The 115,343-nt window shown below is 39.1% G+C and carries 104 protein-coding genes and 2 tRNA genes (1 of these 106 only partly in view); 52 read left to right on the top strand and 54 right to left on the bottom strand.

Translation table 11 applies throughout. The features are described 5' to 3' along the window. On the bottom strand, positions 1 to 570 hold the beginning of the coding sequence (locus HMJ38_RS00990; RefSeq protein ID WP_194972504.1) for a M1 family metallopeptidase. Its footprint begins 1,389 nt before the window's first position; 570 of the gene's 1,959 nt are visible here — the first part of the coding sequence; its start codon is at positions 568 to 570; its stop codon lies beyond the left edge, outside the window. A gap of 172 nt (positions 571 to 742) precedes the next feature. On the opposite strand from HMJ38_RS00990, the gene HMJ38_RS00985 reads away from it, so the two are divergent. Next, a complete protein-coding gene (locus HMJ38_RS00985; RefSeq protein WP_194972503.1) occupies positions 743 to 2,590 on the top strand; it encodes a TonB-dependent receptor plug domain-containing protein in 1,848 nt (615 codons plus the stop codon). Positions 2,591 to 2,718: 128 nt separating this feature from the next. Here HMJ38_RS00985 and HMJ38_RS25725 read toward each other — a convergent pair whose 3' ends face one another. From HMJ38_RS25725 to HMJ38_RS00945, 9 genes are all read right to left on the bottom strand, one after another. Beyond that, the gene (locus HMJ38_RS25725) at positions 2,719 to 2,814 is read right to left on the bottom strand and encodes a hypothetical protein (RefSeq protein WP_394355043.1); all 96 of its coding nucleotides are present in this window, start codon (positions 2,812 to 2,814) and stop codon (positions 2,719 to 2,721) included. A 413-nt stretch (positions 2,815 to 3,227) separates the two neighbouring features. Continuing rightward, positions 3,228 to 3,476 carry a GIY-YIG nuclease family protein gene (locus tag HMJ38_RS00980; RefSeq protein ID WP_194972502.1) on the bottom strand — a complete coding sequence of 83 codons (249 nt, stop codon included), beginning with the start codon at positions 3,474 to 3,476 and terminating at the stop codon, positions 3,228 to 3,230. A gap of 97 nt (positions 3,477 to 3,573) precedes the next feature. Then, on the bottom strand, positions 3,574 to 3,822 hold the full coding sequence (locus HMJ38_RS00975) for a GIY-YIG nuclease family protein (RefSeq protein WP_194972502.1): 249 nt from the start codon (positions 3,820 to 3,822) through the stop codon (positions 3,574 to 3,576). A gap of 32 nt (positions 3,823 to 3,854) precedes the next feature. Further along, positions 3,855 to 3,929 (bottom strand) — tRNA-Val (locus HMJ38_RS00970). Between the two features lie 104 nt (positions 3,930 to 4,033). Next, positions 4,034 to 4,108, bottom strand: a tRNA-Val gene (locus HMJ38_RS00965). Positions 4,109 to 4,393: 285 nt separating this feature from the next. Further along, positions 4,394 to 5,938: an L-piperidine-6-carboxylate dehydrogenase gene (amaB, locus tag HMJ38_RS00960; protein ID WP_194972501.1), complete on the bottom strand. Its 1,545-nt coding sequence runs from the start codon at positions 5,936 to 5,938 to the stop codon at positions 4,394 to 4,396. Between the two features lie 64 nt (positions 5,939 to 6,002). Further along, on the bottom strand, positions 6,003 to 6,989 hold the full coding sequence (locus HMJ38_RS00955; RefSeq protein ID WP_228779814.1) for a DUF4421 domain-containing protein: 987 nt from the start codon (positions 6,987 to 6,989) through the stop codon (positions 6,003 to 6,005). Positions 6,990 to 7,678: 689 nt separating this feature from the next. Beyond that, complete coding sequence (locus HMJ38_RS00950; protein ID WP_194972499.1) at positions 7,679 to 8,389, bottom strand: glycosyltransferase family 2 protein; 711 nt, start codon at positions 8,387 to 8,389, stop codon at positions 7,679 to 7,681. Positions 8,390 to 8,506: 117 nt separating this feature from the next. After that, a complete protein-coding gene (locus tag HMJ38_RS00945; protein ID WP_194972498.1) occupies positions 8,507 to 9,709 on the bottom strand; it encodes a pyridoxal phosphate-dependent aminotransferase in 1,203 nt (400 codons plus the stop codon). A 131-nt stretch (positions 9,710 to 9,840) separates the two neighbouring features. Here HMJ38_RS00945 and HMJ38_RS00940 point away from each other — a divergent pair, with 131 nt between their 5' ends. From HMJ38_RS00940 to HMJ38_RS00925, 4 genes are all read left to right on the top strand, one after another. Beyond that, positions 9,841 to 10,704 carry a toxin-antitoxin system YwqK family antitoxin gene (locus HMJ38_RS00940; protein ID WP_194972497.1) on the top strand — a complete coding sequence of 288 codons (864 nt, stop codon included), beginning with the start codon at positions 9,841 to 9,843 and terminating at the stop codon, positions 10,702 to 10,704. A 95-nt stretch (positions 10,705 to 10,799) separates the two neighbouring features. Then, positions 10,800 to 11,231 carry a MarR family winged helix-turn-helix transcriptional regulator gene (locus tag HMJ38_RS00935; protein WP_194972496.1) on the top strand — a complete coding sequence of 144 codons (432 nt, stop codon included), beginning with the start codon at positions 10,800 to 10,802 and terminating at the stop codon, positions 11,229 to 11,231. Between the two features lie 93 nt (positions 11,232 to 11,324). Further along, positions 11,325 to 12,329 carry an NAD(P)/FAD-dependent oxidoreductase gene (locus HMJ38_RS00930; protein ID WP_194972495.1) on the top strand — a complete coding sequence of 335 codons (1,005 nt, stop codon included), beginning with the start codon at positions 11,325 to 11,327 and terminating at the stop codon, positions 12,327 to 12,329. 15 nt (positions 12,330 to 12,344) lie between these two features. Further along, the gene (locus tag HMJ38_RS00925; protein ID WP_194972494.1) at positions 12,345 to 12,665 is read left to right on the top strand and encodes a 2Fe-2S iron-sulfur cluster-binding protein; all 321 of its coding nucleotides are present in this window, start codon (positions 12,345 to 12,347) and stop codon (positions 12,663 to 12,665) included. Between the two features lie 194 nt (positions 12,666 to 12,859). On the opposite strand, the gene HMJ38_RS00920 is transcribed toward HMJ38_RS00925, so the two are convergent. From HMJ38_RS00920 to HMJ38_RS00910, 3 genes are all read right to left on the bottom strand, one after another. Then, entirely contained in the window at positions 12,860 to 14,752 is a 1,893-nt protein-coding gene (locus tag HMJ38_RS00920) for a DUF389 domain-containing protein (protein ID WP_194972493.1), read from the bottom strand. Between the two features lie 204 nt (positions 14,753 to 14,956). Continuing rightward, positions 14,957 to 17,080, bottom strand: a complete 2,124-nt coding sequence (gene scpA, locus HMJ38_RS00915) for a methylmalonyl-CoA mutase (RefSeq protein WP_194972492.1) — start codon at positions 17,078 to 17,080, stop codon at positions 14,957 to 14,959. After that, complete coding sequence (locus tag HMJ38_RS00910) at positions 17,077 to 18,492, bottom strand: methylmalonyl-CoA mutase family protein (protein WP_194972491.1); 1,416 nt, start codon at positions 18,490 to 18,492, stop codon at positions 17,077 to 17,079. The genes scpA and HMJ38_RS00910 overlap by 4 nt, the downstream gene beginning before the upstream one ends. Positions 18,493 to 18,644: 152 nt before the next feature. Between HMJ38_RS00910 and HMJ38_RS00905 the strand changes: the two genes are divergently transcribed. The 3 genes from HMJ38_RS00905 to dnaA all read left to right on the top strand — a co-directional run bounded on the left by HMJ38_RS00905 (position 18,645) and on the right by dnaA (position 21,851). Then, positions 18,645 to 19,391: a 5'-nucleotidase C-terminal domain-containing protein gene (locus tag HMJ38_RS00905; RefSeq protein WP_194972490.1), complete on the top strand. Its 747-nt coding sequence runs from the start codon at positions 18,645 to 18,647 to the stop codon at positions 19,389 to 19,391. 1 nt (position 19,392) lies between these two features. Then, entirely contained in the window at positions 19,393 to 20,310 is a 918-nt protein-coding gene (locus HMJ38_RS00900; RefSeq protein WP_194972489.1) for a bifunctional metallophosphatase/5'-nucleotidase, read from the top strand. A 116-nt stretch (positions 20,311 to 20,426) separates the two neighbouring features. Beyond that, on the top strand, positions 20,427 to 21,851 hold the full coding sequence (dnaA, locus tag HMJ38_RS00895; RefSeq protein WP_194972488.1) for a chromosomal replication initiator protein DnaA: 1,425 nt from the start codon (positions 20,427 to 20,429) through the stop codon (positions 21,849 to 21,851). Positions 21,852 to 22,012: 161 nt separating this feature from the next. On the opposite strand, the gene HMJ38_RS00890 is transcribed toward dnaA, so the two are convergent. The 3 genes from HMJ38_RS00890 to HMJ38_RS00880 form a co-directional block, all read right to left on the bottom strand. Then, positions 22,013 to 22,723 carry a DUF3298 and DUF4163 domain-containing protein gene (locus HMJ38_RS00890; RefSeq protein WP_228779834.1) on the bottom strand — a complete coding sequence of 237 codons (711 nt, stop codon included), beginning with the start codon at positions 22,721 to 22,723 and terminating at the stop codon, positions 22,013 to 22,015. 212 nt (positions 22,724 to 22,935) lie between these two features. Then, complete coding sequence (gene meaB, locus HMJ38_RS00885) at positions 22,936 to 23,934, bottom strand: methylmalonyl Co-A mutase-associated GTPase MeaB (RefSeq protein WP_194972486.1); 999 nt, start codon at positions 23,932 to 23,934, stop codon at positions 22,936 to 22,938. Between the two features lie 51 nt (positions 23,935 to 23,985). Further along, positions 23,986 to 24,390 carry a hypothetical protein gene (locus HMJ38_RS00880; RefSeq protein WP_194972485.1) on the bottom strand — a complete coding sequence of 135 codons (405 nt, stop codon included), beginning with the start codon at positions 24,388 to 24,390 and terminating at the stop codon, positions 23,986 to 23,988. Between the two features lie 52 nt (positions 24,391 to 24,442). Between HMJ38_RS00880 and HMJ38_RS00875 the strand changes: the two genes are divergently transcribed. Genes HMJ38_RS00875 through HMJ38_RS00865 form a run of 3 tightly spaced genes read left to right on the top strand, consistent with a single transcriptional unit; the run spans position 24,443 to position 26,101 of the window. Beyond that, the gene (locus tag HMJ38_RS00875) at positions 24,443 to 24,988 is read left to right on the top strand and encodes a CopD family protein (RefSeq protein ID WP_194972484.1); all 546 of its coding nucleotides are present in this window, start codon (positions 24,443 to 24,445) and stop codon (positions 24,986 to 24,988) included. 1 nt (position 24,989) lies between these two features. Continuing rightward, the gene (locus HMJ38_RS00870) at positions 24,990 to 25,649 is read left to right on the top strand and encodes an SCO family protein (RefSeq protein WP_194972483.1); all 660 of its coding nucleotides are present in this window, start codon (positions 24,990 to 24,992) and stop codon (positions 25,647 to 25,649) included. 5 nt (positions 25,650 to 25,654) lie between these two features. After that, entirely contained in the window at positions 25,655 to 26,101 is a 447-nt protein-coding gene (locus HMJ38_RS00865; RefSeq protein WP_194972482.1) for a c-type cytochrome, read from the top strand. On the opposite strand, the gene HMJ38_RS00860 is transcribed toward HMJ38_RS00865, so the two are convergent. Both HMJ38_RS00860 and HMJ38_RS00855 read right to left on the bottom strand, forming a co-directional pair. Next, the gene (locus HMJ38_RS00860) at positions 26,102 to 26,530 is read right to left on the bottom strand and encodes a hypothetical protein (protein ID WP_228779813.1); all 429 of its coding nucleotides are present in this window, start codon (positions 26,528 to 26,530) and stop codon (positions 26,102 to 26,104) included. A gap of 48 nt (positions 26,531 to 26,578) precedes the next feature. Then, positions 26,579 to 26,986 carry a MerC domain-containing protein gene (locus HMJ38_RS00855; RefSeq protein ID WP_194972481.1) on the bottom strand — a complete coding sequence of 136 codons (408 nt, stop codon included), beginning with the start codon at positions 26,984 to 26,986 and terminating at the stop codon, positions 26,579 to 26,581. Positions 26,987 to 27,040: 54 nt separating this feature from the next. Between HMJ38_RS00855 and HMJ38_RS00850 the strand changes: the two genes are divergently transcribed. After that, positions 27,041 to 27,862: an aminotransferase class IV gene (locus tag HMJ38_RS00850; RefSeq protein ID WP_194972480.1), complete on the top strand. Its 822-nt coding sequence runs from the start codon at positions 27,041 to 27,043 to the stop codon at positions 27,860 to 27,862. Positions 27,863 to 27,874: 12 nt separating this feature from the next. On the opposite strand, the gene HMJ38_RS00845 is transcribed toward HMJ38_RS00850, so the two are convergent. The 5 genes from HMJ38_RS00845 to HMJ38_RS00825 form a co-directional block, all read right to left on the bottom strand. After that, positions 27,875 to 28,279 (bottom strand): hypothetical protein, encoded by a 405-nt coding sequence (locus HMJ38_RS00845; protein WP_228779812.1) that lies wholly within the window; start codon positions 28,277 to 28,279, stop codon positions 27,875 to 27,877. An 87-nt stretch (positions 28,280 to 28,366) separates the two neighbouring features. After that, complete coding sequence (locus HMJ38_RS00840) at positions 28,367 to 29,590, bottom strand: ABC transporter permease (protein ID WP_194972479.1); 1,224 nt, start codon at positions 29,588 to 29,590, stop codon at positions 28,367 to 28,369. Next, positions 29,587 to 30,219, bottom strand: a complete 633-nt coding sequence (locus tag HMJ38_RS00835; protein WP_194972699.1) for an ABC transporter ATP-binding protein — start codon at positions 30,217 to 30,219, stop codon at positions 29,587 to 29,589. The genes HMJ38_RS00840 and HMJ38_RS00835 overlap by 4 nt, the downstream gene beginning before the upstream one ends. A 2-nt stretch (positions 30,220 to 30,221) precedes the next feature. Beyond that, positions 30,222 to 31,400: a hybrid sensor histidine kinase/response regulator gene (locus HMJ38_RS00830; RefSeq protein WP_194972478.1), complete on the bottom strand. Its 1,179-nt coding sequence runs from the start codon at positions 31,398 to 31,400 to the stop codon at positions 30,222 to 30,224. Positions 31,401 to 31,451: 51 nt separating this feature from the next. Continuing rightward, positions 31,452 to 34,886: an ATP-binding protein gene (locus HMJ38_RS00825; protein ID WP_194972477.1), complete on the bottom strand. Its 3,435-nt coding sequence runs from the start codon at positions 34,884 to 34,886 to the stop codon at positions 31,452 to 31,454. Between the two features lie 129 nt (positions 34,887 to 35,015). On the opposite strand from HMJ38_RS00825, the gene sucD reads away from it, so the two are divergent. From sucD to HMJ38_RS25715, 21 genes are all read left to right on the top strand, one after another. Beyond that, positions 35,016 to 35,897 (top strand): succinate--CoA ligase subunit alpha, encoded by an 882-nt coding sequence (gene sucD, locus HMJ38_RS00820; RefSeq protein ID WP_194972476.1) that lies wholly within the window; start codon positions 35,016 to 35,018, stop codon positions 35,895 to 35,897. A gap of 337 nt (positions 35,898 to 36,234) precedes the next feature. Next, on the top strand, positions 36,235 to 37,167 hold the full coding sequence (locus HMJ38_RS00815) for an endonuclease/exonuclease/phosphatase family protein (RefSeq protein WP_228779811.1): 933 nt from the start codon (positions 36,235 to 36,237) through the stop codon (positions 37,165 to 37,167). A 114-nt stretch (positions 37,168 to 37,281) separates the two neighbouring features. Beyond that, complete coding sequence (locus HMJ38_RS00810; RefSeq protein WP_194972474.1) at positions 37,282 to 38,016, top strand: alpha/beta hydrolase; 735 nt, start codon at positions 37,282 to 37,284, stop codon at positions 38,014 to 38,016. Positions 38,017 to 38,206: 190 nt separating this feature from the next. Next, positions 38,207 to 38,857 (top strand): hypothetical protein, encoded by a 651-nt coding sequence (locus HMJ38_RS00805; protein WP_194972473.1) that lies wholly within the window; start codon positions 38,207 to 38,209, stop codon positions 38,855 to 38,857. A 400-nt stretch (positions 38,858 to 39,257) separates the two neighbouring features. Next, entirely contained in the window at positions 39,258 to 39,899 is a 642-nt protein-coding gene (locus HMJ38_RS00800) for a M23 family metallopeptidase (protein WP_194972472.1), read from the top strand. Positions 39,900 to 40,009: 110 nt separating this feature from the next. Beyond that, positions 40,010 to 40,090 (top strand): hypothetical protein, encoded by an 81-nt coding sequence (locus HMJ38_RS25720; protein ID WP_394355047.1) that lies wholly within the window; start codon positions 40,010 to 40,012, stop codon positions 40,088 to 40,090. Between the two features lie 202 nt (positions 40,091 to 40,292). Continuing rightward, positions 40,293 to 41,015, top strand: coding sequence for a DUF3291 domain-containing protein (locus HMJ38_RS00795; RefSeq protein WP_194972471.1), 723 nt, complete (start codon positions 40,293 to 40,295; stop codon positions 41,013 to 41,015). A 160-nt stretch (positions 41,016 to 41,175) separates the two neighbouring features. Then, on the top strand, positions 41,176 to 41,832 hold the full coding sequence (locus HMJ38_RS00790) for a hypothetical protein (RefSeq protein ID WP_194972470.1): 657 nt from the start codon (positions 41,176 to 41,178) through the stop codon (positions 41,830 to 41,832). Between the two features lie 241 nt (positions 41,833 to 42,073). After that, positions 42,074 to 42,397 (top strand): hypothetical protein, encoded by a 324-nt coding sequence (locus HMJ38_RS00785; protein ID WP_194972469.1) that lies wholly within the window; start codon positions 42,074 to 42,076, stop codon positions 42,395 to 42,397. A gap of 88 nt (positions 42,398 to 42,485) precedes the next feature. Then, the gene (locus HMJ38_RS00780; protein WP_194972468.1) at positions 42,486 to 43,964 is read left to right on the top strand and encodes a serine hydrolase domain-containing protein; all 1,479 of its coding nucleotides are present in this window, start codon (positions 42,486 to 42,488) and stop codon (positions 43,962 to 43,964) included. Between the two features lie 214 nt (positions 43,965 to 44,178). Further along, a complete protein-coding gene (locus HMJ38_RS00775) occupies positions 44,179 to 44,748 on the top strand; it encodes a manganese efflux pump MntP (protein ID WP_194972467.1) in 570 nt (189 codons plus the stop codon). A 70-nt stretch (positions 44,749 to 44,818) separates the two neighbouring features. Further along, the gene (locus tag HMJ38_RS00770) at positions 44,819 to 45,340 is read left to right on the top strand and encodes a DUF421 domain-containing protein (RefSeq protein WP_194972466.1); all 522 of its coding nucleotides are present in this window, start codon (positions 44,819 to 44,821) and stop codon (positions 45,338 to 45,340) included. A gap of 251 nt (positions 45,341 to 45,591) precedes the next feature. Next, the gene (locus tag HMJ38_RS00765) at positions 45,592 to 46,644 is read left to right on the top strand and encodes a cobalamin B12-binding domain-containing protein (protein ID WP_194972465.1); all 1,053 of its coding nucleotides are present in this window, start codon (positions 45,592 to 45,594) and stop codon (positions 46,642 to 46,644) included. 1 nt (position 46,645) lies between these two features. Next, complete coding sequence (locus HMJ38_RS00760) at positions 46,646 to 47,851, top strand: sensor histidine kinase (protein ID WP_194972464.1); 1,206 nt, start codon at positions 46,646 to 46,648, stop codon at positions 47,849 to 47,851. Positions 47,852 to 47,962: 111 nt separating this feature from the next. Beyond that, entirely contained in the window at positions 47,963 to 49,033 is a 1,071-nt protein-coding gene (locus tag HMJ38_RS00755; RefSeq protein ID WP_194972463.1) for a mechanosensitive ion channel family protein, read from the top strand. Positions 49,034 to 49,291: 258 nt separating this feature from the next. After that, positions 49,292 to 50,887 (top strand): phytoene desaturase family protein, encoded by a 1,596-nt coding sequence (locus HMJ38_RS00750; protein WP_194972462.1) that lies wholly within the window; start codon positions 49,292 to 49,294, stop codon positions 50,885 to 50,887. 20 nt (positions 50,888 to 50,907) lie between these two features. Continuing rightward, a complete protein-coding gene (locus tag HMJ38_RS00745) occupies positions 50,908 to 51,375 on the top strand; it encodes a DinB family protein (RefSeq protein ID WP_194972461.1) in 468 nt (155 codons plus the stop codon). A gap of 225 nt (positions 51,376 to 51,600) precedes the next feature. Further along, a complete protein-coding gene (locus HMJ38_RS00735) occupies positions 51,601 to 52,179 on the top strand; it encodes a YdeI/OmpD-associated family protein (RefSeq protein ID WP_194972460.1) in 579 nt (192 codons plus the stop codon). Between the two features lie 50 nt (positions 52,180 to 52,229). Then, the gene (locus tag HMJ38_RS00730; RefSeq protein WP_194972459.1) at positions 52,230 to 53,873 is read left to right on the top strand and encodes a MutS-related protein; all 1,644 of its coding nucleotides are present in this window, start codon (positions 52,230 to 52,232) and stop codon (positions 53,871 to 53,873) included. Positions 53,874 to 53,897: 24 nt separating this feature from the next. Beyond that, entirely contained in the window at positions 53,898 to 54,122 is a 225-nt protein-coding gene (locus tag HMJ38_RS00725) for a type II toxin-antitoxin system HicB family antitoxin (protein WP_194972458.1), read from the top strand. Further along, positions 54,122 to 54,331, top strand: coding sequence for a type II toxin-antitoxin system HicA family toxin (locus HMJ38_RS25715; protein WP_194972457.1), 210 nt, complete (start codon positions 54,122 to 54,124; stop codon positions 54,329 to 54,331). Before HMJ38_RS00725 ends, HMJ38_RS25715 begins: the two co-directional genes overlap by 1 nt. A 121-nt stretch (positions 54,332 to 54,452) precedes the next feature. Here the strand turns inward: HMJ38_RS25715 and HMJ38_RS00715 are convergent, their stop codons facing one another. Then, entirely contained in the window at positions 54,453 to 54,740 is a 288-nt protein-coding gene (locus HMJ38_RS00715; RefSeq protein WP_194972456.1) for a hypothetical protein, read from the bottom strand. 590 nt (positions 54,741 to 55,330) lie between these two features. On the opposite strand from HMJ38_RS00715, the gene HMJ38_RS00710 reads away from it, so the two are divergent. After that, positions 55,331 to 56,971 carry an ABC-F family ATP-binding cassette domain-containing protein gene (locus tag HMJ38_RS00710; protein WP_194972455.1) on the top strand — a complete coding sequence of 547 codons (1,641 nt, stop codon included), beginning with the start codon at positions 55,331 to 55,333 and terminating at the stop codon, positions 56,969 to 56,971. A gap of 242 nt (positions 56,972 to 57,213) precedes the next feature. On the opposite strand, the gene HMJ38_RS00705 is transcribed toward HMJ38_RS00710, so the two are convergent. The 11 genes from HMJ38_RS00705 to rpsT form a co-directional block, all read right to left on the bottom strand. Further along, positions 57,214 to 58,407 (bottom strand): hypothetical protein, encoded by a 1,194-nt coding sequence (locus HMJ38_RS00705; protein WP_194972454.1) that lies wholly within the window; start codon positions 58,405 to 58,407, stop codon positions 57,214 to 57,216. 142 nt (positions 58,408 to 58,549) lie between these two features. After that, entirely contained in the window at positions 58,550 to 59,830 is a 1,281-nt protein-coding gene (locus HMJ38_RS00700; protein ID WP_194972453.1) for a M20/M25/M40 family metallo-hydrolase, read from the bottom strand. A gap of 173 nt (positions 59,831 to 60,003) precedes the next feature. After that, positions 60,004 to 60,225 (bottom strand): hypothetical protein, encoded by a 222-nt coding sequence (locus HMJ38_RS00695; protein WP_194972452.1) that lies wholly within the window; start codon positions 60,223 to 60,225, stop codon positions 60,004 to 60,006. A 54-nt stretch (positions 60,226 to 60,279) separates the two neighbouring features. After that, positions 60,280 to 61,068: a zinc-dependent peptidase gene (locus tag HMJ38_RS00690; RefSeq protein ID WP_194972451.1), complete on the bottom strand. Its 789-nt coding sequence runs from the start codon at positions 61,066 to 61,068 to the stop codon at positions 60,280 to 60,282. A gap of 633 nt (positions 61,069 to 61,701) precedes the next feature. After that, the gene (gene rny / locus HMJ38_RS00685) at positions 61,702 to 63,267 is read right to left on the bottom strand and encodes a ribonuclease Y (RefSeq protein WP_194972450.1); all 1,566 of its coding nucleotides are present in this window, start codon (positions 63,265 to 63,267) and stop codon (positions 61,702 to 61,704) included. 67 nt (positions 63,268 to 63,334) lie between these two features. Further along, positions 63,335 to 63,619, bottom strand: a complete 285-nt coding sequence (locus tag HMJ38_RS00680) for a cell division protein ZapA (RefSeq protein ID WP_194972449.1) — start codon at positions 63,617 to 63,619, stop codon at positions 63,335 to 63,337. Position 63,620: 1 nt separating this feature from the next. Next, a complete protein-coding gene (locus HMJ38_RS00675) occupies positions 63,621 to 63,905 on the bottom strand; it encodes a hypothetical protein (RefSeq protein WP_194972448.1) in 285 nt (94 codons plus the stop codon). Positions 63,906 to 63,907: 2 nt separating this feature from the next. After that, positions 63,908 to 66,319 (bottom strand): phenylalanine--tRNA ligase subunit beta, encoded by a 2,412-nt coding sequence (gene pheT, locus HMJ38_RS00670; protein ID WP_194972447.1) that lies wholly within the window; start codon positions 66,317 to 66,319, stop codon positions 63,908 to 63,910. A gap of 535 nt (positions 66,320 to 66,854) precedes the next feature. Further along, the gene (locus HMJ38_RS00665) at positions 66,855 to 67,475 is read right to left on the bottom strand and encodes a DUF1684 domain-containing protein (RefSeq protein WP_194972698.1); all 621 of its coding nucleotides are present in this window, start codon (positions 67,473 to 67,475) and stop codon (positions 66,855 to 66,857) included. Between the two features lie 3 nt (positions 67,476 to 67,478). Further along, on the bottom strand, positions 67,479 to 68,177 hold the full coding sequence (radC, locus tag HMJ38_RS00660) for a RadC family protein (protein WP_084120147.1): 699 nt from the start codon (positions 68,175 to 68,177) through the stop codon (positions 67,479 to 67,481). 423 nt (positions 68,178 to 68,600) lie between these two features. Next, a complete protein-coding gene (rpsT, locus tag HMJ38_RS00655) occupies positions 68,601 to 68,855 on the bottom strand; it encodes a 30S ribosomal protein S20 (protein WP_194972446.1) in 255 nt (84 codons plus the stop codon). A gap of 206 nt (positions 68,856 to 69,061) precedes the next feature. Between rpsT and HMJ38_RS00650 the strand changes: the two genes are divergently transcribed. Further along, positions 69,062 to 70,075 (top strand): zinc dependent phospholipase C family protein, encoded by a 1,014-nt coding sequence (locus HMJ38_RS00650; RefSeq protein ID WP_194972445.1) that lies wholly within the window; start codon positions 69,062 to 69,064, stop codon positions 70,073 to 70,075. Between the two features lie 311 nt (positions 70,076 to 70,386). On the opposite strand, the gene HMJ38_RS00645 is transcribed toward HMJ38_RS00650, so the two are convergent. After that, positions 70,387 to 71,709 carry a pyridoxal phosphate-dependent aminotransferase gene (locus HMJ38_RS00645; RefSeq protein WP_194972444.1) on the bottom strand — a complete coding sequence of 441 codons (1,323 nt, stop codon included), beginning with the start codon at positions 71,707 to 71,709 and terminating at the stop codon, positions 70,387 to 70,389. Between the two features lie 378 nt (positions 71,710 to 72,087). On the opposite strand from HMJ38_RS00645, the gene HMJ38_RS00640 reads away from it, so the two are divergent. Further along, positions 72,088 to 73,443: an ATP-binding protein gene (locus tag HMJ38_RS00640; protein WP_194972443.1), complete on the top strand. Its 1,356-nt coding sequence runs from the start codon at positions 72,088 to 72,090 to the stop codon at positions 73,441 to 73,443. A gap of 250 nt (positions 73,444 to 73,693) precedes the next feature. Here the strand turns inward: HMJ38_RS00640 and ettA are convergent, their stop codons facing one another. Next, positions 73,694 to 75,373 (bottom strand): energy-dependent translational throttle protein EttA, encoded by a 1,680-nt coding sequence (gene ettA / locus HMJ38_RS00635; protein ID WP_194972442.1) that lies wholly within the window; start codon positions 75,371 to 75,373, stop codon positions 73,694 to 73,696. A gap of 137 nt (positions 75,374 to 75,510) precedes the next feature. On the opposite strand from ettA, the gene HMJ38_RS00630 reads away from it, so the two are divergent. Both HMJ38_RS00630 and HMJ38_RS00625 read left to right on the top strand, forming a co-directional pair. Next, positions 75,511 to 76,761: a DUF349 domain-containing protein gene (locus HMJ38_RS00630; RefSeq protein WP_194972441.1), complete on the top strand. Its 1,251-nt coding sequence runs from the start codon at positions 75,511 to 75,513 to the stop codon at positions 76,759 to 76,761. Between the two features lie 77 nt (positions 76,762 to 76,838). Further along, on the top strand, positions 76,839 to 77,060 hold the full coding sequence (locus HMJ38_RS00625) for a DUF2795 domain-containing protein (RefSeq protein WP_008625540.1): 222 nt from the start codon (positions 76,839 to 76,841) through the stop codon (positions 77,058 to 77,060). A gap of 25 nt (positions 77,061 to 77,085) precedes the next feature. Here the strand turns inward: HMJ38_RS00625 and HMJ38_RS00620 are convergent, their stop codons facing one another. The 5 genes from HMJ38_RS00620 to queA all read right to left on the bottom strand — a co-directional run bounded on the left by HMJ38_RS00620 (position 77,086) and on the right by queA (position 81,641). Then, the gene (locus HMJ38_RS00620; protein ID WP_194972440.1) at positions 77,086 to 77,820 is read right to left on the bottom strand and encodes a LytR/AlgR family response regulator transcription factor; all 735 of its coding nucleotides are present in this window, start codon (positions 77,818 to 77,820) and stop codon (positions 77,086 to 77,088) included. Then, positions 77,798 to 78,856, bottom strand: a complete 1,059-nt coding sequence (locus tag HMJ38_RS00615; RefSeq protein WP_194972439.1) for a sensor histidine kinase — start codon at positions 78,854 to 78,856, stop codon at positions 77,798 to 77,800. Before HMJ38_RS00615 ends, HMJ38_RS00620 begins: the two co-directional genes overlap by 23 nt. A 13-nt stretch (positions 78,857 to 78,869) precedes the next feature. Next, on the bottom strand, positions 78,870 to 79,676 hold the full coding sequence (locus tag HMJ38_RS00610; RefSeq protein ID WP_194972438.1) for a LiaF transmembrane domain-containing protein: 807 nt from the start codon (positions 79,674 to 79,676) through the stop codon (positions 78,870 to 78,872). A 127-nt stretch (positions 79,677 to 79,803) separates the two neighbouring features. Further along, entirely contained in the window at positions 79,804 to 80,484 is a 681-nt protein-coding gene (locus tag HMJ38_RS00605; RefSeq protein WP_194972437.1) for a 2-C-methyl-D-erythritol 4-phosphate cytidylyltransferase, read from the bottom strand. 107 nt (positions 80,485 to 80,591) lie between these two features. Beyond that, positions 80,592 to 81,641: a tRNA preQ1(34) S-adenosylmethionine ribosyltransferase-isomerase QueA gene (queA, locus tag HMJ38_RS00600; protein ID WP_194972436.1), complete on the bottom strand. Its 1,050-nt coding sequence runs from the start codon at positions 81,639 to 81,641 to the stop codon at positions 80,592 to 80,594. 122 nt (positions 81,642 to 81,763) lie between these two features. On the opposite strand from queA, the gene HMJ38_RS00595 reads away from it, so the two are divergent. Next, entirely contained in the window at positions 81,764 to 83,008 is a 1,245-nt protein-coding gene (locus HMJ38_RS00595) for an ABC transporter permease (protein ID WP_194972435.1), read from the top strand. Positions 83,009 to 83,117: 109 nt separating this feature from the next. Here HMJ38_RS00595 and recA read toward each other — a convergent pair whose 3' ends face one another. After that, positions 83,118 to 84,149, bottom strand: a complete 1,032-nt coding sequence (gene recA / locus HMJ38_RS00590) for a recombinase RecA (RefSeq protein ID WP_194972434.1) — start codon at positions 84,147 to 84,149, stop codon at positions 83,118 to 83,120. A 177-nt stretch (positions 84,150 to 84,326) separates the two neighbouring features. Here recA and HMJ38_RS00585 point away from each other — a divergent pair, with 177 nt between their 5' ends. The 3 genes from HMJ38_RS00585 (at position 84,327) to HMJ38_RS00575 (ending at position 87,033) form a co-directional block, all read left to right on the top strand. Further along, complete coding sequence (locus tag HMJ38_RS00585; RefSeq protein WP_194972433.1) at positions 84,327 to 85,115, top strand: DUF3108 domain-containing protein; 789 nt, start codon at positions 84,327 to 84,329, stop codon at positions 85,113 to 85,115. A 150-nt stretch (positions 85,116 to 85,265) separates the two neighbouring features. Then, on the top strand, positions 85,266 to 85,955 hold the full coding sequence (locus tag HMJ38_RS00580; protein ID WP_194972432.1) for a response regulator transcription factor: 690 nt from the start codon (positions 85,266 to 85,268) through the stop codon (positions 85,953 to 85,955). Positions 85,956 to 85,959: 4 nt separating this feature from the next. Beyond that, a complete protein-coding gene (locus tag HMJ38_RS00575; protein ID WP_194972431.1) occupies positions 85,960 to 87,033 on the top strand; it encodes a sensor histidine kinase in 1,074 nt (357 codons plus the stop codon). Here HMJ38_RS00575 and HMJ38_RS00570 read toward each other — a convergent pair. After that, entirely contained in the window at positions 87,010 to 87,393 is a 384-nt protein-coding gene (locus HMJ38_RS00570; protein ID WP_194972430.1) for a DUF3037 domain-containing protein, read from the bottom strand. The genes HMJ38_RS00575 and HMJ38_RS00570 overlap by 24 nt on opposite strands. Further along, positions 87,371 to 88,174, bottom strand: a complete 804-nt coding sequence (locus HMJ38_RS00565) for a HipA family kinase (protein ID WP_194972429.1) — start codon at positions 88,172 to 88,174, stop codon at positions 87,371 to 87,373. Before HMJ38_RS00565 ends, HMJ38_RS00570 begins: the two co-directional genes overlap by 23 nt. A 67-nt stretch (positions 88,175 to 88,241) precedes the next feature. On the opposite strand from HMJ38_RS00565, the gene HMJ38_RS00560 reads away from it, so the two are divergent. From HMJ38_RS00560 to tsf, 6 genes are all read left to right on the top strand, one after another. Further along, positions 88,242 to 88,595, top strand: a complete 354-nt coding sequence (locus tag HMJ38_RS00560) for a septal ring lytic transglycosylase RlpA family protein (RefSeq protein ID WP_194972428.1) — start codon at positions 88,242 to 88,244, stop codon at positions 88,593 to 88,595. A gap of 115 nt (positions 88,596 to 88,710) precedes the next feature. Then, complete coding sequence (locus HMJ38_RS00555; protein ID WP_194972427.1) at positions 88,711 to 89,421, top strand: RluA family pseudouridine synthase; 711 nt, start codon at positions 88,711 to 88,713, stop codon at positions 89,419 to 89,421. 155 nt (positions 89,422 to 89,576) lie between these two features. Beyond that, on the top strand, positions 89,577 to 90,020 hold the full coding sequence (gene rplM / locus HMJ38_RS00550; RefSeq protein WP_194972426.1) for a 50S ribosomal protein L13: 444 nt from the start codon (positions 89,577 to 89,579) through the stop codon (positions 90,018 to 90,020). Between the two features lie 12 nt (positions 90,021 to 90,032). Beyond that, a complete protein-coding gene (rpsI, locus tag HMJ38_RS00545) occupies positions 90,033 to 90,419 on the top strand; it encodes a 30S ribosomal protein S9 (protein ID WP_194972425.1) in 387 nt (128 codons plus the stop codon). 45 nt (positions 90,420 to 90,464) lie between these two features. Further along, on the top strand, positions 90,465 to 91,226 hold the full coding sequence (gene rpsB / locus HMJ38_RS00540; protein WP_194972424.1) for a 30S ribosomal protein S2: 762 nt from the start codon (positions 90,465 to 90,467) through the stop codon (positions 91,224 to 91,226). Between the two features lie 391 nt (positions 91,227 to 91,617). Beyond that, a complete protein-coding gene (gene tsf / locus HMJ38_RS00535; RefSeq protein WP_194972423.1) occupies positions 91,618 to 92,448 on the top strand; it encodes a translation elongation factor Ts in 831 nt (276 codons plus the stop codon). Positions 92,449 to 92,517: 69 nt separating this feature from the next. On the opposite strand, the gene HMJ38_RS00530 is transcribed toward tsf, so the two are convergent. Further along, positions 92,518 to 93,972, bottom strand: coding sequence for an arylsulfatase (locus HMJ38_RS00530; RefSeq protein ID WP_194972422.1), 1,455 nt, complete (start codon positions 93,970 to 93,972; stop codon positions 92,518 to 92,520). 306 nt (positions 93,973 to 94,278) lie between these two features. Here HMJ38_RS00530 and HMJ38_RS00525 point away from each other — a divergent pair, with 306 nt between their 5' ends. Continuing rightward, positions 94,279 to 94,509 carry a hypothetical protein gene (locus HMJ38_RS00525; protein ID WP_194972421.1) on the top strand — a complete coding sequence of 77 codons (231 nt, stop codon included), beginning with the start codon at positions 94,279 to 94,281 and terminating at the stop codon, positions 94,507 to 94,509. Positions 94,510 to 94,517: 8 nt separating this feature from the next. Here the strand turns inward: HMJ38_RS00525 and HMJ38_RS00520 are convergent, their stop codons facing one another. Continuing rightward, a complete protein-coding gene (locus tag HMJ38_RS00520; RefSeq protein WP_194972420.1) occupies positions 94,518 to 94,967 on the bottom strand; it encodes a hypothetical protein in 450 nt (149 codons plus the stop codon). A 244-nt stretch (positions 94,968 to 95,211) separates the two neighbouring features. On the opposite strand from HMJ38_RS00520, the gene HMJ38_RS00515 reads away from it, so the two are divergent. Both HMJ38_RS00515 and HMJ38_RS00510 read left to right on the top strand, forming a co-directional pair. Next, on the top strand, positions 95,212 to 96,657 hold the full coding sequence (locus tag HMJ38_RS00515; protein WP_194972419.1) for a M48 family metalloprotease: 1,446 nt from the start codon (positions 95,212 to 95,214) through the stop codon (positions 96,655 to 96,657). 549 nt (positions 96,658 to 97,206) lie between these two features. Further along, on the top strand, positions 97,207 to 103,134 hold the full coding sequence (locus HMJ38_RS00510; RefSeq protein ID WP_194972418.1) for a S8 family serine peptidase: 5,928 nt from the start codon (positions 97,207 to 97,209) through the stop codon (positions 103,132 to 103,134). A 202-nt stretch (positions 103,135 to 103,336) separates the two neighbouring features. On the opposite strand, the gene HMJ38_RS00505 is transcribed toward HMJ38_RS00510, so the two are convergent. From HMJ38_RS00505 to HMJ38_RS00490, 4 genes are all read right to left on the bottom strand, one after another. Beyond that, the gene (locus tag HMJ38_RS00505; protein WP_194972417.1) at positions 103,337 to 104,641 is read right to left on the bottom strand and encodes an acetylxylan esterase; all 1,305 of its coding nucleotides are present in this window, start codon (positions 104,639 to 104,641) and stop codon (positions 103,337 to 103,339) included. A gap of 65 nt (positions 104,642 to 104,706) precedes the next feature. Beyond that, entirely contained in the window at positions 104,707 to 105,321 is a 615-nt protein-coding gene (locus HMJ38_RS00500; protein ID WP_194972416.1) for a DUF4230 domain-containing protein, read from the bottom strand. 134 nt (positions 105,322 to 105,455) lie between these two features. After that, entirely contained in the window at positions 105,456 to 106,103 is a 648-nt protein-coding gene (locus tag HMJ38_RS00495; protein ID WP_194972415.1) for a hypothetical protein, read from the bottom strand. 37 nt (positions 106,104 to 106,140) lie between these two features. Beyond that, positions 106,141 to 107,052, bottom strand: coding sequence for an alpha/beta hydrolase (locus tag HMJ38_RS00490; protein WP_194972414.1), 912 nt, complete (start codon positions 107,050 to 107,052; stop codon positions 106,141 to 106,143). Positions 107,053 to 107,288: 236 nt separating this feature from the next. On the opposite strand from HMJ38_RS00490, the gene HMJ38_RS00485 reads away from it, so the two are divergent. Beyond that, positions 107,289 to 107,483, top strand: a complete 195-nt coding sequence (locus HMJ38_RS00485; protein WP_194972413.1) for a type II toxin-antitoxin system VapB family antitoxin — start codon at positions 107,289 to 107,291, stop codon at positions 107,481 to 107,483. A 47-nt stretch (positions 107,484 to 107,530) separates the two neighbouring features. Here HMJ38_RS00485 and HMJ38_RS00480 read toward each other — a convergent pair whose 3' ends face one another. The 3 genes from HMJ38_RS00480 to HMJ38_RS00470 form a co-directional block, all read right to left on the bottom strand. Further along, a complete protein-coding gene (locus HMJ38_RS00480) occupies positions 107,531 to 108,637 on the bottom strand; it encodes an acyltransferase family protein (protein ID WP_194972412.1) in 1,107 nt (368 codons plus the stop codon). Positions 108,638 to 108,655: 18 nt separating this feature from the next. Next, on the bottom strand, positions 108,656 to 110,071 hold the full coding sequence (locus HMJ38_RS00475) for a DUF1593 domain-containing protein (protein WP_194972411.1): 1,416 nt from the start codon (positions 110,069 to 110,071) through the stop codon (positions 108,656 to 108,658). Between the two features lie 139 nt (positions 110,072 to 110,210). Continuing rightward, positions 110,211 to 115,259, bottom strand: a complete 5,049-nt coding sequence (locus HMJ38_RS00470) for a glycosyl hydrolase (protein ID WP_228779810.1) — start codon at positions 115,257 to 115,259, stop codon at positions 110,211 to 110,213. Positions 115,260 to 115,343 lie beyond the last annotated feature (84 nt).

The following is a 115,343-nucleotide window of genomic DNA, read 5'->3' as shown; positions in this document are numbered from 1 at the left end:
TCCCATTCGGTCCATGCCTTTCTCAGGAATCTTATATTCAAAATCCATGGAAATGACTGCCTGACCTCCATTCGCAGGAAGTGGCTCTGCAAATGAAACCTGCATCCTGGTATCATTGATCGAATATTCATTGGAAACGGGTTTGTTCCTACCTGTAATCTGGGCTTTTACATTTTCAATTTCGTATCCACCATCCAGGTCTCCACTGTACCTGTTGCCCTGAATAGGTGTGGTCAGCGAACCTCTGGAATCTTCCGTAAACCTGTTCTGCTCCAAATACAGCCACACAAAATCCAGGTTCTCGGGGCTATTGTTTTTATAGGTGATGCTGACTTTTCCTTTTATAGTATTTGTTGAATCATTCAGTGTAACATCTATGACATAATCTGCCATATTTTGCCAATAGGAAGGTCCGGGTTTTCCCGAAGCTGTCCTGTATGCTGAACCTTGCCTATATCCAAATTCCGTAAAAGCAGCATCTCTATTGTCTTTCACCTGTTGGGCGTAGGATTCAAAACCAAAGAAAATAACAAGTATGAAAGCGGGAATTTTATAAAATCTATTTCTCATGTAGGATTCACTTTTTGATAAACTAAGGCGCTAAAATACAGAATGCTTCCTAAAGAAAAAATTCATTATTGTCCTCAAAATGGTTTCCAAGAAAACATTCTAGCAGTTATTGGGATTTGTTTTTAGAAATTATACAACTGTAATTTGCGGAATTAAAAAACCACAACTCTTTATGAAAGCCTGTTTTACAATTATTTCTATTCTACTTTCTTTAAATGGCGTCTGTGCCCTTCAAGACAGTACGGATGTGGAATTAAGAGAAATCACGATTATGGAAAACCGGATAGGAATTCCCTTCAACAAGATTTCGAGAAATATCAGTGTCATCCAAAGGCTGGAAATAGAAACAGTCCCTGCCAGGAGCATTCAGGAGTTATTGGCTTTTACACCGGGAGTTGATGTGCGGCAAAGGGGTGTCAGCGGCGTTCAGGCCAACATCGGCATCAGAGGTGGAAGCTTTGAGCAAACGCTCATGTTGATCAATGGCATCAAACTCACTGATCCGCAGACCGGACATCACATGATGAACATCCCTGTTCCTTTACAGGGAATTCAAAGGATTGAAGTGCTCAAAGGCCCGGGATCAAGGATATTTGGACAAAATGCATTTGCAGGAGCCATCAATATCATTACCACGCTTCCCGATACAAAAAGTCTTCAAATCCAGGGATTTGGTGGTGACTTTGGCATGAGAGGAGGACATATCATTTCTTCGCTGCCCATTGGCAATTACAAACAGACCTTATCGGTTTCCCATGACGCTTCTGACGGTCATTGGTACAACTCCGACTTCAAAGTCACCAATGTCTTTTATGAATCAGGTTATGAAATCAATGAGAAAAATGAGCTGAATGCCATGTTCGGTTTTACAGACCGGGAATTCGGCGCCAATGGATTTTATACGGACCGCTTTCCCGACCAATGGGAGGCCATACAGACCTACCTTTCTGCCCTTAGCCATACTTACCGAAACAACAACCTGTATTTTCAGACAAGGGGCTATTGGCGGAGAAATGTGGATGAATTTAGATTGAGAAGAAATGAACCGGACTTTTTTACAAATTTCCACACATCCGATGTATTGGCGCTGGAATTTAACAGTACTTACACCTCCAAATTCGGTGTAACAGGTTTTGGGCTTGAAGGAAGGGAAGAAATCATCGAAAGCACAAACCTTGGAAACCATAGCAGAAGTTTTTTGGGAAGTTACGCAGAGCATAGAATTGAGTTCCTGGACAAATTTGATCTAAGGGCAGGTATCTATTCCAATTATTACAGTGAATATGGATGGAGGCATTTTCCGGGTGCGGAGATTGGATACCAAGTGAATGAATATTTAAGACTATACAGCAATATTGGCAACAGCTTTAGAATCCCATCTTATACAGAGTTGTATTATCAGGATGCCAGTAATTCCAGTAACCCCAATCTACTGCCTGAAGAAGCCAGAAACTTTGAGATAGGCTGGAAACTGAACAAATCGAGGCTGAGGGCCGAAATAGTTTATTTCTACCGATTTACCGAAAATCTCATCGATTATACCCGTGCCCCTAGTACAGTACAACCCAATCCCAACCAGTGGACACCGGGAAATATCAGTCAGGTAACCTTCAATGGATTGGAAACTTCCTTTCAATACTTGGTAAACTTGGGTTCTGAAAATGTAAAGCTCAAGGACATATCATTCAGCTACAATTATATCAATGCTGATTTGGTCCAACCTGAAGGTGTGGAATCCAGATTTGCCTTAAATTCCCTCAAAAACCAGTTTATAGGAGGAATCAATGCTGAATTCTTCAAAAAAGCTGAATTGACAATCAAAGGCAGGTATCTCGAAAGAATTGCCTTGGATCCCTACTTCCTGTTGGACGCAAGACTTGACTACAATCGCTTAAAAAAATTCGGTCTTTTTGTGGAAGTTTCCAACTTAACCAATGCAGATTATATTGAAGCAGGATTTGTACAGATGCCGGGCAGGTGGTTTAAGGCGGGGTTTATGGTGAATTTGCAAGATCTTTAAAAATCAAGTAAATTGATTTATTGCCAGATTGTTTGTGAAAAGCAATATGATCTTGTGCTCGTTTGGTAAAATCTAAACGATATGTCATTTGAGTCCTAGAAAAGTCTTTATATCCTTTTTATTAACGCTTATGAATTCACCTTTTTGTACTGTTCCCTGCTTTCCTCAATTTCAGCAACAAACTTTGGATCACAGGAATTTTCCTTTGCCACTTCAATCTTCATTTTAAGCGCTTTGGCAAAAGCATTAAGTGCATTTTCCTGCTAAATGGTCTCGGGATGGATGAGGATGTTTTCCGTTTTCATTAGTCTAAATCTTTTGAACAGTACCTTCTGCTCACTGCTATTTGCTTGTAAATTGGTTGCCTAATTAGAAATAATTTATACGTTTAACAACTCAAGAATACAGTAAAAAGACACAAAATATAAGCTGAAAGGTTATTTGGATAAGGTATGACTTCAAAGATTTTTGTCTGATATTTTACTTTCTAAAAATCTAACTCTAGATTTCGAGTGTAATATGTAAAAGTAGCACGAAATCAACAAAAAAAAGCCTCTTAAAGAGGCTTGCTGTGGGAGTTGAGGGATTCGAACCCCCGACCCTTCCGATTTTAATCGGAATGCTCTGAAACAACAACCTAAGGGTTGATAAGTTCAAGTATTTTCGCTTTACTCTTCCAGGATTTGACTTTCCGCTCCCGGCCATAGGCTTCCTCTTTTGAACTGAATTCCTCGAAGTATACCAATTCCCAATCTTTTGTCTTACCTGTAAAACCTTTGTGGTTGCTGTTATGTCGACGGACTCTTTCTTTCAATTCATCGCAGCTATGTCCTAGATAAAATTTATCCTTTGATTTTGAGTGTAATATGTAAAAGTAACATGACATAAATAAAAAAAGTCTCTTGATGAGACTTACTGTGGGAGTTGAGGGATTCGAACCCCCGACCCTTCCGATTTTAATCGGAATGCTCTGAAACAACAACCTAAGGGTTGATAAGTTCAAGTATTTTCGCTTTACTCTTCCAGGATTTGACTTTCCGCTCCCGGCCATAGGCTTCCTCTTTTGAACTGAATTCCTCGAAGTATACCAATTCCCAATCTTTTGTCTTACCTGTAAAACCTTTGTGGTTGCTGTTATGTCGACGGACTCTTTCTTTCAATTCATCGCAGCTATGTCCTAGATAAAATTTATCCTTTGATTTTGAGTGTAATATGTAAAAGTAACATGACATAAATAAAAAAAGTCTCTTGATGAGACTTACTGTGGGAGTTGAGGGATTCGAACCCCCGACCCTCTGCTTGTAAGGCAGATGCTCTGAACCAACTGAGCTAAACTCCCAAAATGTTACTAATCTAAACTTCTACAATTCAAACCCCCGACCCTTCCAATTAAAATCGGAATGCTCTGAAACAACACAATAGCTATTGAGAATAAGAATTATGTGGGAGTTGAGGGATTCGAACCCCCGACCCTCTGCTTGTAAGGCAGATGCTCTGAACCAACTGAGCTAAACTCCCATTATTTCAATTAATTCTTATTTCTGCAATTCGAACCCCGACCTTTCCGATGGTAATCGGTATGCCCTGAACCATCCCGATAGCTATCGGGATAAACTCCAATAAACTCCATTTGCTTTTCAAATGGATTGCAAAGGTAGATTTAAATTTTTTTGGTACAAATTTTATAATTAAAAAAAAGCTCCTGAAAATTTAAGCGCTTGAAAATGAATACTATTTATTAATTATGGATATATTATTTTAAAGAAAAGTATGGGCCTTTTTTTCTAAGGCCCATACTTTTCTTTAAATATCAAACTTTATCCCCTGCGCCAAAGGCAAAGTAGTACTATAGTTAATCGTATTGGTCTGACGGCGCATATAGGCTTTCCAGGAATCGGAACCGGACTCACGTCCCCCTCCCGTTTCTTTTTCTCCTCCAAAAGCTCCACCTATCTCCGCACCCGAAGTTCCGATATTGACATTGGCAATACCACAATCCGAACCCGAAGCAGACAAGAATGATTCTGCTTCTCTCATATTCAAAGTCATGATGGCTGAAGACAAACCTTGTGGAACACCATTGTGCATGGCAATCGCGTCGTCCAAGGTTTCATATTTCATGATATACAGGATTGGTGCAAAGGTTTCTTCCTGTACCATCTTGAAATGGTTCTCTGCTTCAATGATACAAGGCTTCACGTAACATCCGGATTCATAACCTTCACCTGATAGCACACCTCCAGCGACAACTTCCTTCCCTCCTTCTGCCTTGACTTTTTCTATAGCCTTTTCATACATTTCCACCGCCATTTTATCTATCAAAGGCCCAACATGGTTTTTTTCATTCAAGGGATTCCCTATAACCAATTTAGTATAAGCAGCAGCTAGTCTTTCTTTTATAGATTCATAAATTGACTCGTGAATGATCAGCCTTCTGGTTGAGGTACATCTTTGACCTGCTGTGCCGACGGCTCCAAACAAAGCTCCTCTGATAGCAATTTCAATATCTGCGTTTTCGGTGATGATGATAGCATTGTTTCCACCTAACTCCAACAGTGACCTTCCTAGTCTTGCTGCTACGGCTTGCCCTACGATTTTACCCATTCGGGTAGAACCTGTGGCAGAAATCAGAGGAACTCTTTTGTCCTCGGTCATAAATTCCCCGACTTTATAATCCCCAACAATCAAAGAAGATATCCCTTCAGGCAATCCATTTTCTTTAAAAACTTTTGCTGCAATATGCTGACAAGCTATCCCAGACAAAGGGGCTTTCTCAGACGGTTTCCAAATACAAACATCCCCGCATACCCAAGCAATCATACTATTCCACGACCAAACAGCTACAGGGAAATTAAAAGCTGAAATGATTCCTACTATCCCAATGGGATGCCATTGCTCATACATCCTATGTCCCGGGCGTTCCGAATGCATGGTCAATCCATATAATTGTCTGGATAATCCAACCGCAAAATCACAGATATCAATCATTTCCTGTACTTCACCAAGTCCTTCTTGATAAGATTTACCCATTTCGTAGGAGACTAATTTTCCCAGTTCGGCTTTTACTTCACGAAGGGCATTTCCTATTTGCCTGACGATTTCCCCTCGTTGTGGAGCAGGCATTTTACTCCAGATTTTATAAGCTTCTTGGGCTTTGGATACGACAGCTTCATAACTCTCCCTGTTTGTAATTTGGACCTTTCCTATCAATTCTCCATCAGCAGGTGAAAAAGAACTGATATAGTCCATACCTGTTTCCATCCAATCATTTCCTGTTGAAGTTCCAAGGTTCTCAGGTTGTACGCCCAATTTTTTTAAAGCGGCTTTTATACCATATATATCTGACATGTTATTTTGGTTTTAATGCGGTTAGATTCTGAACAAAACTAAATAAAATTCATCAGGCCTTTAATTAATTTTCTTTTTTCTGTTTCAAACCTTCGGGAATATATCTTTCAGGATCTACATAATCCAAGTACTTTTGAAGTTTAGAGCCGACCTTAAACCTGTAAACAAAATTAATCCTGTAATTTCCGGTCATGATTTTCCCAGCATAATCATCGACCCGCGGTTTCCCCACATTATTGTGAACATAATTGGCATTAATTGACCAAACAGGTCCATTATAGCCAACAAACCCTCTCAAAAAATAGTTGGGAACAAAATTCCAGTTTTTTATTCTATCTTCTTCATAATCCAGATATGATCTTCCCATAGCCATACTTGCAGAAGCCACTCCGGTAACAAAAAAATGTTTCCAAAAAACCAAGGTATGCATATAACCAAAATTAGGTCCAAACTGAAAAAAACCGAGCTTTTGAAAATTACCTGTAGGACTGTCCTGATTAGTTGGTGGAAGCAACATTCCATTATTATCAGCCCATGCACCATAAGCTTCAAATCCTCCTAGAAAACTTCCAGCTGATTTTTTTTGCCAAGCACTCTGTAAAAATGCTGCTTTCAATGATACCTTATCGCCATTAAACAAATACTGAACATTAGCCCCGAGTTTCCTTAATTTAAGATCGGGAAAAACAAGGATTTCTTCAGGTGGCAAAAGATTACCGTCAATCCTTTGCAAGTAAAATCCGGTATAAAACTGACCGAACAAATCAATCACCCAATTTTTTGGATATATATGAGCCTGTAGGTCCAGATATTTTGTTTCACCAGTCCCCTCTCTTGGATTCATAAACCCAAAGCCATAGGCAAGATTTAATGTTATATCATTATAGGTAGCCCCAATACCTAGGTTAAGTGTTGAATTGGGTTCATATCTCAATCTGCTATTTTGACCTCTATCTGTGATGATTAAAGATGTATATTTCCTTGAAGTATAAACCCTAGTGGTAAGCATTTCTTTGTAAGACACATAATAAGTCGAATCATCCTGAGCCATCGCTGTAGTATTAATACAGAAACAAAATACTGACAACAAAAGAAGGAAAATAAACCTGAAACTAAATTTCAGTCGAACGAGAAATTTAACCATTTGTAAAATTAAGATTTTCAGAATGAACGTCATAAAAAAATCCGCACACTCTGCGGATTGTGTAAATTTGAATGGAGATCAGTAAAAATGATTATCTTGATAATCTCCATTCATTTAATTTCAAAAGTCTTTAGCAGAAAAAGTTGCTTAATCACCCGTGACAAATATAATAAACTTTAAATTAAAATTACAATACCCTGTTCACGGTATTTTTTGATTAAATAACAAAAAATTTATAAATAATTTAATTAGATATATAAAACATGTTGAAAACAGTGAAGAAATCTATCTATCATCGGAAAAAAAAATCAATGAAAAAAAATGAAATGATTTTATTGGAGTTTCCGATACATTTATTCACTTAAAATATAATACATTGAAAAACAATTAATTATTAATTTAGTACAAAGTCTATCTCTTACATCAGGTTTCCAACAGAATAACCCAAAAAGAGTATTTAAATTATCAAATAATATCATTTAAAATATATTCAGATGAAATAATTTTTTCTTAAAATATTCATATTTTTACGACCCCTATGTATAATATTACAAAATAAATGATAGCCATTTGGGTATAAGGATAAATTTCAAAATTTAGATTTTATCCATTCCTTTCCAGAATTTTAAAAAATAATATTTAATCGGGTTGGTATATTTCAGTTGTTTCCAAGGCCTGCTTCCATGTGGGCGGTGAAGCACTCTTGTGTTCATCAATACATAATTTTCAAACCCCAACTCCAATGACTTTTTTGAAATAAAAGTATCATACCAATCCTTGGTATCATCCAATTCCATAAAATCAAATGATTTTAAAAAACTTGTTGAAAATAAGGTGCAGCAAAAACTCAAACTCCTCTCTGTCTTAATAACGGGTTTTTTGACTGATTTAAACTTCAGGTAGGGAAAATTAACAGCATCCTTTTCGTCTACTGTAATCGCTCCAATAAGCCCTGATTTTGGATTTTCGGTCAGAAAAGCCGCCATCTCAAGGATGGTATTTTTTTTGATCATTACATCAGATTCTATCACTAAAAGAGGGATGCTCAGGCTTAAAGCTTCTTTTTGTGCTATCTGAAGTACAAGCTTATAATTGGGGGATGGAGTATCAGTTATGTCTTCCAAATTGACCAATTCGAAGCCTAATATCGATGCCTCAGTTTGTAGTTTGGACTTAGTCTCCTCGGTACTGAAATCATTGAAAATGGTATGTTTCAATGTATAATTGGAATCAGCAATTGCTTTAGCGCATTCTAGTGTGCTATCCACTGCATTTTTGACCGGCGTGATTACAAAAACTTTGGACATATATTTTAAATCAAATTAAAATCAAAGTTAGTTTTTTCCAATGCATAAAAAAACCCCCGACAAATGTCCGGGGTTTGAATTTATACAAGGATTATACTTTATGATTCGTATGGGAAATTATTTCAATTGTGACAATGCATTTTTCATTCTCTTCAATGCCTCAATCAAATCCTCTTCTGAGGCAGCATAGGACAACCTCACACAATCAGGCGCTCCAAAAGCTTCTCCCGTAACCAAAGATACATTCGCTTTTTCTAAAAGGTACAGACAGATATCATCTGCACTTTTTACCGTGTAACCCTCTACTGATTTTCCATAGAAAGCAGTCACATCTGGAAAGAAATAAAATGCTCCTTCAGGCACATGGGTTTTAACTCCCGGGATATCTCTTAAAAGTCCCAAGACCAAATCTCTCCTTTTCAGATAAGCCTCTTCCATTTTTTTGGAAGGGTTTTGATCACCCAAAATGGCTGCTAAAGCTGCTCTTTGGGCAATTCCTGTTCCTCCAGAAGTAAATTGCCCTTGCATTTTCTCACATGCTTTGGCAATAAAAACAGGTGCACAAATATACCCTACCCTCCAACCTGTCATGGCATAACCTTTCGAAAATCCATTTACAGTAATGGTCCTTTCAAACATGCCTGGAAAAGAGGCAATGCTTGCATGCTTACCAGTGAAATTGATCAATTCATATATTTCATCCGCGATTACAAACAGGTTTTCTCTCCTCTTCACTACAGCTGCTATGGCTTCCAATTCCTCTTTACTGAATACAGATCCTGTTGGATTACAGGGAGAAGAATAAATAATGGCTTTTGTTTTATCAGTCAAAGCCTCTTCTAACTGGGCTGCGGTAGCTTTAAAATTATTTTCAAGATTCCCCTGAATCAATACCGGTACACCACCTGCTAATTTGATGATTTCGGCATAACTGACCCAGTAAGGTGAAAATATTACAACCTCATCACCTTCATTGATCATACACATGAACACATTGGCAATAGAATGCTTTGCACCTGTGGAAACTACAATATTTTCAGCTTTTGCCTCAGAAATTTGATTGTCGTCTTTGAGTTTTTTGGCGATTGCTTCCCTAAGATCCTGATAACCTGCCACAGGTGGATACGCAAAATATTTTCCCTCATCAATGGACGCCTTCGCGGCTTCCTGAATATGTTTGGGAGTTTTAAAATCAGGCTCACCGAGGCTCAGACTGATGATATCTATGCCTTGGGCTTTTAGTTCACGGGCTTTTTTGGCCATTGCCAAGGTAGCCGATTCCTCCATTTGGTTGATCCTGTCAGATAGAATAGAATTCATTATGATGGTTGTTTTTTTAATTCCGCCAAAAATACGGATTACTGTGATTAATTCTACAATTAGCTGATGAATTGATTTGGAATCTATATTTTTGGAATAAAATATAGAACAGCTTGGCACGTTAAATCAATATGCATTTAAAAAATATTCTTTTTTTAGTTTTGATGACAGCTTCTCTCAATGCTTTTTCTCAAAAGGAAAATAAAGCTGAATTGTCAGATCCGGATTCAACCGGGGTGATGCCTGACAATTTATTACCTACCACCGCCCCTATCCTTCTTTTTGACGATTACTCAAAATCCGACAAGAAGAAAGAAGAAAAGAAAAAAACCAAAAAAAATATCTATTACGGAGAAAAAACCAAAAAAGGATATACCAAACAGACCGTAAGGGATCAGACTCAATACCAAATCTTCAATTTCACTACACAGAACAGAGAATTTGATCCTTACATCAGAGATATTCATTGGTTTGATACCAGAGACAAAGTGATCAGGTCAAAAGAATTTGATCCATCAAGAGGCTATTTACTGCATGGCCCTTACTCAAGGGAAGTGGGTGATGTTGTAGTCGAAAAAGGCAATTTCTTTTTTGGAACCAAACACGGAACATGGCTCACATTTGATACTAAAACAGTATTGTTGGACAAGTTGCATTACTCCGAAGGATGGCCGAAGGATTCAAAAGTAACCTACTATAACCGTGAACAAAGGAAAATTGAAAAGCTTACACCTGTTGAATATGACCTGATGGAAGGTAATTTTTTTCATTTCCATGAAAATGGTCAAATAGCAGTGACAGGAGAATATCATTTTGGAGAAAAGATAGGTCTTTGGACAGAATACTGGAATACCAAAAACAACAAAATCATCCGAAAAAGAGAGGTCCAGTATCAGGAAAACCCATTTACCAATAATTTCAGACCTTTTATCAGGGCAGAATGGGATCAGGAAGGTAATCTTATTTACAGAAAAGAAGGAATTGCAGCAAATTAGAATTCAAAAGCAATATATCACAAAGCCTATAATTTTTGTAGGTATATATTTTTTATCGTAAATTACTCCTTATATTTGTTGTGCTAATTATTGGTATGACACAAGAACAATTCAGCAAATATTCATTCCTCTTGGATCGGACGGCGAGACGAGTCAAACAATATGCCCAACAAAAATTCAAATTGGGAGAATTTGACATTACTGTCGACCAATGGCTTGTCATGAAAAATCTTTCAGAAAATGAACTTTTAAGTCAAGCTGAATTGGCCCAATTGGTATTCAAGGATCAGCCAACATTGACGAGGATAGTAGATCTCTTAGCAAAAAAAGGCTATGTTGAACGGATGCCACATCCTCTGGATAGAAGAAGCTTTCAATTGATACTTACAGATCAGGGTCAGCGTAAAGTCAATGAATTGAAACCACAAATAGCTTCAATCCGGGAAAAGGCATGGGAAAACCTCGGTAAATCCGATTTTGAGGAATTTAAAAGAATTTTGAATACTATTTATCAAAACCTAGAATAGTTTTGGGCTAGAACAGAAAAAATACTTGTTATACTAACTATATTTGTACGAACATTTAAACCGGGTATTGGTTAAACAATAAATATTTATATCATGATCACTACGGACATTTGTATCATTGGAGCAGGACCTGTTGGCTTGTTTGCTGTTTTTGAAGCTGGATTGTTGAAGATGCGTTGCCATCTGATCGATTATCTGCCTCAGGTAGGCGGACAATTATCGGAAATATATCCTCAAAAACCCATCTATGACATTCCTGGCTATCCTGAAATCAAAGCTCAGGATCTTGTAGATAATCTAATGGATCAGATCAAACCTTTCAAACCAACTTTTACTTTGGGAGAAAGGGTTGACCACTTGGCCAAACAGGAGGACGGATCCTTTATGGTTACTACAAACGATAAAACAAAGGTACATGCCCAAGTAATTGTGATTGCAGGTGGATTGGGAGTTTTTGAACCCAGAAAACCCGCCCTCGAAAATCTTGACCATTTTGAAGGTAATGGCGTTACCTATATGGTTAAAAATCCTGAAACTTTCAGAAACAAAAAAGTCATGTTGGCTGGCGGAGGTGATTCTGCACTGGATTGGGCAATCTACCTCTCCAATGTAGCCGAAAGGGTAACCTTGGTCCACAGAAATGAAACATTTAGAGGTGCACCTGATTCTGCTGCAAAGGTTTATGATTTGGCCAATAATGGAAAAATTGACCTCATTCTATCAGCCAATCTTAAAGAACTCGGTGGAAATGGTAAATTAAAAAGTGTCAAATTGGAAGGTAAAAGTAAAGAGGAAATCACCATTGACACAGATTATCTTATTCCTTTATTTGGTCTAAGTCCCAAATTGGGTCCAATTGCTGATTGGGGTTTGAACATTGACCGGAATGCTATCGAAGTGGATACACGTGACTATTCTACCGGTGTAGACCGCATATTTGCAATTGGAGATATCAATACATACCCTGGAAAATTAAAATTGATACTTTGTGGATTTCATGAAGCTGCCATAATGATGCATGCTGCCTTCAAATATGTTTACCCTGATCAGAAATTAAGTTTTAAATATACAACAGTTAACGGTGTTAATTCATTTTAATACTATTTTTGAGACATGGTAAAATTCACTGTAGAGGATCACGAAGGCATCCGTCAGGAAATTGAAGCTCCTGATGATATGGGCCTTAGCTTGATGGAAATTTTAAAGGCATCCGAATATCCCGTGTTGGCAACATGCGGCGGTATGGCATTATGTGCAACTTGTCACGTAGAGATTTTAGAAGGACAAGATGAATTGGGAGAAGCTACTGATGCAGAATTGGATCAACTGGAAAATCTTCCGGAATACTTTCCTACCAGTAGATTGGCTTGTCAAGTAAGGATTAGTCCATTATTGGAAGGGTCCATTGTAAAACTCAGAGGAGAGGATAATTAATTTTAAAATATATTTTTCCGCGGGAGAAAAAAGAGGCTATGCCACTTCTATCTTTCGCGGTCTTTTTATTCTTTTTGAAATAATACCATCCTCAGTTTATTCAATATTCTTCAAAGACTGACTCCTGCCATATATAGTATAATCAGGAAGTAATCGACTATTTGAATCTTCCTATCCGAAAAAACCTATTCGAATCAGAGAACGATACCAACAGAAAGTTCCACCTGCACCTCTTGACCAACAATAGCTTGAATTTCTTTTTTTACTGCGTTAAGTTCTTCAAAATCAAGAGGCTTTTCCGAAACTATGGTAATAGATATTCGCATTGGCTGCATTTGGATTACATTCACATCCCGCAACTTTCCTTGAGGTATTTCAATTCCGCTTAATCTCTGTATGATTTTACTTTCCTTTACCATTTTGGAAAAACCAAACCCCAAAGGTGCACTGATCAAGGCCACAAAAAACAAAGAAATTAATAAGCCCTTTTTTGCCAACCTGAATGGACTGAATCCCAGAAACAAAAACGTCAATGCAGCTGCAAGAACCATACCCGCCAAATTTGTGGCCAATAAAAGCAGGGCACCAAAAAACACCGACCAATCTCCCCATCCCAAACCTATTCCTGAAACAGAAAGTGGCGGTACTAAAGCTACTGCAATGGCTACACCGGCCAAGGTTTTCGCAACTTCTTTCTTTGAATGCGCATAAGCACCTGCCACTCCCGAGGCGGCTGCCACTCCCAAATCCAAGAGGTTAGGCCTTATTCTGGCGACAATTTCACTATTAGGAGTATTCAGGGGCGTTAGCCATGTAATCAGAACAGCAAAAATATAGCCTACCAAAAGTCCATAACCAATAGTCAGCAAACTTTCTTTGATCAGTCTCTCGTTTTGACGCAAGACGCCCATCGCAAGTGAAATGATAGGTGACATCAAAGGAGCCAATATCATCGCTCCTATAATTACTGGGGAGGAATTTCCAAACAATCCAAAAGTGGCAATGATGGTAGATAATGCCATCAAGACCAAGTAACTTTGACTTACTTGAGAGTTTTCCCTCAAAATGCTGAAAAGCCACTTGAATTCTTCAGTAGTTGCATGATTTGTGAAAGGCAAAAAACGATCTAATAACTCATTTTTCAACTCACCCTTAGGCAAATTCTGTACTTTAAACACCCTGTTTTTTTCCACCTCCTTTTGAGTATCCAGTAGTGTACCCGGGATAATTGCCAAAGCTTTTGGCCTCACTTCCATTTCTATGTCCCTTGCACTCAATAATAGTTCATCGACAGCATAATTGATGGGATTGTCACTTTTTACTACTATCCTGTCAGTCTTAATATGGGCAACATAATCTGGAAGAGAGTTTTTATGTTTTGATTTAAAAACACTGTAAAACCCAAATTTTATGATTTCCCAAATACTTTTTGGAGCTAAGACCAAACAATGCATCATACCATCATTAGGATTAGAATCCTCAATAATTCTTCTTGATAGCATGGAGCTCTTTCCATGCTGAATCACCACCATGCCCAATGCCGCCGTATCAATACCTTGATCCATCTCAGTACCGCTTTTGCTATTCCAGGAAATGCCATAAGGTTGTAACCTTACTTTCCTGAAAGATTTAAAAAAACTTCTGAGTCTGGCAATTATTTTTCTAAAAACACCTTCCTGCAATCCAGAACCATACATCAGACTAAATGTATTGCCAATGATCAGTTTATTGAGCACAGATTTTCCATTTGCTAAGAGGAGATCAACTTCCAAAAGCTCCTCTGAATCTAAAATATTTTTTGCCTCCACTTCAAGTTTGGATGAAACGCCAAATCCCTGCCTAGCCTCTTTCATTTCAGGATGGGGCAAAAACCCGATTTTCCAATGATTTTCAACAATCTCCTCTATAAATTCAGACAGCTGTTCGTCAGAAAGATAACACACCAAAAAATCCTCCTCAGAAAATTTAAATTTTTTATGATCTTTATATTCTACCGACTCCCGCAGTTTTGCCCCCAAAAGAGGGATAATCTTATTATCAACTTCTTTCTTTTTATTTTGATCAAAAATTAAAATTATGGATTTCATCTCAGCGAAATTTTTGAATATACCAATATAACTGATATTTTAAGGATTGCTGGCAGCATTTCATTGAAATCGTTGATGACAAAACCTTTTAAAGTTGGATTCAAAAAAGCCTGGCACAAATCTGAATCCGATAAAATTTATATGATGAATCGTATACGAATTCACCTTTTAAAATCAAATAAGATGGGGTAGGCCAAAACGGGTTTAATCCTCCATTAGTTTTTCAAGTATTTCTTTGGCAGCTTTAGGCAAGACAGTTCCAGGACCGAATACAGCAGCCACCCCTTTTTCAAAGAGATAATCATAATCCTTGGGAGGAATAACCCCCCCTGCAATCACCATAATATCTGCTCTGCCAAGCCTTTTTAATTCATTGATTAAGGCCGGCACCAAGGTTTTATGACCTGCCGCCAAAGAGGATGCACCAACTATATGTACATCGTTTTCAGCTGCCTGCATGGCAACCTCTTCAGGTGTTTGAAATAAAGGTCCTATATCCACATCAAAACCTAAGTCAGCAAATCCTGTGGCTATCACTTTGGCCCCTCTATCATGGCCGTCCTGCCCCATTTTTGCTACCATAATTCTTGGTCTTCTACCCTCTAATGTAGCAAATTTATCGGCCAAGGCTTTCGCCGCCACAAAACTGCTATCATCTTTGGCCTCTCCTGAATAAACACCAGAAATTGAACGCACTGTCGCTTTATGTCTTCCGAATTCTTTTTCCATAGCATCAGAAATTTCACCTAAGGTAGCCCTTTTTCTAGCTGCTTCCACTGCCAATGCCAACAAGTTACCGCTACCGCTTTTGGCTGCATGGGTAATGGCTTCCAAAGCCTTTTCTACATCTTCTTGATTTCTTTCTAATTTGAGTTTTTTCAATCTTTCAATTTGAGATAAACGGACAGAATTATTGTCTACCTCCAAAATTTCAAATTCGCTGATTTCATCAGTCCGATATCTATTGACACCGACAATGACATCTTTTCCGCTATCTATCCTTGCCTGCTTGCGTGCTGCAGCCTCCTCTATTCTCATTTTAGGAATACCTGCTTCAATAGCTTTGGCCATTCCACCAAGTTCCTCCACTTCCCCGATCAAAGCCCAGGCTTTTTTGACCAATTGATCAGTAAGAAATTCCACATAATGGGATCCTCCCCAAGGGTCAACTACCCTATTGATACCTGTTTCTTCCTGAAGGTACAATTGTGTATTTCTGGCTATTCTTGCCGAAAAGTCTGTTGGCAAAGCCATCGCCTCATCAAATGAATTTGTATGTAGCGATTGTGTATGACCCAAGGCAGCAGCCATTGCTTCCACTGCGGTTCTTGCCACATTATTAAAGGCATCTTGTTCGGTCAAAGACCAGCCTGAAGTTTGGCAATGTGTTCTTAATGCCAATGACTTGGGATCTTTTGGATTAAATTGTTTGACGATTTTTGACCATAGCAGACGGCCTGCTCGCATTTTGGCAATTTCCATAAAATGATTCATCCCAATAGCCCAAAAGAAAGAAAGCCTTGGTGCAAAATCATCAACATCCAATCCTGCCGAAATCCCTGTTCTCAAATACTCAAGACCATCAGCTAAAGTGTAAGCAAGTTCCAACTCCGCTGTAGCACCTGCCTCTTGCATGTGATAACCAGAAATTGAAATGGAATTGAACTTGGGCATGCTTTTGGAGCTATATTCAAAAATATCCGCTATGATTCTCATCGATGGCAACGGGGGATATATGTAGGTGTTCCTGACCATGAACTCTTTCAAAATATCATTCTGTATAGTCCCACTCAACTTTTCTGGTTTGACACCTTGCTCCTCAGCAGCAACAATATAGAATGCCATAATGGGAATAACGGCACCATTCATAGTCATTGAAACAGACATTTGATCCAAAGGTATTTCATCAAATAAAATCTTCATATCCAAGACTGAATCAATGGCCACTCCAGCTTTTCCCACATCCCCGACCACCCTTGGATGGTCTGAATCATATCCTCGATGTGTAGCCAAGTCAAATGCCACAGACAAGCCTTTCTGTCCTCCGGCCAGGTTACGCCTGTAAAAAGCATTGGACTCCTCAGCTGTGGAAAATCCTGCATATTGTCTAATGGTCCATGGCCGCAATACATACATGGTACTATACGGGCCTCTTAAATAAGGCGGTAATCCCGCAGAAAAACCCTTATGCTCAATTTCAGAAATTGTTTTTTTATCGAAAACTGATGGAATGGATATTTTTTCTGCACTATCCCAGATGATGGGTTTAGGCGAGGTAACAATGTTTTCTTGTATCCTAGTATTAAGTTGGCTTAAGTCCGGTCTCATGATTTCTGTGTTTGGTTTTGCTCTATCAATTCAGACTCTCTTGTGGATAACAACTGCCATTCCTTTGCTTCAATTTTTTTAATTCCGTCCTCCAAATAATCATTCGGAACGGTAAATTTATTAACTCCGATTTTCACGGTTTCTCCATGAAGTAAATCATGCATTTTTTGATCCCTCATTGCTTTTACTGTGTTTTGGATTGATCCCTTTTGGTAAAGATGCCACCATCCACCAAAGTTCTCGATTTCCATAAGTTTGGAGTGAACTGCGGTAAACATATCACCGATCAAATTTTCCAGATAAAAACTTCCCGCCATAGGGTCTAGCACTTTATCCAGATAGACTTCTTCTTTCAGGATATTTGAAATATTCCGGGCCATTCTTTTAGAAAATGAATCGCTTGGGCCAAAAACAATATCATGAGGTAAAACTTGAAGCGCATTACATCCTCCCAATATTGCCGCCATTGCTTCAGTGGTACTTCTGAGCATATTTGTATGCACATCAAGTTTTGACTTGGTCCAATAGGAAGTGGATGAAAAAATAAAAATATTCTCCATCGGGATAGAGATTTGGTATAGTTTGGCCAATTGGTGGTACAACTTTCTGAAAGTCTTTATTTTGGTCATTTCGATAAAGTAATCAGACCCTACAGCGGTCTTGAGCAAAGTTTTTTCAAATATAAATCCAGCAGAAATACCACTTTGAGTCAAGCCATCTACCAACTCTATAAAGGCCGAAAGACTGTAAGAAAGTTCTTGAACAGGTGAGGCTCCTGTGTTGTGATAGATTGCTGAATCGATAGCAAAAACCTTAAATTGATCCATTTCTTCAGTTTCTCTAAGCAAAGCGGCGGCGACATCAATCACATTATCTTTACTTTCTTTGTTGATAAGGATATTTGCAAAACCATCCCATAACAGCCCTCCCTGTATTTCATGAGGATCAAAATCCGATCTTTTAACCCAATTGAAAAAATGTTGTATAGACGTCAGAGGATCTTTCCCGGGAACAATAAAAATCCGAATATATTGAGGTAATACCTCATCAAGCAATTCGTCCAGATTTTCATCTCCACTCAAAGAAAGTAAGAGTGCATCAGCACCATTTTGTAGCGCCAACAAAATTTCTTTGTTTACTGCTTTTCCATCACCTTCCTCGACTTCAAAAACATTTACCCAATGCCTAGGAGAAAATCCGGGAATGGAAGGATTGGGAACTATCGTTTCAGCTAAATATGGTTCACCTTCCTTATTATCTTCTGCAGTATAAAAAGGGGCTATTTTGAGCCCATCAGCAGTCTTTGTAACCAAGGTATCTTCAAAATCTTTCCCTTTTAAGTCCTTGATAACTTGTTGCATCCATTCTTTCTTGGAAATATTGGGAAACTCCTCAAACAAATTGTCTTTCATATTTGGGTTTAAAGTAGGATAATGCAAGTGATTTGAAATCCTTTGTGTTAAAACGGCACTATGCCTTATGGAAATTACTTATCTTAATCCTTTCAAAAATAAGGTTTCCAACCATCAAAAACCACTGTTTTGAAGCAATTTGAAAGATCAACATGAACAAGACGATTTTATATTTATCACTATGCATAGCCCTTTGCTCTCTTACCAACTGCGCTCCAAGTCTTTATCAAATTTCCAATAGTGAAAATCTATCTGTTACAGAACAGGTAGAAATAGATCCTACCTTGGACAATTATATCCAACCCTATAAGTTTTCCCTTGAATCAGAAATGAATGAAGTCATTGGCCAAACTGAATACCCGATATTAAAAACAGGTGTAGGAGAAACGCCCTTGGGCAACTTAATAGCCGACTTACAAAAGGAATTTGCCGAAGAAGTTCTGGGATATCCAATCGATATTTCCATTATGAATAACGGCGGTATAAGAAATACCTTACCAAAGGGAAATATCACGGTGTCCAATATTTTTGAACTCTCCCCATTTGAAAATTACCTGTATATTCTTGAATTAGAAGGAGAAGATGTCAGGCACTTGGCAGCAGCTGCAATACAAAAAAAAAACCTCGGTATCAGTGGTATGGAATTAGAAAGTTTGGATGGAAAATTAATCACGCTTAAGGTCAATGGGGCTGATATTGATGCGTCCAAAACATACCTCCTTGCCCTGAATGATTATTTGGCCGAAGGCGGAGACGGGATGGAATTTGCCAAGAACCTGCCGAGAAAGGAACAAAGTGGCTACTTGATCAGAGAAATCCTGATCCAACAGATCAGAAAAAAAACTGAAAGAGGAGAAAAAATCAAAGCAGAAATCGAAGGGCGACAAAAAATAAAATGAAATGGAAAGAAGAGACTTTTTAAGAAAAAGTATTTTAACGGGTTCCGCACTTACACTGGGAAGCGGATTATTATCTACGGAATTGATCGCAGGTGGAGATGGCAAACGGATCACGATTTTACACACCAACGACATTCATTCCAGGATTGAACCTTTCCCCAAAGACAGTAGCAGAAACGCCAATCAAGGTGGCCTGACAAGACTTGGTTCATTGGTCAAAAAAATCAGGGAAAAAGAATCTAATATCCTTCTCCTTGATGCCGGAGATGTATTTCAGGGAACCCCATACTTCAATTTTTTTGGAGGAGAACTGGAATACAATTTAATGAACAAAATAGGATTTGATGCCACCACCTTGGGCAACCATGAGTTTGATAATGGCTTAAAGGGAATTTTTGACCAATTACCCAATGCAGAATTCAGCCATTTAATTGCAAATTATGATTTTTCCAAAACCATATTAAACGGTGCATTAAAGCCTTATAAAATTTTCAAAAAAGGCGGTTTAAAAATTGGCGTTTTTGGATTAGGTATTGAATTGAAAGGTTTGGTAGCAGAAAAGAGTTTTGAACAGACCAAGTATTTGGATCCTGTGCCGGTCGCAAAGGAAATGGTAAGGGAACTTCGAAATAAAAATTGCGACTTGGTTATTTGCCTTTCCCACCTTGGATTCACTTACAGATCCGACAAAATCGATGACCTCAAACTTGCCCATCAGGTTGATGAAATTGATCTTATCATTGGAGGCCACACACATTCATTTCTAGACCAACCAGTTTCAGTCAAAAGTTCTCAAGGATATGACACCATTGTCAACCAAGTTGGTACCGCTGCATTGAGGTTGGGAATGTTAGATTATGAGTTTTCAAAAAAAAATAAAATAAAAAATGTCCTTGCCAAAAACATGGCGGTCAAATAGAAAAGTCAAGTCATTTTTGATTTTTTATTTAAATATATTTTCCCCAAATTTGAGCCCCTCGAAAATCCGGGGTGATAAGTCCTAATTTTCTTTCCTAAAGTTATTAAAAGTAATAAATGAGTTCGGAGGCCAATGCAGTTTGGAATGAGTGTTTGCGTGTAATTGAACAGCACGTCAATGAGCAGAGTTTTTCGACTTGGTTTAAGCCCATTAACCCCGTAAGACTGGAGGGAAGCAGTCTGACAATTCAAGTTCCGAGTCAATTTTTTTATGAATGGTTAGAGGATAATTATGTTCAGGTCCTCAAGTTGGCCATTAAGTCAATTTTGGGAGCAAACGGGAAACTTGAATACGCAGTTGTGGTTGACCGGGGAAATTCACAGAATCAACCTTATGTTGTCAGCTTCCCTCAAGGGAATAACACGAATTCTCCAAAAAAGGTACAGAAGGAAAATAATGATAACAAAAGCCCCTTTCATCTTCAATCTCTTGACAATGATATGCTTTTGCAATCCAACCTCAATGCGATTTATACTTTTAATACATATATCGAAGGAGACTGCAACAGGCTGGCCCGTTCGGCAGGATTTGCCGTAGCTACCAAGCCCGGAATCACCTCCTTCAACCCACTGATGGTTTATGGGGGAGTAGGTCTTGGGAAAACCCATCTGGTACAGGCAATCGGTAATGAAATCAAAAATGGCCCTGAGGATAAGTTTGTGTTGTATGTGTCTTCTGAAAAATTCGTGAACCAGTTTATGGACTCCATCAAAGATGGTAACGTTAAGAGTTTCACCAATTTCTACATGCAGGTTGACGTCTTGATCATTGATGACATTCAGTTTTTAGCAGGAAAAGACCGGACGCAAGAGATGTTTTTTCATATTTTCAACCACCTTCATCAAAACAAGAAACAGATCATCATGACCTCAGATTGTCCGCCCAAAGACCTGAAAGGATTGGAGGAAAGGTTGTTGTCAAGATTTAAGTGGGGGCTTACTGCTGATTTGCAGATGCCTGATTTTGAAACAAGGGTTGCGATCATTAAGCGGAAAATGCAATCAGAAGGCATCTATATTCCTGATGACGTCATTGAATACCTAGCCTACACTGTGGACACCAATGTCAGAGAGTTGGAAGGGGTTATGATTTCACTACTTGCCCATGCCTCGCTTAACAGGGTGGAAATAGATTTGGCTTTGGCCAAGGCTATCATGAAAAATATTGTCAAGGATATTGAGACTGAGGTTGGGATTGATTTTATCCAAAAAACAGTTTCCGAGTACTTTAATATAAAAATTGATGATTTAAAAGCCAAAACACGGAAAAAGGAAATAGTGACAGCAAGGCAGGTAGCCATGTATTTTGCAAAGGAATTCACTAACCATTCTTTGAAGTCAATTGGGTACCATTTCGGTGGAAGAGACCACAGTACAGTCATTCATGCTGTACAGACGGTCAATGATTTTATGGAAACAGATACTGCTTTTAGGAATTCAGTCAATGACCTGAAGAAAAAATTTAAAATGCGGTCGTATTGATGGTGATTTAATTGATACGTTCGCTTACTTGTTGTCTACTTTTTTAATGGTAAACTGTCCGATGTAGGATGTCCAGTGACCGATTTTTGATGTCAACTTTTTATACTTTCAAGAATTATTTTGAATTTACAGTTCACTAGAATAATTCCCTATCATCACAATCATTTATTAAGATTTACAACACCCTGCAAATTTTGTTTTGCTATTTTTATTTCTGTTGTGCCCATAACATAGGGGCCTATTTCGTAAGTATTGTAAAATAAAACCAAGGAATCGATTTCATACCCAATGGCAGTGGGCAGAAAAAAATTTTGGTTGCTGTCCAGGAAAAATAGATCGGTTTCAATCAAAGGAAAATCTTTTTCTACCTGATGAATCTCTCTGAATTTGGTTTCAGCCATTTCAAGAAGCATTAGCTTATCTATTATCAATGAGTCATTTTCGATTTCGATATTACGTTGTTTATCAAAATTAAGGTATTGTCTGAAGCTGTTGGGATGGGCACCTCCTGTGAAGGAATAGGTTTCAAAAACGATAGAAATAATTTTTTCATTCTCAAAGCTAACTTTGGCATCAAGGTTAATTACCCATTCCTGAGTTGACTCAAAATCCTCCATGAATCCCATATATGCATCAAGAAAAGTTTGTGAGGCCTCTTGGATGTTTACTCCTCGCGTTTCCTCAAAGGGTTCCAGAAAACTTAACATCTTCCGTTCCATTGAGTTGTTTAGGATAGCTGCAGTTTGGGGCTCACTCAAAAAAACCGGATAATTTAGATTCACCTCCGAGCAATATATTCCATAACATGCTTTTTGATTAAATTCCTCTGTCTTTTTTTCTAGCTTATCTGACTTGGCATTACATGAAAGCATTAAAATCATGACAAAAAAACCAATCACGTTACCACAATTCCCCATATTTAGTTGCTATTAATATTTATTCTCTTTTTGACCTTTATGGATGATGAAATATATTGGATTTGGATTAGGTACGAATTCATCGTCAAAATTCCAACTTCCCTTCATTTGGCAGGCAGGCGTCACGAAAGGCGAATAAATTAGGTAACCTGCACCGTGCAGGAAGATCACTTAATCCCATCTACATAAAATTGGACAAGTGACCTTGCTGTGGCAATGGGAGAAATTGATCCTGTTTTTATTTCAGGAATTGATTCAGCTATCTTTTTTTTAATCTCTGGATTATTATAAAAACCACTTTTCAACAAATAGCCAATATGTTCATAGAGCCAATTTTCATTTTGGTCAGACCTGTTTCTGGCGAAATATCCATTGGCTGCCATTTTCTCCATGTAGTCCTGAATTGTTTTCCAAACTTCATCCAATCCGGTCAATTCAGTGGAAGAGCAAATCTCCACTTTTGGATACCATCCGTTCTCTCTTGCGGCAAAAAGGTGCAATGCATTGGAATATTCGCTTTTTGACCTTTTTGCAGATTCCAAATTATCCCCATCTGCTTTGTTGATTACCATGGCATCACACATTTCAATGATTCCCTTTTTGATGCCCTGAAGTTCATCTCCCGCACCGGATAGCATGAGTAATAGAAAAAAATCTACCATACTTTTTACAGCAATTTCGGATTGCCCTACTCCTACTGTTTCTATCAAAATCACATCAAACCCGGCCGCTTCACAGAGCAGCATCGCTTCTCTTGTTCTGGCACTTACTCCTCCAAGCGTCTCACCTGCTGCACTCGGTCTGATATAGGCCCTCTTATCAGATGCAAGTCCTTCCATTCGCGTTTTATCACCCAAGATACTGCCACGAGATCTCTGACTGCTTGGATCAATGGCCAAAACAGCCACCTTATGACCCTTATCCAATAGTTTTTTTCCAAAACTTTCGATAAAGGTACTTTTCCCCACACCGGGAACACCGGTGACCCCTACCCTGACTGATCTGCCAGCATGGGGAAGAATTTGCTCCATGACCAATTCAGCAAGCCTCTGATCCTCTTCTAAAGTACTTTCAACCAGCGTAATGGTACGGCTGAGAATCACCCTGTCGCTTGCAAGCACCCCTTCCACGTAGGTGTCAATTGGTAGTCTTGTGTTTTTTTTCAATGGATATCTTTAGATAAATCAAAGTGAAACTATATTTCAAAGTTAAAGAAATTATCGAAAGGGATATTTTTTAAAACGTACCTCTCCCATTGCTGTTTTTTCATATTGGGCCACACAATTATCCTGGAAACTACTATCAAAGTATGGCTCTGTAGATCTTAACTTGTCTGGGGTGGCTGATTTGTCCATAAAGAAAAAAACTTTGGTGTTTCCATATTTGGTATGGGGCATGAAATCCCCATATTCTTTCATCTCATTCCAAAGCGTATCCTTTGAATAAACTGCATATAACCTGATTACCGGACCTGTATTGTTCTCATTTCTATATTTGGCCATTTCTATATACTCACCTTCCAGGTCTGAAACACCAGGCTGAGTAAATGTATCAGAAATGATCCAAAAAATGATCAGGCTGATGATGATGATAATTGCATAAAACAGGTACTTCATGGACATCTTATAAGTGTTGTTTAGAATTAATGCCTTAATTTAGGAGAAAAATTTCAAGATGGCTTTCGAATATTTAAAAGCACTTCATATCATTTTTGTAGTAACCTGGTTTGCAGGATTGTTTTACATCGTCAGGCTGTTTATTTATCAGACTGAGGCGCTAGGAAAATCGGCAGAAGAAAAAAGAATTTTAGTACCCCAATTGAACCTGATGGCCAAAAGGCTTTGGTTTGGTATCACATGGCCCTCTGCCATTCTTACATTGATATTTGGTTTTGGGGTGTTGTATTATCGATGGGGATATATGCAATTGGGATTTATGCATGCCAAGTTGGGGTTTGTTTTCCTATTGTATATTTATCACTTTATATGTCAAAGACAATTTACTCAATTGCAAAAAGGAATTGCGAAATGGAGCTCAAATCAATTGAGAATTTGGAACGAAGGCGCCACAGTTTTGTTATTTGCTATAGTATTCCTCATCGTGCTCAAAAGTCTTGTCGATACCTTTTGGGGTATCATTGGCCTTTTAGGACTAAGTGCCGTGTTGATGTTGGGCATTCAGCTGTACAAAAAATCGAGAAATAAATACAAGAAAGATTGACATGAAAAAATCAGCCATAATAATTCTAATTACTTTAATTACCTGCTTAGGCTTTTGGTCTTGTTCATCAAATGAATCAGAATCTGCTGACCGAAAAACATTACCGATTTTAGGAAACTGGCATATCGAGGAATTTGAAATGGAAGGTCAAACCATCAAAGATACGGTGTTTCATGAAATCGGTGATTTTACTTTCATCAATCAGGAAAACAAAGAAATCAGTAAGCAAAACGTAACAGGAAAAGTATATGTGGCGGATTTTTTCTTTACTACTTGCCCCACTATCTGTCCCATTATGAAAACCCAAATGCTGAGGGTTTATGAAGAATTTAAAGATGAACCGGATTTTTTGATTTTAAGCCATACCCTTGACCCGGAGCACGATACAGCTCAATTGTTAAAAGATTATGCTGCTAAAATTGGCGTAGAAAATGATCAAACCTGGCACTTTCTGACAGGGGATCAAGAGAAAATTTTTGAAATTGGGCAGACCAGTTATCTCACAACGGCCATGGAAGATAAAAACGAACCGGGTGGACTGTTACATTCAGGTGCATTTGTATTGGTAGATCAAAAAGGTCATATCAGGGGAGTGTATGATGGGACAAAAGAAGATCAGGTCAACAGATTGATGAAGGATATACCAAAATTATTGGAATAAAAGTTATGCGAATAAACAGGATTGGCCAATCATTACTGTTTTTACTACTTTTGTATTCCTGTCAGGGTAACTCTAGCAATAACAAAGAAAACACACTTGCAAGTATTAAGGATACAAAGGTGCTGCAATATGCGATCGAAGGTAAAATTCTTTACGAAAATTATTGCGCAAATTGCCATCAAAAAGATGGGGTAGGATTGGGGAAATTGATTCCGCCCTTATTTGAATCTGATTATATGCTGGAAGATATCGGGCGGACAGCGAGGATTATCAAATATGGAAAAAATGGTGAAATCATAGTCAATGGGCAGATTTACAATCAAGCAATGCCTGCAAATTCCAAACTAACCAATCTGGAAATAGCTCAGATCATGACTTATATTTACAATATCTGGGGAAGCAAACAAGGGGTGATTGATGCAAATATGGTAGAAAGATATCTCCAAAATTAATTACTCTCTCTCAAGCGCTTCATTGGCCAAGAAGATAGCTTGTTTAATATCCAAGTTCACTTTTTCCACCTTCAGTTTTTGATCCAAAAGGTAAATCTTGACCTCATCAGAGGACATTCCCTCATAATCCGATTTAAATTGCCTCATCCAAACGAACATCCCATCAAAGGCGCTGTCCAATTCTGCTGCCATTTGCTCAAGTTCCTGAATCTGATCCTCATGAGAAGAATCTTCATGAGAAAGTGAAGCAGATTTTTCGAGAACTTTCGTTTTAAGGGATTTAAGATCTCCCATTAATGGCATCACTTCATCGTGAATCTCAATCACCTCCCTTTTCAATATTTCATTGGGATTTTCTTTACCTGAATTGCATCCTATCAACTGTATAGACAAGGAAACTAAAATTAAAAAGCCTAAAGACTTATGCATAGTTTGGGTTTTTTGTCAAAGGAAATATCATTTGACTAAAAAAAGAAATTATTCACCAACTATTTTACAATTTTTGTGATATTTCCAATTAATAATATGAATAATTAATAAAGCTAGAGATGCCACTATGGAAATGACTATCATAAAGGGATTTAAATCATGCAAAAGTATTGCAATCGAAAAAAATAACACCCCTATCCAAAGTGCTATTTTTATACGTTTGGAATGTGTATTTTTAGCCGCATTGTAAACAGCCCAGATTGCGAGAATAACAAAAAAGTAATCCATCCAATGCCAATGTTCATGTACATGATCGTGGTCATCTGAAAATTTAAATATATAACCTAAGGATATCATCACAGGAAATGCCAGACAATGAATCATACACAATAAAGAGGCAGATATACCTAGAATATCTGCTGATTGGGAAGAAAGTTTCTTGATTATTTGCAACATAATTGCAAATATAAACTAAATATTGAAAATTCACATTAAACAAAGTATAATTACATGAAATCTTATTGTTTTGCTAATAACCAAATAATCTCCGCCCAAAAAGCCGTTCTACATCCAATGGATATAGGTCTGATCCGTGGTTATGGGATCTTTGATTTTTTTAGAACGTCCAATTACGTTCCCCTATTTTTGAGTGATTATTTGGATAGATTCATTAGATCTGCTGCAAAAACCCGTTTACCTTTAAAACTTTCGAAAGAGGAATTGGCTGCTGTTATTTTGGAATTGATCAAAAAAAATAATCTAAAATTCGGCGGTATCCGGATGCTTCTTACAGGAGGAGTTTCTGAAAATCATTTTTCTCCAGTTGAAGGTTCTTTGTTTATTTTCTGTGAGGATTTGGATTTTCCTTCCCACGAAAAATATGAAAAAGGAGTTAAACTGTTATCCGTCGAACATGTAAGGGCCATTGCAGATATAAAAACCACCAATTATACTTTACCCGTTTGGCACAGTGGCGACTGGAAAAGTAAAGGGGCTGAAGATGTGATTTACCACCATGAAGAATTGATCTCAGAAAGCTCTCGCTCCAATATATTCATGATCAAAAATGGAGAAATCGCTACGCCTGATTCCCATATTCTCCATGGCATTACCCGAAAGAGGGTTTTGGAAATCAGTGGAAAAGTAAATGTCAGGCCAATTAAATTTGAGGAGATCCTTGCAGCGGATGAGCTTTTCATGACAAGTACTACCAAAAAAATCCTTCCGATCACACAAATAGACAACTTCAAGATCGGAAGCGGAAAACCTGGTTCTGAAACCAAACTCTTGATAGAGAAATTCAAAGAGATGGAAGCAAAAAGCTCCGGTTAACGGAGCCTTTTTCTAATTTGCCAATAATTGGGCATCTGTTAAGATATACATCAATTTTTCAGGATCCTTATCATTGAGAGTCAAGGTCCCCTTTACTTTGACTCTTTTGGAGGTATATTTAATTGGGCTTTTCATCATTACCTCCATGACAGTCTCGGGGCCACCTGAGCCGCAAAAGAAACATTCAGCCAAGGGAAGGGAAGAAAGAATGATATGCTCAGGTTTGAACATGCCTTCAAAAGGAATGATATAGCCATCTGCTTCCACCACTTTACCTTCAAGTTTTTTGATTTTGTCACTGAAAACAGGAATATATAATTCTCCGAATTCATCTTGACCGATTTTGTAGGTCACATCCGACAAATCTCTCCAAACACTCGGTACCGTCTGTGCATAACCTACAGAAATGAATATCATTAATATTAATGTTGAAATAGTGTTCCTCAAAATCATTTGTATCATCAATTAAATGTTAACGCTTTATATTATAAAGAGCAGGCAAATCTAAGCTTTGGTGAGTTGTTTGGCAATGTCAGTTTGATAAGCGTTCCATGCAGGTATAAGAGAGGCAATTATTCCTACAATCACTGCATAGACCAAGATCCAAAGTTCCTCCACCAGAAACACCATAGCAGTCAATCCACTTATAGCTCCTTGTTCATTTTGCATAACGAGCACAGCAAGAAAAAGGTGCCCAATTAAAATTCCTACAATTGCCCCGATAAATGTCAAGATCACTCCTTCCAAAACAATATGTAGAAATAATTGTCCATTGGAAGCTCCCAATGTTCTCATGACTGCTAAATCATATTTCCTTTCTTTGAGGGAATTGAACAAGGCAATGAAAATCCCTAGGCCTGCAATAATGATAATGACCACAGCCAAACCTTGAATCAGTTTTACCCCTACTCCCAACAATTCAAAAAGCCTCGAAATCTCAAAGGAAGGAGAAGCAGCTTGCAAGGCACTTTTACTATTGACAAAGCGTGGTAACTGCACCGCGGCAATCGGATTTCTATATTGCACCAATAATGACGTCACTTCCCTGTCTTCATCCGTTTCGGGAAAACCAGTCTTTGCTACAGGTGTTTCAAATTTTTCATGGTCATGTCCTTCATCATGCGTATACCATACCGACTCAATACTGGTCAATATCAGTTTATCCAACACATTACCCATAGGAGTGAGAATACCGGTAACTTTGTAGGGATGTTCATCATGCTCATGACTGCTGCTACCTATACCATGAGAACCTATAAAAGTATCTCCTACTCCTAATCCCAATTTAGCGGCAGTTTCATTGCCAAGGACGACATCAAAAGGTTTGTCCCAAATAACTCCTGAAACCATCTCCGCATTATAGATATCAAGATAGTCATGGTTGGTGCCTACAATCCTATATCCTTGATAATTATCTCCCATTCCCAAGGGAATGATGTTTTTGACCAAGCGGTTTTTGGAAAGGGCAATGGCATCAGCCATATCAATATTTCCTGTAGGGAAATCAATGTGGTAAACACTTGAAAGTATCAATTGCAAAGGACTACCCTTTGCGCCGACTACCAAGTCAATCCCTTCAGCGTCCTTTGTCATTTTATTTTCAAACTGATCCTGGATTAGGATGAGTACGGTGATGATGGCAAGACCCAAAGCCAACAAAAGGATATTGAGTCCTGTATTCAATGGCTTGGCTATAAGGTATTTCCAACTCAATCTAAGCATGTTCATGATTCGCCTCCTATGGTTATCTGATTGGAAATATGATCTTTGACCCTTTGGTCGTGGGTGACAATGATCAATGCGGCATTGTACTTTACAGCTTGTTGTTGCAGTAATTTGACCACATTTGAAGCATTCTCATCATCCAAACTGGCAGTAGGCTCATCTGCCAATATCACTTTTGGGTTGTTTACAAGCGCCCTTGCTATAGAAACCCTTTGCGCTTCTCCTTCGCTCAATGTATTGACATTGGACTTCCTTTTGTCAAAAATGCCGAGTTCTTTTAGCAAAGGGCTGATCAGGTCACTTTTCTCTCCTGCAAAAAAATTGGCAAGTTTGAGGTTTTCTTCCACATTCAGGGCAGAGAGAATATGGGGCTTTTGAAAAATAATCCCAATATTTTTACCCCTAAATTTATCCAATTGCCCGCCTGTGAGACCATATACAGATGTTCCGTTGATTTTGACATCACCGGAAAGTGGCTTCAAAAGCCCGCCTAGTATATTCAATATGGTAGTTTTGCCGCTCCCGGACTTACCAATAATCAGGAGTTGGTCTCCGGATTTCAGGTTGATATCCGGTATTTCAAATTTTTGATTGCTGTTATAATAGAATTCAATATTACTGGCTTGGAGCATCATCAGATTTTAATTGGTATAGAAACATGGAATGTGGTTCCTTTGCCTTGAGCACTTTCAAAGGATATCTCCCCATTCAGAACTTCGATACTTTTCTTCACAATGGAGAGGCCTAGACCGGAACCTTCGATAATACCTACGTTCTTAGCTCGGAAAAACCTGTCAAACATTTGATCATGTTCTTTTTCAGGAATACCTATTCCTTTATCTTTTATGGTTCCCAGAAGTTTATCATCCTCTACCCATACTGTAAAATCAACCTCCTGTCCGTCTTTGGAATACTTACAGGCATTGGAAAGTAAGTTTTCAAATATCTGGTAAAGCAAGTCTGAATCTGAAGTAATGGTTTTGGGCAGGTTGTTGAACTTTACATTGATTTTCACATCATGTTCCGAACCTGCTTTGACCACATCAATAACCTCGTTTAACATGGCCACCACAAACATCTTTTTAGGCTTGAAATCAATTTTATTGGCATCAGCTTTTCCGAAAAATAACACTGAGGTAAGAAGACTGTTCAGATTCCTCACAGAATTCTCTATCTTCTGTGCATGTTTCATGATTTTGGCTTTGAAAGGGTGTTCCCTTTCAGCATAATTGGCAAGCAACTGTGCTGAACTCAAAATAGAAGTAAGCGGCGTCTTGAATCCGTGGGAAACATTCAGCACAATTCTGGATTTCAGTTCTCCCACTTCTCTTTCCTTTTCCAAAGCTCTCGTCAGTTCTTTGTTGGCATCAGCGAGGTCCTTGGTTCTTTGCTTTACTTTCTCCTCCAGTTCATTATTGAGCTTTTGCAGTTCTTTTTCTTTTCTGTCCTTAAAAATCGCCAATTCAATCACCATGTTGAGTTCACGGATATTGAACGGTTTGATGACGTAGGCACTGGGATTGGTCCCAACTACTTTGGTGAGGGTTTCTGCATCAGAACTGGCACTGAGGTAAACCACTGGAATGTCATATTTTTCATTGATGATTTCGGTGGTCTTGATACCATCCAACTCTCCGGCGAGGTTGATGTCCATCATGACAATATCCGCCTGATTTTCCTCGAGAATTTCCAATGCCCTTTCTCCGGAGTCAGATATTCCTATGATTTGATGGTTGTTTTTTTCAAGTGCTTTTTTGAGCAACAGCGCCGAAACATGGTCGTCTTCTGTTATTAAAATCCGTAGTGGAAACATGTGTGGAATTTATTGAAGGTGCAAATTACAAGTTTATCTCATTTCCAAAAATCATTTTTTACCTAATGGCAGGATTACTTTGGCCTTTGTGCCTTTGTCCTTAATACTTTCTATTAAAATGGTACCTCCCAAAAGGTTAACCAGACTTTTAGTAATTGTCAATCCCAAGCCTGTACCTTCAAAATTTCGTACGTATCCATTACTTTCCTGCTCAAAAGGACTGAAAAGTTTCTTCTGGAAATCCTCACTCATTCCTATGCCATTATCTATCACCTCTAACTCTATGTTTTCCCCTTCACTTTTCAACTTGACAATGATCAATCCTTCATTTGAATATTTGATGGCATTGCTTACCAGATTATTTACAATCATTTCAAAGTACCTTTGGTCAATCATGCCTGTGAGGGGTTGGGATTCATATTTTGTGGATATCAGTAGACCCTTCCTCATTGCCAATCCCTTTAGTGGTATAAGTATTTTGGCCAAAAAATCGTTGATATTGGTATCCTTATATACTACCTCCATCTTTTTTGCCTCCAATTTAGACAGATCCAAAATACCGTTAATGGTACTCAATAACCTTTCTCCCGACTCCTGAATGATCTCAAGTTGAGACACAAGTTCCTCATCAGATTTTCGTTGAAGGATGATGTTTTCAGTACTTCCCAAGATGCCGTTTAACGGTGTCCTGATTTCATGGCTGATATTGGAAAGGAAATTGGATTTAAGTCGATTGGCTTCCTCCGCTTTTTCTTTGGCCAATTGGAGACCGACTTCATATGCTTTTTTTGCAGTGATATCCCTAAATACTGAAAGATTCACTTTTTTCCCGTCAAATTCAGTCTTGAGTTTAATGACAAAGAGCTCTATTTCCTTCTTTCCTGTCCTAAAGGGAACTGTCAATTCAAACAGATTGCCTTTACTATCCGGGTCATTTATGGATTCTGCAATGGTTGGTTTATTTCGTTTATAAAAATCCGGATCCGCAAATAATCTCCCCAAAGATGCATTCACTAACTGATCCGAAGGAATCCCCGCCAATTCTACCAAGCTTGGATTGATAGCCAAAATTATACCCTGTTCGTCTGATAACACTAATCCATCTCTTGAACTTTCCCAAACATTTCTAAACTGATCCTCTGTATTGACCACCTGTTTGCTTTTTTCATCAACCGCCCTGATCAGAATTCCCTGATTCCTTAGGGAGTTGAGCAATGTATTTAACAGATAGCCCAGCAAAAGAAAAATAACCAATAATGCAATTAAAAACCATAATTGTAGATAAATAGGTCTTAAAATCCTAAAGGATTCAGACTGTACAATATCTGAAAAATCACTGCCATCAATACCTGCCTGCAATTGGAGATGATAATTTCCTGGAGGCAAATTATTGAAATACAGGCTATTATTTCTAGGATTAATAAGTTCAACCCATTGATCATTGTATCCTTCCAGTTTGTACCGAACCACAAGATTATTCGGCTGAATGAAACTGACCGCCCGATAAGAAATCTGTATGTTATTGGTGGAAAAAGGTATATTCCTCAAATCAATGGCTTCGTTTTCTGTGACGTTGACTTCGGTAGACAAAATATCAACCAAAGGGGAGTAAACCCTCTCTTTGTACTCTTCAGGCATAAATAAAGATAAACCATTACTTGTACCGATCCAGATTTCTCCATCTTCTCCCTCCATAAAGGCTCCTCTATTGACCTCAGAACCTATGAGCCCGTTTTTCTCATTGAACTGGATCATTTTATTGTCTTTAATCCGATATACACCAATATCTGTTCCTGCCCATAAAAACCCCATTGAATCCTTGAGCAAAGCATAAACCGGCCTATTAATTGTCTCTTGGTTGATTTTATAATAATCCAATTCACCATTGCAATACTTTTTCAACCCGGTTTCTGTTCCTAAAATCAAACATCCATCATCCTCTAAAAAGCTATAGCCAACAGCACAGATGACCTGTTCATTTTCAATGATGGAATTTTGATTTTGAAAATTGCCTCCTTGCATCAAAACCAATTTTCCATCCTTAAGCCTTCCCGCAGTTCTAACAAATATTTTTTCCTGATTCAACTGCCTTAATATTTTATCAGTAATTTCAGTTTTAAAATGCTGATCTTTTCTGTTATATATCGAAGAAAGAAAAATCCTATCTCTGACTATAATCAACAAACTATCCCCTAACTCTTTCACTCCATTTACAAATTCCTGATTTGGACTGGGCTGAAACTCTATGTCGAAAGTCTTTGGATCAAATCTACCCACTCCCCTCATATTCGATGAAAACCAAACAATACCTTCTTTATCTTTATGGAAATTAGTAATCCTGGTTTTAGGATGCCCGATAACTGAATTATCCCCCAAAAGCGTTCTGTAGCCATTGCTATCCAAATATTGAAGCCCATTATTGAAGCCCAACAAGTAAGCGTCATCTTCCAGCTTGATGATAGCAGAAACCTCATCATCCAAAAGCAGATTGGAATCATAATTCAAAAAGGACAATGAATTGATATTTACCATACCTCTATTACTGGTAATCCAAATAATCCCCTCCCTATCCACCATAAAATTGACAATGTGGTATGCCTTCAAAATACTGTAAGCATCAATTTCCAATATTGACCACGATGTGGGGTTGAACTTATTGAGTTGGGAATTGTAAGTGAAATAAACTTCACCATCAAAAATCTGCAGATTACTGAAATCTGTCAAACTAAAAATATCCCTGACAAAATCATTTTCTACAATTGATTCCGGTGAAAAAGCATACTTCCCGACTGCAAGGAAATCTTTACCTAAATAATAGTAATTTTTCTGATTCTCATCAAAAGCCATGTGGTGGACAGGTGAAGGCAACGCCTCTCCCTCAAAATTAAATGAGGACAATTCTCCATGCTGATAAATCAAAGTCCCTTTTCTAAAAAACAACAAAATGGATTCCTCTACATTAAATGATGAAGAGAATTCCCCCAATTCTTCAAAATTGTACAAGTAGTTTTTCCAATTACCACTCTTGGCAAAACCAAAAACGACTTGTGACTCACTTATAAAAAAACGTATTTCTTCTTCCTTAAGCCAATTATTGGAGAACCTCGAATAATTCTTCTTCAATTCAACTGAAGTCAATTCGGGTATTTCTATTTCTTCCCAAACATTGTCATAGATACGGAACACTGCAGGATCGCCAACTGAATTACTGATCCAGATTGTACCTTCCTTGTCTTTGGTCAACTTCACCTGATTGGACAATTTACTTTGAATAGAATCAGGAACCGGATAAGTAAAAAATCCATCGGAATAATAGATCCCCTTGGAGGTATTAAACCAAATCAAGCCCTTATTGTCCTGAACTACTTCGGAAATCATTTCAGTGGGCAACTCCACTCCTTTGATCTGACTGTTGAAAAGGTACGACTGGGAAAAACCTGTTTGATAAAATAAAATAAATAAATAAAAGAATAATTTTCTTTGCATAGGGTGTGTTAGATGTCATCTAAATTATAAAAAGATATGGATAGTATAAATTAAATGGATATTGTTTCCCAAATCTTTTTGTCAAAGGGCTTATTCTTTTATTTTTGTGCAAACTTTAAATATCGATACATGAGTGTTTTAGTCAATAAAGATTCAAAAGTGATTGTGCAAGGCTTTACAGGTTCGGAAGGTTCCTTCCACGCGCAGCAAATGATAGAATACGGTACCAACGTGGTCGGAGGTGTAACTCCTGGAAAAGGCGGTTCTTCACATTTGGAAAGGCCGGTTTTTAATTCTGTAGAAGAGGCCGTAATGAAAACAGGTGCAAATACTACCATTATTTTTGTACCGCCTGCATTCGCGGCTGATGCCATTATGGAAGCAGCTGAAGCGGGCATCAAGGTAATCATTGCCATCACAGAGGGGATCCCCGTCGCTGACATGATGAAAGCCAAGCCTTATATCAAAGAAAAAGGCGCTGTATTGATTGGGCCAAACTGTCCGGGTGTCATTACTCCCGGAGAAGCCAAAGTGGGCATCATGCCAGGATTTGTGTTCAAAAAAGGTAGGATCGGTATTGTTTCCAAGTCAGGAACTTTGACCTACGAAGCAGCAGATCAGGTTGCCAAGGCAGGAATGGGCGTTTCCACTGCCATAGGAATCGGAGGTGATCCAATTATAGGAACCTCCACCAAAGAAGCAGTCCAATTGTTGATGGAAGATCCTGAAACTGATGCCATCGTCATGATCGGTGAAATCGGCGGAAATTATGAAGCTGATGCAGCCAAATGGATCAGAGAAAATGGCAATAAAAAACCTGTAGTAGGATTTATCGCAGGACAAACTGCTCCTCCCGGACGTAGGATGGGACATGCAGGTGCGATCATCGGAGGCGCGGATGATACTGCTGCTGCCAAAATGAGAATCATGGCCGATAACGGCATCCACGTAGCTGAAAGCCCTGCTGAAATTGGTGCTGTGATGGCTAAGGTGTTGGGTGTAGAGGCTTGATTTTAGACTTGCATGCCGGCAAGGCAGGTTTTAGAAGGTAGATTGAAGATTTGGTCCCGATAGTGCGGGATGATAATATAAACCGTCCTGAGAAATTAGGGCGGTTTTTTGATGCTGATGGTGGAGAATCGGGATATGGATAAAGCTTTTTCAGGTGGAATGATTTTTTTGATAATTATTGGGATAGTGATAAATTTAGGTAGTTGATAATGGTGAACTGACCTAAAAAAAATAGATCTAGTCTGATCTTTTTAAAAAATCAATGCTAATGGCCGTCATTAAAAAATTACTCTTTTACTCTCTGCTTGTTTTTAGTACAGTACTTATACTTATAACAATGCTTTCCCTTATATACGACCTCAGGTTCTGGTATTACAAGATCCTTGATTTCCCGAGGTTACAGTACCTGATTTTGGGACTATTGTTTTTATTTCTCTTTATCCCAATGACCAAAAAATGGAAATTTCCTTCCCTGATGTTATTATTTGGACTGATAGCGGTGATTATTATTCAAGGGATTGTCATTTATCCCTATCTGCTTGGCCAAAAATCAGTGCCGGATTTTGGGACAGGAATCATAAAAACAGCCGACACTTTTGATGTGGTATCGGCAAATGTACTGATCGATAACCGGCAATCGGAGGCCTTTTTAAAAATCATAAATCAGCAGGATCCAGATATTCTACTCGTAATGGAAGTAGACGATTGGTGGGTAAAGGAATTGCAGGGTTTGAAGAAAAATTATCCTTACCAATTGGAATATCCCTTGGACAATGCCTATGGAATGTCCTTATATTCAAAAATACCCATGGAACACAAAGAAATAAAATTTTTAAAGCATGATGATGTACCTTCATTTCATGTAATCATGACATTACCTTCAGGAAAATCCTTCAATTTCCACGGAATTCATCCTGTCGCTCCTGTACCAAGTAATAAGTATCCGGATAACGTTGGAGAAGAGGAAATTGCTCTCTTAAAAATTGGAAAATTAGTCGCAGAAAACCCCTTGCCATCAATGGTTGCCGGAGATTTTAATGATGTTTCCTGGTCCCATTCTTCCAGGATGTTCGGTCAACAGGGGAATTTAAAAAATGTAAGGATTGGTCGTGGCCTTTACAATACTTTTGATGCTACATCTTTCTTTTTGCGGTGGCCCTTAGATCACTATTTTGTTACCAAAGAGTTTGAGCTAGTAGAATTAGAGCGTCTTTCTGAATTTGGTTCAGATCACTATCCATTTTACGCTAAGTTTGCTTTGGAACCTTAAAAAAATGAATCTTAGCAGACGGCATATTCCCTTTCCCCAAGGAATATTTCATTTAGATTCAAGATAAAATAACGCGTTCTGAGGAATTTAGAGTGGTTTTTTTACCTTTAAATTATGAAAATTAAAAAAAGGAATATTTTTAGAATAGTCTGGTTTAGCCTTGTTACCCTATTTTTCATTTGGAATTGGACAACCTATCAATCGAGGAACATTCCTGAAACAACCTTTACTGACGATGGCAAGGTGACAGTTGTGAAATCAAATGAGAAGATCACTTTTGAACCAATCAATTCAAATTCTCGACATGAGATTATATTCTTTCAGGGTGGATTGACAGACCCTAAGGCATATGCACCACTCTGCAGAAAAATTGCTGAAAATGGCTTCACTTGTCATCTTATTAAGATGAATTGGAGGATGCCGCTTTGGGACTATAAAAAAATCGAGTCCCTGTTCGACCTCAAAAATGGAAATTACATCATTGGTGGACATTCTCAAGGAGCGAAAATGGCATCTCAATTCGTATTTGAAAATCCAAATTTGATGAAGGGACTTTTCTTATTGGGAACATCCCACCCGAGAGATTTTGACCTCTCCAACAGGATTTTGCCTACCATCAAACTCTATGGGGAATTTGATGGATTAGCGAGTGTTTCAGAAGTAATGGAAAATAAAGACAAGCTGCCTAAAAACGCTTTTTTGATAGCAATAAAAGGCGGGAATCATTCTCAATTTGGATATTTAGGCAAATTACTGACTGACGATAAAGCTGAAATTGATTTAGAAGCACAACAGCGTTTAACCTTGGAAGCATTGAATGATTTTTTCAAAAAAATTGAGACTGATTGATGAAGATCGCAGATTTTGAGTCTGGTAAATGCTTTTTCAGGTAGAAATGTTTTTGATTATTAATGGGATAGTGATAGTTTTAAGTAAATGAAATATCTCCTCAAATTGTCATAGGTCTGCTATCCCAAACAAGCGGTTTGAAGGTAAATGAAAGTGACACTTTAGGGGCAAATTGAAAAACCAGACTCAAATGAAAAGAAAATTCAACAACTGGACAAATCACTTTTTTAATTTTCTGGCAGTAATTCTAGGTGTTTACTTGGCCTTTTACATCAACGAAAGAGCAAAATTAAATCAAGATAGAAAAGAAAGCAGGTTATTGATGAATTCCTTGATTAATGACCTTTCGGATGACATCAAAACCTATGAAGAGTACCAGATTCCTAAAAATATTCAATATCAAGAAAACCTAGAAAGATTATTGAACCTACTCTTATCAGATAATTTAGACTCTCTAGATAGTCAATTATCCTCGATTCTTGGAGTAGAAAATTATGCACCAACAACCTCAACATATAGCTCGATGAAGTCATCCGGGAAATTAAGTCTATTTGATGACTTAGCACTTCAAAAAAAGTTAAGTGATTATTACGAGGGGCAGGTCCCTGAAAGTGTGAGGAAGGGCGAGTTTCAAGTTGAATATTTTACCAATGAATTGCTCACCTGGTTGACAAACAACGTTGATTTAATGGATATGGAGATATTGAAAAAAGATGAGTTGGTTGTCCTCAAAAATAAACTGATTATTTATTCATCTTTGATAGACCAAAAGGTAAAATCCTATGAAGTGATAGTGTTGGATTCTAAGAAATTAAAACTACATATCGAATCAATTCTTTAGTAAAAAAACTTTAAAATTTATGGGCCATCGGCAAAAGTAATAACATAAAACAGAATTTTATTTAGCATCTAATGATTAAGTGAGTTTTGGCATGACCAAACAAGATTTAATTTATTGCCATTATTCGCACAGGGAAACTACCAAGTAATTAAATTGACCAAAGGTATAGAAAGGGTAACTAAAACCAGTTATGAATATACATTCGTTAAACCTGATAATTGTCACTTTATTAAATCTAACTATTTTGTTTGGGTGTAAAACTCCTACACTCCCAAATGAAAAATACAATCAATATGAATACCATAAATCATATACTTTTAAACAGGAAACTTTAAGGATTGAATTAAAAAATCCTTTGCATTGCCCTCTAAGAGTTTGGGTTTTATCAGCCGATGAGGACTTGCAAAAAATTTTCAATCAATCGGCACCCATTTTATTGGAAAGTGACTCTGATACTGTTTTGACTTATACGAACATAAAAAAAATTGACAATCAACTTAGTTTTAGTTCCAGATTGGGAAGTTTATCAAAAAAAATTGAACCTATCAAAGTCGAATTTCCATTTCCAAAATCTAAAGAATATACTGTGATTCAGGGTAACAATTCAAATTTTACCCATAACAGTGACTTCTCTCGATATGCCCTGGATTTCGATATGAAAACCAATGACACCATATGTTCTGCCACAAGTGGATATGTCGTCGGTGTGATTGATCAGTACAAACTTTCCGGTAAAGGAAAAGAATGGAGACCTTTCGCAAACTTTATAACAATTTACGAACCGAATTCAGGCGTCTTTTTCCAATATGTTCATTTAGTTCACAAAGGAAGTCTTGTCAAAATAGGGGATAAAGTTGAGCAGGGCCAAAAAATTGCTCTATCTGGAAATACAGGACGAAGTACTGTAGAACATTTACATTTTAGTTGCTTAATTCCAGCGAATACCGAAAATGGATTAAAATCTATTCCTATTGAATTTGTTGGTGGCAAAAAAGGAATAGAACTCAAAATAGGAGATAAATTAAAAAAAGAACAGTTCTAAAGAATTGGAATGACTTTTTTTTGGATATTGTACAAGGTATATTCTGGAAAAAAGCATTAGAATAATACTTAAATAAGTAAGGAATTAGTCTGACAAGTGGAGACGAGCAAATGAAAATAAAATGTGGAAAAGCACACTTCAATGAGTTTGACGACTTGAAATATAGAGTCTTAAGCAACTTGGACAATTGATCGACTAGGGTCCCCGTAGCTTAAAAATACTCCAAATGGTAATCTTTTGATAATATCTTTCAGTTGGTGAGCCCCACAGAAAGGATTAGGGCAGATGAAATTTTGGTTGGATACACGGGGCAACCAAAATTAAAATTTTCAGTTAATCAAATAGACGATTCGAATCTATCTCTTTTCAATAATTTACTGAACTGCTTTTCTAATGGGCTTATCCACAAACACCAAACAACAAGTCATCACTTTTACCCTTTTCCGATTTGAAGGAATGCAGGCGTTCTGGATTTTTGCACAAATGCAAAAATCCATCAAGGACTTTAAAAAGGTGCAAGGTTTGGAATTCTTTAAGTTGATGGGAAGCGGCGGAAAAAATGGCTTTTCCAAAATGCTCAATGTGAATGTATATTCCTTACTTGCCGTTTGGGAATCAGAAGAGGCTGCTGCTAACTATTTTGATAAATCCAAGCATTTCTCCCGTTTTCAAAGACGTGCCACAGAGTTCTGGACCATTTACATGAAAACAAGCAAAGTTCATGGAACATGGTCAGGGCGGAGTCCTTTCGAAACCATTCACCCTTACCAGTCCGGTCCTATTGCAGTGATCACCCGGGCCCGGATCAAATTTCTTTTTTTAAGAAAATTCTGGAGCTATGTACCTGCGGTCAGTAAAAATATGGACGATAGGGACGGATCGATTTTTTCCATCGGGATCGGAGAATATCCATGGCTGATGCAAGCCACCTTCAGCCTTTGGGAAGACGAGGAATCCATGCGGAATTATGCCTACCGCTCCAAAATCCATAGCGAGGTGATCCAAAAAACCCGGAGCCTGGGCTGGTATAGCGAGGAGCTTTTTGCAAATTTTGTTCCCTACAAAACCGTAGGTTCTTGGGAAGGTGAAAATCCCCTTCGACCTATCATGTTGTAATAAGTCGTTTGATCTTAGTACGACAAAAACAAACTAAAAATTTCATAAAATTATAGAATATCCAGGACAGTTTTTTACATTATGCCGTCTGGGATATAGCGTGTAATACTTTCGGGCATTGAACCTTAAGGCGCAAATGTGAAATAAAGCAAATACTCCCATGAGAAAATTTATATCAATATTACTCACCCTGACAGTTTTCATTATTGTGGGTTGTGATACAACGGAGTCAATAAACCCAATAGACAATCAGATCGAACGTTTTAAAACTGAGACAACCATTCAGTTAAATGGAAAGATTTTGGGGGAAAACATTTCCTGGAGATTTGATTGGAAAGATGGGATTACCATATTCCGTGAAAGCTTTTGGTGTGTTTCCGACAACAAAGCCATTCAACAAAGAAATTTTGGGTTCTCCAAATATGACTCGAAAGAGAATCTGAAATCATTAAAAATTATCTCACCGGCACTTGATACCGCTGATTCCTATTTTGCCAAATTGGCCCTCTTTGAAGTTGGTAAAAAGCAATTTCAATCTGCCAAAAATACTGTTTTTGATGGATTTATAATTCAGGGAACAACCAAAGATGGCTGCTTTTCCACTTACTTCGGAGACCAAAATAAAAGCGCTATCGAGATTGTTAAGATGGAGGAGTTATCGCCTGATTATGCGGGAGATAAGGATTATAAAAGTATTCGATTATGGACTGTCGTTTCTTGTGACTTATACAATTGTGGTGGGGAGAAAATCGGGACAATTGAGAAAGGAAGATTTCTTACAGAAATAGATATAGAGCGAAACTGGCGAAGCAATTAGTAAAAGATATGAAAAAATCAATATGGTTAATTTTCGGAATGATCTTTTTTCTATCATGCCAGGAAATTGTTGATGATAATTTTATAAGTCAGTTTGAAGAAGCCTGTGATTTCAAGACAGGATTTTTATTTCAGGCAAAGGTGGAAAATTAGTAGTCATTGATACCAATGGACAATTAATAAAAACAATCGAACTGGAAAATGCTTCAGTCTGGGATGTCGAGGTTATTGATGAAAACAACTTGATAGTAGTTCTTTCGGGAAAAGTAATTAGATCAACAAATGGAGGTGAAACTTGGGTTACCATTAATGATGGCAGTGCAAGGATGATAGGGTTTGAATCTGTCAATAATGGATTGATGATACTTCAAAAAAGTGTTTGTCCTAACGATGTCTATCAAGTAAATGATGTAATCGCATCAACTAATAGTGGCGGTATAAGCTGGAATGAAGCAGAAGAAACCACTACCAATCTGCATGCGAATTTTAAAAACAGTCAGAGAATGGGCAATGGAATTTGGTATATGGCAATTGGCAATCAACTCCTAAGGATCAAGAAAAATTAAGCATCTCTTGAACAATGTATTTGAAATCATTGAACTCTTAAGGATAAAACGCTTAATATAGTAATCTATTATTCGATTTATCTTTCAAATGAAAACCAATCTCACCCCATTTTTACTTACCTTACTTTTTTTCACCGCTTGTGCCGGTGAGGTCGATAATTCACTTCATACAGAAATAGAAGATATCGAAAGCGGTCTGATCACGACTATACAAATTGATGGTGACTTGCCAACAAAACACACCATATCAAAGCGAATGGATCATTTCAAGGTGCCGGGCTTGAGCATCGCAGTGATAAAAGACCGGAAATTACATTGGGCCAAAGGCTATGGAATCGCAAATGTAGTAGCAAACGAGGTGGTTGAAGTCACTCCTAATACGCTATTTCAGGCAGGATCCATCAGCAAACCAGTGGCGGCTTTGTCAGTATTGAAAATGGCTGAAGAAGGAGTCCTTGATCTGGATCAGGATGTCAATACTTACCTAAGAGATTGGAAGATACCTGACACTGACTTCACCCAAACTGAAAAAGTTACGCTGAGGAAAATACTTTCCCATACATCGGGATTAACAGGACATGGCTTTCCGGGCTACCCTGTAGATGAACCCTTACCAACCCTAATTCAGGTGCTGAACGGCGAAGGAAATACGCCTGCTGTAATCTTAGATACTATCCCCGGTAGTATTTGGAGGTATTCGGGAGGTGGGTACACTTTGATGGAGAAAGTAGTGGAAGATGTCAGCGGGTTGGGTTTTGCAAAAGTAATGCATGATAAAATCCTACGGCCCTTAGCAATGAGCAATAGCACGTATGAACAACCTTTGCCGGTTAATTTTGAGTCATCAGCCAGTATTGCTTTCAATAGAAAAGGGGAAGCAGTGGACGGAAATTGGCATAATTATTCAGAAAAAGCCGCCGCAGGTCTGTGGACAACACCTTCAGATTTGGCCAGGTATTGTATAGAAATTCAGGATATCCTGACTGGAAAAGAAAAGGGCATCTTATCCAGAGAAACCATTGAATTGATGTTGACAGAAGAGTTGAATAATTGGGGATTGGGTCCTGCACTAAAATGGGAAGCTGATTCCTTGATATTCCAACATGGGGGTAAAAATGAGGGATTTACAACAAATATGATGGCCTTTGCTTACAAAGGTGATGGGGTAATCATCATGACCAATGCTGACAATGGACGTCCTTTGATCAATGAAATCCTACTTTCTATTTCAACTTACTATGGATGGGGAATCTTGGAACCAAAAATAATTGATCCCTATGAATCTGACCCGGAACGATTAAAAAATCTAACCGGAAAATATCGATATAACGAAGAAGGAGGTCCTGTTCCCGGTGTAGATGGAGAATTTGTGATTGAAGTTAAAATGGAAAATGGGAGATTAAAAATGATTGATACTCATGGCTATCTAAATTCAATTCTTGCTCAAACCGGCGAATTGGAATTCATGGCAATGGATGGAGGTGAAGAAATCATGTTTCAAAAAAATGCAGCTCATTCGTACTCATTTTTATATTACAATTTTTTTCAGTTTGATAAAGTTGAATAGGTATCATTAGGCTTAATGCAACGTAGAACCAAGAAGAAAATGAAAAGGAGGAATATGTTCAATTCATTTGGTTTAATCGAGAAACTACAGTCAGTCGAGACCCTTCTCTTGTTGGGAAGCCCAATATTTTGACCTATATTCACTTTAGGGGCAACAAAAATCTATAAATTGCATTGACATATATTTAAACCTATCGTTGGCACAAAACAAATGAATGGACACGATTGACCTGATACTTTTAGGAATTGTCATTGCCTCAAACAATTTATCTTTTGCATTTGGTCTAGGTGCCTTGGGTACAGGCCAATACCATTTGAGAATAGTTTTGATTTTCACCCTTGTGGAATTTACAGTACCACTGGTAGGGCTATTCATTGGGCGCTATCTAAGTTCTTTCATAGATGATTATGCCAACATTACAGGGAGCCTGATATTGATTGGTCTCGGAATTTATACCATCTACTCCAGCTTAAAGAGTAAAAAGGAAAAGGAAGAGTCGATTGAATATATAATATCGATCAAAGGCCTCTTGTTAATTGCTTTAGGCCTCAGCCTTGATAATTTGCTGGTGGGCCTCAGCTTTGGGCTTGGGGATGTCAACCCGCTAGAGATGGCATTATTTATAGCTTTCTTTTCTATGGTATTTACATTTATAGGACTTAAAACTGGGAAATACATTAAAAACACCTTAGGGAAATATGTGCAAGTCATTGCAGGTGCCTTATTGATTATCTTGGGTTTAATAAATTATTTTGGACTACCCACCATTTTCCTTGCTGGTTAATTGTAATCAAATAAATTTTGCCATTTTCCACCATCCCCTTAATTCCAAGGAAATGACCTATCTTTAGTATATGGAAAATATTTTGTTTGACAGTTGGGATAGCTTACTGAGGGTAATCTTCATAACCCCATTAGCCTATTTCGCTATGGTGTTTTTATTAAGGGTTTCAGGCAAAAGGACCTTGGCCAAAATGAATGCCTTTGATTTTGTTGTTACCGTTGCCTTAGGGTCAATTATGGCCAGTGTTGCGCTCAATAAAAACATACCACTTTCCAATGGTGTCACTGCTATTTTTTTATTTATTGGATTTCAGTTTATATTAACGTGGTTGGCGGTTAGGATCAAAGCAGTAAAAACCTTGATCACCAGCAGCCCATCATTAATTTTTTATAAGGGTAACTTTATGCATCAGGCTATGAAAAACGAAAGGATAACAGAAGAGGAAATCTATAGCGCAGCCCGACTTGAAGGTCTTTCCACTTTAGATGAAATCGAGATGATAATTCTGGAAACTACAGGTGATATTACCATTATTCAAAAGATAACAGCAGGTGAAAAAAATACTTTTGAGGATGTAAAGGTTAAGCCATAAAAAATGATGTGGTTTTTTTGTACCTACAGCTCAGCAATACATCAACAAAAGTCAATTCATTTTTCGACTTTGGGCAATAGGCAAACCAATGCTTCAATTGAACGTTCATGACTATATTGGGATACTGAAGAAGATTTTGAATACTGGCATCGCCGTCATTTAAAGGACTCTCATAAAAATATTCCCAAACGATTGAAATTAGTCCCTAAAAGTTGGGAGCTTACCAAGTTCGAACATATAAGCAGTTAATAATGAGCACGCTAAATGTACAATTGTTTACTGAAAAATCCAGTGAACTGGCCAATCATATCGTCAGCTCACATTTTGAAAACGATTCTAATCTGAAAAATCGCTTCAGAGCACAGGGGAAGCAACTTTGTTATGAAAATGCTATTTTTCATCTCAAATTTCTGGCTGAGGCATTGACCATGGATCTCCCTGATATGTATACCAATTACATTCTTTGGGCAGCAGCCATGCTGAAATCACGAAATATCCCGGAGGCAGATCTATACCATAACCTGGAGTATCTTCAACAAGCTATCCAAGAAATTTTGGGCAGCCAATATTCAGCTGCCACAAAAGAGTATGTTACCGCCGCAAAAAGACAACTCAAAGATAGTAGGGAAGTAAGTATATCGCATATCACCGATGACAATCCCCTAAAAGAAGAAGCAGTGGTCTATCTGAACTATTTGTTGGAGGGAAAAAGGCGTGAGGCTACACTTATGATCACAGAATTGATTCAACAGGGAGTTTCAATCAAAGATATTTATGAGTTTATTTTTCAGGCTTCACAATATGAAGTGGGCCGTTTGTGGCAATGTAATAAAATTACTGTTGCACATGAGCATTATTGTACGGCTGCGACCCAACAGATTATGTCGGGTTTATACCATCATATTTTTTCCACCAACCGCAAGGGGAATACATTGGTTGCCTGTTCGATTACAGGTGAGTTGCACGAATTAGGTATACGCATGGTATCTGATTTTTTTGAGATGGATGGATGGGACACCTATTATCTTGGAGCAAATATGCCTGAAAAACAATTGCAGGAAGCATTGAATGAATACAAGGCAGATTTACTTGCCCTTTCAGTTTCCCTCCCAATCCATGTAAGCAAGGCAGTTTCTTTAATTAAAAAAATAAGGGAAAATGAGGATTTCACCGATTTAAAAATAATGGTAGGTGGCTATCCATTTCTGAGTAATCCGGAACTTTGGAAAAAAGTAGGAGCAGATGCTTTTGCCGAAAATGCAAATCAGGCAGTTTCAAGGGCTAATGAACTTGTAAATCCATGATATGGAAAAGGATAAAATTAAGTATCGAATAATACTTGCCTGTAATCAACAAGGTGTTGTCGAACAAATATTTTTAGACTCCGGATCCTTACTCGAAAACATAAAGCTTCCTGTGGGTTTGCATAGTCTTGTTTCGCCAAAATCAATGAAGGAATTGGGAGATTTTTGGCTGTCTGTTAAGGAAAAGTCTATGGAGGTAAATACCCTGCTGACCCTAAGCAATAATGGTAAGCAGATTACCTTCACTTTTTCCGGTTATTTACTGGATGAAAGGGTTTTACTCTGTGGGAATACTGAATTGACATCGACAGAAAAAGTATTGGAAGAAATAATGATGATTAATAGTGAACAAGCAAATCAGATAAGAAAAACAGAAAAAAAGGTGGGCCGTATCATTGGCACAGGAAAGCAAAAGGAATTGAATGAAGCTTTTTTAAATGACTTTACCTCTCTCAATAACGAACTGATCAATAATAAGCGTGAATTAATGCGCAAAAATCAAGAAATTGAATTATTAAATAAAGAACTGAAAGATGTAAATGAAAATTTGAAAATGTTTACTTACTCTGTTTCACATGATTTAAAAGGACCGGTTAGGCTGGTGAATTCATTTTTAACCATACTTCATGAAAAGTATGGAAAAAACCTTGATCAAAAAGGAGAAAAATATATTGATTTGGCCCTGGATGCAGCAATCAGGCTCAGTAAAATGATGGCTGATTTACTGGAATATCATCAATCTTCCGATGCCAGCACAACTGAATCCGTGGATCTGAATGTGGTATTTCTGGAAGTTCAGGAAATTCTTCAAAAGGAAATAGAAGAAACAAATGCCTTAGTCACCAGCGAAAAATTACCTATCCTAAAAGGTTCATCAACTGCTTTCATACAGGTATTTCAAAATCTTATCTCCAATGCAATCAAATTTGTTCCCAAAGGAAAAATACCGGTTGTTTCCATTGAAATGGAAGAATTTGATACTTATTATACTTTTATGATTAAAGATAACGGGATTGGAATAGCAGAAGATCAAAGGCAGGAGGTCTTTAATTTGTTTAAACGTCTGAATCCTCGGCAGCAGTTCGAGGGTACAGGTATGGGGCTGGCGATGGTCAGGAAAAGTATTGAAAGAATGGGCGGAAAAATTTGGCTGGAATCAGAAGAGGGTAATGGAAGTACAGTTTATTTCACTGTAAATAAAAGATAACAGCAGGTAAAAAACTTTTAAGGAAGGAAATATAAAAATGTAATAATCACCAGTTAGGATTTGAAGGTTTAAAAAACAATAAGAAATACATCTACTAAATTTATATCATATATGGAAGCATCAGACTCTTTGGAAGATCAAGAAATAGAAAACATCAAAAAGGATGAAAAAGTCCAAAGAGCATTAAGTGAAACTTCTATTTCTGTTCAAAAAGAAAGTACTGTTGCTTTGGAGGAAGAGGCCCCATTTCTGGGTATCACCGCTATCGTTTTTTTAGGCTGCGGTGTATTATATTTTCTATTAGGTTGGAAACGAATACCCATTTCAAGCACTTATATTCCTTTGGCGCAAAAAATTGCGCTCGCAGTAATGTTAATTTCTTTGGTTTTATTGGCCACAAGGCTTTTGAAAAAATTAGTTAATCGCAAAATTGAGGATAAAACCAAAGAATTTAATTTCAACAGGATTGCCGACTTTTTTGGAGCTGTGATCATCCTTGGCATAATCCTTTCGCTGTTATTTGCAAACTGGTATGCGGCCGCGGTTTCATTCGGCATTGTATCACTTGTACTTGGTTTTGCTTTGCAAAATCTTATCACAAGTTTTTTTGGATGGCTATACATCCTGATCCGAAAGCCTTATGAAGTCGGTGACAGGATCCGGATAGGCAATGTCTTTGGGGATGTCATCAATGTTAGCTATTTGGATACAACCCTTTGGGAATTTAATGGCGACTATCTATCTGCAGACCATCCGAGTGGGCGCATTATAAGATTTGCCAACTCAAAAGTATTCAGTGAATATGTTTATAATTATTCGTGGCCCCTATTCCCTTTCATCTGGAATGAACTCAGTTTTTTCATATCTTATGATAGCGATTTTAAATTTACCAGCGAAACTATAAAACGTATCGTTGAGATAAAAATAGGTGAAGCAATGGTTAGGCGGGTAAAGCGCTTTAAAAAAATCTTGGCAGATACTCCCGTAGACGAACTGGATGTAAATGAATATCCTTCTGTTATTTTAAAAGCGCATAACAATACATGGATAGAAGTGATAGTGCGATATTTGGTTGAACCCAAAAACTCAGGTAAAGTTAAGAAGGAACTTTTTGAAAAAGTGATGGAAGAACTCAAAAAAAGTCCGGAAAAGGTGATTTTTCCTAATACAAAAATGGGGTGATTAAAATTTGATTTTTAGAACATTTATAAAAACATGCCCGGAAATTTTAAGGTCAATTACCCATTATTTTTTTGAAGAATATGTGATGAAATTAATTTCACCATTTGTATTGGAAAAAGTTTAGAGAGATTCAATTTTTTTCCTTTGGCCTTATCAAAATTATTTCGTTTTTAAACCAAAGAACCAAATCATGGAATTAAAAGAATTTTTTAACTGCGATATCCTGCAATTGCATTATATTTAAATAAAAGCTTCATCGTGCGCAATTTCCCTTCCTACAAACAAAACAAACCCTCCGGTCATTATGATGCTATTGTCATTGGATCGGGATTGGGTGGGCTTACCACCGCAGCTCTACTATCCAAGCAAGGTCAAAAAGTGCTGGTGCTTGAAAAACACTATACTATCGGGGGTTTTACCCATGTTTTCAAAAGGAAAGATTACGAATGGGATGTGGGTATTCATTATGTAGGTGATATGCACAATGAGCGAAAACTTATGTCCCGTCTTTTCAGATATATCACACAGGGAAATCTAGAGTGGCAGGACATGGGAGAGGTGTATGATAAAATTGTCTTTGGAGATAAAACCTATAGCCTGGTAAAAGGCCGTAAAAATCTTGTCGCCAAACTAAAATCTGAATTTGATAGCCCTCAGGACCATGCTGCCATTGACCGCTACATGGAGGCAGTGAAAAATGTAATTATAAGCAGCAAAGATTTCTATAGAATGAAGGCGGTTCCAGGATTGGTCGGGAAATGGGTTCGAAAATGGACATCAAGGAAATTTCTTAAATTCTCGGATATTACTACGCTGGAAATGCTCCATACTTTTACGGATAGTAAAAAACTAATAGGAGTACTTTGTGGCCAATATGGGGATTATGGGCTCCCTCCGGGGGAAAGCAGTTTTGCCATGCATGCCATTCTGGTCAATCACTATTTCAATGGCGGATATTTTCCGGTGGGCGGATCAGCCAAAATTGCAGAAAACATCTATCCCCAAATCACAGCAGGAGGCGGGGATGTGTATTCCAATGCTGAGGTGAAGGAGATTATTTTCGAAGGAAATAAGGCAGTAGGCGTGCGCATGGCAGATGACCATGTACTGAAAGCTGACCGCATCATCAGCAATGCAGGAGTATTGAATACCTTTCAAAAACTCATCGACAAGCAGCATCCGATTTATCCCAAAATGGAACGTCAATTTGATGGTTTGCGTGCATCCGTAGCACATATATGTCTATATATCGGTTTGAAGAAAAGCAGTAAGGAACTCCAATTGCCTACTTCCAATTTCTGGATTTATCCCGGTTATGACCATGATAAAAATGTCAGTGTTTACCTGTCTAATCCGGATGAGAATCCATTTCCAGTGGTATATATTTCTTTTCCTTCGGCCAAAGATCCGGATTGGGAAAAGCGTTATCCCGGGACTTCCACCATTGAGATAATCTCACTGGCACCATATGAGTGGTTTAAAAACTGGGAAGATACCCGTTGGGGGAAAAGAGGGGAAGATTACAATGCCATGAAAGAGAAATGGTCCTTGCGATTGCTGGAAAACCTCTACCAACAACTTCCGCATTTAAGGGGACAAATAGATTATTACGAGCTTTCTACACCCTTATCCACTAAAAATTTTACAGGCTACCAATCAGGTGAAATATATGGTCTGGAACATAGTCCCGCTCGATTCCGAAATGAACACCTCACTCCACATACGCCTTTTAAGAACCTGTACCTTACGGGGCAGGATATTGTTTCCTGTGGAATAGGCGGAGCATTGATGAGCGGTCTGATCACTTCATCGGCTATTTTGAAAAAAAATCTTATTAAAAATGTCATGAACTGAAATCACAAAACAACTCAAGGATGGAAAGAAATTCAGATCTCGCAAACCGATTGAATGAAGTTTTACTGAACGGACGTTGGATTGCGAATACAAATTTCAAAGCACAACTGGAAAGTGTGACTTGGGAAAAAGCCACTCAAAAGATCGGATCGTTAAATACCATTGCTGCCCTTACTTATCACGTCAACTATTATTTGGGAGGAATCCTCAACGTCTTCAGAGGTGGTGACCTTGAGATCAGGGATAAGTATAGCTTTGACCTCCCTCCCATTGAATCCGAAACCGATTGGAAAAAATTGGTTGACGAATTTCTGATTAATTCCGAGAATTTTGTAAGGGAAGTTGCAAAACTGCCCGATAGTAAATTAGATGAACCTTTTGTGGACGAAAAATACGGCACCTATTTTCGAAATATTGAGGGTGTCATTGAACATGGCTATTACCATCTTGGACAAATTGCCTTGATCCGAAAATTGATCAGCTTATGAGAAAAATAGTTTATTATGTTGCAAGCTCTTTGGATGGATTTATTTCAGGATACAATGATGATGTCAGTGGATTTGTAGGAAATTAAAATAGAAATCCAAGTAAAGGTCGATTGAATCTTTATTTTGTGATTGAAGATAAGGACCTTGAATCTCTTCAGGGAATGCGGTTAAGGACTGGAAGTTTTGAAAATTTACTTAGGGTTAATCAAAAATTAAAAGATAAAATTGGAAAAAGAATTAGAAACCTTTTACCCCAAAAACCGAGAAGAATGGCGTGAATGGCTTCAGGACAATCATGACATCAAACAATCCATCTGGCTGATTTATTATAAAAAGAAAGCCAATGTCCCGACAATAGCATACAACGAGGCAGTGGACGAAGCACTTTGTTTTGGTTGGATAGACAGTAAAGCCAAGCCGATAGATGATGAAAAATTTATGCAGTTTTTCTGCCCGAGAAAAGAGAGGAGTGTCTGGTCGAAAATAAATAAAGAAAAAGTAGACCGGCTGATAAAAGAAGGCTTAATGACAAAAGCAGGTTTTAAAATCATTGAAAAGGCAAAGCAAAATGGCTCATGGATAATTTTGGATGAAGCTGAAGCACTGATCATTCCCCTAGACTTGGAAGATGAACTCAAAAAAAAACCAAATGCCAAAGACTATTATTTAGGATTAAGCAGGTCGGACAAAAGGAATATCCTGCAGTGGCTTGTCCTTGCCAAACGACCGGAAACAAGACAAAAACGAATCCTTGAAATCATAGATCTTGCCGAACAAAAGCAGAAACCAAAGCAATTTCGATAACTTAATGGCTTTTAAATAAAGTAAGCAATTAAACGACAAGAATTAGCAAGATGGAATATCTTATTCTAGGGACAATTGGGATCATCATATTGGTTTTTGTATTCTACCGAAATAAACAAGGAAACAAGAAAAAGCAACTTGAAGAAATCCAGTCTTCCTGGGGCAAACCCAAATTGGATTCGTTCGATTTTAACAGGATATCCAAATATGCAGACACAGTAAAATCCGAGAAGTTTCATCGACTGAGTGACCAAACGATCGAGGACATAGACTTTTATGGCCTCTTTGAATTTATAGATCGGACCAGCAGTAAAGTAGGTCAACAGTACCTTTTCAGAAAATTGATAGAACCAGCCAAAATTCCTGTTGATCCATCGGAAAACCTTATTAAACTATTTACCGGCGACAAACATCTCAGGGAATCTATACAGCTGGAACTCTCACAACTGAATAATAACGGAGCCTACTACATCACTACCCTACTAAAGGACAAACTTTTGGAAAAACCAAAATGGTTTAAACTTCTCATTTTGGATGTAGTTATTCTGGTTTCTCTATTAATTCTGTCTTTCAAATTTCCGGTACTGTTGTTGGTTATGATCCTTTTTTTAACCTTAAACATGTTTTTACATTATTGGAATAAGAACAATACATTACAGTTTCTCAGGTCTTTTCCCCAATTGAATAACCTGATCAACGTATCTAAGGTGTTGGTTAAAAAAGGCGATGAGTTTTCCGACAAAACTATTGAGGGAAGCATCTCAGATTTGAAGTCTTTTCAACAAAAGGTATTTCTCATAAACCTTAGCAGCGATAACGGCATCCAATCTGAATTGAGCTTTGTTGCAACCTATCTGATTGAGTTGGTCAAGGCGTTTTTTTTGGTGGAAGTGTTTGCCCTCTACAGAATAACCAAAGAATTGGAATCCAAAAAAGCATCCATTCAATACCTATTCAACTATGTGGGCCATATTGATACAGCCACTTCTATTGCTTCTTTACGAGCGGGAAAAGAAAAAACCTGTTTGCCAAAATTTATTTCAGCAAAAAAGGAGCTGATTGTTAAAAATCTATATCATCCCTTAATCGAGGATTGCGTCAAAAATAATCTGACCATAAAGGATAAAAGCATTTTGATCACAGGGTCCAACATGTCCGGAAAATCAACATTTTTAAGGTCACTGATCATTAATTCAATCCTTGCCCAGACAATTTATACTTGTTTCGCTGACGAATTCATGTCCCCAATTCTCAAACAATTTTCATCGATTAGGATAGACGATGATTTGTTTGATGGGAAAAGCTATTACTTCCAGGAAGTAGGGATTATGGCATCCTTACTAGCGCAAGTTGAATATGCCGACCAAAATCTTTTCGTTTTGGATGAGGTATTTAAAGGGACCAACACCATCGAAAGAATTGCTTCGGCCAAGGCAATACTTTCCTATTTAAACCGCAATGAAAATATCGTCATTGTAGCCACACACGATATTGAATTGGTGGATTTGCTAGCCCAGGAATATGACTTATACCACTTTACCGAGACAGTAGAAAACAAAGCGCTTCATTTCGACCATACCATTAAATCCGGGCAACTAAAAACAAGAAATGCGATTAAGATTTTGGAATTATCCAATTATCCTGCTGATGTGATTAAAGAAGCGCAGGATATTAGTTCTTCTTTGGGAGCATAGCCACAAATCCACTAAATTGAGAACATGAAACAAAATAGAGAATTAACCGCGATAATTGAAAGAGAGGGTGATGGATATGTGAGCCTATGCCCAGAACTAGATGTTGCAAGTCAAGGAGACACCATAGAGGAGGCTCGCAGCAACTTAATCGAAGCACTTGAACTTTTTTTCGAAACCGCATCGGAGCAGGAAGTGAAAAAAAGACTTCACGACGAAGTTTTAATAACTCGAATTCAAATTGCGATCTAATGCGGGTGTTATCTGGTAAAGAGACATGTCAGATTTTAGAGAAGAATGGCTTTGAACAGGTTCGACAGCGAGGAAGTCATATCATCATCCAGAAGAAACTGTTCGAAACAACAATTACTGTTCCTGTACCGAATCATAAAGAACTTCGAACAGGTCCGCTTCTCTCTATAATCAGACAAAGTGGTATTCCAAAATCAGAATTCGAATGAAATTAATTCAAGATTTGGAATTTGGATTGATCGCAGTATATTCCCAGAGGAATAAAAAAAACCGCCATTATCACGGAGGAAGGCGGTTTTTCCATTCTTTCTTTATTCTCTAAAAAGAAATTTAATTACTTCCTGAACTTAACTCTTCCTCTTTGTCCAATCCGTGTTTTTCTTCAAATTTATTCCTTTTGATTTCAAAGCGCTCTATCTCGGCATTGATGGTATCAAGAGTTTCATTAAATCGGGAGAATAACTCCCCCATATTCTTTTCCATATCTGAGAAGTTGAATTCCATAGCATCCATTTGAAGCTTTGAAGACTTTTCCACCATGGCAACCTGACTGTTTTTAAGGTCTTCCATCATCCTTAAAGCCCTATCCATTTTTTCTAATTTTTGATAATTATTCATAGCTTTTTGATTATTTTTTATTGGTTTAATGCAAAAATTGTTCCGAAACAAAATTTGTTTAATGATCGAGGATAGATAAAACCAGAGGAATCATCTATTCAAGATGGGAGTTTGGATTTTAGGCCCGAAAGCCCCTGATAGATTTTAGATTGATAAAAACCTTGCAATGTTACTATGATAATATCTCGGCCTTTCAGGCCTGGGACACCTTGGGGTTTTAATATCCCCAAATCGTTGGGCTTCACCCAACGCTTGGGTATGCCGCCCTTTCAGGGCTGAGGAAGAACAAATAAATCCGCTGAAAAAAACCCAATTACCAAACGCATTGGCTGGAAAGGACAGGATTTCAAAGGAAAGTGCACAACCCGTTCACCAACATATACCCATTAACCCCAATTTTACAATTTTTAAATTTTCCAATCTTCCAATCCGCCACGGCGGACAAGTTCTTCCAATTTTATAAATATTAAACCTTTCCAAATCTCTCTCGCGCACAGAATCTCAGGATGGCCACTATTTCAACTATATTTCCACCGTATTTCTACTTTATTTCAATAAAAACCTACCTTTGCCGCTTCAAATTTCTTCTCATGATTTCAGTAGACAATATCTCCGTCATCCATGGCGGGCAGGCCCTTTTCAGCAATGTATCCTTTTCCATCAATGAAAATGATAAAATCGCCTTGATGGGTAAAAACGGGGCAGGCAAATCCACCATGCTCAAAATCATCGCAGGTGCCACAAAAGCCACAACAGGTGGTGTTTCTGCGCCAAAAGATTCCATCATAGCCTACCTACCACAGCATTTGCTGACCGCCGATGACTGTTCTGTTTTCGATGAAACCGCCAAAGCCTTTGCTTCCTATCTTGACATGAAAACCGAAATAGAAAGGCTCAATGAGGAACTGACAGTCAGGACAGATTATGATTCGGAGGATTATTACAAAATCATAGAGCAGGTATCCGAACTGAGTGAGAAATTCTATGCCATAGAAGAGGTCAACTATGAGGCTGAAGTGGAAAAAGTATTGTTGGGATTGGGATTCTTAAGAACGGACTTTCATAGACCTACTACCGAATTCTCAGGGGGTTGGAGAATGCGGATTGAACTGGCCAAGATCCTCCTTCAAAAACCGGATCTGATCCTTTTGGATGAACCTACCAATCACCTTGATATTGAATCCATTCAGTGGTTGGAAGAATTCCTGATGGAAAAAGCCAAGGCGGTCGTGGTCATTTCCCACGATAGGGCTTTTGTGGATAATATCACCAACCGGACCATTGAGGTGACTATGGGTAAAATCTACGATTACAAAGCCAAATACAGCCATTACCTGGAACTCAGAAAAGAACGCCGCGAGCAGCAGCAGAAGCATTACGAAGAGCAGCAGCGTACGATTGCGGATATTCAGGGATTCATTGACCGCTTCAAAGGCACTTATTCCAAAACCCTGCAGGTACAATCCCGGGTAAAGATGCTCGAAAAAATGGAAATCATTGAGGTGGACGAAGTAGATACTTCAGCATTGAAACTGCGTTTCCCTCCTTCTCCAAGATCCGGCAAATATCCTGTCATTGTGGACGAGTTGACCAAATCCTATGGCGATCATGTGGTGTTCAAAGATGCCAGCATGATCATTGAAAGCGGACAGAAGCTGGCTTTTGTCGGGAAAAACGGAGAAGGAAAATCCACCATGATCAAAGCCATCATGGGGGAAATCGAATTTGATGGAAAATGTGAATTGGGGCACAATGCCATGATCGGCTACTTTGCCCAAAACCAAGCATCACTGCTGGATGAAAACCTGACCATCTTTGACACCATAGATCAGATTGCCGTCGGGGAGATCAGAACCAAAATCAAGGACCTCTTGGGTGCCTTTATGTTCAAAGGTGATGATATCAACAAAAAAGTCAAAGTCCTGTCGGGCGGCGAAAAAACCCGCTTGGCCATGGTGAAACTTTTACTGGAACCTGTAAACCTCCTAATCCTCGATGAACCGACCAATCACCTCGATATGCGCACCAAAGACATTATTAAGGATGCTTTGAAAGCTTTTGACGGCACCCTGATTGTGGTTTCCCATGACAGGGACTTTTTGGATGGCTTGGTGACCAAGGTATTCGAATTCGGCAATAAGCGTGTCAAGGAACACTTTGAGGATATCAATGGATTTTTGAGGAATAAAAAATTGGAGAATTTGAGGGAGGTGGAAAGAAGTTCTAAATGATATATACTTCGTGATATAAATGGATCCCCTCCTACGGCGGGCAGGTATGCCTTCGGTGATATCATTTGAAATATGCCTTAAGCGATACTTATGGATATTTGAAGAGTGATATTTATGGATATTATTAAAAGTGATTTGAAAGAAATATTTGACTTTGTGATGGGGCGAAATATTTCAACCATATTTCTACTTTATTTCAAGTATCTCAAAACCCATTTCCAATAATTGAAGATTGAAGTTTTTTATTCCAATACTAACCTATAAACCTTAAAAAAATCTTCTTCAACATCAGGGTTGGGTTTGGCCATTACCCATAATTGTCCATCACGCAGAAGCATGGTTTCGGGATGGTATCGATCAGAGGCAAAGTCAAGGAGTTGATTTCCTTTCAAGTCTGTCACTTGAATTCTCTTAGGATATTTTTTCTGCATGCTTTCTCTAAAAGCCATCGCTTCCTCGGGAGTTTTATTTTCCCACAATAATTCTCTGTCTTTGGCATCATTTCCTGGAAAGTAAGCTATAACAAAAAAATCTCCTATTTTTTTAATATTTTCCACTCTCCCCCATTCACGTCCAATTCCCAGTTTCCTAAAATCGTGAGTAAACTCAATCAATCCAGGAAACAATTCATAATCATTCAGATTCAAAGGAATGCTTCTTTTGAGTTCATGAGGCTCCTCAACATCAAAGGCATAGATCATCGGCTCTATGCCATAAACCACATATATCATGTTATCTGCTATGGTAAAGGCAGGAAACCAAGCTTGTCTGAAAAAATACTTACCCGATTTAAAAGTGCTGTTTTCAGGTAATGAATTGAAGGGGGTTTTCTCCCCGGTTTTGGGATGATGCCAATTCAGAACCCGTAATTCATCATAAAGGCTGATTAGAGTATAATCTTCTTTTCTTGACCCTTGATCGAAATAGAGTAGTTTGTTTTCATATTTCTCGAAAGCTCGCCCCATGCCAAAGAAAGCAAAGTTGTACCCGGTAAATTCCTTTGACTTAACCAAAGAAAGCATTTTACCCTCCATATCAAATGTAAGATAACCCCGATTGCCATAAATCAATAAGCTGTCCTCCCCAGAAATAAAAACAGGCGCACGGATTCCGCCATGATTATCCGGCATATCTCCAAGTTTGGAAAAAGAAGATAAAATATTTCCCTCAAAATCCGCTATAAAAATATCCTCAGTGAACTCTTTCTGATCCATAAAAACTATGCGCTGCTGACTAGGTGAAATATCCTGAACCATTGGGTTGCCTAAAAATGGAATTTGAATTGAATCAATAATGGTTAGGTTTATGGCTTTCGATTCAGGAAGAACATTATTATCCTGATTATCCTTTCCTTTCTCTGTACAGGCAAAACTGCCAAACATGAATAGAAGTAATAAAAGGCTGATAAGCCAATCAGAATAATTTCTAAAAATCATACAATTCAAATTTTAACTAAATTAATGGTTTTAGTTATAGAATAAAAACTTCCCTCTTTTTATAATATCAATTTCATTTCTTCAGTCTTTGTTCTTGGCTCTTTCATCTTGATTCTAACTTCTCGCTTCTAATCTCTCGCTTCTACACCCCTCCCTGCATCAAAACCAACAACAAAGCATTCTGAACCCCCAGATAACCGTCTTTGTTCATCCACCATTCCCCTAAGCTATGGGCACCTCCACCGACACCACCTTTTCCGACAGTTACGGCAGGGATGCCTAATGAATGGGCAATATTGGCATTTGTAGAACTTGAACTCAATACCGGATCATTTCCGGAAAGAAACTTTGCTACAGCCATTGACTGCTGAATCAGGGGTGATTCAGGGTCCGCCAAACCACTTGGCCTGTCCCCTACTTTTTCGATCTCAAGTTTCAATGGATCTCCTTTTCTGATAATAGCATTCTCTTTTTCCAATCCTTCCTCCATAGTGGTCAGAAACAATTGATTGATACCTTTCAGTTTTTCCTGACTTTCCGAACGCATATCCACCAACATCCAGGATTCATAAGGGATCGAGTTGACCGAAGTGCCGCCACCCAAAACCGAAACACTGTAAGTAGTCTTAGGTCCTTCCTTGGTAAATGCATCTGCCTTTGGGACAAATGCGGTGATGGCATTGGCCAGGGCATTGTGAGGATTTCCGATTCCAAAAGCACCATAAGAATGTCCCCCTGAACCTTTGAACATGACCTTGTACCTGAGCGAACCAATGCCTCCATTCACAATATCTTCCAATCCTCCCCCATCTATGGCGATATGGGCAGCCAAAGGATGTACACCTTCCCTAAAAAGATGCTTCATCCCTTTCAGGTCTCCCAATCCTTCTTCCCCTACTGTTCCCGCAAACCAAATATCATGTTCCGTACGGATATCGAATTGATGGAAAGTCTTGACCAAAGCAATCACCACCGAAAGAGACCTTGTCGCATCTCCAATCCCAGGGGCAAAAAGTGTGTCCCCTTTTTGCTTGACTGTTACATCTGTACCAAAAGGAAATACCGTATCCAAATGTGCCTCGACAAGAATGGTCTTCTCCGACTTTGTTCCCTTACGCTTTCCAATGACATTCCCAACCTCATCTATCCATACCGAATCCGCCCCGGCTTTTTTCAACAATTCGGCGAAAGCCAAACCTTTTTCCTTTTCGTGAAAAGAAGGCGAAGGTATCTCAGTCAAGAAAATCATATCCTTGATGGTCTGATCATCGATGGATTTGATGTAATCAAAGGCTTTTTGGACCATAGGTTTTTTCGCCAATTCCTCCACCTGTTTTTGGTATTGCGGCTGTATGGTTTGGGCAATGATGATTTGATTGGTTAGAAAAAATACCAATAGTGGGAAGAAGGTCTTGATATTCATAAATGGAAGTTTCTATTGGTAGCGAAATAGGTGAATAATTAAAAGGATGGCAATACCGTTGGTATAGTTTAGTCTAATTTTTGAATACTTTTTCCAAAGCAAATCTACAGGAGTTATTTGGTGATAAAATGACACTCACCAAAACGTTAGTATCTAATAAAAATCTGAAACCATCATTCATTCAATATCTTTTCAAGTTCCTCCTCTGTAAGTCCGTTAGCTTTGGCTTCATTTCGAATTTCGTCCACAAAAGCCCAAAAATCAACCTTATCTTTGTTCAAACTTACCTTTAACAATTGACTGATCTTCTTTGAAATTTCTTTTTTTTTCTCCAATTCAACTGAATCCCACTTGGCCGCAGTTAGCTCATCCACCTCAATTACGATTTTTTCCATGACCTGAATATTTTTTCTTAATATATGAAAAAACATATTCAATATTAAAAAAGTTTAAGGCGTATTTTTCTCCTCTCCTCCCAAAACCAAAGGATCCTGCTTCAACAAAAAAACAAGTGCCTGATAAAATTCCGGATGATACCCCTTTAACTCCGCTGATTTTTCAAAGAATGTTTCCAAAGCAACTGCAAAAAACTCGTGGCTGTTTTTCCCTGCGGAAGATCTGAATATGGATGCTTCACCTGATTGGATTTTGCGGATTTCAAGGGAAGCAAGCTCGGAATAAGTCTCCCAACGAGTTGGATTGAAAAAATTACTTTCCCTATTGTAATGAATCTGATTTTCCAGTTTGAGGGCATGGGCCATTTCATGGACGCCCAAATTGACACCATCACTTGGGTAAAGAAAGCCCTCTGCAAAACTACGCCAAGACAATACAATTACCCCTAGTTTGGGATTGACTTCCCCTTTATGATATTGCTGGTTGATGGTAGAAAAGTAATTGTCGGGATAGATGAGGATTTTTTTGAAATGTTTGAGCGAAACTCCCCTGAATCCAAAAGTAACCATTACAGCTGTTGAACCAATCAGCAACTGCATCTCCCGGGTCACCTGCTTCAGTCCTCCTCGGGGGATCATTGTTTTTTGGGCTAAAAACCTTGCCAAACGTTTTTTAAATTCCTTTCGGTGTTTTGGATTAAGGTTACGGAAATAAGGGAAATGTTTTTCCAAAACCTGAATATCGGCAGCGTGGAGCGATTTGATTCTCAGCAATAATAACAATTCCTGACCTAAAGTAATCAGGCCACCAAACAACGTAAAAATCAAACCTCTTCTGAACATGGGTTGAATTTACAATTCAATTTTTATAATTCCATTATCCTTCATCCCATCACCAAGGTCGCCCATATGAGTGTCCCCACTCACATCACTAAGTATATTTACTTCACAAAAGCCTAATTCAAATATTTACTCAAAATAACTGTGTTACTATTTACGAATGGTGCCGGCAATCATACTAAGTCCCCTAAACCCAGGAGACAACTAATTAAACACTTTCAGGGTTTTTGGATACGCTCATTTCTTTCTTTTCTCCCACCGGGTTTCACCCGGGGCAAATACCCTATCGGGATTCAATCCCTTCTGGATTTTTTATGGGAGCCTCAAACCTCCAACATTGTGTTTTATTCTTGAACCAAGTAATCCTCTTAAATCCCGAGATAGACTTCTCTCCCGATAGCAATCGGGATCGAAGTGACAAGGCGAAGCTTTTTCCTCTCTTTATCATTTTGACTAGTATAGAGATTTTTCACTTCGCACTAGAATTCAGTTTCAAGTTCAATCTAAGCTCCTTCAAAATGACGAACCTTAAAGTTTTAACCAACCTAACATCCGTCATCCCTGCCTGCCGGCAGGCAGGGGTCATCGGACAAATTCCACCCAAAACTTCCCACTCCCTACTTCCAACTCCCCAACTTATTTAGCATAATTCACTGACCGCATCTCTCTGATCACCGTGATCTTAATCTGACCGGGATATTGCATTTCTTTTTCAATCTTTTGGGAAATGTCGAAGGAAAGTTTGCTTGCGGTGGCATCATCCACGTTCTCGGCATCTACCAATACACGCAATTCACGTCCTGCCTGCATGGCAAAACATTTGTTGACACCGTCAAAGGCTAAGGCAAGTTCCTCAAGCTCTTTCAGACGCTTGATATAGCTGTCCATGATTTCCCGTCTTGCGCCAGGTCTTGAGCCGGATATGGCATCAGAAGCCTGAACAATGGGGGAGATCATCGAAGTCATCTCAATCTCATCGTGGTGGGCACCGATGGCATTACATACCTCGGGGTTTTCCTTGTATTTTTTGGCCAGTTCCATACCAAGGATGGCATGGGGGAGTTCAGCCTCTTCCGGCCAAACTTTTCCGATATCATGCAGCAATCCTGCACGCTTTGCCAACTTGGCATTCAGACCCATTTCCGCAGCCATGGTAGCACAAAGTTTGGCTACTTCCTTTGAGTGCTGTAAAAGATTTTGTCCATAAGAAGAACGGAACCTCATCCTGCCGATCATCCGGATCAGTTCAGGATGCAGCCCATGTACTCCCAATTCAATACAGGTCCGTTCACCAATCTCCACAATCTCCTCTTCAATGTTCTTTTCGGTTTTGGCTACCACCTCTTCAATCCTTGCAGGGTGGATCCTGCCATCCTGTACCAATCTGTGCAAAGACAATCTCGCCACCTCTCTCCTAACCGGATCAAAGCCTGAAATAATGATCGCCTCAGGCGTATCGTCCACCACAATCTCCACACCTGTAGCCGCTTCCAAAGCACGGATATTTCTACCTTCCCTACCGATGATTTTGCCCTTGACATCATCACTCTCGATATTGAAAACGGAAACACAGTTTTCAATGGCATGTTCAGTTGCTGTTCTTTGGATAGTGTCCAAAACTATCTTTTTGGCCTGTTTGGTAGCTGTAAGCTTGGCATTGTCCAGGATATCCTTGATCTGTGAGGAGGCTTTGGTGGTGGCCTCGTCCTTGAGCATTTCGACCAATTGGTCTTTGGCCTCTTCTCTAGTCAGTGCAGCAATTTTTTCAAGATCGGATATCCTCTGATTGGTGACCCTGTCGAGCTCTTCTTTCTTAACCTGAACGGCATGCATCTGCGCACTGAGGTTTTCTTTCTTGCTGTCGAGTTCGGCTTCTTTTCTTTTGATCTGTTCCAATTCCTTGGACATGACCTGCTCCCGTTGCTTGATTTTGTTTTCGTTGGTAAGGATGATGTTTTTCTTTTTGTTCATCTCCTCTTCAAACTCCGACTTGAGTCTCAGGTACTTTTCCTTTGCCTCCAAAATCCTGTCTTTTTTGGTGGCCTCTGCCGTAATCTCCGCTTCACGGATGATGCTTTTTGCTTTTTCCTTGGCTTCTGCTTCAAGCTTTTTGTTATTGTTTTGGATAAAAAGGCCTGCAATGACAGCGCCCAATCCCAGGCCCACTATGCCTGCGATAATGATGTATAATGATTCTCCCATAGGTTTATTGATATATTTAAAAACCTACCTGCAAAAGAAAAATCTCCGAAAGAGAGGGGAATGAAAATTATAAAAGGGAATTCAATTGTTCATTGATCCGTATGACACTGGACTTTATCAATTCACTGTCTTCAGTATTGATCGTATTTTGTTCCATAGATTCGACCATACTGTCGAAGGCTACCATAGCCAACAAATCCTGACGGTCATCCAAACCAAATTCTTCTCTGTACCTTTTGATTTTATCATTAATTAATTTACCTGCATGTCTGATTTTGGCTTCATCTTCTGCCTTCACCTTCATAGGGTATTCCCGATCTCCAATTTTCAACCTGATAGAAAGTGTTTCCATATTATTCAGACAAATAGGCAATTATATTATCGATTTCCTTTATATAATTATTGATTTTTTCTCTCAATTCGGCAGACTCCATGTCTTCCACCGGTATGCTGTTTACAAGTTTAGCTATTTTAATTTGATTTTTAAAATCCTCCAACGAACGCTCCTTGTCTTCAAGTTTGGTCCTCAAGGAAAACAGGTCTTCTTTCAGGGATTGGTTTTCCTGTTCCAGCTGCTGCAGTTTGCAGCCAACCTGTATGGCAAGTTTTTCGGTTTGTTGGAGTTCTTCGTGAATCATTTCTATTTTCGGATAAATGCACCGACTTCATTCTCAAAACTTTGAATAAGCCGGGACATGGTTTTATCAATTATTTTATCTGTCAAAGTATTCTCGGTATCCTGTAGGAAAAAGCTCAAAGCGTAGGCTTTTTTGTCTGCATCAATCTTTTCTCCCTGATACACATCAAACACCCCGATACGTTGCAACAACTTTCCTCCTGCCCGAACTGCTGTTTTTTTGATCTGATCAAAAGTGATTTTTTTATCAATCACCAAGGACAGATCCCTTCTTACCTCCGGAAATTTGGAAATTTCCGAGTACTTTTTCAAACCTTTGGATTTTTTTGCCAACAAATCCCAATTCAGGTCTGCATACAGTACTTCCTGTTTTACCTCTGCCAACTTTCCGATATGCTCCTGAACCACCCCGATTATACCCAATTCTTTGGTGCCCAACTTCAACAGCAATGCATAATCAAACGGGGCTGCATGGATGATTTCTACCTCCACATTGTCAATTCCCAACTTTTCAAGGACAAGTTCAGCAGTAGAATAGATATCCGGAAATGCCACAGCTTTGGAAGGTTCCAACCAACTTTCAGCAGCTTTGTCACCTGTGAGGAACAAGGCCAGTCTTTTTTCTTCCCTATAACGCTCTTCTTCCTTGAAATATACGGTGCCAAATTCAAATAATTTCAGGTCTTTCTGTCTTCGGTTGATATTATGTGCCAAAACCTCCAATCCTGAAAACAACAATGACTGCCTCATCACTCCCAAATCCTCACTGAGTTTGTTGAGGATTTCCACATTGTTGGCCGGGTTCAGGAACCCGGACTTCCCAGCATAAATGGGCTTGGTCAAGGAATTGGTGATGATCTCAAAATATCCCAACCCTGAAAGTACCTCGCTCAACCTGTATTGGAGTTTGTTGAGGTCTTTGGCAGGATGCTCGGCAAGATAGTCGGAATTCAGGTTTTCAGATAAAGGAACATTGTCAAATCCATGGATCCTCAGGATTTCCTCGATCACATCGGCTTCTCGGGTGACATCGACCCGGTAGGGTTTTACGGAAACAGTGATGTTCTTTTCGGTTTCCCCAATATACCTAATGTCCAGATTTTCAAGGGTCTCTTTTATTTCTTCTTTTGAAATCTCTTTGCCTATCAGTCTATGGATATTGGCATAACTCACCTCAATGACCAAGTCCTCCACAGGGGCAGGATACACATCAATTACCTCAGAAGAGATTTCACCACCTGCCAGTTCTTTGATCAACATGGCAGCCCTTTTCAAAGCATAGACAGGCATGTTTGGATCTGTACCCCTTTCAAAGCGAAAGGAAGCATCTGTTTTCAAACCGTGAAACTGTGAGCCTTTTCGGATAACATCCGGAGAAAAACAGGCACTTTCCAAAAAGATGGAAGTGGTATTGTCCGACACTCCCGAACCTTTTCCCCCAAAAATCCCTGCAATGCACAAGCCTCCATTTTGATCACAGATCATCAGTTCCTCCCCGGAAAGTTTTCTTTCTTTATCATCCAAAGTGACAAAAGGCGTATCCTTAGGGAGTTTTTGGACAATGATTTTCCCTCCGTTGATTTTGTCTGCATCAAAGGCATGCAGGGGCTGACCAAGGTCATGGAGGATAAAGTTGGTGATATCGACGATATTGTTGATCGGGTCCAGGTCAAGGGCTTTCAGGTAATTTTGAAGCCAATCCGGGGATGGACCAACTTTAATATTGGAAATGGTCAGCCCGGCATATCGGGGACAATCCTCAGCGCTTGCCACTTCCACAGGGATAAACCTGTTGGTGTTGTCAACTTTGAAATTATCCACTGAAGGGATACAAATCTCTTTTTTGAGCAAGGCTTTCAGGTCCCTTGCAACTCCAAGGTGAGAGGCAGCGTCGGCACGGTTTGGAGTAAGCCCGATCTCCAGTACATGGTCCCGGACTACCTTGAAATACTCAGCAGCGGGAGTTCCATTAGGCAGGTCGGTATCCAATACCATGATTCCGGCATGGCTTTCCCCGATACCGATTTCATCTTCAGCGCAGATCATGCCCTGGGAAACTTCCCCACGGATTTTAGCTTTTTTAATTTCAAAGGATTCCCCCGAAACAGGATATAATGTGCATCCTTCTTTGGCAACAACCACTTTCTGTCCTTTGGCAACATTGGGTGCGCCACATACGATGGGCACCACAGCGTCCCCAATATCGACGGTAGTGATGCTGAGTTTATCGGCATTGGGATGACGGTCACAGGTGATGACTTCCCCTATGACAACACCCGCCAGTCCGCCTTTGATGGATTCAAACAACTCAATCCCCTCCACTTCCAGACCGGAACCGGTCAACAAGTCAGCAATTTCTTCGGGTGATTGGTTTAGGGCAATAAAATCTTTTAATCTATTTATAGAAATTTTCATAAAAACACAGCTAATACGCAATAAGGCACAAATTTAAGAGAATTGCCTTAGGCAGGAAGGGTAAGATTGAAAAATATGGGAATATATGTGATAATTAGGGAAGTGAGTTGTAATTGATTGTGCTTATCCTGATCACCTTATTCAAGATCAAGCAATAAAACAGCATTTTCTAAAAATCCAAAATCGACATAAATCCAGTCTTGATTCTTGGCACTTTATTCTTTTGTTCCCCTCTACAATAGATGTCTTCCCGTACAGTTGTTGGGATCGACATGACAAAGTGAAGTCTTTTGGGTTTCTATACCTTCCAAAATTGTGAAAGCTTCAATGTAGGTATCGTCCAGTCTTTGTTCTTGATTTTATTGTTCCCCTAAGTAATTAGATGTCTCCTGCCGTCGACATGACAAGGTGAAGTCTTTTGGGTTTCTAAACCTTCCTAAATTGTGGAAGCTTGAATGTAGGTAACATCCAGTCTTGATTCTTGGCTCTTTTTCCAAAGAAAGACCTTCAGGGTTTTGAAAACCCCAAAGGTCGACTAGTCCTTCTTATAATCCTTTTCCCCTGCCCTTATCGCTATCTCCATCACATTCTCCTTTGGCGGCAAAGGACAGGCAAAATCAGGGTTGTAGGCGCAATAGGGATTATAGGCCATATTGAAGTCTATGGTGATGCTGTTTTTACCATCCTGTCTGAGGTTGATATAGCGGCCTCCGCCGTAGGTCTCCTCGCCGCTTGTCCCATCTGCAAAAGCCAGGAAGAAATTTCGTTTATCCAATTCCTTGATGGACTGAAGCAACAAGAGCCGATGGGTTTGTCCTGCCATTTCAAATTCCGCAAAGGAATGTTTGAGGTATTTTTCCACAGTCCCATCGGTCATGGGAAGTTCCATCATCTTTCGGTCTTCAACAGGAACCATTTTTGCCCGCACCTTATAGGCGGGGTCCACCGCATAAAAATCAAGTTCCTTGAAATCCCTCTTCTGTTCCTCGGACAAGGGTGATTCGATATTGAAGCGGATAAACTTAAACTGTCTGTCCCGCTCCTTTTCGATCTTTTCTATATAAACTTCCGGATCGTCTGTTCCAGTAAGGGTATAAACTACCGCAAGGGTGATTACGGCAAGTACTCCAATAATCAAAATGTTTTTTGTATTCATCATTTATAATATTCCTTCATCTGCGAAGCTAAAATAGGCAACATCGGTGATAATCACATGATCTATCACATGGACTTCCATACATTTACCCGCATCTACAAGTTTTTTGGTCAGGTGCTTGTCATGGTCGGAAGGTTTAAGGTTTCCGGATGGATGATTGTGCACCAACACAATTGAGCATGCCAAGCAGTCCAGGGCATGTTTGAAAATGATTTTGGGATCCGCAACAGTTCCGGTAGTCCCGCCTTTGCTGATCAGTATTTTTTTGAGGACATAGTTGGCCCGGTTCAGCAACAAAATATAAAAATGCTCAATCGGTTCATCTATCAATTCAGACCTCATCAGATGGAACACATCCCCTGAGGAGATGATCCTTGGTCTTTTGACCAGTTCGGTGATCAGTTTCCTTCTTCTGCCCAACTCCAGTCCGGCTACGATACTGATGGCCTTAGCTTCCCCTATGCCTTTGAATTTTTTCAGGTCGTTAATGCTCATTTTTGCCAGCTCTCCCAGATCATTATTGACTTTCGATAGTATATACCTTGCCAAATCCACCGCGCTCAGGTATTTGGTGCCTGAACCAATTAAGATGGCTATCAGCTCCGCATCTGACAAAACGGATTTGCCTTTGAGCAGTAGTTTCTCCCTTGGCCGGTCCTCTTCCGCCAATTGGGAAATCTTGATCGATGAATAGTCTTCCATAAAAGAATGGGTTGAAAAGTGTTACAAATAGTCTGAATATATGGTTTAACGCTTGTTTGCTAGTAAAGCAATATTCTATTACAGGACGGAAGACCGAAGACCGAAGACGGAAGTAAGCGGCAAATCATGGTCCGCCCTTGGATCTGGTAAAATTTCACCTTTACTTGTATCGTCGCGGATATACATATATTGAATAATGAATATCCCCAGCTACCAGGAATTTGGTAATCTTATACAATTGTCGGTGGTATGTAAAATATCCGGTACTTCCGTCTTCTGTCTTCCGTCCCGTTTGTAAAAGAATTCAGAGTTATTTGCAAGAAACCACATTTGAAATCGACAAAGATAAAAATAAGGAATGCCACAAAACAAAAAAAGCCCCGAACCATAGAACGGGGCTAATTAAACGGTTAATTTCTTTTTTTAGGCAATTGCATTGACAAACTTTGTCAATTTTGACTTTCTGTTTGCAGCATTGTTTTTATGAATGATGTTCTTTTTGGCAAGTTTATCAATCATAGAGGTAACTGTTTTCAAAAGCTCTTGCGCTTCAGCTTTGTCAGTAGAAGACTTCAACCTTTTGATGAAGGTTCTGGTAGTCTTGTGCTGATATCTGTTTCTCAAACGCTTGGCTTCGTTTGCACGGATTCTTTTTAGTGCTGATTTGTGATTTGCCATATCCTTTATTTTACTTAATTTCTTTTGTTCACCCTAATCCTAAATGGAGTGCAAATGTAATAGATAAATATTTAAACACAAAAGGATTTCCGAACTAAACCTGGTAAAGCTCTGAAATCTATCGAAAATTGGTGATTGCCGCCTTAGGTTGACAAAGGTAATATATTTTCGTTTTTCAAAAAGATTTAATTTTCATAAATTCAGGGATGCGGAAACTTTTAGGCTTGATACTGCTCCTTTTTTTTTCGGGCTCCGACTTGGTGGCATGGGGATTTTTTGCCCACAGAAAGATCAATAGGCTGGCAGTTTACACCCTCCCACCTGAGATGATTGGGTTTTTCAAAGCTAATATAGAGTTCATTACCGAAAATGCCGTCAATCCTGACAGAAGAAGATATGCAGTGCTGGGAGAGGCCGAAAAGCACTTTCTCGATGCAGATGCATACGGGGACAGTGCTGTTTTCAATTTGCCAAGGTACTGGAATCAGGCGTTGGAAATATTTACCGAAGAGGAATTGAGAAGTCATGGCATCGGCCCATGGAATGCCTACCATACCAAAATCCAATTAACAGAAGCCTTCAAAAGAAAAGATACCAAGGCCATTCTCCGCTTGGCTACTGATCTGGGGCATTATATTGCAGATATCAATGTGCCCCTGCATACTACCAAAAACTACAATGGACAACTCACAGGACAATATGGAATACATGCCTTTTGGGAAAGCAGGGTTCCTGAGTTGCTTTCGGATGATTTTGATTTTTTTGTTGGAAAAGCCGCTTATCTGGAAAAACCCCAACTCACAGCTTGGGATGCGGTGATTGTTGCACACACGGCTTTGGATTCAGTTTTGAACTTTGAAAAAGTATTAACCGAAAGATTTGATGAGGACAAGAAATACAGCTATGAGGAAAGGGGAGGAATCAGCACCAGGGTTTATTCAAAGGCATTTACCATCGCTTACAATGACATGCTTTCGGGACAGGTAGAAAGGCAAATGCGCAGGTCGGTAAAAATGATAGCAGACTTTTGGTACACCGCATGGATTGATGCCGGACAACCTGATTTGAATTCTTTGCTAAAAAATCCCGTGGAAATCCCTGAGGAAAAAATGGAAAACAACAAACCATTAAATGTCCGCGAACATGAGGGTATCGCTATCAAAGAAAGCCCCGAAGACTTGAGGAAGTCTTTTATGAGGGCGATGTGGAGGGTTGATTGATATTGATATTGCCTAAATCATAAAATGGAACGCTGATGACGCTGGTTAAGCAGATTTCCACTGATAAAAAAAATTAGCAATAATCTGCATTATCCTCATTCTACCAAATCAAAAAATGGAACACAGATGACACTGATTTAGCGGATACCCGCAGATAAAAAAATCAGTGAAAATCAGCCTGATCTGCGTTATCAGCGTTCTATAAAAACCATAAAATGGAACGCAGATGACGCTGGTTTAGCAGATACCCGCAGATAAAGAAATCAGCGAAAATCAGCTCAATCTGCGTTATCAGCGTTCTATCAAAAACATCAAACCAACTCCTTCTTTGTAGAATTCAGATAAAACCTTATTGCTTTTCCAAGTTTCAAGAAAGTTTCTCTGAAAACGTTCTCATTTTCTTCCAAGAGTGTCACCCTGAAACCTCTCAGGTCAGAACAGAATGATGAAATGGGAACCACGCAGATATGGGCAGAAGCCAGGAGATAATATACAAACCGCTTGTCCAAAGGCATCACGCTCTCCTGAAGCCAACCTGTCAATAGCGTTTGGACTTTTGGATCTTCTATTGGAAGATATTGCTCCCCATCAAGGAATTTTTCGTCAAAAACCACGGTATTGTAAAATGCTCCTTTTGTTGGATTGAATTTGATTCCGGGAATATCGCCCAGGATTTCTTCCATGATTTTGCTTCTTCTTCCAATTTTTTCATTCTGGGTTTCCCGGTAGTTTTGGTATTCGGGATGACTCATGATTTTCGGGATAGACAATTGGGGCAAAATAGTCGAACACACCTCTATCATTTTGGCATTCTCCAAAGTCTGGCAAAGCTTGGCAAATTCCTTGGAAGCATTCCTGTTGTAAAATTCCATCCACCCGCATCTTGAACCGGGCCATGGAAATTCCTTGGAAATCCCCTTCAACGATATAGCCGGCAAATCCCCAATGACTTCCGCCAAGGATACCGCCCTGACCCCATTATAGGTGATGTTTTGATAGATTTCATCAGCTATCAAGAGCAGCTTGAATTCCCTTGAGATCTGCACAAAAGCCTCCAAAACCTCTTTGGGATAAACCATTCCTGTGGGATTGTCAGGATTGATAATCAGGATACCAACGATGGATGGATTGTATTTCACTTTATTGTACAGGTCATACATATCCGGCAGCCATTCATTGTCAGGATCCAGATTGTAGGTAATAGGGGCCGTATTCGCATGGGCCGCTTCAGCCGAACTGTGGGTACTGTATGCGGGTGAGGGGCCGATAATCCTGGCTGTGGGAATCAAAAACTGATACAACTTGGCAATGGCATCCCCAAGACCATTAAAAAACAAAATATCTTCAGCACTGATTTGACTTCCACCCTTTTTATTGTTGATGTCCGCCAAAAATTTTCTGGTTTCCAACACCCCTTTTGAATCCGCATAACCGTAGGATTTGTCCTGACTTACCAGGTCAGATACAATCTCTTTCATCCACGCAGGGACTTCATTATGTTTTTGGATGGGATCCCCGATATTTTCCCAGGTGATTTCATATCCCAGGGATTCTATCTGTCTTGCTTTTTTGACAATCCCCCTGATCTCATAATTCAACTCCTCAGCTCCCGGTCTTAATAACAATGTCCTCATCGTGTTGGTATTTGGAAATTGGGAACAAATAAACAAAAAAGGTAGATAATGATTGTTGATTCATTAAAAAAGATACCAAACGGGTAGATTAATATGCACTGGTTCAAATCTTAGTCTTGGACCAATCCAATGAAGTCCTCAGACTTCAACCACAAAAAGTCTGAAGACTTGAACCATGCAGACTCAAATCCAAGTAGGTCTGTTTATCTCCGATTTGCCCTGACTTTATTACATAAAATGGAAAGAAATGCCCTGACTTTGTTACACGAATTGGTAATAATTTACCTGACTTTGTTACAAAATTTAAAATAATTTACCTTGACTTTGTTACAATAAAACCGAATATTTACCCTTACTTTATATCAAATAACAATAAAAATGGGTTTCAATAGACAGATTTTCAGTCAATTAGAGGAGTGGAAAAAAAATATAGATAGAAAGCCACTAATTATACGTGGAGCAAGACAAGTAGGAAAGACTACACTAGTGAAAGATTTTGCCAAAACTTATCCTTATGCCATACTCCTCAATTTAGAAAAAGTATCCGATAAATCTTTTTTTGAAGATTTTAATGATGTGAAGAGTATTATGGAAGCCCTTTTTCTCAACAATAATATCAATTCAACACATATCGGAAAAACCCTTCTTTTTTTAGATGAAATCCAGGAGTCTCCAAAAGCCATCCAACTGTTAAGATATTTTCATGAAGAAATACCGGAGTTACATGTGATTGCCGCTGGATCTTTATTGGAGTTTGCAATGAGACATGTAAAAAGCTTTCCGGTTGGCCGGGTACAGTTTCTGTATCTTCATCCGATGAATTTTCCGGAATATTTGGAAGCAATCGGTCATTCTGCAGCTTTGGAACAAATATTAAAAATCCCGATTAAACCTGTTGCCCACAAAGTTTTGATGGATTTATTTCATTGCTATGCTATTATTGGTGGCATGCCAGAGGTAATCAAAACTGAAATCCAAAAAAGTAATCTTGCCAGTTTGCCCCAAATTTATGAAAGTATATGGGGGACTTATAAAAATGATGTAGAGAAATATACATCAAATGAAACTGAAAGAAAAATCATCAAACACATCATGGATTTTGCTCCATTGGCCATGGACCAAAGAGTAAAATTCCAAGGCTTTGGAAATTCAAATTATAAGTCCCGAGAGGTTGGTAAATGTTTCAGAATATTGGAAGATGCCCGGATTCTGAGGTTGATTTACCCGACAACGGATATGACACCTCCGATTCAGTACGGTGTTAAAAAAGCCCCAAGAATCCAGTTGTTGGATACCGGACTTATCAATTATACCATTGGCATTCAAAGTCAACTTTTAGGAATGGATGATCTAAGCAGTGCTTACAAAGGTGCATTGGTTCCTCATTTGGTTACACAGGAGTTGATTTCAATGCAATCCATTTCAGATGAAAAACCAAATTTTTGGGTCCGTGAAAAAAAACAATCAAGTGCTGAAGTCGATTTGGTGTTGAGTTACCAAAATAAAGTCATACCGATTGAAATTAAATCCGGACCTACAGGATCTCTGAGGTCTTTACACCAATTTATTGAAGCCAGCAACCATCACTTTGCTGTGAGGATTTATGGTGGGGAATTTAGGATTGAGGAGACTCAAACACCGGGGGGAAAACCTTACCAATTGATGAACTTACCCTATTATTTGGGAACCATGATAAATGAATATGTGGGGTGGTTTGTGGAATCAAAAGGTTAAAGCTCCCACTGGTTCAAGACTTAGTCTTGGACCAATTCATGGCAGTCTTCAGACTGCATAGACTGCAAACCATAAAAGTCTAAAGACTTGAACAATTACCAAATTCACAACAGTCTGAAGACTGCAAACAAAAATGGTCCAAGCCTGCCTACAGTAGGTAGGTCAAAGACTTGAACCACTTTTCTTCCTTACCGAATTAGCCTTCGAACCAAATACTTGGTACATTGTACTTAGTACATAGTACAACAGCCTACCTCAAAGGCTTATACTTAATCCTCTTCGGCGTCACATCACCCAATCTTTTCTTCTTGTTTTCCTCATAGTCGGAGAAGTTACCTTCAAACCAATACACTTGAGAATCCCCTTCAAAAGCCAAGATATGGGTACAGATCCTATCCAAAAACCAACGGTCGTGGGAAATGATTACGGCACAGCCTCCAAAATTCTCCAATGCTTCCTCCAATGCCCTCAATGTGTTCACATCCAAATCATTGGTAGGTTCATCGAGTAAAAGGAGGTTACCACCTTCTTTTAAGGTCATGGCCAAATGGACACGGTTTCTCTCCCCGCCAGAAAGGATTCCAACTTTCTTTTCCTGATCCGAGCCTGTAAAATTGAACTTACCCACATAGGCACGGGAATTCATTTCCTTATTGCCCAACTTCATAATCTCATTCCCTCCGGAAATGGATTCGTAAACAGACTTATTGGGATCCAGATTATCATGTTCTTGATCTACATAAGCAAGCTTTACGGTCTCCCCAACTTCAAAATTTCCTGCATCCGGTTTCTCCCGTCCTGTAATCAATTTGAACAAGGTGGATTTACCTGCACCGTTTGGCCCTATAATGCCCACTATTCCGCCTTGGGGCAGATTGAAGGATAAGTCTTCAAATAAGAGTTTGTCTCCATAAGCTTTGGACACACCATTCACTTCAATCACCTTGGCGCCCAGTCTTGGCCCAGGTGGGATGTAGAGTTCCAGCTTGGCTTCTTTTTCTTTCCCTTCTTCGCTGATCAATTTATCGTAAGCGCTCAACCTAGCTTTTCCTTTGGCCTGACGGGCCTTGGGGGTCATGCGGATCCATTCCAATTCACGCTCCAAGGTTTTCTGACGCTTGGACTCTGTTTTTTCTTCCTGCTTCAACCTACTTTGCTTTTGGTCCAACCAAGAGGAATAATTTCCTTTCCAAGGAATCCCCTCTCCCCTATCCAATTCGAGAATCCAACCGGCTACGTTATCCAAGAAATAACGGTCGTGCGTTACTGCTATGACAGTCCCTTTATATTGTTGCAGATGCTGTTCCAACCAAAGTACTGATTCAGCATCCAAGTGGTTGGTAGGTTCATCCAATAGCAGCACATCAGGTTCCTGAAGCAGCAATCGGCAAAGTGCGACCCTTCTTTTTTCACCACCTGAGAGATTTCCTACATTGGCTTCGCTTGGCGGCAATCGGAGTGCATCCATGGCTTTTTCGAGCATGGTATCAAGTTCCCAGGCATTGGCTGCATCGAGCTTTTCCTGAACTTCGCCCTGTTTGGTGATCAGCTTATCCATGGCATCCGGATCATCCATTAAGGCGGGATCCATGAATTTTTCATTGATTTCTTCAAATTCTTTCAATAGGGCTACAGTTTCGGAGACTGCTTCTTCCACTACTTCTTTCACCGTTTTGGTAGGATCGAGTTTTGGTTCCTGCTCCAACATGCCTACGGTATATCCCGGTGACCATACCACTTCGCCCAAAAACTCCTTGTCCATTCCTGCAATGATCTTTAGGAGCGAACTTTTTCCAGATCCATTGAGACCAAGGACACCGATTTTGGCACCATAAAAAAACGAGAGGTAAATATCTTTCAGAACTTTCTTCTGCGGAGGGTAGATTTTGGATACCCCAGCCATAGAAAATATAATTTTTTCAGCACTCATAGTATTTGTTTTGATGAAAATAATTGCATTTAGGACAAAGATGGCAAAAAAAGGTCTTTCTTAGGATAAATGCTTTTGAATTAATTAATTTGCAAAAAAGTAAAGGGGACTACCACACACCAACCTATTGAATTGAAATGGAGCATCCATACGGGTACATTAAAGATAACAAGGTTTATCTCAAAGGATTTTTGAATCAGCCTGACAGGGTGATTGGAGAAGTAAAAGAAGACGAATCATCCACCATCAAATATTTTGAGGATAGATTTGCGACGCTCATCGAAAAAATAGAGGCGTTAAAAAAAGATATCGATGAAAATCAGAATAAAGGATCTTTCCTGATGAAATTAATTCACCTCAAAGATTCTTTGTTGGAATATGATGCTTTGGGAGATTTTGTCCCATTGATCGAGGACTTGGAAAAAATTCAGATTTTTCTAGAGGAAATCATTCAGAAAAACAGGGAACGAAACCTCGAAATCAAGCGAGGGCTGATCTTAGAGGCCGAAGCGCTTAAAAATGATACTGACTGGAAAAATACCGCGGAAGAATTTAAAAATCTTAAAATGCGGTGGATCAAAACAGGTCCTGTTGAAAAAGAATTTGAAGAAGAAATGGAATCTACCTTCAACAAGACGGTGGATACATTTTTTGAGAATAGAAAACATTTCTTTGAAGGGCTCGCAATTGCTGCAGAAGAAAATATCAAAATCTATGAACAACTTGTAGTACAAGCAAGAGAAGCCTTTGACAACCCTGATGCTAAAAAAGCATTTGAAATATCCAAGAGAATCCAAAAAGAATGGAAAGCAGCAGGAAAAGTGCCTGCTGAAAAGAGACAGCCTTTGTGGGATGAATTTTCAAAATTGAACAACAGGATTTTTAGTAGGTTTAGGAGGACAATGGAATCAGGTCCTCAGATGAAGCCTTGGGAGTTGCTTAAGAAAATGGAAAGCATGACAGAGGAAATGAAAAAATTGGCAAAAGCTGAAACAAATCCCGATGTCATCTCGTCTGCCAAGAGACTCCAAGCTGAATGGAAGAAACTTCCCCAGAGAAAACCCAAAGAGGCAAATTTGATCAACAGATCATTTATGTTCTTTTCAGAGGTGGTCTTCGAAAAATTATTCCTAGACAGATTGGCGAACTCCAAATATTCAGATTTCTCCAAAAAGGAAGAAACAGAACGTAGAAAGATTAAATCTTCTATTCTCAAAGATCTGATATACAGAGATGAAAGTGAATTGAACACGATAAAGGAAAATTCAGAAAACTTTAGAAGCAATGAGCCTGATTTTGAAATTATGCTCAGAAGAAAAATAGGTGCTTTCAAAAGAAAAGTGGATGTAAAAACCCACATTTTAAAAGAACTTTCAAATAAATATTAGGTTAATAATTGAAAAATTAAAACAATTTCTATTTTTGCAAGCCGAAAGGCGGAAAACAACTTATTAAATCAGAAACTATGTATTGGACCTTAGAACTAGCATCCTATTTAGAAGATGCACCATGGCCTGCAACCAAAGACGAATTGATTGATTATGCGATACGTTCAGGTGCTCCTTTGGAAGTTGTAGAAAACCTCCAAGAATTAGAGGATGATGGGGAACCTTACGAAAATATTGAGGAAATCTGGCCTGATTACCCTACAAAAGACGACTTCTTCTTCAACGAAGACGAATATTGATTAAAGCCCATAATTTGGGCTTTTTTTATATCCCTAGCACGGATTTAAGTTTTGGCAACCCCGTTTTACTCACAGGGATTTGCTCACCGCTTCGCAATTTGATGATATGTCCATCTTTTTCATAGGATTCTATTTTGTGGATTTCATTGATTTTAACAATATAAGACCTATGCACCCTGACAAATTGAGAAGACTCCAAAGTCCTCTCAAAAAATGAAAGGGTTTTATTTTTCAAAAATTTCCCCTCCTTCGTGTGAATATTCACATAATCATCATTTGCCTCCAAATATTTGATATCATGGATGGGGATGATCTTTATTTCATTTTTTACTTTTAATACGACTCTATTGGCTGTTTCTGAATTGATAGGTTCTTCATATTTGATCAGATCAGGCGATTCCGATAAATGTCCCGATTGAAGAAATTTCTCTGTTGCTTTGGCAAACCGGGATTTTGAAAATGGTTTCAACAGGTAATCAATTGCATGGGCATCAAAAGCCTTCATAGCATATTCATCAAAAGCCGTGGTGAATATAACAGCAGGTGGTTCGTCTAATAATTCCAAGAGTTCAAAACCATTCAGCTTTGGCATTTGAACATCCAGAAATATCAGGTCTGGTTTCATTTCCTGTATAGCTTTCAGCCCCTCAAACCCATTGTGACAGACACCAAGTATTTCAAACTGCGGAAAATCACTCAAATACTCGCTGACAATTTCGGTCGCGAGAGGTTCATCATCAATGATCAATACTTTCACCATATAGCTGTGGGATTTTGAGATCTACCTTAAATATATTTCCGAATTGTTCCGTTTCCAACATATCATTTCTTCCGAAAAGTAAATATAACCTTCTTTTTACAACCTCTAATCCAAAGCCTGCACCCCTTGTAGGAGCTGATTCAGGGTCAAAAGGATTGGTAATGGTAATTTTTAAATATTGGCCATCTTTAAAAAAGTTCATCTTGATAAATACATTTCCCGTCATACCATACAGTCCATGCTTGATGGCATTTTCCAATAAGGGCTGTACCAGTAATTGTGGGATTTTCATGTCCAAGGAATCATTTTCAACCTGTATGTCGACTATTAACCTGTGGCCGAAACGTATTTTTTCAATATCGAGAAAAAGATTTAAGTATTCTTTTTCCTCTGAAATACTAACCCATTTCTGATCGTCTTTTTTGATAGTCCCTCGTAAAAATTCTGCCAAATTCAGCACCATTTCCCTCGCTTTTTCCGGTTGGCTTTTGATCAAGGCATTGATGGAATTGAGACTGTTAAAAAGAAAATGAGGCTTCAATTGCTGCTTCAAATGATACAGTTCAGCTTCTTTGGCCATCTCCTGAACTTTTTCCTGTCTTTCTTTAGTCTTTAACTGATCATCTATCTGACCATTGAATACCAGCAAAATCGACCAGAATAGAAACATCACAAATAGAAAAACACCCTTCATTGGAAGGATGAACCTGATAAATTCAATGTAATCAAGTTGGCTGCTTATCAGAAACTTCAGGATATATTCGGATAAAACAATTCCTATTAAAACAAAAACAAATGGGACTGCAACCACAAGCCACCACTGTGATCTTTGAGGAATATAAAATCGAAAGATATTCTCCAATAGGATGAACCCCAAAAGCAAAACAACTGAATGAACCGTCACATCCAAAAGTGCCAAATCCCAATCAAAACCATAAGAATTGATCAAATAGGTCATGGCTACTATCCATATGAGAACAGTAGCCGTGACTTTAAGCCATCCCAGATTTTGAACTGATATCAGTTTTTTTATCACCTTCAGACTTGATTTAGAATGACTTGATTTCCAATCCTCCGAAAATTACCGATCCGTAAATTTTCAATACTTTGGTAGGGTCTGCAGGTACTTGACTGTAGGTTCTTTTATCTTCCACACCTGCAAAAACATTGGAGACATTAATCTGTAATTCCCAATGTGAAGGAACGATCAATTTCACACCTCCAAATGCCACTTCCACATTCAACATAGCTCCTTCTGCAAGATCCGCCTGAGAAAGGTCAATCTCAGTGCCTCCGAAAATCGCAGAAGTCTTTCCACCTTTAAAGTTCTTCGATAAGATTCTCCTCTCAATTCCGGTAAACAAAGCCTGCGCATTGACCAAATCACTTGAATCGGTGAATGCATAATTTTTCTTGTATGTTTTATTGTATTCCTGATTGCTTTCGTCTGTACTTATTGCGCTGGTACCGAGGGGCTCAGTACTTTTCTGAGCTAGAGATCCGAAAAACTCTTCATTAAACCGATTTCTATCACTATTCCTTTTTGCGATCAAATATAAGCCCAGCAGGATCAAGCCTCCCGGAATCAGGTAGGGTCGGAGTTCAAAAGGAAAACCAAAATTTCTTTGTACCAGCCAAAACCCACCAAAAAGAATCAGAAATACTCCAAATCCAGTTTGAAACTTATTCTTTACCAAAATAACAACTCCGACCGCTATCAATATCATCGGCCAAGTGGTGAACCATACCGGAAACCAGAAACCGAGTGCTTTCAATAACAGCACTGAACCTATAATTAGAATGATGATCCCAGCTGTGATATCACTGTTTCCCTGGGAATATTTGTGCTTTGCCATTTTCTTATGATTTAAGATTTATGAATGATTTGATCATGTCAAAACTATATCAAAGGCAAATGAAAAAGACCTGGAAATAGGTTACTTTCCTCAAAAACTAGGTGAATGCCGGTAATTTGTCGGTGAATTATTTATTTATTTTTTGAAACAGATAGGATGCATATACCATATCTTCCGGCGAGGTGATCTTGATATTTTCCGCATTTCCGGAAATTAAATCTACCTGCCAACCTTGATGTTCATAAACAGTGGCATCATCGGTGAAATGATGTAATTCCGGTGCTTCAAAAGCCTTTTTTATTTTTGAAATTTGAAATGTCTGTGGTGTCTGAACCAGTCGAAAATACTGTCTTTCCTGAAAGAATGACTTACCATCATCTGTCAATTTTCTTAAAGAATCCTTTAAAGCAACGACAGCAATAGCTGAGCCGGTTTGTTCAGCTGTCTCAAAGCTTTCAATAATGACTTTTGGCTGCACAAAAGGCCTGACTCCATCATGGATTGCTACTAATCCTTCGCTAAAAGCAATGGAATCCAATCCATTTTTCACAGACTGAAACCTACTTTTGCCTCCCTTAACAAGTCTATGGGGTACTCTAAACCGGAATTTCAGGCAGAGATCATTCCAAAGAGAAAAATCAGATTCAGGAATAACCAAGATCAGTTCAACAGAAGAATCCGTCTTATGGAATACAGACAGTGTATGCATCAATATGGGCTGACCACCTATTTCAAGGTATTGCTTTGGAATGGGTGCACCCATTCTGGTACCACTTCCTCCTGCAACTATAATTGCGTATTTTTTCATTTTTTGATGTATTGCGCAAAAATGAATGAATAAATCTAATTGAATGTCAACCCAAGATGAAAAAAATATGAAGAATAAAAAAAGGCTCTTTCGAGCCTTTTAAGTTTTTAGAGTATCAACATGGCATCGCCATAGGAGAAGAACCTGTATTTTTCTTTGATTGCTTCCTGATATGCTTTCATAATCAAATCATATCCACCAAAAGCAGATGTAGTCATCAAAAGGGTTGATTCCGGAAGATGAAAATTGGTAATGAGTGTGTTGGCTATTTTAAACTCATATGGAGGGATAATAAACTTGTCCGTCCAACCACTGCTAGCCTTTAGCCTTCCATTTGCGGTTACAGAAGACTCAATGGTCTTTAGTGAAGTAGTCCCTACAGACACAACTCTTTTTTTATTATCTAGTGCCTTATTGACAAGTTCAACTGTTATTTCCGGAATGTCATAATTCTCAGAATCCATTTTATGCTTGGTTAAATCTTCCACATCTACCTGCCTGAAAGTACCCAAGCCCACATGCAGGGTAATTGGAGAAATGTCAACTCCTTTAAGTTCCAACCTTTTTAACAAATGTGGAGTGAAATGCAGCCCAGCTGTAGGTGCCGCTACTGCGCCTACGTGTTTTGCGAAAATGGTCTGATATCTTTCCCTGTCTTCAGCCTCCACTTTTCTGTCGATAAACTCTTTCAAGATAGGTGTTTCACCTAGTGTATCAATTGTCTTGTAGAATTCCTCATCGGTGCCATCAAACAAGAATCTGATTGTTCTTCCTCTGGAAGTCGTATTATCAATCACTTCTGCTACAAGGTCACTGTCGCCAAAATATAGTTTGTTACCAACCCTTATTTTTCTGGCAGGATCTACCAAAACATCCCAAAGTCTTAGATCTTGATTTAATTCCCTCAAAAGGAAAACCTCAATTTTTGCTCCGGTCTTTTCTTTATTGCCATACAGCCTCGCCGGAAAAACCTTTGTGTTATTCATCACAAAAACATCTCCATCTTCAAAGTATTCAATGATGTCTTTGAAAAGGCGGTGTTCAATCTGACCGGTTTTTCTATGAACAACCATCAAACGGGACTCGTCTCGATTGGCTGCAGGGTATAAAGAAATTAATTTTTTGGGGACGTCGAATTTAAAGTCTGATAACTTCATATGGTATGAATAGGATATACTTTTTTTTGTTGTTCAAATAGTATTTAAAAACCGCAAAGTTAAAAATAAAAATCCCTAAATCTACTTATATTGCCAATTAGTTTTAAAACAAGACCTTAGTCATGGTATTTATCAAATTAATCTGGGAAAGTATAAGGTTTGCCTTGCAAGCCCTTAAATCTAACTTAACACGGACAATCCTGTCTCTTTTGGGGGTCACCGTAGGAATATTTGCAATCATTGCTGTCTTTACTTTGGTGGATTCTCTTGAAAAAAACATCAAATCCAGCTTTAGCTTTTTAGGAAGTAATGTGGTTACGGTAAATAGGTTTCAGTTTGTAGGCGGTCCTGACTATCCATGGTGGAAATATTTTAGAAGGCCATATAATAATTATTCTGAATATATCTTTTTAAAAGATAAGCTTCGGAATGCCGAAGCTGTGTCTTTTTCAGCCTCTGCAAATACCATTGTTCAAGCAGGAAGTAATTCCTACAAAGGGACCAATCTCACAGGGGTCAGCTATACTTATCAGGATGTTTATGATCTACCCTTGCAATCAGGTCGTTTTTTCACAGAGTCCGAAATCAATTCCTCTAGAAATATTACCATAATAGGTACAAAAATCGCCAATACCCTTTTTCCAAATATGGACCCTTTGGGTAAAGAAATGAAAATTAAGGGCGGGAAATTTATTGTAATCGGTGTTTTTGAAGAAGAGGGTGAAGGCCTATTCGAAATTGCATCCAAAGACGAAGCATGTATGATCCCTTTTGGCAGTTTTACCAAACTTTATTATGTAGGCAAAAATGGTATCGAGCCTGCCATAGCTGTTAAAGGAATGGACAATGATATCGGATTGGTAGCTCTGGAGAACGAATTGATAGGCGCCTTGAGGGCAAAAAGAGGCCTGAAACCAACTGAAGAAGATAATTTTGCTCTCAACAAATCAGAATTTATTATGAATACCATTGGATCAATTTTCGATGTGATCAGTGCTGCAGGATGGGTAATTGGAGGATTTTCAATTTTAGTTGGTGGTTTTGGAATTGCCAATATCATGTTTGTTTCGGTGAAAGAAAGGACCAATATTATCGGTATTCAAAAATCTCTAGGTGCTAAAAATTACTTCATTCTGTTTCAGTTTTTGTTTGAAGCTGTATTCCTTAGCCTGATTGGAGGACTGACCGGAATCGTCATTGTCTATGCCCTCACCTTTATACAGCTAGGCTCATTGGAACTTGTATTATCATTTAAGAACATCATATTGGGTTTGGGTATTTCCTCAGTGATCGGTATAGTATCAGGGATTGTACCTGCAACATTGGCGGCAAGACTAGACCCTGTAGAAGCCATCAGGGCATCATAAAAAAAATTAAACCTGACAGGTTTATTGACCAGAAAAGCATTAAAAACACACTCTGATCTGTAAAAACCTGTCAGGTTTTAAGCATTAATTTGAAGAAGTGGAATTAAATTTATTCTTCAATCACTTTTCCTTTTTCAGACTTCTTTCCTAGTCCAGCTTTATCCTTAATTTTTATTTCAAGTTCTTCCATCAGTTCAGGATTATCCAGCAACAGGGACTTTACAGCATCTCTGCCCTGCCCAAGTTTATTTCCTTCATAGGAAAACCAAGAACCGGCTTTTTTGATGATTTCAAATTCCACGCCTAGGTCTATGATCTCCCCTACTTTAGAAATCCCCTGACCGTACATGATATCAAATTCCACTACTTTAAAAGGAGGAGCAACTTTGTTCTTAACTACTTTGACTTTAGTCCGATTCCCGAGGATATTATCTGCACTTTCTTTAATCTGACCAATCCGACGGATATCAAGTCTCACCGAAGCATAAAATTTCAGCGCATTTCCACCCGTGGTTGTCTCAGGGCTTCCAAACATCACTCCGATTTTGTCTCTCAACTGATTTATGAAAATACAGGAGCACCCTGTCTTATTGATCGCTCCGGTAAGTTTCCTCAATGCCTGAGACATCAATCTTGCCTGAAGGCCCATTTTGCTGTCGCCCATTTCGCCTTCGAGCTCACCTTTAGGAACAAGTGCCGCCACGGAATCTATTACAATGATATCGATCGCACCTGACCTGATCAAATGTTCTGCGATTTCAAGCGCTTGTTCTCCATTGTCAGGCTGGGAGATCAAAAGATTTTCAATGTCAATCCCAAGCTTTTCAGCGTAATTTTTATCAAAAGCATGTTCTGCATCAATAAAAGCTGCCAATCCTCCTGCTTTTTGAGCTTCTGCTATACAATGCATACTTAGGGTAGTTTTTCCCGAAGACTCCGGACCATATATCTCGATCACCCTTCCACGAGGTATCCCGCCGATACCCAATGCCATATCCAACCCCAAAGAACCCGTGGAAATAGCAGGAATATCCTGCACGGTATTGTCACTTAATTTCATTACGGTACCTTTACCATAAGTCTTTTCCAACTTGTCAATAGTAAGTTGTAAAGCTTTGAGTTTTTCTGTGTTCACGCTCATATTTATATGTTAACAATTCTTTGATTTGATAATTTGAAATTAATGATAGATAATTGGAGACCCAACTCTTCCAAAAAGGATTACGTATTACTTTCTGGCACCCAAAATCAGGTTTCTTCAATATGTTGCTAATATTGGTATAAGAATTGAAAAGCTTACAGTTGAAAACATAATTTAATGAAAAAACATATTAAAAAGTCAGTAGTTGTCACATTTTTTTTTCTGATTGGACTTGCGGGAGCATTTGCACAAAAAAATATGGCTTTTCAAAATGGCGAGGAATTAACCTTTAAAGTCAGCTACATGTTTTTTGATGCCGCAGAGGCCAAGATGGTGGTCAATCCACAAATATCCTCTATCAATAGTCGCCCTACCTACAAAATTGATGTTTTTGGTCAGACTCTTGGTGTTTTCAAACTTTTTAAAGTAAATGACAACTGGGGCAGTTACCTGGATACTGCCAAAATGATCCCCCATCAATCCTATAGACATATTGAGGAAGGCAGATACAGAAAACATGAAAAGGTAATTTTTGACCACAATAACAAAAATGCCCACGTCAGGCTTTACGACCGGGAAAACGAAAATCTGGTAGAAACCAAGGATTACAACATACCTTCCAATGTACAGGATATCGTCAGTGGATTTTATTTTTTGAGAACCATGGATTTAAAAAAACTAAGGAAAGGAGATACAGTTACCCTAACCGGATTTTTTGATAAAGAAATATATAACCTAAAATTAATATACGGAGGCAAAGAATCAGTCAGTACCAATATTGGAACATTTGACACTTTTGTATTTTCCCCGATAATGCCAAAAAATAAATTGTTCAGAGGGGAAAGGCCCGTGACAGTTTGGATTTCTGATGACAAGAACAAGATTCCTTTAAAAATAAAAGCAAAACTAATGGTTGGTTCTTTGGATATGGAAATAACAGAGGTATCTGGCCTACGTAATAATTAATTTACTTAGGGTTAATATTCGGTTAACATTGGCTGCCCCAATAAAAATTTAATGTTGTTTTTACAGGCATCTCTTTAACAAAAACCCATTTATGTAAGGTCTTTTTTTAAATTAGCATCACATTAGCGCAACCAAACCCGCTATATCCACATGAGTGACAAACAAAAAGTGAAAGTGCTTGTCGTTGACGATGAGCCGGACATTGTAGAAATCCTCACCTATAACCTCAAAAAAGAGGGCTATGAGGTAGAAACTGCCGAAGATGGTATCAAGGCAGTAAAAATTGCCGCCAAATTCCAACCGGATGTCATATTGCTTGACATCATGATGCCATATCAGGACGGCGTGGAGACTTGCCGGCAGATGCGTGAAATTCCTGAGCTTAAAAATACATTCATCATTTTTCTAACTGCCAGGTCTGAAGAGTATTCAGAAGTGGCCGCTTTTGATGTGGGGGCTGATGATTATATCACCAAGCCTATCAAACCCCGTGCATTGATGAGCAGGATTGCTGCGCTTTTCAGAAGGGAATCAAAAAAGGAACAGGAATTCACCCAAATTAAAATTAAAGATCTTACCATCGATCGAACAAGCTACACTATTGATAAGGCGGGTAAGACAATCACACTTCCTAAAAAAGAATTCGAATTGTTGTATTTCCTAGCCAAAAACCCTAATATGGTTTTCAGTAGGGATGATCTTTTGCAGAATATCTGGGGAGCTGATGTATTTGTCCTTGCAAGGACTGTGGATGTACATATCAGAAAAGTGAGGGAGAAGATAGGCGAAGATTATATCACTACCGTAAAGGGAGTAGGTTATAAATTCGAATTGAACTGATCATATGTTAACCACATCGCGGGGTATTTCTTTATTATTGGCTTTGGCTATTTCTGCCCTGACGGTGTTGTTTTTACTGCTTTTGGATGATGCCACCCCTACCCTCTTGGTAGTTGCAGGTGGCATTTCATTTTCAGTCTCTTATATTTTAATGAATGTGACCTTGGAGTTTCTGATTTTCAATGAAATCAGCAATATTTATGGGGTACTCGAAAAAATCCAGAAAAAGGATTATTCAAACATTCCCGACAAATCGGACAAGCTGTCTATTTCTCCTCTCAGGAAAATCAATCGGACCATCAACTCCTATGCACAGGCCAAAAACAAAGAAATTGAGGCCCTTCAAAAAAATGCGGAATTCAGAAAGGAGTTTATAGCCGATATATCCCACGAACTCAAAACACCGATTTTTGCGGCGCAGGGATATATTCATACACTCTTGGACGGTGCAGTTGAAGATAAGTCTGTAAGATTGAAGTTTTTGAAACGTGCTGCGAAAAGCCTCAATGCACTCGATAAATTAGTGCAGGACATGCTGACACTAAACCAAATGGAAAGCGGCGTGGTCAAATTCCATTTTGAGTCTTTTGATGTAAAAGATGTGGTTCACGAAGTGATCGAGGAACTTGAGCACAAGGCCTCCAAAAGGAATATGTTGATCCGTTTTTACTATGGCAAAGAAAAAACCTACAGGACTTTTGCGGATAAGGAGAAAATCTTTCGTGTTTGCCAAAACCTGATTTCGAATTCCATCAAATACAATAATGATGGCGGAGAAATAGATGTAACACTCAAAAGCCATAAAAACCAACTCACCGTTGAGGTAAAAGACAATGGTAAAGGAATCCCTCCGGAGGACCTGAAAAGAATCTTTGAAAGGTTCTACAGGGTAGATAAAAGCAGGAACAGGGAAATGGGAGGAACAGGTCTGGGCCTTGCCATCGTCAAGCATATTTTGGAAGGGCATAAAAGCAAAATCTCAGTCAGCAGTATACTGGGGAAAGGTTCTGTATTTAGTTTTGAGTTGCCGTTGGAGAAAGAAGATTCAGTAGTTTCAGCCAACAAACTTATCAAATAAATCATCAGTTACCTGCTGCAAATCATCGGCAAACCCTACGTGGGGCCTTGATGTCTGAATCATAGAACTTCTTTGGGCTGTCAACCATCTAAAACGGGAAGCTGCATCGAGTAAACTTATTGGGCTTCCATTTGACTCACCTGCACATACTTGTCGGAATGAAAGCAAATACGCATCAAGCAAAGTAAGGTCGGCATCTTTATCCAAGGCTAAAACCTTTTCTGTACTCAACAAAAATTTACAGTAAAGTTCATTGGTTTTTTTGCAACAGACCATTACACCCACATTGACAAACTCTTCTCTTTCCACCCGGGGCACAGCACGGATGACAGCGTATTCATATAAGTGTTTTCCTTGCATCTTTTGCTCCTTTCACAAATACCTCTGAATTTCCTAAGCGCATTGTCAAAAATTTTTCATAGACCAATCTGCCATCTTCAGCCTCTTCCACATCCCTTGATGCAAGAATCCATTCCTCAGGTATCAGTTGGACCATTGATCTGATCACACCGTGGTTTAGTTTGGATTTGAATTCTTGATCGGCATCATCCAATCGGGTTGCTTGTGGTAAAAGCACATGGTCTTTGATCATGGGAAATGGGCTTATGGCATGCTTTTCCCAATTGTCCCAAGAATGATGGAACAGAAAAGAAGCCCCATGGTCAATCAACCATAGTTCTCTGTTCCAGATCAAAAGATTTGTATTTCTATAGGTCCTATCCACATTGGTGATAAAAGCATCCAACCAAACAATTTTGGAAGCAAGCAGTTCATCAACCTTACCTGCTCCCGGGTCGAAAGTCAAAGCCTTGGAAAGAAAGTGTAAACCCAAGTTCAAACCTTGGCTCCCTTTGAGCAAATCCTGGATTTCCTCATCTCCTTCGGATTTACCAAAAGCTTCATCCAAATAAGCAAAAACCAGTTCAGGGACATTAAATCCAAGCAATCGGGCTATTTCTCCACCCAACAATTCGGCGATAAGTGCCTTTTCACGCTGACCGGCTCCTTTGAATTTAAGCACATAACTGAACCCATCATCGGCATCTGCCAAGGCTGGTAATGAGCCACCTTCACGCAATGGCATCACATAGCGCATGACCTGTACTGTTCTTAATTCAGGGTAAACTGGATTTGTAACCATCAGAGGGTATTTGTACCAAATTTATAAATCATTTCTTAATCTCAACAAGAACGACAACCTTTATGGGATGATAGCCAAAAATATATTATTGTTTTTCCTCCTTTTTAGTGCATTGGCATCCTGTTCGCCAAAAACTGTCCAAACCGGTAATGCCTCCTTCTACCATGACAAATACCATGGACGACAGACCGCCAATGGAGAAATATACCGAAAAGGCAAATTGACCGCAGCTCATAAGACCTTACCATTTGGGACAAAAGTAAAGGTTACCAACCTACAAAATGGCAAGAAGGTGAAAGTAAGGATCAATGATCGGGGGCCATTTGTAGGCGAAAGGATCATCGATTTATCCAAAAAGGCAGCACGCAGAATTGATTTGCTAGATGCCGGTGTGGCTTCTGTCGAGATTAAGTACAGGTAGCAATAGGCTAGGCTTATTCCATTTCTTTAAAGTAGAATTCAAAACAATCTTCTGCATTAATTTTTTACACTGATTAATATTCTATAATTTTGCGCCCCATTGGGAAGAGGACAGCATGAAAAAGATCAATTTTAAAGACCTGATTCTATTTGAAAACGAGGATTACCTCGTGGTCAATAAGCTGCCCTATTTATCAACTTTGGACGATAGGCACGAAGCCCAGAATATCCTGGACTTGGCCAAGCAGTACACTCCTGATGCCCAGGTATGCCACCGGTTGGATAAGGAAACTTCCGGCTGTCTCGTCATCGCAAAAAATCCCGAGGCCTACAGGAACATTGCCATGCAGTTTGAGGACCGGAAAGTTGACAAAATCTATCATGCGGTAGTGGAGGGCATTCATGAATACAAAAACGTATTGGTGGACCGTAACCTTCATGCCAACAACAAGGGCATTGCCAAGATTACAAAAGATGGCAAGCCTGCACAGACCTATTTCAACACCCTGAATACTTTCTACACCCACACCTTAATTGAGTGTAGACCGATTACGGGAAGGTTGCATCAGATCCGGATCCATTTGGCTTACCTGAAATCCCCGATATGCGGGGACGAAACTTATGGTGGCAAACCGCTATATCTTTCTTCCTTAAAGAGAAAGTTTAACCTTAAAAAGGGCACGGACGAAAAACCCCTGATGCAGCGGGTTTCCCTTCATGCCTATGCCATTGAGTTTACCGGAATGGACGGTTCCAAAATAAAAGTCACCGCCCCCTACCCCAAGGACTTCGAAGTATTGATGAAGCAATTGGAAAAAAACAGTTAAGGAAAAGAGGGCCAAATGGTTAAAAATTCATGTTTCAAATGAATTTCTAGGCAATATTTTAGTTTCTTTTGCAATAAAAAGAAATTACTTCTATCTTTGTGTCCCTTTTTGAGGGTGAAGTATATATAACAAGCTAATAATTAAATATTTACACAGTGGATACATTAAGCTACAAGACCATATCAGCAAATGATGCTACTGTAGAGAAAAACTGGGTGGTAGTGGATGCCCAGGCTGCAGTATTAGGTAGATTTGCCAGTGAGGTCGCAAAAATCCTGAGGGGTAAGCACAAGCCTTATTACACCCCTCATGTAGACTGCGGAGACAACGTGATTGTCATCAATGCAGACAAAGTAAGGCTGACCGGAAGAAAGATGGACGAAAAAGTCTACGTGCGCCATACTGGATATCCAGGTGGGCAGCGAATCTCTACTCCCAAGTTGTTAAAACAAAAATCTGCTACAATTTTGGTTGAAAAGGCTGTAAGAGGCATGCTTCCAAAAACCAGGTTGGGAAGAGATCTTTACAGAAATCTTTTTGTTTACAACGGTTCTGAGCATCCTCATGCTGCGCAGCAACCAAAAGAAGTCAAATTTTAATCAAAGCAGTCCATGGAAATTATCAATACAATCGGTAGAAGAAAGACATCAGTCGCCAGAATCTACATGAAACCAGGAAATGGTGAGATTACTGTCAATGACAGAACAATCGAAGTTTATTTCCCATTTGATCTGCATCAGATTGTTGTAAAGCAGCCTTTGACACTTGTGGGTGTGGATGGTTCTTATGACATCAAAATCAATGTTGATGGTGGTGGCATCACCGGACAGGCGGAGGCCGCTAGAATGGCTATCTCAAGGGCTTTGTGCGAATTTGACGCGGAACACAGATCGGCATTGAAAAAAGAAGGTTTTCTTACCCGTGACCCAAGAATGGTAGAACGTAAGAAGTCAGGACGTAAGAAAGCAAGGAAGAAATTCCAGTTCTCTAAACGTTAATCTGGAAATTCTTCAAATTTTATATAGAAACTATATTATTTATTAATGGCACAAATAGAATATAAAGACTTACTGGATGCTGGTGTTCACTTTGGACACTTAACAAGAAAGTGGGATCCGAGAATGGCGCCGTACATCTTCATGGAGAAGAATGGCATCCATATCATCGACCTAAACAAAACGCTCGTTTGCCTTGAAGAAGCATCCAACGCAATCAAGCAGATCGTTCGCTCCGGCAAAAAAGTCATGTTCGTCGCTACCAAAAAGCAGGCGAAAGACTTAGTAGCTGATGAAGCAAGAAGACTGAATATGCCTTTTGTCACTGAAAGGTGGTTAGGTGGGATGTTGACAAACTTTGCCACTATCCGAAAGTCCTTGAAGAAGATGACTACCATCGATAAGATGACTAAAGAGGACTCTTATAAGAATCTTGCGAAAAAAGAACGTTTGATGATTTCAAGACAAAGAGAGAAATTGGAAAGTGTGTTGGGCGGTATTGCTGATCTGACCAGACTTCCTGCTGCTCTTTTTATCGTGGACATCAAAAGAGAACACATCGCTATCGCAGAAGCACAAAAGCTTGGTATCCCTGTTTTCGCATTGGTAGATACAAACTCCAACCCAAATGAGGTTGATTTCCCTATCCCGGCCAATGACGATGCATTCAAATCCATATCTCTGTTGGTGAAAGCGTTCGGACTAGCAATTGAAGAAGGTCTATCTGAAAGAAGAAAAGACAAAGAAGATGCTAAACTTACCGAAGAGGAAGAAGCAAAAAAAGCTGTTGACGCCGAAACTCAAGAGTAATCCACTTTGATTTATATATTCAAAAGATTGAACATACGGTTTAGGCCTATGTTCAATTTTTTGTTTTTGCCAGTCCATTGAGGTTTTACCAAAGGATTACGCTTATAAAAACATATCGCTAAACCTCGAAGGTCTTTATAACCAACAAGGTTTTCAAACCACCCGACCTTTGAGGTTTTATCAAAGGAACAAGGTGAAATAACATTACATACAACCTCGAAGGTATATATCACCCTCAAGGTTTCAACCATCCGACCTTTGAGGTCTTTATCAAAGTAAAACGGTGAAAAAATCATTACCCCAAAACCTCGAAGGTCTTTTGTACCTACTCAAGACCTAGAGGCTTTTCTAAATATTGAAATAAAATTTAATCTAATAAACAAACACAACAATGGCTATTACTGCACAAGAAGTAAACAAATTAAGACAAATGACCGGTGCCGGCATGATGGACTGTAAAAAAGCCCTTACCGAAGCAGAAGGAGATTTTGAAAAAGCTATTGACATTCTTAGAAAAAAAGGTCAAAAAGTTTCTGCTTCCAGGGCTGACCGAGAGACCAAAGAAGGTACAATTGTTACCAATGTAAGCGCAGACGGAACTGTAGGAACCTTACTTTCTTTGACCTGTGAAACTGACTTTGTGGCCAAAAACGATGAATTTGTAGCTTTTGCAAATACCCTATTGGATCTTGCAATCAGCAATAATGCGCAATCAAAAGAGCAGATTTTGGCACTTCCGTTTGAATCCATCACCGTTCAGGAGAAAATCATTGAAATGACAGGTAAAATCGGTGAGAAATTAGAAATTTCCCATTTTGAGGTTGTAAAAGGTGAAACAGTCGTTCCTTATATCCACTCCAATGGCAAATTGGGTGTATTGGTATCATTGGTGAAAACGAATGGTGCTGATGTAGAAGAAGCAGGTAAGGACGTTGCAATGCAAATTGCTGCCATGAACCCTGTCGCAGTAGACAAAGACGGTGTGGACGCTAGTACTATCGAAAGGGAAATCGAAATCGGTAAGGACCAAGCAAGACAGGAAGGAAAGCCTGAGGAAATGTTGGAAAAAATCGCTTTGGGTAAATTGAATAAGTTCTACAAAGAAAACACTTTGTTGAGCCAGGCATTTGTTAAGGACAACAGCAAAACCATCGCCCAGTACCTTGATGGTGTAAGCAAAGGTTTGACTGTATCTGTATTTAAAAGAATATCTATTGGATAATCATTATTTTCAATACTAGGTAGTGAATTTAGGAACTTCCGAAAACCTCCAGAAATCCTGGAGGTTTTTTCATTCAAACAGCTTGAACACGGGGTTTGGAATATGAGCCTCTTGAAAAAGTTTTTCCATTTCCAAAAGGATGTCAGGATATTGAGTAGCAAGATTATTAGACTCACCGGGATCAACAGACAAATTATAAAGTTCAATCGGAGCATCCACTTCTTTTTTCAAATTCAGCCTAACTGCTTTCCATTCACCTTTTCTTATTGCTTGCTTGCCTCCCTGCTCGACAAATTCCCAATAAAGGTAATTATGCCGGGTTTGATCAGAATTCCCCAATAATGTCGGGACAAAAGAAATCCCATCAATCTCATCATTTATTTTCTCACCTGCCAATTCCACAAAAGTGGGCATCAGATCCCAAAAAGCTGAAATATGGTCAGAAACAGAACCTGCTTGAATTTTATTGGGCCAATTGGCAATCAGGGATGTTTTGATTCCACCTTCATACAAATCCCTTTTATATCCCCTGTATATTCCATTGCTGTTGAAAAAATCAGGGTCATTTCCACCTTCTTGATGCGGTCCATTGTCAGAAGCAAATACTATGATAGTATTTTCTCTTATCCCTAACTTTTCCAGCTTTTCAATAATTTCACCAACATGACGATCCAAATTTTCAACCATGGCTGCATAGGTTGCTCTAGGATACTTGACGGATTGATAGCCTGGAATTTTCATATCAGGTCCATAATCTCCACCAGGAGGAGCAATATGTTCCTTTTCATCACCGAACATTTTTCTGTATTTCTGAAAAACCTCGTCTTCTGCCACTGCCAGCTCGGCATGGGGAATCACCATAGGCACAAACATAAAAAAAGGATGATCCTTGTTGTTTTCGATAAATTTCAAAGACTCAACATGAATAATCTCCGGTGCATAAGTCATTTTATTAGTCCAGTCGTTTCCGTCCAGATAAACTTTCTGGCTATTTTCCCATAGATATTCCGGATAATAACGATGTGCATACCTTTGGCAATTGTAGCCAAAGAACTGATCAAATCCCTGATTATTGGGATCACCAGATGTACCCACAAACCCCAACCCCCATTTCCCAAAAGCACCCGTGGCATACCCTGCATTTTTCAGAGCTTTGGGAAGGGTATTCAAGGTGTCTGGAAGCGGATATTGTCCCTCCGGAATGACTTCAAAATTACCTCTGACTGGAGTATGTCCTGTGTGCAACCCTGTCATCAATGCTGATCTTGAAGGTGCACAGACAGTCGTTCCTGTATAATGGTTGGTGAAAAGCATTCCCTCTTTGGCCAATTTATCCAAATTTGGGGTTGCTATTTTGGTCTGACCTGTGATGCCAAGATCGCCATAGCCAAGGTCATCTGCTAGGATAAAAATAATATTGGGTTTTACGGATTTTAAATCAACTTCTTTATTCTCGCTAGTCTGGCAGGAAAAAATAGAATAAAGAGCTAGAAAAAAGCAAAGAACTATTCTTTTGTCTTTCATTTGTAATTGAGAAAATTTTAAAATAGGAAGCAATCCGAATTTAAATAATTTAAGTGGAATCAATAGCTATTCTATTACTTTTTGGTCCATTTCATTAATTTCCTTCACTGTATGATGAACTTCCAATAATCAAGGTATTCGTAGTCATGGTAAAACTGCTCATCATGTCGTAAGTTGCACCATTACTTTCGAGTTAAAGCGGCACAATAATTGACTCAAATTATTAAGAGTGGGATTTTTTGATAAATATTTATGTTTTAAATTAAGGTTTTACTCAACAATAATTCAAAATTAAACCAAATATATATGGCAACGCTGGCAAAATCAATATTTATCACCATCAAAAAGGGCTTTAAAAGTATAGAACCTGTTGTAATGCTGTTTTCAGGAACTTACCTTTTGATTCATGGATTACAAAATAAAAATTATCCTCTTGGGGTCGCAGGGGGGATGCTCCTGTTTAGAGGTGGGGTGGACCTTGGAAAAGTTATTGAAGAAAGTGATCTGAATGAGGCTATAGCAAACGCCGAATCCTAATTTAAAATTTAATATTCTGAAGTGATGTATTCCTGACAAAGGTTTTTCAATAGCCAAACAAAAGTGCCTTTTTTGAGCTCTTTATCGAAATAACCACTTTCTTCAACATTTCTTTTGTTGATGATCGTCATCAGCTTACATACTTTAATATTATTGACAGCTTGTTGCTTGCGTATTCCGTCCAGCAACTCCAAACCTTCGATCCAACTGTCAGGATCAAAATCCACCAATAGTCCTGAAATATTGATATCAATTTGGAGTTTTGGCATTAATTCATCAAAATCAACATAGTTGAACAATGCTTCTTCTGTCAGTTCAAAAGGAATTGCCTTCTTTATTCTCAGAAACTCCGACTGCATTTCGGGTAGATATTTTGACAAACTGCGAATAGCATTTTTACCATTATCTGATTTAAGGTATGATTCAATTGAATCTAACGGAGTGAACAGAGGCTTCATCAAAAATATAAATTAATTTAGAGATGGTTGGCAAACAATTTACAACTTTTATTGGATTTTGAACCGTTTGAAAAAAATTGAATAAAAGTAAAAGAAAGAAAACTTTTAAAAAATCTTTGTAAAAAAAGAGAAAATACTTATAAATGTCCTTTATATTTTTTGATTGGTGCCATAATTGCTTCTTCCTATATACCCTTATTATTGGATACCCTTGACAATATAAGACGGTGTAAAAATCTAGCGCATGAAGCAACTACCTCATATCCTGTTTATAAGTTTAATAATAAGTTCAACATTTCTAAGTGGTTGTGCTCGTAATCCTGTAACAGGAAAACGGCAACTTGTTTTTATGTCTGAAGCTCAGGAAATAGCCATGGGAAAAGAGTCAGATCCACAAATTGTTGCCTTTTTTGGCCTTTATGACGATCCACAACTTCAAAAATTCATTACTGATAAGGGTCTGGAAATGGCTGAAATTTCTCATAGACCAAAATTGAATTATGAATTCAAAGTCGTCGACTCCCCTGTCATCAATGCTTTTGCGGTGCCAGGTGGATATGTCTATTTTACCCGTGGAATTATGGCCCATTTCAACAATGAAGCAGAATTTGCCGGTGTTTTAGGCCATGAAATCGGCCATATCACAGCAAGACATTCCGTAATACAACAGCGTAATCAACTTTTGGGTCAATTGGGTATCATCGCTGGCGTCATCTTGGTCCCTGAACTAAATCAATTTGTAGAACCTTTGTCACAAGGGATGCAGTTGGCTTTGCTAAGTTTTGGAAGGGACGCTGAAAGACAATCCGACAAACTAGGAGTGGAATATTCCTCCAAAATAGGTTATGATGCTACTGAAATGGCAGGTTTTTTTGAAACATTGGAGAGACAGCAAGCCAAATCCGGGGGAAATGAGATTCCCGACTTTTTATCAACACACCCTTCCCCTGCAGAACGTAACGTAACCGTAGCAAGAATGGCGGGGGAATGGCAAGAAAAATTAAAAATGACCAATGCGGAGGTAAATAGGAACAATTACCTCAAAAGAATAGACGGGCTCATCATTGGAAATGACCCAAATCAGGGATTTGTTGAAAATAATATCTTTTACCATCCTGTTCTAAAATTTTCATTTCCCTTACCAACAGATTGGAGTTTTCAGAACACTCCCCAACAGGTCCAAATGGCACCGAAAAACGGTGAAGCACTGATGATGTTGTCACTTGGTTCCGGTAATTCACTCAAAGAAGCAGCCAATGCAATTCTGGAGCAGTATCAACTGGAATTAGTGGATTCTAAAGAAGAAAAAATCAACGGATTATCTGCGATGGTGATAACCGCAGACCAAAAACAAGAACAGGGTACCATCCGATTGATTTCCACTTTGATCGAATATGACGGAAATATATATAATACAATGGGGATTTCAGAGCTCTCAAAATTCCCCAGTTATCTACCTGCTTTCCAAAACACCATGGGTGCCTTTCAGGAACTTAAGGATTCAGATAAACTAAATAGAAAACCTGATGTGGTCAGGATCAAATCGGTTCCTAGACAAATGAATTTTCAGGCTGCACTTCAACATTTCGATATGCCTCAGGATAGGTTTGAAGAACTGGCTATTCTGAATGGAATGCAACTTGATGACCTACTAGAGCAAGGTATGATGATCAAGGTGGTCGGGAAATAGACCATTTTGAACAGATGGAATTAGTTTATTCTGGAAAATCCTCATTAAAACCAATATTGCAATTGATTTTATGGTTTAGTTGAAAAAATTATTAAACTTTTATTGATTTTTTTTTATTACAAAATTTAGGATTTCCATTAAAAAAAAATTGATCCAAAATCCCTGTGATAGGTTCTTAGAAATTTATTACTAATTATAAGTATTATTTCACCTATAAAGCAATGTATCATAATCGATTCAATTATTTAACTTGCAATCCCAAAAATTATTTCCATTTCTAAGTCTAGACCTATTGCTTAATAAAAAAAATAACAGCTTGATATCTCCTTTTTTGACATAATTTTTCCCCATTTTCAAATCCTGACAACTTGATTTTCATTGGATATTAAAAATCATTTTATATATTAGAAAAGTGTTTTTACTACTTGAAAACTGCATTTTATTTTTTAAAAGATAGTTTTCAAAATTTCTAAGTAGCGTGAAATATTATTTTATTTCTAGTTTATGAACAAGATTCGTAACATCTCAACATTGTTAAAAAATCCACCAATGAAAAATCTCTTTTCAATAGGCAAATGGCTAATTATGATTTGGCTACTTGCACTAAATCCAACTTTTGCGCAGAACGTCAAGCTTGAACAAGGTCAAAACGGTGGTATTGATCAAGACCCCGTAAACCCTGTGAACTGGGCAACTGGAAATTCCAATTCAAGCAATAGCCATTTCTTTGAAGGGCAATCCATTCCATACCGCATGACCATTTCCAGATTACGAGCTGGGGACCATACAGTAGAAATTGAATGGGATACCCGTACCAATGACAAAAGTGCTATCGACTACATCACAAGTTTCGATAGAATCTGTGAGAATGTTATCCCTAGTGAGGGGCTTCCAAGTTTTCGAGTAATACCAACACCGAATGGAATACCACAGCCTTCCAACAGTTTTAATCAACTTTCGGACGATGAAAAAAAAATAGCCATCTATGGTGGCACTCTAGGTGAAATAAAATATGTACAGCAAGACGATATTACAGCAACCAGCGCAATAACAAGATTAAGCATTTCCTTTACTACTGGCGGGAGTAATGGACCAAATAATACAGTAGTACTCGCTTGGGGTGGTCATATTGCCAAAGCGCAAGATTGGGGTGAAGGCAATTCTGCTTCCAGTATCAACGGTTCTCCCTATCATACCCGTGTAATTTCAATAAATGGAAAATCAGTAGGAAGCCAAGACAGATCTGTACAGGCTGCCTCCGAAGTTATCGACTTTGATACTGAGTGTATAATCAAGGGGAAAAAAGAGGTCTGTCCTGGAGAAGTTACATCCTATTCAGTACCTCCGGGATCAGATGGCTATACTTGGGTAGTAACTGAAGGTGGAGAAATAACTTCAGGTCAAGGCACTAATTCAATAACAGTGAAATGGACTGGTTCAGGAAATGTATCAGTAGATATTGACAATGTGGGCGCATGTGAACCTACATCCTGTAACCTTGATGTTGTTGTCAACACTCCACCATCCTTATCGGTTGTGGACGCCGTTCTCTGCAGTATAGAGAATGGTGGAAATACTGCCATTGCGAATTTATTTGATTTTGTCGATGTCAGTTTTGGGGATTTGATTTTCAAACGCAATGGAAATATAATTGAAAATCCAGGTGAAATTCTTGTAACAAACGGTGAAAAGATAGAGGTCACAGCAGCAGGAGGTTGTGGCAATACCGAAACATTCGATATAATAGTAAATGATCGTCAGAAATTTGGCATCTGCTCACAAGGAAAAGTGTATGAACCCATCGGTTCCGAGTTAAAAGCTTTGAACGCAATTTTCAGGCAAGGTCAAACTGTTGAATCCAACGAAGTTTTCTACATCTTCGGAAATGAGGTTTTGATCGAGGTAATTTATTTCAAAGAAAAGTTTACAGAAGCTAAGTTAATTCTGGAAAGCTTGGGATTTACAGCACCAAATGAAGAAGAATTAAAACAGGATCCAAATTCATTGATTATAGCAGGTTTTATCCCTATAGAAAACCTTTTGATACTCAACGATTATTTTAAAATATTTAATTACGTACGACCAGCAATCCCGGGTGTTCCCAATAAAGGAGCAACAACTACTCAAGGTGACCGGGTTATGCGTTCCAACCTTGTAAGAGCTGGATATTCTCATTTTGAAGGAGACCAGACTATAGACGGAACAGGGATTAAAATCGGTGTGCTTTCAGATAGTTATGCAACACGTAATGATGCAGGTGTAAATACATTGGCTACAGACATTCAAAACGGCGATTTGCCTAATAGCTTATATTTCCTTAGGGACCTGCCAAGCCGATTTGGAATAGGTACGGATGAGGGTCGTGCCATGTTGCAGATTATACATGATGTAGCGCCAGGAGCAAAACTTGGATTCAGGACAGGCGTGATTACAGCGGGAGATTTTGCACAGGGTATCAGAGACTTGGCAGCTGAAGGTAGTGATATCATAGTTGATGATATTACATATGTAACAGAACCCTTCTTTAGTGATGGAAGAGTCGCTAAGGCAGTCAATGATGTTGCAGCCAATGGGGTTTCATATTTTACTTCTGCTGGAAATTTTGGAACAAAATCCTTTGAAGGAGTATTTAATCCTGTTAACACCAATACTATTGGCTTACCGCTAAATAGTGGAGAATGGACAAACGGAGGCAGAGTTCATCAATTTAGTGATGGTAAAACTACCCAATCCATTAACGTTTACCCAGGCCAAAATGGTCCAGCTGTCTATATGATTGCCCTTCAATGGGATGATCCTCTTTATTCTTTTGATCAGACGGGCAGTGAATATGATTTGGATATATACCTTAAAGACTTTGGTGCCCCTTTATTTGGATTCAACCGAAATAATTCAAATGGAGACCCTATAGAAATCCTTTCTTTCACCATAACAGAATCAACTACTGTTGATCTTGTGATTGCAAGGGAATGTGAGAGTTGTACTGACCTTGACTCCAATAAGGGTATTAAGTTCAAATATGTGATATTCAGAGGTGAACTTGATCAGAATATTGACCCGGATGACCCGGATGCCATAAATAAGTCCACCATTGTAGGCCACGCCAATGCTGTGGGGGCAATGTCTGTTGGCGCAGTACTTTACGCAAACACCTCTGTTTTTGGATTTGATCCTAAATTAGTTCCAAGTGAAACGGTTCCGTTCACTGTTGCTTCATTTTCTTCAAGGGGTGGGACGCTTACCAATGGTGTGGTTAGAGATAAACCTGACTTTACAGGACCAAATGGCGTAAACACCACGGTGAACTTTGGTGCACCGGATATAGAAGGTGACAAATTCCCGAATTTCTTTGGTACCTCAGCAGCCGCACCACATGTCGCTGCTATTGCAGGATTGATAAAACAGGCAAGGAAAAAATATTACCCAGAAACAACACCTGCAGGTTGGGAAGCTCCCGGTTCAACCTTATCGGACGATATCCGAAGAGTATTAAAAACTACCGCACAGGATATGCATGAACCAGGATATGATATCAAATCCGGTTCTGGACTTGTCCGTGCTGACAGGGCATTACTTACGTTGGCCACACCAAATCCTAATATCATACGATTGGATACAACAAATGCAGCAGTACAAGGTGGGATTGTAGGAAATATTAGCTTTACGCTGATCATTCGCGGTTCTGGTTTTTACGAAGGTTCTGAAGTGTTATTCCGTGACGAACCGATTTCTTCAACATTTAATCCTGATTCGTTATACCTTGAGGTAACCATTCCTCCATTTGTTGGAAATCCGGGAATCACCGTTGTTAATAATGCTATCTCAGATAGTGAGTTGGATGGTGGATCTTCTGGACCGATATTTTTCTATGACATCGTAAAGAAAACCATTGCAATCCGTGCAGATGATATGACCAACAAATATGGACATATTCTGCAGCCTTTTACTGCAAGTGTATTTGAAAGAACTGACAATGATTGGGTACGAAGCGAACTTAAACTTGAAGATGTAGGGCTTACTTTAGGACCGATACCTGATGGTAGTTCATTGCTTCCACTTACACTTTCCAGTCCAATCAGTGGTGACTTGGCCGAAGTAGGTACTTATGTGATAACAGCCTCGCATCCTCAGACAGGTTTTGCTTTCTCGGATTTCTACAATTATGTGGGAGTATTGCAGGAAGATGGAAGTCTTTTCTATGATGGAACCAATGACGCTTTTGGCAATTACGGTCCAGGTATCATTACTGTGAGAACTTTGCCTGTTACCATTAAACCAATTGATCTAACCGGAGATGCTTCCTTGGAATATGGTGAATCCATTAGCGATGCCATCCAATATGAAGTCATAATTACACCTGAAGATGCTGCCAAAATCCTAGACGTGGATGGCTTAAAAGCTTCAATCCTAAACGATTACCAAGAGGTTTTGGAAAAGGCAAAACAAGAGGGTGACGACAGTCTTCCATTAGGCTTGTTTGACACAAATGGCAGGACTCTTATTAACAGCGAACTGGAAAATCTGAGCTTTATGGTAAGTGGGCGAACACTAATTAATGGTCGAACACTTATCAATGGACGAACCCTAATCAATGGACGAACCCTCATTAATGGCAGGTCTTTGATCAATTCTATCATTGATGTTCCATTAGGTTCTTTTATTGATTACCTGGATAATCCCAATGAGCAGAATTTACTCGGTGCAGAAATCAATGCAAGGACACTCATTAACGCCAGAACGCTCATCAATGGACGAAGTCTGATCAACGGACGTACACTCATCAATGGACGTACCCTGATCAACGCACGCACTTTAATCAATGGCAGAACACTCATCAATGGCCGTACCTTAATCAATGCAGAAAGTGGCGAAGAGGATATTGAGGAACTTGACAATGTGCTCATCATCTTCAAAGAAAGTGACTTAGTTGAGGCAAATGAAGTAGAAGTTAACAACATCAAGTATTACGATTTTGGAGAGACTACTGAAGAGAATTCGGATGCCAACTTAGAGTTTTTCTCAATCACCTTGGTAAGTAGTACGGAAGTAGGAAGCAACTTCATTATCCCTGGAACCTTTGATTCACGAAATCTGAATGTTTCTTATTTACCTGGAAGCCTTGAAATCACTCCGACAGCACTGACCGTTAGTACTGCTGCTGATCCTGTTGAAATTTCTTTTGGAGACCCCGACCCTGTATATTCTTCTGAATTTGAAGGCTTTGCATATAGCAGTACATTCTTGGACAGCAATGGAAATGAAGTAACAGTTAAAGATGATCAGGCTTCGGTTATAGAGAAAATCGAGTATTCACTCATCCAAGATGAAATAGCCTATCCTAGTACAGGACCAATTGCCATTGGAACCTATAGCGTCCGACCTGAAGTCACCTTGTTTACGCCTTCCAATTATTTTGTAGATTTGGAAAATTCCACATTTGGAACTCTTGATGTTACCGGATGTATCAATCAGGCTGCAACAATCGGGGAATTTGAAACCGCAATGGGGGCAGGTAACACCAGTAATCCTGCAACGATAAAGAAACCAGCTAACACGCAAATCGGCGATATATTGGTAGTAGGATTGATGTTTGAAAAAGGACAGTCACCATCAATTACTCCTCTTGATAAAGATTGGGTATTGATCCAGAGAGTAAATGAAGGAAACCAGGTTGCTATGGCCACTTTCTATAAAGTGATAACCAGTATTGATGAACCTGATACTTATGGTTTCCGAATCAATCAAAGTCCAAAATGGACAATGGGAATCACCAGAGTGAGCGGTGCAGATATCAATCATCCTGAGGGACCAATAGCTACATTTAGTGGGAATTCAGGAGGCAGAACCCTGGTTGCCACAGCGCCTTCACTTACCACAGAAGATTGCAACAACTTGGTAATGCTCTTCTACACCAATAAGAAAAATGCTACTTGGACTTCTCCTGCCGGAACCATTGAAGTATACGATGATCCAAACAATCAGCAGGGACTTACCTCTAATATGATGGCGTATTTTATTCAAGAGGATGCCGGGGCAACTGGTGATATGAGCGCTATTGCTTCATTAAGTGAAAGTTGGGTTGCTCAGGCAATAGCTATCAGACCACTTAAAACCACCTACGCAAATACAGCTAGGACTCTATCTGAGGAAATGAATGAAAATTCAGTTTTGACAATTTCAGACACGTCTACAACACTAGAGGTAGATGGTACTTCAGGTCAGATCAAAGCATATCCTAACCCGGTAAGTGACCAATTGAATATCAGTTTAAAAGGTTATGTTGAAGAAGAGCCTTCTGACAATTCCTTTGTTATTCTTGATGCGATGGGCAGGTCCCATTTTGTACCAAGAACTTGGTTTGCAGATGAAAGCCGTCTTGAATTGGATTTCTCCAGAATGCACAAAGGGTTTTACATTATCAATATCCGAACACTGCACGGTATCAAGACCATTAGAGTTATGAAACAGTCCCAATAAATAATTGTCAAACTTGTTTTTAAAAAATAAAGGATGGGAAAATTTCCCATCCTTTTTTAATTATCCGATTATCCAAATAGATACAAGAAAATCTGAAAGCCCAATGGATAATTTGTCAAATTATAGAATAATCTTCGGTCTTCCGTCTTCTAGCCAATTTTTAGAAAACTTCCACTACCTCCCTGAAAGGATAGAAGCAAACTTAGTTTTTCCCCAATTTCTCAAACAACCAATCTTCTATTTTCCTTCCTTGTTCTGGATAAGTCCAATGTCCGGTTTCCGGAACGATAAAAACTTCTTTAGGCGCTTTGATTTCATTATAGGCCGAGTAGTATGAAGTAGGCGGACATGTTTCGTCGTTGAATCCCCAAGTATAAAAACCGGGGGTCTGAAGGACTCTTGCAAAATTGACCACATCATAATAGGCCAAAGTTTCTATCACTTCAGGTTTGTTGTAATATTTTAGATTTTGAGGTCCGAATACATGTGGCCAACCACCTGCCCTACCATTCAGGTATCCGGTCATATCACTCAATGCAGGATAAACAGCAGCCAGATATTTGATCCTGGAATCCAATGCGGCTGTAGTAATGGCCAATGCCCCTCCCTGACTTCCTCCTTGTACCGCCAGGTTTTTCCCATCATATTGTGGCAGGGAAACCAAAAAATCCACTGCCCTTACACAGCCCAAATAAACTCTTTTGTAATAGAATAAATCTTTATCGAAGTTGTTGAAATGCCAATATCCATTCAATGCTCCTGACATCAGGTTATTGTAAACTTCCTGAGGCATATCGACCGGTATCCCATGAATCCCGATCTGAAGCGTAATAGCACCTCTCAAGGACTTTCCTAAATCTCCTCCATAAGGTCTGATTCCTGCACCGGGAACACTAAGTATAGCCGGAAACTTCCCTTCCCCTTTTGGAACACTTAAAATTCCGTAAATTCTGGAATTTCGGATATTTTGAAAACTAACATGGTAAACATCTAGATGTTGGGAGCTTTTTTCCGGCAAATGGGTCATTTTATAATCCATTGGAATTTTTGCCAATTCCGATTTGGCATCGTCCCAAAATGATTTGAAATCTGCTGGCATCTTAACAGTAGGCTTAATTTTTTCGGGTTCAAAAGCTGCAGTTCCGATACCTTTGTATTCCTTTCCGTCAATGGTGGCATAAACTTCACACCTGAGAAAACCCGGGTTTTTCATCGTGAATTTTTGGGTTTTGGCTATACCATCCTTCAAGCTAAGCGGACCTTCTTTGAGAGGTTCCATCTTTTCTTCCATTACTGCGAATCTGACATGCTCTACAGGTACCGGTACTCCTGATTGGGTGACCGAAATGGAAAATTCCACATTTTCACCGGTTTTGTAAATCCAGTCTGTTCTGTCAGGAGCAACGGAAATATCAAGGTATTGCCTTGGAATCTGGGCTAAAGAGAAATTGCAAATGCTAACTGATAGCAAAAAAAGAAATAATGCGTTTTTTTTGAAGAGATTCATATCGGGGATTGGGGATATTGGTTAAAATTCAAACCAATATACTCAAAATCCCTTTTCCGGAGGCCCTACCTTTTCAGATTTTGCAACTGTTCCTCACTTTCAACAATTATTTCATTGTATTGTAAGGTCCAGCCCAATGATTTGGTAAGAATAAAAATATTGGCCAGCTCACTCATCAATCTTTCCTGAGAATTTTCCAACAGATTGGACTTGTCCACTTTTTCCCTGATCCTGGCATTGATGGTACTTTTGATTTTGTTATAATCAGCTGCCCCAAATTTGTTGAAATAATCCTGGGTCACATCATAATACTCAATATCAGGATAGATGTTGATGACAGGTTCAGGTATTCTTTTGATGATTACAGTTTTATTTTCCTGATCAATTTCTGTTTGTAGTTGACGGAGGTCATATTCCACGGTAACTTTGGCATTGGCGACCACCAGGGCTTTCTTATCTGAAGTCATCAGATTATAAAACAAATTTTGGGAATTCTTATAGGTAAAGACCTGAGAAAAATAACCTTCGGTCACAATCAATTTCCCAACCTGTTCGATTTGCTGCTGAATTAAGGAACTGCTTTCAAGCATTTGTTCTTTGGAGTCCTGCTTGTTGGACCAAAGCCAAAAACCAGCAAAAACCAACACAGCAACCATAAATCCAAAAACAAACCTATTCATAATTCCAATCAGATCAGATCTAAAATTGGATAAAAAAACATGGGAAACAAACATCTTGTGAGCGGAAATTTTTTTATAAATCTATTTTCCAAGTTTTAAAACTTATTTTCTTTTTATTGATGATTGATTCCAACTTAATAAGAAAACAAATTATTTGATTTCCATCGAGGCAAAATCAAGTCATCTCTGATGATTTCCTGTATAGATTTTATTTCTTCATAATTTACCTGCCTATTCTCAAAAATTTTTGACATTTCATGAAGTTGCCGGATGACCTCTTCGGGTTCGGTGTCTTGGATCCCTAAATGCTGGAGCTGTCTTTTTTGTTCTACCATCAATGCCAACAAATTCCAATTTTTAAACTCTTCATAAAGGTATTTTTCCTCTTTTCCCGAATCCTTATTGATCCCTAAGGCAAAATTCTTGGCCTCTTCCATTGTAGAAAATTCCTGATCCCAAACTCCTTCGGGTTCTTTTTCTTTAATCAGTTTAAGAGATGCCAGCACCCTGTCAAATTTGTAACTGATTTCGTTATTGAGTTTCTCAATGATTTCACCGCGGGTTTTTTCATTTTCCTGCTTGACCTTATAATCATCATAGACCTTTACCCCTCCTGAAACAAAAATGGCCGATAATACCCAAAGTCCCAATTTGCTGTTGAAAAATGAGTATACCATCCCTAAACCAAATTTTCTGGCCTTTTGGTATTCCAGCTTATCTTTAACTTCAAACTTATAAATTTCTACAAGTTCTATGCGTTTTTTTTCTTCTTCTGAAAGCATGGTAGCACAATAAACTTATTTGAAAATTTAAATAAATCTAATCAACAATCATCGCTTTGAGCCACTTCTCGACCTCATCCATCCATTTTACATCAGAAGTACGATTGATCATTCCAAATCCATGACCGCCTTCTTCAAAATAAGTAGTCGAAACAGGAATATTGAAATGCTTCAAAACTTCTTCAAAAACATAGGAATTCTGTACACTCACCGGATCATTTTTGGCGTGGACAAGATAGGTCGGAGGAGTATTGGAATTGACCTGCTTTTCATTTGAATAAAAATCCCTTAAAGCCTGTGTAGGGTTTTCACCCAACAGATTTTGGGCTGAACCACTGTGACCTATCTCAGGGTCAAAACTGATCACTGGATACACCAAAATCATAAAATCAGGTCTTAGGCTTGTCCCCTTAGGATTGGGGATGGTTTGGTTGTTGTAATGAGTGCCTGCAGTAGAAGCCAAATGCCCACCGGCAGAAAAACCCATAATTCCGATCTGATCCGCTTTGATATTCCATTTATCGGCATTTTCCCTGACCATTAAGATGGCCTGTTGGGCATCCTGTAATGGGCCAATGGTTTTGTCAATCATGGTCTCATCGTTGGGAAGTCGGTATTTCAGGACAAAAGCCGCAATTCCCTTTTTGACAAATTCCTCTGCCACATCCGAACCTTCATGACCGGCCGCCAATATCCGATAACCCCCACCAGGACAAATAATCACTGCCTGACCTGTCGCATTTTCCTTAGCAGGAAGATAAGCCGTCAGCGTCGGCTTGGTTACTTTACTGATTCTTAAAATTCCATTTTGATCAGTTTCTGAGTTTTCTTCATCAGGCACATCAATGGAGTTGGGGATGGGATCATTGCCGAAGAGGGGGTAGGTGGTCTGGGCGGAGACCAAAAAGGTCAAAGATGACAATGCAATCATAACGAGCAAGTGTTTCATGATGGAATATAGCCCATTTCTTGAAAAATCTAAAGCATGTTGTTGTTCCTTGAGCCAAAAATAAATCAACCCTAGTAAGTCGATTTAATAAAGAAATAAGAAATTCGCAATTGACATTAACATTGGTATCCTATAATTTAAAAAACTAGTACTAATTTAGTTAATTATTGCTTTAACAAAGTTGAAAAAAATCCATTGTAAAAAAATTTGTGAGTTTACACCAAAACTTATTTTAGATGAGAATCAATATAGAAATACCTGAGTCCCTGATTGAGGAGGCTATGAAACTTTCAGATGCAAAAACCATAAGCGAATTGATAAAAGAGGCATTAGAAGAAAAAATCAATGTCATCAGGAGAAAAAGATTGGTGACTTTTAAAGGTAGTATAGAATTAGATATCGACTTGAATAACTTAAGAGATCGAAAGTAATGCCTAAAACAAAGTTAAGTCAAATGGTTCTAAATGGATTGAAATTCTCAAATCTTAAAAAATACCCTCTTTCTATAAAGAAAGTAACACAAATACCACATTGCTCCCAAAGTCAACAATGCCGTCAATATCCCCAATATGGCATCTGAAATGCCCATAGGTTTCAAAAATCCAACACTGAAAATTTCAATAAATCCATATAACCATCGGTGACCCAACACCTCCGCAAACAAGTAGATAAATATGGAATTCATGCCTACCACGATAAAAGCAAAGGCCAAGGATTGATGTTTTTTCATATCCAACAACCAATAAAAGAATGCCAAGGCCAATAATGCCCATCCCCCTGAGGCCAACACAAATGAGCTGGTACTGATTCTTTTGATAATGGGTGTTACTCCCAGTAAGTCCAATCCGTACCCTGCGAACAAACCGATAAATCCTGCAATGATCAGGACTTTTATTTTTTCCTGATCTGTCTTTTTGGACATGAGCAGGTTTCCGCACATGGCACCCCACAGGGTATGGGCTGCGGTAGGAATGCAGTTGATAGCTACCCAGCCTCCCTTATTGATTTTCCCCATCAGCAACATATCGGTGTAGGAACCGAAATTCTCACCCATCACAAAAGGGGATCCCGGGGCATAGACACGGTAAAACATTTCAGTTAGGATCAACAACCCCAATGATACTGCCAATTGGATTTTGAAGGGCTGTCTGATCAAGAAGTAGGTAAGCAGGATGGTAAATGAAAGTTGGGTCAACACATTCCAAAGCTCAAAGACCAATTTCTGATTGTACACGCAATGTAAGCCGGTGCCGAAAAGAAAAAGTAAAAAGCAGCGTCTCAAAATATGCTTCGTCACTTTCCCCCTGTCTCCTGCAATTGCCAACCTTTTATTGAGTGAAAAGGGCATTGCCACCCCGACGATAAACATAAAAAACGGCTGAATCAAATCCCAAAATCTTAGCCCATTCCAGGGATGATGGGTGAACTGGGTAAAGAAAGTATGCCAAAAACTTTCAGTAGAAAAGGCATTCAAAAAAGTATGATAAACCATTGCCGCTTCAGCAATCAGCAAAAACATAGTCAGCCCTCTGTAAGCGTCCAAGGAAATCAAACGCCCTGATGTAGGAAGGTTATCTTGACCCATATTTCAGTTTTGTGAAAATTAATTATTGCTAAGGATGATTCTTCGGTAACTGTAGAGACTCGGTTCACCACTATCCTGTACCTCCAAAATAATATGCAGGAATTGTCCCTCATTCAATTTTGGCATTTCAAAACTTTGTTCATCTGCATAGGGATTGAAGAATTCCAGTTGCCCATTGAATCCCCCAATTTCTTTGTATATCCACCAATGATATTTGACCTGATCACCATCAGGGTCAAAGGTGCCTTTAGCTGATAAGCGAACAGTCTTCCCTGCTTCGACTTTAGCTTTGGCCAATGCTTTCCCCTCATTTCCGTTCAGCATGATGATGGGATTGTGGTTAGCACCTTTGTAAGTTTGGGCAACATTCCAGTCCATTCTTACTGCAAAATCATGCTGGAAAGCTTTTCTCCACCTCCAGATAGTAGCCTGATTGGAAGCTTCTTTTCTTCCATCTGGCAAAGTAACTTCATCTTGGGTCTCAATAGATGAAGTCCATATTTTATCCACTTCTCCATAAGACTGCCATAGCTGATACCTACCTGCCCAACCTCCATAAGCTGGACTTTTGTACCATGCCAAACCATTATTGATCAATCCTAAAAACGAGGGAGTATCCCCTTCCATGATATATTCCAAAGGAATGTAATTGGCTCCCAAAGGACCATGATTGTCCCGAATATTTTCCATCAACCAAGGATTGTCCACCAAGTCAAAATCCACTATCGGCGCATTTTTATACCACCTGTCTCCAGCTATCCCTGTCCAAGTCGCTTTGTAATATTCCCGCGAATTGTCCCCGGCACTTGCATCCACGATATAGAAAATACCAGGGAAATTATGCCTGACCCAAGGCCCTGCAAAATCCTGGTCGGAAATGGTATAGATTCTTAACTTGTCTACAAACTTTTTCACCTCTGCCTCTGATCTGGTATTTTTCACTTTCCAAAGGGCCTGTGCGAGGCAATTGGCACCTCCCCAAACAGAAATCCAAAGCGGCCGATCATCATCTCTATCCACGGCCTTGATCAGCATTTCAGAACCGGGAGAATCTTTCCCTTCCCCTACCCCATCCATACTGTACAATGGCAAATGTTCCGAAGTCACCCCCAACAGATCATCCATGCTCGGAAACCCATCAGCATGTTTGTCCAGATTGGCTTTTACCTTTCCGTAATTTTTTATCAGCTCTTCGATTTTATCCTTTCGGGTTTGATTTCTGAGATGGGTGGAAGTGGTCGCCACAATTCCCTCGATGTCATACTCATTGGCATAGACCAGAAAACGAACCATGGACTGTTGGTCATCCGGTTCGTTGGTAATATCGGTTAAGACAAAAACCCTTTGTTTGACAGGTTCTTCAAAGGTTAGGGGAGTTTGGGCAATTGAAAAACCAATTACAAAAAACAAACAAAGTGCTGATAGGAATTTCATGGTTTATTTAGGGTTTGATGGATTTCAAAATATACAAAAAACAGAGGAACCTACTATCCTATGATTTAAGAATTTTGAAATCGGCCAAAATAATTTATCAGTTCAACCACTCCCGATAACCCTAAATTAAATCAAACCTTCAATACTTTTTAAGGATTTTGTGAATAGATTGCTTATTTCCCTGAAATAATCTGATCATGTAAACCCCGGAAGGCAAATTTGAAATATCCATTCTGTATCCCTCCGAAAACTCTTCAAATTCAATTGTATGAGCCCTCCCTGCCATGTCCACCAAATCTGCAGATCTGATCGCCCCACTGATTCCTTTAATAAAAAGGTGATTGTCGGCCGGATTTGGGTAGATGATTACATCTCCGCCGATTTCCATCCCTGTACTGTTCACCACAAGTGTGATCTCGTCAGAAATTTCACTGATGCAATCATCAATGTTTACCTGTACAGAGAAGGTTCCGAAAGAGGATACTTCTAAACTTTCCCCTGTAGCATCCGCAATCAATTCACCATCGAGAAACCATTGGTTACCCTCAGAAGAGCTTGACGATAAAATCACCGAACTACTTCCTACTCCGGTCATATTTATGGTTGGTTTCGATGGATTGACACAAAACACTCTGCTGATCGATACCGCAGGAAGGTATTGATCATTTCCGTTTTGACTTGCGATGATGGCTGCCCTTCCCGGCTTCAAAAGCGTAACCAGGTTAGCCTCGATACCTAAGTGATCATTTTCGCTCTCAAAAGAAACTTCCAAACCGGAATCAGTTGCAGCTGTCAATGTAAATGGAGCATCTCCCATGGTTTTGGCTTCAATCTCCCCAAAAGTAATTACCTGTTCGAGTTGGACTTGAGCAATTTCTCCCTGCCGGATATTATCAAAATACCAAGTATAATCTGCAGAACCATTCCCAACATTACCCAGATCGAAAATCACCACTATTTTTTTATAGCTGATTGAAGGATTGAAACCGCTCATATCAAAAGTGATATCCACCCATTTTTTTGATTCAGGAATTGTCACTTCTTTTTCGAATGCCTGTCCTCCATCAAACTCATTCTCAAATTTCAGCAACATTGGGGTGTTGACTCTTGGTGCCCATACCGAAACTGTAAAGTCTGTACCCTTAGAGAAATCAATCGCTGAGGTCTTGGTAATAAAGGCCCCACCCCAAATCTGCCCTGCATTCTTTACCATCTTTGCCACTTTAGGGCTTTGGTTTATATTCTTATCGGGGTTATTGATGACCGATAGATCTCCTCCATCAAAATTCGTAATCAGGCTATTCCAAGCAAAATCTTCCTCAAAAGTCATAGGAAAATCAATTACCGGACCTCCTCCGGAACCTCCACCATTACCATCATCAGTACCCTGACAGGTGCCCACCACATAAGAAATCCTCTGGCCAGAATTGTTTTTTTCTCCTTGTGTTGGATGGGAATAAGTATAATAAAAATACACTGTGCTTCCCTCAGGAGCATTTATCCTAAACGGTACATTTGGTCTTACCCCATATCCAGGAAAATTCCCATTCGCCGATGTTCCGTAATAAAGTATCAAAACCTGATTCCCCATTCCGGAAATCGTAGGGATAAAGGTCAGCGTAGGATTACTGGCATCATCTGAAAATTCATACCTGAAATCTCCATTTTCGGAAATTCCGCTGCAGGAAGGCGCTTCAGTAAACCGAATAGTTACGGGTGCAGAAGTAGCCATATTTCCATCATTGTCTTTGGCAATTGCCGTTAACTGATGCTGGCCAACACTACCTGACCAACTCACTTTCCATGGTTCAAAAGTAGCTGTACCGATGCTGTTTTCTCCTGCGAAAAATTCTACCTGATCTACCGAACCATCAAGGTCCTTGGCTATGGCCACAATATCAATCGGCCTTCCTTGAATAAACTCCTGATTATTGGATGGCGAACTTATGGCCACAACAGGCGGAATGTTTGCATCATTGCTCACAATCACCAAAACCTGGTCAGAATCCTCGTATTCCCCATTACTTACTGTCAAACTAAAACTATATATACCCTCTGTTAACCCACTGATAAGAGTGCTTGAAGCATTGGGATCATTTATCGTCGCCACACTGGGTCCGTATTCCTGTATCCAAAAGTAGGTCAGTTCACCACCATCAGGATCTGAACCAGACCCCGTTAAAGTTGTGGTTGCTTCCGGCAAAATAACTACAATGTTATTTCCGGCACTGGCAGTCGGCTGACTGTATGGCAATTCTCCTTCATAAGTAAAGGTCATTTTTCCAAAGTTTAGCTCTCCATTTCCAAAGGATATCCTTAAGATATTTTCACCTCCTACAAAAGGGATTCCCTCTACAGTCTGCGTTCTCCATTTATCCCAACCACCTGTGGTGCCAACAGAAATGTTATCCGTGATTTTCTTGCCGTTTAGTTCAAGCCAGAATGGGCCTCCACCACTTGCATTTCCGGAAGCATAGCGGAATTCCATTTTTTGCAGTCCTGCTTTTTCGACATTGACTGTGTATTCTACCCATTCCCCACTTACAATCCATCCTATGGTGGCCCCTTCTCCTGTGACAAATGCTGCATCTACACTTTCTTCTTTCCTGTAATCTCCCTCATTGTTGACCGAAACATCCGAATAGGAAATTCCCTGTCCTTTGCCTCCTTCAAAAACATCATAATTTCCAGCTTCGATAACTCCCGGAATTGCCCAAGCTGTCCCCAAATAAGGAACTTGGTCTCCTACTACTACGGAAACGATATTGGAGACTCCCAATTTTTCACCTTCAAAAACCTTCGCATAAAAATCATGCACTCCCAATGGAAGTTGGGCTGCTTTGAAATTATAGGGTTCTTCGGTCAGTTCTCCGATCTTTTCAGTACCTCTAAAAAATTCAACTTTTGTGGGGGTACCTTTTTCTACATTCAAACTCAGGTCCACGCTGCCATTGACATAGGCTTGATTAAAACTGACTGAAAGTTCACTTTCTATGTCCACATCATAGTTTGTGACCATGGTGCGGGCCGGAGCTTCCAGGGTAGTGCCATCCGAAAACAGTACCGTGATCGGGCTTTTTTCATAGTTATTGACCACATAGGTCCTCACTCCATCTTTGATAAACACAGCGGCCGTAGGGTAATTTGAGGTAATAGAAACATCCACTTTACCCATGGCATTCATCGCATGAAGCCAATAGTAAGTTTGGGCATCTGACACTCCGAATTTTAGGTTTCGATTGGGATAACTGTCATAAAGATCAATCGCTTTCTGAGGATCTGTAAAAGCCAGATACTTCCACATCAGGTCATGCCAAAGATTATCATTTGCCTCATTTCTTAAAATCCCAGTATTAGCAGCTATTTCATTCCAAAGCTTGGTAGCATAATCCTGATGATGTCCGAGATAAAGAGAACCCCCATGAATCGGATAGAGCTCTATGCCATAAGATGCAGCAATATCATTGGTCCAAAAAGTTCCGTTGTCGTAGGAATTGCCCCATACCCGAGAAACCAAACTGTACTGCTGTATAGGTCCAAAATTTCGCTCATGGATATCAAACCAATATTCTTCAATGGCCGTCTGCTCCGTAGTATAGAGATAAATTCCCAAGTCCCTGATTTCTTTATTGCCTGTGATGGTCCCCCAATGTATCAAGGAGGAATTGAACTGCATACTTTCTGAAGTGGATTCCTGATCATTTCCCTGTGGGAAACTTGCAAATCCATTGGCCCAACAATGCCCCGCATAAGGACTGAAATTTCTCAGAAACGGAAACATCGCATCACTCCGGTCCGGTGAAGCGGCATCCCGTACTAAGAGATTGACCATTTCTCCCCAACCTTCAGCCCAACCAGGTTCAAACTGTTCCAAAAATGCTGCTGCATGGATAAAATACCCCCAATGAAAATGGTGGTCATTCAGGTTGGTGTCCTGACCATGTCCTGCCGGATAACCAAGCATGGCTGACCAATCTTTGTTATAGTAAAATAAGAATGCCACCTGTCCGGGTTTGGCAGTCAACCAATCCTCCAATCTTTCTTTGATGGTCGCAATCATCTTGTCACGGGATTCTAAATTCCCCATTTCGTGGGCGATTCTTGCGGTCTGAATCAGACGATTCATCATCTGCCCCTCATTATAGGAATCAGTCCAGGTACTCAGACCGTCATTTTCCAGTTGTTTTACTTTTTGGTCCAACTCTGCTACACTAAAGCCCTCACTATAATTGGTCTGATAGGGAAGGGTGGGTAAAATACCATAGTATGTATTTTCCACGCTGAAGGAAGTACTTGCCATGGTTTTGATTTCACCCCTGACCGAGCTGTAACTCAAGAGGTCGGGTCGAGGTGAATCCGGCGCCAGATTGTCCCACTGATGGGGTAATAATCCTATCAAGGGGGCTGTTTCTTCCCCTTCTTTGATGTCATTTTCAATTACAAATTCTGTCCTGATGACAGAAGTTGCTTCGTCAAAATTCCAGGAAGCAGTCGTATTTGCAGGAAATACATAAGCGTATTTTTTATAGGATTCTGCAACCTGTGCAATATTGGTTGTGGTCAGGGGCAACATGGCCATAGACCAATAATCTTTCCCATTCAATGTGGATGAATAAACTTTTCCGCTTTGGGTCCAGGTACTTCCCGAAGGAGCATAAAACACAAAATCCGCTCCATTCCGTGCGTTTTCTATCATCAGCATTTCTCCTGAGATAGTCGCATTCCCAAGGTTGACGGTAATCTGAAGGTTGTCGTCTGTCTCTTTATTGAAATATAAAAATGGCATAGCCACCCCGGAAGTCACCTGCAAATGTTCGCCTCCATCATTCCAGTCTATGGTCACCGTCCAATCTGAATAGTCCGCCACTGTAGCTCGTTGTGCATTCAATCCTGCTAATCCCACCACGATAGGTTCCTGGTCATCATAGACACCCCAAGGAATATAACTGACCACCAAGCCAGCTGGCTTTGTTTTTAGAGCCATCGGGTAATTGAACAGATTGCTTACATGATTACTTTGAAGCAACAAGGACCACCAATCGTTTGTCGGAACAGGTTTGCCAATGGCGTTCTCACTGAGTTGGGGCGTACCGGGAGGAAATCCGTTCCTTCCCGCCGCATCAGTACCGGGAAATGTTGTGGTATAACCTCCATCGCCTATGGGCACAAACTGTGCTGATACATTCATATTCGAAAACAAAAAATAAATCATGATGAGGCTAAAAAATAATTTTAGATGACTTGCAGACATAAGTTTTTTGAATTGGGTGTA

Source organism: Aquiflexum lacus (assembly GCF_015476655.1).
Classification (GTDB): domain Bacteria; phylum Bacteroidota; class Bacteroidia; order Cytophagales; family Cyclobacteriaceae; genus Aquiflexum; species Aquiflexum lacus.
Note: the sequence above shows the minus strand (reverse complement) of the source record. Positions and strands in the feature narration are given on the sequence as shown.

Excerpts from the sequence above, each read along its gene's own strand:
- HMJ38_RS00665 (WP_194972698.1), bottom strand. The coding sequence starts at position 67,475 with ATGAATACAAAAAACATTTTGATTATTGGAGTACTTGCCGTAATCACC.
- HMJ38_RS25715 (WP_194972457.1), top strand. The coding sequence starts at position 54,122 with ATGCGGGTGTTATCTGGTAAAGAGACATGTCAGATTTTAGAGAAGAAT.
- HMJ38_RS00645 (WP_194972444.1), bottom strand. The coding sequence starts at position 71,709 with ATGAGGACATTGTTATTAAGACCGGGAGCTGAGGAGTTGAATTATGAG.
- recA (WP_194972434.1), bottom strand. The coding sequence starts at position 84,149 with ATGAGCGTGAACACAGAAAAACTCAAAGCTTTACAACTTACTATTGAC.
- HMJ38_RS00760 (WP_194972464.1), top strand. The coding sequence starts at position 46,646 with ATGGAAAAGGATAAAATTAAGTATCGAATAATACTTGCCTGTAATCAA.
- HMJ38_RS00725 (WP_194972458.1), top strand. The coding sequence starts at position 53,898 with ATGAAACAAAATAGAGAATTAACCGCGATAATTGAAAGAGAGGGTGAT.
- HMJ38_RS00675 (WP_194972448.1), bottom strand. The coding sequence starts at position 63,905 with ATGATTCACGAAGAACTCCAACAAACCGAAAAACTTGCCATACAGGTT.
- HMJ38_RS00730 (WP_194972459.1), top strand. The coding sequence starts at position 52,230 with ATGGAATATCTTATTCTAGGGACAATTGGGATCATCATATTGGTTTTT.
- HMJ38_RS00870 (WP_194972483.1), top strand. The coding sequence starts at position 24,990 with ATGAAAAAATCAGCCATAATAATTCTAATTACTTTAATTACCTGCTTA.
- HMJ38_RS00770 (WP_194972466.1), top strand. The coding sequence starts at position 44,819 with ATGGAAAATATTTTGTTTGACAGTTGGGATAGCTTACTGAGGGTAATC.
- HMJ38_RS00790 (WP_194972470.1), top strand. The coding sequence starts at position 41,176 with ATGAGAAAATTTATATCAATATTACTCACCCTGACAGTTTTCATTATT.
- HMJ38_RS00745 (WP_194972461.1), top strand. The coding sequence starts at position 50,908 with ATGGAAAGAAATTCAGATCTCGCAAACCGATTGAATGAAGTTTTACTG.
- HMJ38_RS00945 (WP_194972498.1), bottom strand. The coding sequence starts at position 9,709 with ATGAATTCTATTCTATCTGACAGGATCAACCAAATGGAGGAATCGGCT.
- HMJ38_RS00620 (WP_194972440.1), bottom strand. The coding sequence starts at position 77,820 with ATGGTGAAAGTATTGATCATTGATGATGAACCTCTCGCGACCGAAATT.
- HMJ38_RS00680 (WP_194972449.1), bottom strand. The coding sequence starts at position 63,619 with ATGGAAACACTTTCTATCAGGTTGAAAATTGGAGATCGGGAATACCCT.
- HMJ38_RS00850 (WP_194972480.1), top strand. The coding sequence starts at position 27,041 with ATGAAATCTTATTGTTTTGCTAATAACCAAATAATCTCCGCCCAAAAA.
- pheT (WP_194972447.1), bottom strand. The coding sequence starts at position 66,319 with ATGAAAATTTCTATAAATAGATTAAAAGATTTTATTGCCCTAAACCAA.
- HMJ38_RS00495 (WP_194972415.1), bottom strand. The coding sequence starts at position 106,103 with ATGCTTTCAGAAGAAGAAAAAAAACGCATAGAACTTGTAGAAATTTAT.
- HMJ38_RS00705 (WP_194972454.1), bottom strand. The coding sequence starts at position 58,407 with ATGATTTTTAGAAATTATTCTGATTGGCTTATCAGCCTTTTATTACTT.
- HMJ38_RS00905 (WP_194972490.1), top strand. The coding sequence starts at position 18,645 with ATGAACAAGACGATTTTATATTTATCACTATGCATAGCCCTTTGCTCT.
- HMJ38_RS00695 (WP_194972452.1), bottom strand. The coding sequence starts at position 60,225 with ATGGAAAAAATCGTAATTGAGGTGGATGAGCTAACTGCGGCCAAGTGG.
- HMJ38_RS00715 (WP_194972456.1), bottom strand. The coding sequence starts at position 54,740 with ATGAATAATTATCAAAAATTAGAAAAAATGGATAGGGCTTTAAGGATG.
- HMJ38_RS00755 (WP_194972463.1), top strand. The coding sequence starts at position 47,963 with ATGGAAGCATCAGACTCTTTGGAAGATCAAGAAATAGAAAACATCAAA.
- HMJ38_RS00525 (WP_194972421.1), top strand. The coding sequence starts at position 94,279 with ATGGCAACGCTGGCAAAATCAATATTTATCACCATCAAAAAGGGCTTT.
- HMJ38_RS00500 (WP_194972416.1), bottom strand. The coding sequence starts at position 105,321 with ATGAATAGGTTTGTTTTTGGATTTATGGTTGCTGTGTTGGTTTTTGCT.
- HMJ38_RS00710 (WP_194972455.1), top strand. The coding sequence starts at position 55,331 with ATGATTTCAGTAGACAATATCTCCGTCATCCATGGCGGGCAGGCCCTT.
- HMJ38_RS00560 (WP_194972428.1), top strand. The coding sequence starts at position 88,242 with ATGATAGCCAAAAATATATTATTGTTTTTCCTCCTTTTTAGTGCATTG.
- HMJ38_RS00640 (WP_194972443.1), top strand. The coding sequence starts at position 72,088 with ATGGGTTTCAATAGACAGATTTTCAGTCAATTAGAGGAGTGGAAAAAA.
- HMJ38_RS00595 (WP_194972435.1), top strand. The coding sequence starts at position 81,764 with ATGGTATTTATCAAATTAATCTGGGAAAGTATAAGGTTTGCCTTGCAA.
- ettA (WP_194972442.1), bottom strand. The coding sequence starts at position 75,373 with ATGAGTGCTGAAAAAATTATATTTTCTATGGCTGGGGTATCCAAAATC.
- scpA (WP_194972492.1), bottom strand. The coding sequence starts at position 17,080 with ATGAGACCGGACTTAAGCCAACTTAATACTAGGATACAAGAAAACATT.
- HMJ38_RS00875 (WP_194972484.1), top strand. The coding sequence starts at position 24,443 with ATGGCTTTCGAATATTTAAAAGCACTTCATATCATTTTTGTAGTAACC.
- HMJ38_RS00935 (WP_194972496.1), top strand. The coding sequence starts at position 10,800 with ATGACACAAGAACAATTCAGCAAATATTCATTCCTCTTGGATCGGACG.
- sucD (WP_194972476.1), top strand. The coding sequence starts at position 35,016 with ATGAGTGTTTTAGTCAATAAAGATTCAAAAGTGATTGTGCAAGGCTTT.
- HMJ38_RS00980 (WP_194972502.1), bottom strand. The coding sequence starts at position 3,476 with ATGTCATGTTACTTTTACATATTACACTCAAAATCAAAGGATAAATTT.
- HMJ38_RS00765 (WP_194972465.1), top strand. The coding sequence starts at position 45,592 with ATGAGCACGCTAAATGTACAATTGTTTACTGAAAAATCCAGTGAACTG.
- dnaA (WP_194972488.1), top strand. The coding sequence starts at position 20,427 with ATGAGTTCGGAGGCCAATGCAGTTTGGAATGAGTGTTTGCGTGTAATT.
- rny (WP_194972450.1), bottom strand. The coding sequence starts at position 63,267 with ATGGGAGAATCATTATACATCATTATCGCAGGCATAGTGGGCCTGGGA.
- HMJ38_RS00650 (WP_194972445.1), top strand. The coding sequence starts at position 69,062 with ATGCGGAAACTTTTAGGCTTGATACTGCTCCTTTTTTTTTCGGGCTCC.
- HMJ38_RS00585 (WP_194972433.1), top strand. The coding sequence starts at position 84,327 with ATGAAAAAACATATTAAAAAGTCAGTAGTTGTCACATTTTTTTTTCTG.
- HMJ38_RS00515 (WP_194972419.1), top strand. The coding sequence starts at position 95,212 with ATGAAGCAACTACCTCATATCCTGTTTATAAGTTTAATAATAAGTTCA.
- HMJ38_RS00975 (WP_194972502.1), bottom strand. The coding sequence starts at position 3,822 with ATGTCATGTTACTTTTACATATTACACTCAAAATCAAAGGATAAATTT.
- HMJ38_RS00485 (WP_194972413.1), top strand. The coding sequence starts at position 107,289 with ATGAGAATCAATATAGAAATACCTGAGTCCCTGATTGAGGAGGCTATG.
- tsf (WP_194972423.1), top strand. The coding sequence starts at position 91,618 with ATGGCTATTACTGCACAAGAAGTAAACAAATTAAGACAAATGACCGGT.
- HMJ38_RS00580 (WP_194972432.1), top strand. The coding sequence starts at position 85,266 with ATGAGTGACAAACAAAAAGTGAAAGTGCTTGTCGTTGACGATGAGCCG.
- HMJ38_RS00825 (WP_194972477.1), bottom strand. The coding sequence starts at position 34,886 with ATGCAAAGAAAATTATTCTTTTATTTATTTATTTTATTTTATCAAACA.
- HMJ38_RS00565 (WP_194972429.1), bottom strand. The coding sequence starts at position 88,174 with ATGGTTACAAATCCAGTTTACCCTGAATTAAGAACAGTACAGGTCATG.
- HMJ38_RS00855 (WP_194972481.1), bottom strand. The coding sequence starts at position 26,986 with ATGTTGCAAATAATCAAGAAACTTTCTTCCCAATCAGCAGATATTCTA.
- rpsI (WP_194972425.1), top strand. The coding sequence starts at position 90,033 with ATGGAAATTATCAATACAATCGGTAGAAGAAAGACATCAGTCGCCAGA.
- amaB (WP_194972501.1), bottom strand. The coding sequence starts at position 5,938 with ATGTCAGATATATATGGTATAAAAGCCGCTTTAAAAAAATTGGGCGTA.
- HMJ38_RS00575 (WP_194972431.1), top strand. The coding sequence starts at position 85,960 with ATGTTAACCACATCGCGGGGTATTTCTTTATTATTGGCTTTGGCTATT.
- HMJ38_RS00840 (WP_194972479.1), bottom strand. The coding sequence starts at position 29,590 with ATGAACATGCTTAGATTGAGTTGGAAATACCTTATAGCCAAGCCATTG.
- HMJ38_RS00475 (WP_194972411.1), bottom strand. The coding sequence starts at position 110,071 with ATGAAATTCCTATCAGCACTTTGTTTGTTTTTTGTAATTGGTTTTTCA.
- HMJ38_RS00510 (WP_194972418.1), top strand. The coding sequence starts at position 97,207 with ATGAAAAATCTCTTTTCAATAGGCAAATGGCTAATTATGATTTGGCTA.
- HMJ38_RS00610 (WP_194972438.1), bottom strand. The coding sequence starts at position 79,676 with ATGGCAAAGCACAAATATTCCCAGGGAAACAGTGATATCACAGCTGGG.
- HMJ38_RS00940 (WP_194972497.1), top strand. The coding sequence starts at position 9,841 with ATGCATTTAAAAAATATTCTTTTTTTAGTTTTGATGACAGCTTCTCTC.
- HMJ38_RS00530 (WP_194972422.1), bottom strand. The coding sequence starts at position 93,972 with ATGAAAGACAAAAGAATAGTTCTTTGCTTTTTTCTAGCTCTTTATTCT.
- HMJ38_RS00570 (WP_194972430.1), bottom strand. The coding sequence starts at position 87,393 with ATGCAAGGAAAACACTTATATGAATACGCTGTCATCCGTGCTGTGCCC.
- HMJ38_RS00900 (WP_194972489.1), top strand. The coding sequence starts at position 19,393 with ATGGAAAGAAGAGACTTTTTAAGAAAAAGTATTTTAACGGGTTCCGCA.
- HMJ38_RS00880 (WP_194972485.1), bottom strand. The coding sequence starts at position 24,390 with ATGTCCATGAAGTACCTGTTTTATGCAATTATCATCATCATCAGCCTG.
- HMJ38_RS00950 (WP_194972499.1), bottom strand. The coding sequence starts at position 8,389 with ATGTCCAAAGTTTTTGTAATCACGCCGGTCAAAAATGCAGTGGATAGC.
- HMJ38_RS00625 (WP_008625540.1), top strand. The coding sequence starts at position 76,839 with ATGTATTGGACCTTAGAACTAGCATCCTATTTAGAAGATGCACCATGG.
- HMJ38_RS00910 (WP_194972491.1), bottom strand. The coding sequence starts at position 18,492 with ATGAAAGACAATTTGTTTGAGGAGTTTCCCAATATTTCCAAGAAAGAA.
- HMJ38_RS00505 (WP_194972417.1), bottom strand. The coding sequence starts at position 104,641 with ATGAATCTCTTCAAAAAAAACGCATTATTTCTTTTTTTGCTATCAGTT.
- HMJ38_RS00830 (WP_194972478.1), bottom strand. The coding sequence starts at position 31,400 with ATGTTTCCACTACGGATTTTAATAACAGAAGACGACCATGTTTCGGCG.
- rpsT (WP_194972446.1), bottom strand. The coding sequence starts at position 68,855 with ATGGCAAATCACAAATCAGCACTAAAAAGAATCCGTGCAAACGAAGCC.
- HMJ38_RS00865 (WP_194972482.1), top strand. The coding sequence starts at position 25,655 with ATGCGAATAAACAGGATTGGCCAATCATTACTGTTTTTACTACTTTTG.
- HMJ38_RS00630 (WP_194972441.1), top strand. The coding sequence starts at position 75,511 with ATGGAGCATCCATACGGGTACATTAAAGATAACAAGGTTTATCTCAAA.
- HMJ38_RS00480 (WP_194972412.1), bottom strand. The coding sequence starts at position 108,637 with ATGGGTCAAGATAACCTTCCTACATCAGGGCGTTTGATTTCCTTGGAC.
- HMJ38_RS00605 (WP_194972437.1), bottom strand. The coding sequence starts at position 80,484 with ATGAAAAAATACGCAATTATAGTTGCAGGAGGAAGTGGTACCAGAATG.
- HMJ38_RS00930 (WP_194972495.1), top strand. The coding sequence starts at position 11,325 with ATGATCACTACGGACATTTGTATCATTGGAGCAGGACCTGTTGGCTTG.
- queA (WP_194972436.1), bottom strand. The coding sequence starts at position 81,641 with ATGAAGTTATCAGACTTTAAATTCGACGTCCCCAAAAAATTAATTTCT.
- radC (WP_084120147.1), bottom strand. The coding sequence starts at position 68,177 with ATGGAAGACTATTCATCGATCAAGATTTCCCAATTGGCGGAAGAGGAC.
- HMJ38_RS00985 (WP_194972503.1), top strand. The coding sequence starts at position 743 with ATGAAAGCCTGTTTTACAATTATTTCTATTCTACTTTCTTTAAATGGC.
- HMJ38_RS00470 (WP_228779810.1), bottom strand. The coding sequence starts at position 115,259 with ATGAATGTATCAGCACAGTTTGTGCCCATAGGCGATGGAGGTTATACC.
- HMJ38_RS00690 (WP_194972451.1), bottom strand. The coding sequence starts at position 61,068 with ATGTTCAGAAGAGGTTTGATTTTTACGTTGTTTGGTGGCCTGATTACT.
- HMJ38_RS00700 (WP_194972453.1), bottom strand. The coding sequence starts at position 59,830 with ATGAATATCAAGACCTTCTTCCCACTATTGGTATTTTTTCTAACCAAT.
- HMJ38_RS00845 (WP_228779812.1), bottom strand. The coding sequence starts at position 28,279 with ATGATATTCATTTCTGTAGGTTATGCACAGACGGTACCGAGTGTTTGG.
- HMJ38_RS00520 (WP_194972420.1), bottom strand. The coding sequence starts at position 94,967 with ATGAAGCCTCTGTTCACTCCGTTAGATTCAATTGAATCATACCTTAAA.
- HMJ38_RS00925 (WP_194972494.1), top strand. The coding sequence starts at position 12,345 with ATGGTAAAATTCACTGTAGAGGATCACGAAGGCATCCGTCAGGAAATT.
- HMJ38_RS00780 (WP_194972468.1), top strand. The coding sequence starts at position 42,486 with ATGAAAACCAATCTCACCCCATTTTTACTTACCTTACTTTTTTTCACC.
- HMJ38_RS00810 (WP_194972474.1), top strand. The coding sequence starts at position 37,282 with ATGAAAATTAAAAAAAGGAATATTTTTAGAATAGTCTGGTTTAGCCTT.
- HMJ38_RS00775 (WP_194972467.1), top strand. The coding sequence starts at position 44,179 with ATGGACACGATTGACCTGATACTTTTAGGAATTGTCATTGCCTCAAAC.
- HMJ38_RS00490 (WP_194972414.1), bottom strand. The coding sequence starts at position 107,052 with ATGAAACACTTGCTCGTTATGATTGCATTGTCATCTTTGACCTTTTTG.
- HMJ38_RS00920 (WP_194972493.1), bottom strand. The coding sequence starts at position 14,752 with ATGAAATCCATAATTTTAATTTTTGATCAAAATAAAAAGAAAGAAGTT.
- HMJ38_RS00955 (WP_228779814.1), bottom strand. The coding sequence starts at position 6,989 with ATGGCTCAGGATGATTCGACTTATTATGTGTCTTACAAAGAAATGCTT.
- HMJ38_RS00835 (WP_194972699.1), bottom strand. The coding sequence starts at position 30,219 with ATGCTCCAAGCCAGTAATATTGAATTCTATTATAACAGCAATCAAAAA.
- HMJ38_RS00555 (WP_194972427.1), top strand. The coding sequence starts at position 88,711 with ATGAAAAAGATCAATTTTAAAGACCTGATTCTATTTGAAAACGAGGAT.
- HMJ38_RS25720 (WP_394355047.1), top strand. The coding sequence starts at position 40,010 with ATGAAAATAAAATGTGGAAAAGCACACTTCAATGAGTTTGACGACTTG.
- HMJ38_RS25725 (WP_394355043.1), bottom strand. The coding sequence starts at position 2,814 with ATGAAGATTGAAGTGGCAAAGGAAAATTCCTGTGATCCAAAGTTTGTT.
- rpsB (WP_194972424.1), top strand. The coding sequence starts at position 90,465 with ATGGCACAAATAGAATATAAAGACTTACTGGATGCTGGTGTTCACTTT.
- HMJ38_RS00860 (WP_228779813.1), bottom strand. The coding sequence starts at position 26,530 with ATGCATAAGTCTTTAGGCTTTTTAATTTTAGTTTCCTTGTCTATACAG.
- HMJ38_RS00795 (WP_194972471.1), top strand. The coding sequence starts at position 40,293 with ATGGGCTTATCCACAAACACCAAACAACAAGTCATCACTTTTACCCTT.
- HMJ38_RS00890 (WP_228779834.1), bottom strand. The coding sequence starts at position 22,723 with ATGCTTTCATGTAATGCCAAGTCAGATAAGCTAGAAAAAAAGACAGAG.
- HMJ38_RS00815 (WP_228779811.1), top strand. The coding sequence starts at position 36,235 with ATGCTTTCCCTTATATACGACCTCAGGTTCTGGTATTACAAGATCCTT.
- HMJ38_RS00805 (WP_194972473.1), top strand. The coding sequence starts at position 38,207 with ATGAAAAGAAAATTCAACAACTGGACAAATCACTTTTTTAATTTTCTG.